Below are 84,390 nucleotides of genomic sequence, written 5' to 3' on the forward strand. Positions count from 1 at the left end.
ATCTTGCTTGATTAGCTTTTGAACAGATTGAGATGATTTGATGAGAACAGTAAATGCTTTAATCCGAGCTTCATTTTGATTCACTAGCGGCACCTCCTTATATTTCTAATTTGAATATATTAAATTTAATCTTTTTATATTGTATTAGTTAGAAATAGAAAAATCAAGGACTTTATTTCGATTTCTAATAATAAAATGTATTGATTAGTCTGAATATTTATTGAATTAAGATAAGTGTTGTGCTATTGTTAGTAAAAAATTGTTTCAAAGAGGGTCTATGATGATAGAGATCAAAGAGTTAACCACATTAGAAGAAATAGAAAAAATAGGCGAGCTTGAAAAAAGCATCTGGGGTATGACTCCCTTACCAATACACCAGACTTTAACGGCCGTTAAAAACGGCGGGATCGTAATAGGGGCTTTTGATAATGAAAAGATAATTGGCTTTAGTTATGGATTCGCAGGCTTTAAAGATGGATTTACCTATTTATGTTCACATATGCTTGGGATTGATGAAAGCTATCGTTCTAAACGTATTGGTCAACAACTTAAGGAAGCTCAAGCAAAGAGTGCTCTTAAAAAGGGCTATGCTGAAATGCACTGGACTTTTGATCCCTTAGAAACAAGGAATGCTTATTTAAACCTATCTAAACTTGGTGGCATCGTTAATGTGTACATGGAGAACGCATACGGCAAAATGACAGATGGAATAAATAAGGGGCTCCCTTCAGACCGTTTTGAAGTTCACTGGTTTTTATCGAGTGAGCATAGACGGTCTTTCCAGGCTCCTAGCTTAGATGATGCGCTCGTCTTAAATGAGGTATCTATAAAAGATGGTGTACCAAGCTTTAGTCGTGTGTCACAGCAGACATTAACTGAACCCGTATATGGCGTGAAAGTACCTAAGGATTTTCAACATGTAAAGAAGATCGATTCAACAATCGCCTTAAACTGGCGTTTAAAGACAAGGGAAATATTCCAAGCGCTTTTTAAAGCTGGTTATGCCGCAGTACATCTTTACCCAGAAGATGATACTGCGACTTATATTTTTGTACCTATAACATCATTAAATTTGGAGGCATATAAATAATGAAAATAGAAAAAGTTACATTAAGATTGATGGAAATGGAAATGAAAGCGCCGTTTACAACAAGTTTTGGCACATTTAAAAATAGAGCGTTTATTTTGGTCGAAGCAACTGCTGATGATGGTACAACAGGTTGGGGAGAAACTGTTGCATTTTATGCACCACTTTATAGTGAGGAAACAGTCAAAACAAACTGGCATATGTTAGAAGATTATTTAATTCCACTAATTTTAAATCAAGAAATTAACCATCCAGATGAAGTTAGTGAAATATTCTCTCCAATTAGAAAGAACAATATGGCAAAAGCAGCGCTAGAGGGCGCAATCTGGGATGTCTATGCGCGTCAAAACAATCAATCATTAGCAGAAGCGCTTGGAGGAACAAGAGAAACAATTGACGTCGGAATAAGTATCGGAATTCAAGATTCTATAGAATCACTGGTTGAAATTGTGAGAGGTTTCGTTGATGAAGGTTATAAACGAATTAAGGTAAAAATTAAGCCAGACTGGGATGTTGACGTCATGCGTACACTACGTCAAGAATTTCCAAATACGGCAATTATGGCAGATGCTAACTCTGCATACAGTCTTGAAGATGCACATTTACTACAAGAACTGGATGCCTTTGATTTAATGATGATTGAACAGCCTCTAGCATCGGATGACATCATTGACCATGCAACTTTACAAAAACAATTAAAAACACCGATTTGTTTAGATGAAAGTATCCATTCCTTAGAAGATGCGCGTAAGGCTGTTGAGCTCGGTAGCACAAAAATTATTAACATTAAAATTGGTCGAGTGGGTGGTTTAACTGAAGCGGTTAAAATTCACGACTACTGTCAGTCACATAACATCCCAGTCTGGTGTGGTGGCATGCTAGAGTCAGGTGTTGGCCGCGCACATAACGTGGCGTTAACGACCTTATCTAACTTCACTTTACCAGGAGATACTGCAAGCTCTAGCCGTTACTGGGATAAGGATATCATCGAACCTGAAGTCGTGTCTGAAGATGGTGTTATTGTTGTGCCTACAAATCCTGGTATAGGTTATGAAGTAAATCTAGAAGCGGTGGATCAATTTACAGTAAATAAAAAAGAGTTTAAATAAAAGGGGAGACAAATATGAAAAAGAGCTTCCAAATAGGTAGTGCCTTCGTCGGGTTGATTGTCGGTGCAGGTTTCGCTTCCGGACAAGAGGTGATGCAATATTTTACAAGCTTTGGTTTATGGGGAACAGTCGGTGCTATAGTCACCGGTCTACTCTTTATATTTTTGGGTTACACATTCGCTCAGTTAGGGACTAAATTGCAAGCAAAATCCCACAGAGCTGTACTTTATTACATTGGTGGTAAGTATATCGGTCCAGTTCTAGATATTATCATCACTTTTTTCCTATTTGGTGTGGCAGTCGTAATGTTCGCAGGTTCTGGCTCGACTTTTGAACAAGTCCTTGGAATTAATACTATGGTAGGGAGCATCATAATGGTTGTGTTAACAATTCTTACCCTACTGTTAGATACTAATAAAATAATAGGTATCATTGCATCAATTACACCTTATTTAATTGCAGTTATATTAATTATTGTTGTCTATTCAATTTTAACAATGAACATCACTTTTTCTGAAGCGGATGAAATCGCAAGAACCCAAGCACCTGCAGCATCAAATTGGCTACTAAGCGCCTTTTTATACGTCTCTTATAACTTAGCCGCTGGTGCTGCCCTACTTATAATTATGACGGGGAACATTAAAGACAAAAAAGTTGCTGGTTTAGGCGGAATTATTGGTGGGGCAATTTTAGGATTTTTAATCATCCTAATCCACACAGGTATGTTAGCAAGAATTGATGTGGTAGCTGGTTCGGATATGCCAACCCTAAAACTCGCTACAGAGATTAATCCAGTCGTTGGTATATTAACTGCGATTGCCTTACTTGGTATGATGTATAATACTGCAGTCGGTATGTTCTACTCATTCACTGTCCGTTTCTTCGCTCCAGAGAGTAAGGCATTTAATCCAGCTGTTATAATCATAGGAATTATAGGTTTCATTGCAAGCCTTGTTGGCTTTACAAACCTAGTAAGTAGTGTGTATTCACTCATGGGTTATCTTGGTTTTGCACTGATTATCCTAGCGCTCGTCGCTTGGTTTCGAAAACCTAAAACAAATGAATCTTAATGGAGGTATCTTATGCTAGATAGATTACTGAACGACTATAATCAAGAACTAAATTATGACGGTATAGATGGCAAACGTTTAGCACATAGATTATACGAATTATCCCAAATCGGATCGTTATCGTCTGGCGGTGTGAATCGACGTGGTTTTTCTAAAGAAGAAAAAGAAGCAAAAGCGCTTGTTACATCTTGGATGACAAAGGCTGGCCTTAAAGTTGAAACTGATGGTGCGGGTAATATCTTTGGTCGGTTAGTAGGTAAAGACAACAGTCAATCTGTTGCATCTGGCTCGCATTTAGATACTGTCCCAGCAGGCGGAAATTTTGACGGTGTACTCGGTGTCTTAGCTGCCCTAGAACTTGTAGAAGCTTGGCGAACACAGGATTTTACGCCTGAGAAATCTTTTGAAGTCGTCATTTTTAGTGATGAAGAAGGTGCCAGATTCTCCAGTGGAGTCTTTGGTAGTCGCGCATATACGGGGTTATTAACTGAAGAAATTATGGCAAATGTTAGAGATAGTGACGGTTTAAATCTGGAAGAAGTTTTAGAGCAATATGGTTCAAATTTAAACGACTTTAAAAATATAAAACAAAGAGATTGGACATTTTTTGCTGAGACACATATCGAACAGGGTAAGCTTCTAGAAAAACATAATCTACCTGTAGGAATTGTCAGTGGTATCGCTGGACAATCATGGTTAGAAATCGAGTTTAAAGGCCTAGCTGGGCATGCTGGTAATACACCGATGAACGACCGTCAGGACGCACTCGTCGCTGCAGGGCGTTTCGTTTCTGAAATTGAAACACTCCCATCTACAGTTAGTGATACTGCTGTTGCTACAGTGGGTAAACTGTCAGTATCTCCAAACGGCGCCAACGTTATTCCGGAATCAGTGAAACTCATCGTTGATATTAGAGATATTCATGAAGATACCAGGGAATTACTCATCGATAAAATCCGCAAACAAGCGAAGCAAATTTCTGATGAGCGGGGAATTGAAGTCTTTATTGAACGTACTTCCAGTGTTAAACCTATCCCAATCGATACGGTCTATAAAGAAGAATTGAAGTCAATTTTAAAAGCAATGAACATAGAACCACTTGAACTGCCTAGTGGCGCAGGTCATGATTCTATGAATATCGGCTTAGAGATACCTGTAGCAATGATCTTCGCACGAAGTGTAGATGGTATTAGTCATAATCCTAAAGAATGGACATCTTTAAATGACTGTGTGACCACTATACATGTCTTGAAGCAATTTATGGAAAAACAAATGAGAAAATAAAATATTAGAATAACAATGGCCGACTATCGTCAAAATAATCGGCCATTGTCTATTACATCCTAGAATTAAATGATTCTATTTTTAATTTAATTTCATCTCTAACACGCCGAAATTCTGAAAGTGGTAAACCTGCTGGATCATCAAGACCCCAGTGAGCTTTCTTAGTATTCTTAGGTAGGACTGGACAGTTATTATCAGCATCACTACACAAAGTAACGACTAAATCAGCTGTTCCTAAAATTTGCTTATCAATGATGTTGGATGTTTGTTGTGAAATATCTATTCCCACTTCATCCATAACAGTAACTGCATTTTCGTTAATGCCATGTGCCTCAATACCCGCTGAATATACCTTCCATTCAGCCCCCATGATTTCCTTCGCCCATGCCTCAGCCATCTGACTTCTACATGAGTTTCCTGTACATATAAAATAAATTGTTTTAGCCATCTTCTTCCTCCTAAAGGAATAGTAAAGTAAAGTATAACCCCAACAGAGTCAGTATAAGGACTGGTGGGGTAATCATGATGCCTATCTTAAAATATGTACCCCATGAAATTTTCATATTTTTTGAAGCTAAAACATGAAGCCATAACAAGGTTGCTAATGAACCAATTGGTGTAATCTTTGGACCTAGGTCTGAACCTATAATATTCGCATAGATCATTGCCTCTTGTATGACACCTTGCACACCAGATTCTTTGATAGCAATTGCATTAATCATCACTGTAGGCATGTTGTTCATCATCGAAGATAGAACGGCTGCAATGCTTCCCATGCCCATTACTGTAGCCAGTAATCCATATTCTGTTATCTGTAAAAGTAAGTCTGATAAAACATCAGTCAATCCAACATTTCTTAAACCAAATACGACAACATACATCCCTATAGAAAATACGACGATATTCCATGGTGCTCCTTTAACTACTTGACCAACATTGACCACAGGTGATTTTATCGCTAATAGAATAAATACAATAGCTGTTAAACCGGCAATCAGTGAGACTGGAATCTGTAGAAACTCACTTGCAATATATCCTACTAAGAGGACAGACAAGACCAACCAAGAAACCTTAAACATAAAGCGATCTTTGATTAGACTATTCGGTTTAATAATAGCTTCTGAACTAAAGTGTTTCGGAATTGCTTTTCTGAAAAATAACCACAGTACAATAATACTTGCAATCAACGAGAATATATTCGGAATAATCATATGTAAGAAATACTCTAAGAATCCGATATTAAAATAGTCTGCTGACACAATATTAACCAGGTTACTCACCACAAGTGGTAAGGAAGTCGTATCTGCAATAAATCCAGAAGCAATTACAAATGGGAATATCGCTTGTTCCTTAAAGCTCAGCTGTCTGACCATCGCAAGTACAATTGGGGTTAAAATTAGTGCAGCACCATCATTCGCAAAGAATGCTGCTACAACTGCACCTAAAAGCATCATATTAACAAACATTTTTTTACTGCTACCATTTGAGGCTTTCACCATCAAACTTGCCGCCCATTCAAAGAATCCTATTTCATCTAGTATCAAAGAAATTATGATGACAGCAACAAAGGTCAGGGTGGCATTCCAAACAATACCCGTTACTTCAACGATATCTGAAAAGGAAACCACGCCAAAAATGATCGCAACAATCGCTCCAACGGCTGCCGAAATACCAATATCCAAGCCGCGTGGTTGTGTAATAACAAAAAATAAAGTAATTAAAAATATGAGTATTGCTAGTATCGTCATGCGTTACAATCCTCCGTTATGGAATGACAAATACACTCACTAGAAGGTCGACTAATCATATCTAGAGATTGTTTAAGATTATTTAAAATATCGTTATTTAATCGATACATAAATTTATTACCCTCTCTCCTTTTAGTGACCACTCTATTTTCGACCAGAACTTTCATATGATGACTTAAAGTGGGTTGACTAAAATTAAAATAAGATAAGATATCGTGTCCACACAATTCATTACAAGAAAGTAAATCTATAATCTCTAAACGACTTTCATCTGCCAATATCCTTAATTGTGTTGCTAGGTTGCTATAGTTCATATACTCACCTCGAATATAGATTACTATCTATATAGATATTTGTCTATATTATTTTTACATATTTTATACAAAAGAAAACATTCCCTTAACAGTACTGTGCTAATTTTATTAGTGAAACTTATAACATACTTGGAGGGCTTTATGAAACATTCAGATTTCACAAATCAGAAACATACATATGGTATTAGAAAATTCACTACAGGTGTAGGTGTTGCAGTTTTAGGCACATTCCTTTTCACCGGACTCGGTCAAACCGCTTCAGCAGATGAAGTGGAAACAGCTGAGGAAACAGCAACGATCGAGGAAGAAATCAATTCTGAAAATCCAGCTGAAGTAGTTGCAGAAACGAGTGAAGGAGTAGAAGGCGAAAAAATAACTAATGAGCTGCCTGTTGTTGAAGAGGAAGTAACGCCTACAGAACCTGTTGAACAAGCTACTGAAGCGCCTATGCCCATTGAAGAAGAAATCAATGATCCAACGCCAGCAGATGAAGTGAATGAAGCAGCTGTTGAAGAACAAGCGGAAGAAGTGCCTTCTGAGGATTTTTTAGAAGAGACCCCAGTTGAAGAAAGCATTGAAGAAGCGCCTGTTGAAGACGATGCTACAGAAGATGTCTTAGAAGAGGAAACACAAACTGAAGTCACACCTGTAGTGGAAGACACTAACGTTATTGAGGAAGAGACCGAAAAAACACTTGTCGAAGAGGAGGTAGTTGAGGAAGAAACACCTGTTGAAGAAGATACAGCTGAAGAGGTAGAGGAATACCCTGAAACAGCAAATGAAGAACTTGAAGTTACACATAAGAGCCGATACGAAACTGGGGCACCTTTTGATGGAGCGGGAACGGAAATTGTACAGCATAATCCTAAAAATAACTATATCTACTCTGTAAACGGTTATGAGACGTCATTAGATATCATTGATGGCTCTACCGAAGAATTAAAGCTTATAAATCAAATATTCTTAGAAGACTATGGAGTTGAAGCGGGCGACCTAACAAGTGTTGCCGTTAACCCTAGCGGTGAATATATTGCTGTCGCTGCCCCGGCTGAAGTAAAAACAGATAATGGACAAGTTGTGTTCTTTGATTATCTAGGAAAATATTTAAATCGTTTAACTGTTGGCGCACTTCCAGATATGCTGACATATACTCCGGATGGTGACTCATTATTAGTTGCGAATGAAGGTGAATTAAATGATGAGTATACAATCAATCCACCAGGTGGTATCTCAGTCATTGATACAAGAAAATCACCACAACACTTAACACAAGATGATGTAACGACTGTAAATGTAACAAAAGAAGATATTCCAGAAGATTTCCGTCCACTAGGTCCAAACCCTGATGAATATCATTTAAATGCCGAACCTGAATATATCGTTGTTGATAATAACAGTGAATATGCTTATGTCGCTTTCCAAGAAGTAAGTGCCATTGGTAAGTTCAATATCGCAAATAAATCTTTTGAAAGAATCCAATCTATGGGCTATAAAGATCACTCTATGCCTGGCATGGGTATGGATGTTTCAGATGAGGACGGCGGAGCTGACATTACACCTGTACCAGTTTTAGGTATGTATCAACCTGATGGTATTGCTTTATATGAGGTTAACGGTGAAACGTATATAGTTACAGCTAACGAAGGTGACTCTCAAGACTATGATGGTTATAGTGAAGAAGTTAGAGTCTCTGATATTAAAGACTTGATTCAATTGGATGCACAGTATTATAACGGCTTTACACAAGAAGAACTAGATGACATGGTAGCAAATGGTCTCTTTGATGACGATCAGCTCGGTCGTTTAACAGTAACGTTAGATCATCCATTCAAAACAGGGGATATCCATAATGCAATTGTCTCATTTGGTGCACGTTCATTCTCTATTATGAGAGCTTCAGATATGGCGATGATCTATGACAGCGGTGATGAATTTGAGAAAACAACTCTTAACTACATTCCCGACTGGTTCAATGTTGATATTGAAGCACCAGATGAACTAGCGATGGATGGCCGTAGTGATAACAAGGGCCCTGAAACAGAGTCTGTAGTAGTGGGTACAGTCGGCGAAGAGCAATATGCCTTTATTGGATCGGAGCGTACTGGTGGATTCTTCATATATAACGTGAGCAATCCGGATGCAACCTATTTCGTCGACTACGTATATGATGCATCACTTACAGACATCTCTCCTGAAGGAATGGACTTTATAGCCGCAGAAGATAGCCCTGAAGGTGTACCAATGCTAGCTGTAGGTCATGAATTATCAGGTACCATTTCACTCTTTGAACTCACGTCATTATTAAATAACGACGTAGAAAATGGTTCTACAGATGTAGAAGATAACGGTACAGAAGATGTCATGGTTGATGGAGAAGATTCAAATGATAAAAAACCAGATTTAGACAAGGAAGATATTATAAAGGATGTTAGTGCATCAGATTCAGATGAAGTGACAGCTAGCAATGATGTTTCACGTGAAAATACGGCTGTTACAAAAACATCAACGAATGCTAGAATGACTGCAGATCCAAACCTTACTACTGCGGCAGTTAGCCAAGGCACAGAACAAAGCAGTAAGAAAGACAGCCAAGAAACCCTACCAAACACTGGAATCACTGCACCAGAAACAGGTGTACTTGCTGCAATTCTATTAGGCTTAGGTGGTTTCTTTACCTTCTTTAGAAGAAATAGAAAAGAACAGTAAGACATGATTACAATAATAAAGGCATGCTCTCTAGAGAGCATGCCTTTATTGTGTTTCTTTGTATAAGAATGCTACGCTACTATAATGGTTCACTTCTAATGTGAAATCTGACGCCTCTTGGCCCTTCGACACTAAACATACCACCTATACCTTTTACAACATCTACTGTAATCTGAGTATGTTTCCAATATTCATATTGTTTCTCGTTCATATAGAACGGCACACCTTCAATATCTCCTAGGTGTACGTCTACATCACCAATAATCATCATCCCTTTTTTTAAACACATTGGACTAGAGCCATCACAGCAACCACCAGATTGGTGGAAGATTAACTCGCCGTGTTCTTCTTTCAACTCATTGATGAGTGTTTTGGCTTCATCTGTCGCCAGTACTTGTTCTAATACTGCCACTTAGAAGAATCCTTTCGGAGACTCACTATAACTCACTAGCAAGTTCTTAGTTTGTTGATAATGTTCTAGCATCATCTTATGGTTTTCTCGGCCAATACCACTCATCTTATATCCACCGAAGGCTGCATGGGCTGGATAGTCATGATACGTATTTACCCATACTCGACCAGCTTGTATCGCTCTTCCAAGTCTATACGCTCTATTTTGACTACGTGTCCAGACACCTGCACCTAGGCCGTACAGTGTATCATTGGCAATTTCAATTGCTTCATCGTCATCTTTATAAGTTGCTACTGCTAATACCGGTCCAAAAATTTCTTCTTGGAAGATTCTCATCTTATTGTTGCCTTTAAAGATTGTCGGTTCAAAGTAATAACCATTTGCAATATCTCCATCAAATTCTTGAAGATTACCACCTGTTAATATCTCTGCACCTTCTTTACGGCCGATATCCAGATATGAAGCAATTTTTTCTTTTTGTTCATTAGAAGTTTGAGCACCCATCATTGTATTTGGATCTAAGGGATTACCAACTTTAATCTCTTCTACTCTTTTAACGACACGTTCCATAAACGCATCAAAGATATCTTCATGCACGAGTGCTCTTGATGGACACGTACAAACTTCACCTTGGTTTAAGGCGAACATCACTAAACCTTCAATAGCTTTATCAAGATATTCATCATCTGCATCCATCACATCTTTTGCGAAGATATTCGGTGACTTACCACCAAGCTCTAAAGTAACCGGAATTAAGTTCTGACTGGCATTTTGCATGATGATACGACCCGTTGTCGTTTCACCAGTGAAAGCAATCTTATTAATACCATTATGTGTTGCTAGCGCTTGACCTGCTTCAGAACCAAAGCCGTTCACAATGTTTAAGACACCTTTTGGTAGAATGTCTTGGACTAATTCAACAAAATGTAGAATTGTCGTTGGTGTTTGTTCAGCTGGTTTTAGAACAATTGAGTTCCCTGCAGCTAAGGCTGGAGCAATTTTCCACGTTGCCATCAACAGTGGGAAGTTCCAAGGAATAATCTGTCCAACAACACCTAAAGGCTCGTGGTAGTGGTAAGCAACAGTATCATTATCTATTTGTGAAATACCACCTTCCTGCGCACGAATTACACCTGCAAAATATCTAAAGTGATCTACGACTAAAGGTAAGTCTGCATTTAAAGTTTCACGTACTGCCTTACCATTTTCAAAAGTCTCTAAAACAGCAAGTTCTTCTAAGTTTTCTTCAACACGATCTGCAATCTTCAAGAGTATATTACTACGTTCAGTTGGTGATGTTAATGCCCATGATTTTTGAGCTTCTGTTGCTGCTGCAACAGCCTTATCAACATCTTCCTGCTTAGACCGAGGTACTTTAGATACGACCTCACCTAAAACAGGTGATTCATTATCAAAGTACTCATTGTCTGATGGTGGCGTCCATTCTCCACCGATAAAGTTTTCGTATTGGCTTTTGATTTTGTACTTAGCGTCCGCTTTGTTTGGAAATTCAAATACCACTTTATTACCCCCTTCATTTATACTTTCTATCTGTATTCTAACTAATCAGACAATTGAATGTAAAGGCTTTCACCTCGTCAAATTTAAAATGGGTGAGCTTAACTTATATTCTTTCTCATAAGTCTCGCTCACCCATCCTCATTTAACAATTAAAACTGGAATTTCTGATTTTTTAACGACTTTTCGACTCAAGCTTCCCATCATTATCTCTTGTAGACTATTTAATCCTCTACTGCCTAGCGTTATAATATCGTAATCTCTGCTATTAGCGTATTTAATGACAGTTTCTTCAGGTATACCACGTTCTATAACAACGTTATAATCAACGTTACTTTCGTCGAATAGCGTTGTGATGGAATCCAGATTCGCTGGCTTCAGCCCATGTAATACTTCATCCTTCGAATGTTCAATTTCGGTAACATTCAGCACTGTTACCTTTGTTTTTTCACCGATAAAATGCATCAACTCTACTGCTGCACGAAAACTATTTTCTGAACCATCCGCTGCCAATAAAACTGATTGATACACCGTACCCCTCCTAGTTTAAGTAAGATGTTGTTCGTTTAATTCGCTTAATTCCTTCATAATTTTTCTACTATCAGCGTTAAGTTTTGAGACAAATACCATGTTCCCTTTATCTTCAAACTTTCTAACTATAGTATCAATGGCATCCACCGCAGAATCATCCCACAAATGTGCCTGTGAAAAATCTAAGTAGATATGCTTATCATAGGGTCTAAATTCTATCTGTTCAATCATTGTGTCAATTGAAGCAAAGAATACTTGCCCCACAACACGAAATGTAAAATGATGCTCTGATTCATCCATTTCGACTGATACTTTAGAAATCTTAGTCGCAAAGAATATGGCACTAAAGAATACGCCTGCCACAACACCAATCGCCAGATTATCTGTTAACAAGATTATAGCAACAGATAATAACATTACAAAGACATCCGTCCTTGGTGCAGTTCTTATATACTTGAAGGTTTTCCATTCAAAGGTACTAATAGTAACAACGACCATAATCCCTGCCAGGATCGGCATAGGGATTCGGACAACCAAATCGCCCAGTACAATAATCATCAGCATGAGCACAAAACCAGCTGTAAAAGTAGAGAGTCTCGTCGTCGCTCCTGATCTCACATTAATAACAGATTGTCCTATCATTGCACAGCCTCCCATTCCTCCAAAAAAACCTGTTACGAGGTTCGCTATACCCTGACCCCTAGACTCTCTATTTTTACTAGAGTAAGTATCAGTTGCATTATCAACGATACGTGCGGTTAATAAACTTTCCACCAAACCAACTATTGCCATAGATAGTGAATATGGGAAAATTATTTTTAAAGTTTCCAATGTAAATGGTACATCAGGAATTAAAAAGCTCGGCAATGACTTTTCAATTGCACCAAGGTCACCTACAGTTCTAACCTCAGCTCCAAATATCATGTAGGCCGCTGTTAAGGTCACTATCGCAATCAATGGAGCGGGTATAGTCCTTAAGAATTTTGGTACAACATATAAAATAATTAAAGTAATAATGAAATAAATATATGTATCAAGTGATATACCAAATATATGCTGTAGTTGTGCCATAAAAATCATGATCGCTAAGGCATTTACAAAACCAATCATAACCGAATTTGGTATGAACTTAAGTAGTTTTCCTACCTTAAATATACCTAGTAAGATTTGAATGATACCCATTAGAATCGTTGCTGCAAATAAATACTCTACACCATAATCCCGTACTAGCGGTACGACAATTAAGGCAACTGCACCAGTTGCAGCTGAAATCATTGCCGGGCGACCACCCACAAGGGATATAATGACGGCAATAAGAAATGATGCATATAAACCAACCATTGGATCTACGCCTGCGATGATTGAGAATGCGATCGCTTCTGGTATTAATGCTAGGGCAACCACTATACCAGCTAGGATGTTTGTGCCTGGAGCAGTCAACCATTCTCTTTTAAATTTTTCCAACATTTTCTAACTCCTCAAAGATTAATGCATATTATTATAGCAGATGTTTGTTTATAAAATGTTAAGATCACACTTATTTATTCGCAACATGATAAAATTTAATATAAAATAATTATATATAGTGTAAATATACGAGGAGGAGCTATCATGAGAGCTGAACTCACTAAGTTTAAAGTTAAAGAAGGAAAAAGCGAAATAGTTGATGAGTGGATTAAATACATGCAAGAGAACATGGATGATGTTTTGATGAACTTAGAAGGAGAAAAGATGTACGTAGAAACAATCTTCCGAGAGGTCTTCATGGATGTTGAATACTTATACTGGTACAGCATTCAAGCTGATGATGGTGAGAAAATCAGTGATGCAGATATCGATGAGAAACACCTAGAATATATGGATGCTTGTATCGATAAGACATTCCGACCAGCTGATATGCAAGCAGAAGTAATTATGTTACCTGATCATATCAGACAACTAATTCGCTGACCGATATCATTAAACCGGCTGACAATTTATATTTGTCAGCCGGTTTTCTTTACCTAATTTATGCATTAATCAAGTTTAATTTTCTTGCCATATCTATGACTGCGGCCGCTGCTTCTGAACCTTTATTCCCTACTTTAACACCCGCACGATCTATAGCTTGTTCAACATTCTCCGTCGTTATAACGCCAAAAATAACGGGAATACCTGTAGATAGACTAGCATTACTAATCCCTTTTGCTGTTTCGTTACATACATAATCATAATGTGTTGTGGCACCTCTTATGACACATCCTAACGTTATAACACCATCGTAACGACCTGATTCTGCTAATGTTTTGGCGATCAATGGCAATTCAAATGCACCTGGTACATGTACAGAGTCAATGTCATCATCAATCACCCCGTATTTTAACAATGTTGAATGGGCACCCTTTAATAATTGCTCTGTGATGAAACCATTAAATTCTGCAGTTACTATCGCAATTTTTAAGCCTTTTCCATCCATATTTCCCTGTAATTCATTCATAATACTTCCTCCTATAATAAATGTCCTAGTTTTTCTTTTTTAGTTCTCAAGTATGATTCATTGTGGCTGTTGGGCGGAATAATAAGTGAAGTTTGATGCACAATAATGCCCTCATTACTTAGACCAGTGACCTTCATCGGATTATTGCTATATAAATCTACTTCATTTATACCTAGATACTTCAGAATACTCCCAGCTGCATCATAACGTCTCAAATCAGCGTCGAATCCCAAATGTTCATTCGCAGTGACGGTATCATAACCCGCTTCAATATATTCATATGCTTTCAGCTTATTAATTAACCCAATGCCACGGCCTTCTTGACGCATATACAATATAACGCCGTCTTCCTTAGCCATGACTTTCATGGCAAGGTCTAGTTGCTCTCCGCAATCACAACGCTCACTCTTAAACACATCACCCGTTAGACATTCAGAATGAATTCTCACATTCATACGTTTTTTTATATCACCATGAACCAAAGCGAGATGTTCTAAACCGTCTTGGTCTGTAAAAGCATGTAACTTAAAATCACCATAGCTTGTTGGTAGAGATACTGTACTTTCATGTGATACTGTCATATTTTTTTCTATATATGCTTTTAAATCTTTAATATTTATCATCTTTAAATTGTGCCTTTTCTTATAGGGGATAAGGTCATCTAATCTTGCCATAGTGCCGTCATCATTCATAATTTCACAGATTACCCCCGCTGGTTTTGCACCAGTGAGTTTTGCTAAGTCAACTGCCGCTTCAGTATGCCCTTGTCTTTCTCTGACACCTCCGTCTTTAGCAATCAGTGGGAATACATGTCCTGGTCGATTAAAATCGCTTGTTGAAAGATGATTACTTATCAAAGCTTGAATTGTTTCATACCTTTCAAAAGCACTGATTCCTGTTGTCGAGTTCACATGGTCAACTGAAACCGTAAAAGCTGTTTGAAACTCATCGCTATTATATTCGACCATATGATTAAGACCAGCTCGTCTTGCAATTTCTTTTGAAACTGGTGCACATATAAGACCGCGACCGTGTGTTGCCATGAAATTGATTGCTTCTTCATCGATAAATTCCGTAATACCAATAAGGTCTCCTTCATTTTCTCTATTTTCATCGTCAGTCACGATAATAAGCTCGCCATTTTTTAGTGCTGCAAGTGCAGCTTCAATAGCATCAAACATGGGTCCCACCTGCCTGTTTAAACGACATTAAGTGAGCGACATGTCTGACAATCATATCCGATTCAATATTGACGTTGTCACCGACAATTCTGTTACTTAAATTCGTCTGTCTCTGAGTCTCTGGAATGATATTCAAAGTAATTCTACAACGTTCATAATCGACTTCAAATATTGTCAGGCTAATGCCGTCTATCGTTACAGAGCCTTTATGTACCATGTACTTCATAAGCATATCCGGCACTGTTATTTCAAGAACAAGGGCATCTCCGTCTATTGAAGACGTGATGATTTGACCAGTGCCCTCCACATGACCACCAACGAGATGACCACCTAAACGTTGGTCAAGTCTTAATGCTCGCTCTAGATTTACACTTTGGTTAGGTTGCAGCTGATTGAAGTTTGTAACGTTCATGGTTTCATTGACGATGTCTACTTCAAAAGTATCATTTGTAAAATTAGTAACTGTTAAACATACACCGTTAACAGCAATAGATTCACCTTGTATTAAATTTTTGAAATGAGTATTTTGTATCTTTAAAGAAGTAAGTTCCGATTGTCGATTGATCTCTAAAACCGGAGCAGTGTGTTCGATTAATCCTGTAAACATTGTCGAGTCCTCCTGTAGGTAAGCTTTATGTCTGACTCGAGTTTTTCAACGTTTTGCAATATCAGTCCATCGTGGGTATCCAAGACACCACTATGTAATTGATATTTAGAATAACCAAATATTTTCGGGGCAATGTAAATGATGAGGTCATCGAATAAGTTTTCATTTATAAATTGAGTGTGAACAGTTGTACCACCCTCAACAAGCACGGAAGAGACATTCTCTTCAATTAATATTGTTAATATTTCTGTCAAAGTGTAGTTGCCTACATATACTTTACAAGTATCCTTAAACTTCAAATTTCCTTCATTAGTCGTAAATACAATAGGTTGAACTGGGTGCTTCAATAAATTCAACGATTGATTTAAAACTTTTGAACCCAGTAGAACGATTGGTATCGGTTGTTTATCATTATCAAAAAGACGAACTGTCAATAAGGGATCATCAGCTATCAAAGTACCTGCACCGATTAAAATGCCATCATGAAGCTGTCTAATTTGATGGACATCCCTTCTTGATTCCGAGTTACTCACCCAATGACTGTCACCGTTTTGACGTGCTATCTTACCATCCAGTGTCTGTGCACACTTGAGAGTAATATAGGGTCTTTTGTTCATAAGCCTTATATTAAAAGGACGATAAAGTTCACTTGCCGCTTCATGCCTTGAATAAATCACTTCAATTCCGTGTGCTGATAATTTTTGAATGCCTGACACCTTATCATTATTATCCTTATAGGCATAATAAACACGTTTGATACCTGATTCTATTATGGCATCAGTGCAAGGCGGCGTCTTACCGTGATGCGAACATGGTTCTAAAGTAACATAGATATCCGCACCTTCTGGATCCTCAATACAAGCCTGTAACGCTGCAAGTTCTGCATGCATTTCACCACTTTTTAAATGGGAACCAGTACCAATAATGCGACCATTTTTTACGATGACCGCACCAACAGGCGGATTCATACCTGTCTGTCCAATTGCTAGTTTAGCCATTGATATAGCTATATCCATATAGTGATTCAAGTTTACCTCCTGAATATAAATAGCACCGGGAATGAAATCATCCACCGGTGCTAAAATAATGTATGCTGAATAACATTGCACAAATTGCAATGTTAAATAAACGCAAAAATTATAAAGATTTTACGCTGCTGCATTATTCTCTCTCCCATCCAGACTCTAACTGTCGGCTTCAGACTTGCACTGAATCAGCCATACGTAAAATAACGTACAGGTCGCGGGCTCTCACCGCCGGTTGGGAATTTCACCCTGCCCCGAAAGAATATTTATTCAGTTGAAAAACTCTGACTAAACTATAGTATACAAGTCGGGAAAAGGCAATCTTTTGATTTCTCAATACTTTATACTTTGTTTTCTTTATGTATAACAAGGGAAATAATAGACAAAATATTTATCTTAAGGGGATGGGTTGATGGACGACATTAACGAAAAGTTAGAAAATAAACTAGGTGAAGTTACGAGAGCTGCACACGAATTAGAAATACCTGTCATGATTTTAATTGAAGGGGCCCCCGCTTCAGGTAAATCAAGACTCGCTAATGCATTATATATGGCCCTTGATGCAAAGTATACGAACTTCATTGCAGCTAGGCCACCAAGAGAGGCTTATGTACGCTATCCATTTTTACAACGTTATTGGTATCATTTACCGCCGGAAGGCGATATCAATATCCACTTCAGAAGTTGGTATTCTCAATATATAGAGCTAAAAGATTACTACAAAGCCACACATACACCTTTTAATATGGCAGAACTAGAAGAGGATATGGAAAATTTCGAAGAAACGCTGATTAATAATGACTACGAAATCATTAAACTTTTTATTAATACAGACAAAGAAGCGCGTGAACGTCATATTAAAAAATTAAAGGGAAACCCTGTTTTAAAATGGAAAGCTGAAGAATTCCAAGGTTTACTTAAGCACCATGATTATGATGAGGAAATGTCGTATTTCATCAACAGACAAACACTTTGTCCTTGGGAAGTTGTGAATTTCCACAACAGTGACCAAGCTGTCAATGATATGTATAAAATTCTCATCGACCGTCTTGAATCAAGAATTGAACGCGCTTCTACAGCAGAAGAACCAGTTGTCGACGGTAAATTCACAAGGGATTTTGAAACGAAGCTGTTCACATTTGATTTTGACAAAGAAAAAATGAAGAAAAAAGATTATCAGAAACGATTACCCTTACTCCAAGAAAAAATGCGAGAAATTCAGTTTCAGTTATATGAACATAAAATACCTTTAATTTTAGTCTACGAAGGTATGGATGCAGCTGGGAAGGGCGGTAATATCAAACGTACAAGAGCATTACTTGACCCGACAGGATATACAAATAACGCCATAGGTGCACCGTCAGATATTGAGCTTTCTCATCATTATCTATGGCGTTTCGCTAACCGAATCCCGAGAACTGGTCATATCGGCTTCTTTGATCGAAGTTGGTATGGACGTGTTTTAGTTGAACGTGTAGAAGGTTTTGCAACTATGAGAGAGTGGCAACAGGCTTATCAAGAAATAAATGATTTTGAGAAATCCTTATCCAACGCCGGTGCAATCATAATAAAGTTCTTTCTATCTCTAGATAAAGAAGAACAGCTAGAACGATTTAGAGACCGTGAGAACACACCTGAAAAGGCTTGGAAAATTACTGAAGAGGACTGGCGAAATAGGGATAAATGGGACTTATATTTAGAAGCATCAGAAGATATGATTAATTACACATCGACTAAAATTGCACCATGGTGCATTATTTCTTCAAATAACAAGCGCTATGCACGCATTACTGCCCTTGAAACAATTATAAAAATGTGTGAATCACGCCTAAAAAAAGTGTAGTATAAGAATTATCAAACATAAGGGAGTTTAAATCATGAGATATGTGTTTTTAACAGGAACAAATAGGGGACTTGGTCAGGCAGTTGCAAACTTACTAAAGGACGACAAAATCATTAGCATTACACGTAGTCCTATAGAAAATAATACAGTTATACACCAGAGTTTTCTTACTGACTTTAATGACATCGACACCTTAGAAAATTCAATATCAGATATTTTCTCAGCTATTGAACCTAGTAATGGCGATGAAGTGTATTTACTCAATGTAGCAGGTACTGTAGACCCTGTACATTCACTAGGCAATTTAAATGGTTCTGAAATGCTAGATAACTATAAAACAAATGTTGTTGCACCAACACTACTTATCAAGGGATTCATCAATCGTCTTAAAGATTTCAAAGGTACCAAACGTATTCTAACTGTAACAAGTGGGGCTGCGGTAAACGGCATTGAGGGTTGGGGTGCTTACTGTAGTTCAAAAGCAGCTATTAATATGGTTCATGAAGTTTTAAATAAGGAGAACATACATCAAGAAAATAACATCAAGAGTGCCATATTCTACCCAGGTGTGATTGATACTGGAATGCAAGAAACTATTCGTTCTTCAGACATCAATGAATTTCCAAACCTAGATCGTTTTAAAGAATATAAGTCAAATAATGCGCTAGCAAAAGCTGAAGATGTTGCAGCTGCACTCATCAAGGTTGTAACTTCTGACGATTTCGGAAATCAAGAGAGTTACAATGTAAAAGATTATTTATAAATCGATAAAACACCGTTATAACGATAGTCATTATAACGGTGTTATTTTAGTACTGAGTCAAGTATTCTGTCATTTCCCATGACGTTACTTGCGCACTATATCTTTGCCATTCGTATAATTTATTCTCTACAAAATGATCAAATATATGTTGACCAAGAGCTTCTTGAATGACTTCATCTGCCCTTAACGCCTTAATTGCTGTATATAAAGTTGTTGGTAAATCTTCTATGTCTTCTGATTTTCTTTCTTTGTGTGACATATTATATATATTTTCATCAACAGGCGTTGTTAAATCTTTCTCTTTTTGGATACCACTTAAACCGGCTTTTAGGATGACTGCCGTCGCTAGATAAGGGTTCGCAGACGGATCAAGCGATCTTACTTCTGCTCTCGTTCCCGCACCTCTAGTACCCGGTATTCTTAAGAGCGGTGTACGGTTTCTGCCACTCCAAGCAATGTATCTTGGTGCTTCAAAACCTGAAGTTAATCGTTTATAGGAATTTACTAAAGGATTACAAATTGCAGTATAACCCCTAGCATGATCTAATAGACCGGCCATGAAGTAACGCATCTCTTCACTTAAGCCAAATTCATCATTTTTATCAAAGAATATATTATTATCATCTTTAAACAGCGATACATTATAATGCATGCCACTACCCGGTTCATTATAAAGGGGTTTTGGCATAAAGGTTACATGTAGACCATACTGATGAGCAACGGTTTTTGCAATATATTTAAACGTTTGAATGTTATCACTTGCCGTTACAGCATCGCTATATTTGAAACTGATTTCGTGCTGACTAGGACCTACTTCATGGTGGAACATTTCGACCTCAAAACCAATTTCTTTTAATGTTCTAGCAATCTTTCTACGGCACGCTTCACTTGTATCTGAAATAGACACATCAAAATAACCACTGGTGTCGTTTACTGCATTCGTCGGCTCACCATTCTCATCAAGCTTAAACAGGTAAAATTCTGGCTCAGCACCTAGGTTAAACTGGTCATAACCCATATCCTTCATCTCACTTACAATACGTTTTAAGTTACTTCTCGGATCACCTTCAAAAGGTTGATTATTAAAATCATGTACATCACAAATGAGCCTTGCCACCTTGAACTCTTCTTCCAACCAAGGGAATACTGCCCACGTGTCAAAATCGGGTTTTAAAAACATGTCTGACTCTTCAACTCGAACAAAACCTTCTACTGAAGAACCATCAAACATTGTTTGACCTTCAAGAGCTTCTTCTAATTGTTCAACAGGAATTTCCACATTTTTCAGGGCGCCTAGTATGTCAGTGAACTGAAGTTTGACATAGTCTACCTGTTCTTTTTTTGCACTTTCTAAAATATCTGAAGCAGATATTTTACTCATTAACATAATCACTCCTAATTAGATTTTAAAAATCCTTCTCATAGTTTGTATGCCCTGTAAGAATAAATCTAAACTATATATCTTCGATATCAATTTCTACTTCATCAAAATTCTTATCTCTCATAATCTTTATATAATTAGGTTTCACTTTAAGGGCAACCAGATTAGGATTATTTACAGATCCAAAAAATTCTTCATCCGCTTCTTCCCAAATATTTTCTATTACTTCTTGGTCCTTTACTATTTCCACTGATCCTGTTATTTCTACAAACGCGTGTTTTTTCTCATCATTAAACCCTAACAATACATGGACGTTAGGATTATCAATCAGCTCCTCGTATTTTCTTGACTGATCATTTGTTTTAGCATAAAGGGTTAAACCATCGTTATAAAACCACATGTAACGAGAGTCTGGAATATTGTCCTTAGCAGTTGATAATACGCCTACTTTTGATTCTTCTAAAATTTCTTTAATACGTGTCGTTATCTTTTCTATATCCATTTATATCACCCACTTTATGTAGTTAGATATCCTTTACCACATGGTAAACATATTAAATCATTTTGGATTTTTATATTTAAATATGGGTAAATAATAAATAGATAAATTATAAACGGGAGGTATTAACATGAATATAAAAGAAGAAGCAGAGCAGTTGGAAGGTTGGACTCTTGAAGATGAGAAGTTAATTAAAAAATTTAAGTTCGAAACATTCCCTGAAGGCATAGACTTCGTCAATAAGCTTGCAGAGTATGCAGAAGATGTACAACACCACCCAGGTATCAGAATTAATTATTCGACGATTACAGTTGTTTGGACTACATTCTCAACACACGAACTCAAGGAACGTGATATAGAAGGTGCCAAAGCAACAGATGAAATATATATATAAAGATCGGCTGTCCGGTTAATGAATGGCCGGGCAGCTTTTTCACCTTTAAGGAGGTTGATCATGAACGAGGAAGCAAAAAGGATACTTGAAGATGTAAAATCGTTGAAAGTACAAGTGCTAGATGATGGCCAAAAATTGCTAGACCAGTGGTCCGAATCTAACACAAGAAGTAGCTATAGTGACAGTCTTCGAAATTTAGCATATTATATGGCGTTCAGGCAGTACGATCATCGAGAAATCCAAAATAATTTAATCCCTTGGGGCGTTTCTTCTCTTGGACGCATCGAGCCCCATGTTTTGTCAAACTTAGATTCAGTAATTAAAACCTTAGGTTATATAACAGGCCATGAACAAGATGATGTTTCTTATCCAGAATATCAAGATGGCGAAAATCGATATAGCATGCTTAAACATAATACTGACCTTTTGCTTGGCAAAGGCCCTGAAATCAGGCAATCACAAATCATGGTGACTATGCCAAGTGACGCAGCAACAGACTATCAACTTGTAAAAGACCTTATAGATTCAGGCATGAATACAGCCCGTATTAATTGTGCCCACGATGACAGTAGTGTTTGGAAGAAAATGATTCACAACATAAAACAGGCGGCTAAAGAAGGGAACACAGAATGTCGTATTCTGATGGATATTAGCGGTCCTAAAGTTCGCATTAAAAATCTACTTACTTCCAAGAGAAACCCTAAATTGAAAACCGGTGAATCATTCCTCTTATCTAATGAAGATGCGATGACTTTACCAGCTAACATTGAAATTGCAGTTAACACTTCAGTACCCGAAGTCCTTAAAAATATTGATGTTGGGCAACTGATTAAGATTGACGACGGTCAAGTTGAGGCTAAGGTAACAGAGGTTCTTGACTCAGGCCTAATTTTAAAAGTGACTAAAGTAACTAAAGAAAATGGCGTTAAAATTAAGACAGAGAAAGGCATTAATTTCCCAGATGTAGATATCGATTTAAACGTCTTAACAGAAAAAGATTTAGTAGACTTAGATTTTGCTAGCCAACATGCCGATTTGATCGCTTTTTCCTTCGTTAAATCAAAAGAGGATATGGCTTTTATCGAATCGGTATTACAGGATAAGCTCCCTGATGACAATAAAGACATGCCTATTATTGCTAAAATCGAAACTGTAGAAGCCATAAAAGAATTCCCTAATATCATAGCCGAAGCCGCTTCACACAGACCTTTTGGTGTCATGCTCGCTCGTGGAGACCTCGCTGTAGAAATCGGCTATGAACGCTTGAGTGAAATTCAAGAAGAACTATTATGGATATGTGAGGCTGCACACATTCCAATGATTTGGGCAACTCAAGTATTAGAATCTCTGATTAAGAACGGTATCCCAACACGTTCAGAAATATCTGATGTTGTCGCAGGTGCAAGAGCAGAGTGTATTATGCTAAACAAGGGAGATTACATTGTAGAAGGTGTTAAAACAGTGAATGATATACTGATTAAGAGCGAAGACCATAACTATAAAAAAACAGCAATGTTAAGAGCCCTAAACATATCTAAGGCACTCTTTAATGAGTAAAGGATGAAAACTATGTCAACACTGAGTCATATACAAGCACCAAGCAATTTTGCCTATAAGAAAGAACAGGTCACCATTCATCTCCATTACACATTCACTTGTGATAATCGAATCTTTTTTTCCAAAACACAGTATAAAGATTTACTCAACCACACCTATAGATTGACGGTTGATGTGAACTCACCAATTGATGAGTCCGGTTTAGCGACTGACTTTATGGCTATTGACGCCTTATACCACAATAAAATCCGGCCGCTTTTAGATGGGCAGATATTAAATGAGACGCTAGTAAATATGAATACTACTGCGGAAAATATCGCACTATGGATCAGAGATGAATTTAACAAAATTTTAAAGCCGCAAGATGATTTAATTAAAGTCACCCTATACGAAAGTACGAATCACGGCGTGACTGTTACAAATTAACTTCACAAAAATGTGTAAGTGTACTATGATTGAGATAATCAAATATTGAAATCACCACCACTAGGGGTGCCTGTAAAGGCTGAGAATCACCCTTATCACCTGATCTAGATCATACTAGCGTAGGGAAGTGGCATATTTTTATATGCACACCATTCCGTTAGTGGTGTGTTTTTTTATTTGTAAAAATCACGGAGGTTTATTCTATGAAAAACAGCAATGTTTTAACTTTGACAGACGTATTGATCACAGTTGTCATCGCCTTAGTTTTTGCAGTACTTTATTCTCTCTGGGATGGTGTATATACCGTCTTGCAGCCCCTTGGTTTACACATCAATGAATTGGTCTATGGTATGTGGTTCATTGCTGCAATTGTAGCTTATTTAATTATTAGAAAACCGGGTGTCGCTTTACTTGCAGAATTTGCAGCAGCTTCTGGAGAAACGATCGTTCTGTTACAGTTCGATATCGTCTTAATCATGTATGGACTACTCCAAGGACTGGCATGTGAGATCATTTTCTTACTCTATAGATATAACAGTACTAAGTTATATGTAGCTGTACTCGCAGGTGTAGCAGCAGCCTTATCAACAATTCCGCTTGATTGGTATTATGGCTACCTTGGTCATTTAGAAACTTGGAACCTAATGCTGATGCTTATCTTCAGAATTATCAGTGGCGCAATCGTCGCCGGATGGTTAGGTCATAAACTCTATGAAGGTGTAAAAGGGACCGGTGTCTTAAAATATGTTGGTAAAAAACAAAGCGATTCGTCTGATGGTTTTTAATATGACTGATATAAATATCGAAAACCTTAAACTCAAATTCCCTGAGACAGAGCAGCTATTATTTTCAAACATCAATATAAGTGTTAAGAAAGGGGAAAAGGTGTTACTTGTCGGTCCTTCTGGCTCCGGTAAAAGCACCTTACTAAATGTGATGGGCGGATTGATTCCTAAAGTCATTCATACACCTGTAAAAGCAGATTATTTAGATATACCAAATGCTTCAAGCTACGTATTCCAAGACCCTGATGCCCAGTTCACCATGCCAACCGTTGAAGAAGAACTTGCATTTATCCTAGAAAACCAGAGGATTGCTCCTAGTCTGATGAACAACATGATGACTAACGCTTTAAAAAGAATTGGACTAGACGTACCTTTAGACTTATCAATTAATCAACTATCTGGTGGGATGAAACAAAAGCTATCTGTTGCTGCAGCACTCCTACAAGAACCGGACACTTTATTTTTAGATGAACCAACAAGCATGTTAGATGATGATTCTGCAAAAAATCTTTGGGAAACGATTTTATCTATTTGGTCCGACCTAACTGTTGTGATTGTAGAACACCGAGTTGAATATATTTGGGATAAGGTCGACCGTGTCATCCTAATGAATGATGATGGAGAAATTATTCTCGATAAAGATCCAAAATTTGTACTAAGTCACCACGTTGACTTACTTAATGAATACGGCGTCTGGCATCCAATGTCGTGGAACCAAGCACCACAATTTGTACAAAGTAATAAAGACGGAGCGCCTTTATTAGAAATTAGAGATATGAAAATAGACAGACGCGGCATTGATATACTTTACATTGATCATTTACACATAAGGTCTCGGCAATGGCTTACATTAGAAGGTCCAAATGGTGCGGGTAAATCAAGTTTTCTTAGTGCATTGATGAAGTTGATTCCCCATCAAGGACAAATTATCTATAAGAATAAGCTTGTAAAGAAAACAAAGGATATCATCGGAGATGTCTACCCAGTTTTTCAAAATCCAGAACTGCAATTTATAACTCATAGAGTTTATGACGAAATATATATCAATATGGAACACCGATATGATGAGAATCTAGCAAAACAGAAGACAGAAGATATTTTAAAAATGTTTTCGCTAGAACATTCTGCCCATCTAAATCCACTAGAATTATCCACAGGGCAAAAGAGACGCTTAAGTGTGGCAACAGCATTAGGTGGCATACCTGATTTGTTGTTATTAGATGAGCCGACTTTTGGACTGGATCAAAAAAACACGTTCTTTATGCTGGAACTTTTTGATGAATTGGTTAAAGCTGGTACAACAATAATTATGATTACCCATGACGTGAATATTCAAACGCGTTATCCATCCCGTCGTTTAGAAATTCTGGATGGCATGATCCTAGAAAAGGACACACACAATGTTCGATAGCATTAAGAATAAAGATACTTTCGTTCATAACGTTAACCCAGTTACCAAAATTATCGCAGCTGCTGCACTTTTTGTGATTGTCGTCTTTACTCATAACCCGAATACCTTGCTTTATTTTGTATGTATAATGGCGATACTATTGTTTACCTTAAGTGGTATCCAATGGCGTTATTTATGTATTCTATTAGGCGTTATTTTAGTGTCCGGTTTATTATCCAGCACCTATATGATTCTATACGGAAAGGGCGATACAACCTTATTTAAATTAGGTATCATCCATGTTACAGAAGAGAGTTTTATCCGTGGTATTCATATCACCATGAGAGGCGTTATTTTATCGTTATTTGGCGCATTAGTAATCTTCACTTTAAAGATTACGGATGTATTTTATGCTTTGATGATTCATTTCAAAATAAAGTCAAAATATGCCTATTCTTTTATGGCAGCTATCAATATGATTCCATTAATTTTCTCAGAATATGTACAGTTAAGACGTGCTAGAAAAGTTCGTGCACCTTTAATAGATAAGAAACGCATTTCTGGTTTTAAAGGACTAAGAATGACAATCGTTACCTTGATGAGCCAAAGTATACGTCGAGCATATCGCCTAGGTATTGCTATGGAGTCCAAAGGGTTCAGTGATAATCAGAGAACCTACTACCGACAAACAACTTTTTCCTTTAATGATATATTCTTTGTCATTACTATTTTAATCGCTCTATTAATCTCATCGTATTTAGGCATAAACTACCCTATCTTTAATACTAGTGATGCAAGATAAATCCCTTTGAATTTTAAAAGGGATTTTTACTATTGTTAAGAGTTTATTTATTTTTCAATAATTCTTTTATCTCATGATATTATTTAAGTGAAAAATATGATTCTTACTGCACTCTAGTTCATTACATTATGTGGGGGAATATAATAATGTCTAAACTTAAAGTACTTGTGATCACTGGCTCTTTTGGTAACGGTCATCTAATGGTAAGCAATACTTTAAACAAGGCGCTCAATGACTATGATATCGACGTTGTAACACACGATCTTTATTTAGAGGCTCACCCTTTATTAACCCGACTTATTAAAGACTGGTACTTAAAGTGCTTTACTCACTTCAAACCGACCTACAAGTTTTTCTATTATGCCCGTCAGGAAAAACTAAACACTTGTTTCTACAAAAAATATGGTTTAGCTTATTTAAAAAATATAATTGATAAGCATAATCCAGACCTCATTTTAAATACTTTCCCAACACCTGTTTTAAGTCTCATTAAAGAAGAATTCGGCCTAGATATCCCAATTCATACAGTGATTACAGATTACTGTGTGCACAAAAATTGGGTAGTTAATAATACTGATGTCTATTATGTTGCTACAGAAAAAATGAAGAGCGACTTAATTAAAAAAGGTGTTTTACCTGAGATGATCAAAGTCACGGGTATTCCTATCAGTAAAGAATTCAAGATTAAAACTGACAGGAATGCTTGGCTAAACAAATTCAACTTATCAACAGACAAAAACACTATTCTCGTGTGTACAGGTTCGCTCGGCCTTCTAAAAGGGTTTAAGAAGTACGTGAAGAAAACAGCTACTAAAAATGATAATCAAGTCATCATTATCTGTGGTAAAAACGATATTTTAAGAGAACAACTTAAATTAGAATTTCACAACTATAAGAATATACTCATCATTGGCTATACAACAAATATGAATCATTGGATGTCATGTGCAGATATCATGATTACAAAACCTGGAGGCATTACCCTAACAGAAGCCCTAGCGACTGAGACACCTGTAATCCTATATAAACCGACTCCTGGCCAAGAGATGGAAAATGCTCTGTATTTCCAAGAAAAGAAATTAGCCCTTGTTGCAAACAATCGAAAAGAACTAAAAGAATATACAGAGCATTTACTAGCTGATAAAAATTTCATCCATTCGATTAAAACGGAGATGCGTAGAGTAAGAACTTCTAGTTCAGCTGAATCCATCATAGAAAATCTTGTTTAAATATAAATGAGAGTGCCGTACGTTCAATATCAGAACATACAGCTCTCTTTTGTCTATATTATTCTTTGAATTGCATTGATTAGAAGCTTGTTTTCTCTTTGACTCGGTAACCATATCCTTTTCCTTAAGAGATTATCTAATATTGTTTCATCACCAGTTTTAAAGTACTCGTAGACTTGTCCAAATACAACATATAAACTCGTATTCACTTCATTAAATATCTCAATTTCTTTATCATCAATTTGATGTCCATCGGCTGCTTTATATAACAATTGAAACGCTTTGATAAGCTTATAATTCAGCGTCTCAGAATCATGAAGTTCAGTTTGATACACTTGTGTAATTTCATTACTATCCACATGACGTTCAACCCACGCAATGTTACTCGCATAAGTAGAAATAATATCTCGATCTCTATCAAGCTCTTCTAAAATACGTGTACTACTAACTTCAGAATCATAAATATAGTTCATAGAGTCGTAGAATTTCAGTTCATCATTTTTTCCACGTAATAAGTTCCAAATGCTTTTACCATCTGCTGCAAATGGATTTAGACCAGTAACGACACCAATAATTATGTTCATCCATATAGCAAAATTTAAAATATAGCTATCTAAACTAAAGAGTTGATCGATTAATAACAGGACTAACACTGAAATTAAATTGAATATGAACCCCCCTGAATTCAGCCAGATTATATCATGCTTTGTAATATGACCTTTTCTTAACGGTTTATAGGCAAGCATTGCACCAAAACTAAAGTACATCGGAACCTTAAAAAAGTATCTGCCATTCATATACATTCCGGGTAAACCAGAAATAAATGCAATTCTCATACCTCTACATTTAGCAATAAAACAATGGCCAAGTTCATGAAAAATAACAGTAGCCATCCAAACAGTAATAAGTAAAGCGATCAATATGCCATTTAAGTCAAAAAAGAGGTCAGCCAATGGTAGCACAAGATAAATGATTAAAATTACAATTAGATTACTTGAAAAGAAATTCATCATGAATCATTCCTTTTTTAGAATTAGGAGGAAAACATGAGAAAGCTAATCAATATCACAATAATAAGTAGAATAGGAAAGGTAAGGTAGGTGATGACAATATCACTGAAACGTTTCTTCTTTTTAATGTCCTTACCATCGTAAAAATCAATTAACTGACGGTAGGTATATATACCTTCTTTACGTTTTAGAATCTCAATGGGTATAGAAGCACCAATCGCAAGTATATACAATACAATAGACGTGATTAATAACACACGATTGTCCAAAAGCATTGCAGGAACAAATAAGAAGGCAGAAACGATTGCCGAAATTAACATGATATTAGACCAAATTGTCCATTTCTTTTGCTCAGTTTTATCTCGTAAATACTGAATATCTCCTTTAATTAATTCATCAACTGAAACATCAAACAAGATACTAAGCATCATTAAATTATGCACATCTGGGTAACTTCGATTATTCTCCCAGTTCGAGATTGTTTGACGTGAAACAAAAAGTTTTTCAGCTAAGTCTTCTTGAGAGTAACCATCTCGATCTCTAAATTTCTTAATCTGCTTATTAAGTTCCATTTAGTTTTCTCCTAATTTCAAAGTAATTATCTTATAACAATATTAACACCAATCGTCTTTTACATTTTCAAAATACAGTGTCTAAATACTTTTACATACTAAATATATCGCAATTATAACGCTATATGTTATAATATAATGCATAGCATTATTTTTAATTTTACCCCTTGTCATTTGCAGTTATAGAATAAATATGTCAGACTCAAAGTTCGGAATCTATTTTTAGGAGATGAAGACATGAACATTCATAAACTAGTTAAAGTTCTTGCTTCTGCTGGAATTGCAGCTACAGTTGTCACAGGCTTACAAATCGATAATGAGATTAACACCAATAACACAATACAAGCCGCTGAAAAAGAAAACAGTAATACCAATTATAAATACCAAGGTGATACTGGCTTTGGTGATGGGCAATTCCTTTTAAATGATGCCTTTACTAAGACATTAGAGGAAGATGGTACACTTGCTTTTAATGGTCATGAAATTGAAGCTTCTAAAGCAGATTATGAGAAAGTTAAAGATGAACAATCTGAGTTTGTAGAAGAAAATGATCAGAAGTTTACTGTACGTGGGGATAGTGTAACTAAGGTTGTTTTCCCTATACAAGATGAGCAATTAGAAATCGATGATATCATCGATTCATACGGTGATGACTACGAACTTATTGAGCATAAAAATAAACCATACGACACCTATGTATTTAAACTTGGTGATCAAGAAGACGAAGATGAAAAGAGTGTGATTGCCTTTAACGTAGAAGATGATTATGTCGTCCAAACTGTAATTGGCTACAGCAGCTCATATTAATATTCAAAAAGGATCTCACTCGTGAGATCCTTTTTTGTGTCATTCGTTTATACATTTGAATATTCCGCTTCAAAACGCTTAGATTTCTTTACAGTGGATAATATTAATACTCCAATACCTAGAAGAACAAGGATAAGACCAAACCAAGATAAAGGTGACATCGCTTCACCCAACATAAACACACCTAACATTGTTGCAGTCAGAGGTTCTGCTAGGGATAAGGTTACAGCAGTTGATGAATCAACATTAGCTAACCCTCTAGCAAACATGAAATAGGCGATACCTGTTACAATGACGCCTAAGTACAAACCAGTGATTAATCCATCAGATGTGAAAACCCAAGTCGCATGGAAGATAAATAAAAATGGCGATAACATCAATCCACTAATCGTAAATACTACTGCCACAGCAGGTAGGGCTGGAATACTAGAAACGACTTTCTTATTTATTATTGTATAGCTTGCAAAGCTCAATCCTGCACCAAGTGCGAGTAAAATCCCTCTAGGATTTACTTGGGTCGTACCTTGATTCGAGAATAGAAGAATCACTCCAACGACTGATAGTAGGGTGGAAATCCACCATGTTTTGCTTGGCTTCTTTCTTAAAATTATCATCTCAATTAAACCTGCGAGAACCGGAGAACTACCTATGGCTACGACTGTCCCAATCGCAACACCTGTTAAAGATACAGCTGAAAAAAAGAATGGCTGAAATAGTGCCATACATAAAGCTGCACCAATGACTATTTTATATGGAATTTCATTAAGTCTTAGTCTTCGAGTGGCTAAGACTAACATTAACAAGAATCCTCCACCTATAAATAGTCTGACTGCACCGATCGAAATGGGATGTACCTCACTAGGTGCTAAGGCCTGTGCAGTCCCAGCCGTACCCCAAAGAATCGCTGCGAATAATATGAGCAGTGGGCTCAAAATTTTAATCATATTAATCACCTCATAAAATCTCTATTACGAGTATCATATCTCGTTACATAGAAACCTTCCTTACAGTTTTAAACATATGATTTATCTTTTCTTAAGCTCTTTAAAAGCATGAGGTGACATGCCTTGTGCCTTTACGAACCAGCGTGTGAACGACGACACATTATCATAGCCAATTTCTCCCGCAATTCGTGTGATAGTCCAAGATGAGAATTGTAAGAGTCTTTTAGCCTCTAATAAGCGCAATTCATCTAAATACGCTTTTACACTTTTCCCCGTTTGTTTTTTAAACCACTTCGAATAGTATGAAGGATGATAATTTTCCTCAGCAGCCAACCTTTCAATACTGACCCTATCTTTATAATTTTTATGAATGTAATCAATAGATTTTGGTGTAGTTGTATCTAACTTATCCACTACATAATTGGTTAAATTTGCAATCGCATTATTTGCTGTTTCGTTCATTAATAATTGTTTTACTGATACCCACTGCGTATTCATCTCAACATACATATCTCTCGTTTCACCTGGTAACATATTATTTGGAATATCCAAGACTAAAAACTCATTCTGATCAGTTGAGTGAAAGGTATGTTTACTTTTTGGAGCTAAATAGTAAACATAGTCTGGTGTTAGTTTCACCTGTTGCTCAATCGTCTTTAAATCCATTGAGCCATACAAAGGAAATAATAGCTGTCCATGTTCGTGAAAGTGTGATGTGACGTCATTCGTGTAAATTCTTTTCTCACAGGTAATATCTAAAGTCATGGTCCTCCCCCTTTATTACGAACAAATCTTGCGCTTTGTTTCATCAAATCATAATTGAACAATAAACACCATTTTTTAGACTTATTCATAAAAATTAGGCTATCCCCTTGGATAGCCTATTTATGAAACTTATTTATTATTGTTATCTTCACGCATCTTATCGATTAATTTTTGCATTTCATCGATATAGTCTTCTTTTTCTTCTTCAGTCGCTTCGATGTTCATATCGCCTTGTTCTTCTTGACGTTTCATCTCATCGACTTCTTTTTGAGTAATCACTTCACCATCTGGTGTCATATATTTCTTATTCATATTACGCGTTTCTTTGTCGATATAACTATAGAAAATAGGAATGACAAATAGTGTGAAGAAGGTACTACTTACAAGACCTCCGATTACAACTATACCCATCGGTGCAATCATTTCTCCGCCTTCGCCAATACCTATAGCAAGTGGTAACATACCTAGTGCTGTCGTTAGGGCTGTGATTAGTATTGGACGGAAACGATGTTGCACACTGAGTTCAAGTGCATCAATTGTTGGAATTCCTTTTTCTTTCTGCTGATTAGTATAATCCACCAGCAATATGGAGTTATTGACCACAATACCCAGCAACATGATAATACCGACAAAGGATACAATACTGAGTGGACTATTCGTTACAATCAGTCCGAGCGCAATACCAATGATAGTCAATGGCATTGCAATAATAACAATGAATGGATGTCTGAATGACTCAAACTGAGCTGCCATAACTAAGTAGATAAAGACAATCCCTAGGACAATTGCAAGAAGGATTTGTGGAATGGCATCTCCAAGCATTTCTAAATCTCCACCCACTGAATAGTGTGTATCATCACTAAAGTCTGCATCATCTACTATATTTTGGACATAGGTACCCGCTTCATTTAATGACATAGAAGAATCGTAGTTTACTGTGAGTTCGCTAGTTTCTTCCTGACTATCTCTATTAATTAACGGTAGAGTTTCAGTTTCAACTAACTCTGCAACCTCACTAACCTGAACATATTCACCTTCAGCATTAGCAATTTCTAGATTTCTAAAGTTATTTACACTTTCTAAATAACTATCTGGGTACTTCACATTTATCGTTAAGAAATCATTTTCACCTTCTACTGTAGAAGATTCTATACCATTGGAAGCTTCATAAAGTGCTTGACCAATTTGAGCTGGCTGTAAACCATTCTCTCTAGCCGCTTCACGGTTAACATTGATCTGCATCTCGGAAACCAGATCTTCACGACTAGATGTCACACTGTCAATCTGATCATCTTCTTCTAAAGCACTAATTATTGCTGTTTCTGATTTCTTCAATCTTTCTGAATCATCATCAGATACATTCAACATCAAGGTATTCGGTTCTGATGACATACCTGATTGAGACATAGGAATCACATTGATATCAGCTGATTCATCTAGGGATTCCACATCGCTTTCAATATCTTCTATGAATTCATTTGTCGTCACATTACGCTCATTTTGACTAACAAGCGTTGCCGTAACACTAGCCTTGTTTGTCTCTTCAGTCATCGACATCATTGGTTGAGAAGAGCCAACGTTACTAAGGTACATATCAATTTCAGAATAATCTTCTAAGTAATTCTCAATTTCTTGCACTGTTTCTAGAGTGTCTTCATAAATAGTACCTTGTTCTTTTTCAATTTCAATCGTAATGGCACCTTCATCACTTTCAGGCATCAAAGTCATACCTTGGTTAAAGATAGCTAGTAAACCTAGTGCCATTAGTATAGTCGTGATGAAAAGAACTAAGAGACGATGTTTTAAGGTCCAACGCGTCGCAAGCGTCAACCACTTCATATATGGTCTTTCCTGTCTGACTTTTTCCATGTTCTGTTTAGGTGCGCTTAAAATACGGCTTGCAATCATGGGAACAACAGTTAAGGCGACAAACAACGATGCAAATAAACTAAACACTACTGTAATCGCAAGTGGTGTAAATAGTTGTCCAACTAAACCACTAACAAACACAACCGGCAAGAACACAGCCGCTGTTGTTAAAGTTGATGCAATAATAGCAGATGCAACTTCTTTTGTACCATCACTTGCAGCTTGTTTGGAGTTTTTGCCCATAGATAGATGCCTATATATATTTTCAATAACAACTACAGCATTATCCACTAGCATACCAATACCGAGTGCCAAACCACCTAGTGTCATTAAGTTTATACTTATATCTGTAAAGAATAATAGCGCAAAAGTTGTTATGACTGAGAATGGTATTGCTAAACCAATAATCAGCGGTGCTTTTAAATTTCTAAGAAAAGCGAAGAGTACAACCATAGCAAGTATTGCACCGGAAATAAGTGACGTATAGACACTATTTATTGCAAGATCAATATACTCACCTTCATCATAAAGTGATTCAACTGTTAGGTTACTAAATTCATCTTCAGAAAGTTTTTCTTCAAGAACTTTATTAAACTCTTTATTAACTTGCGACGCATTCGCATCTGAAGCGAGCATCACGTCTATAGATAAGGCCTCACCTTGATTCAATCTTGTGATGGAGTTTGAGTCCTGTGCTTCAACAGATACATCTGCGATATCATCTAGAGTGAGTGTCCCGCCATCAGGTATGTCCGTAATAACTAATTCGCGTAAGGCTTCAACACTGTCAATATTACTAACCGTACGCGTCGTTATAGATGTACGTTCTTCTTCATCGACAATCGTAGCATTTGGTATCGATATGTTATTTGCTTCGATTAATCCTGCCACATCACTCTGGCTCATGTTGACTTCTTCAAGTGCGTCGATATCTAAGTTCACTTGAATCTCTTGAGTCACTGCACCATTCTCAGTGATTGATGCGACCCCTTCGATATTTTCAAGCTCTGTAATTAAGTCTTCCACTTGATCTTGGTAATCAACAACACTTTCTCCTTCAGAAGTGACTGCCAGTTGAATACTAGGCAACATAGAGATATCAAATTCTAAAAAGGACGGTGATTCTGCTTGTTCAGGTAATTCAACTGCATCAATCGCCCTTCTAATATCACTTTCTACATCTTCAATCTGCATATCATAGTCAAATTCCATAATAACAACTGAAGAGTTTTCCTGTGACTGAGAAGAAATATTACTTAAACCATTTATAGACGACAATTCAGATTCTAACGGTACTGTAACGTCTTCCATCACTTCCTCAGGCCCAGCACCTTGGTAAGTTGTTGCTACCGCGGCAATAGGAGGTTCAATCGGTGGCATTAGCTGCAAAGGGAGTCTTGTTAATGAGACTGCACCTAAGAGCATAAGTATTATCATAACGACGATTGTAAATTTAGGTCGTCTTATAGAAAAATCAGATAGCTTCAATTATTTTTCGCCCCTCATTATTTTTATTGTATTTGTATGTATCCAACAACGTGTTGTACAATTCTATATATTAAACTAAAAAACATGTCTATATCAATCAACAGTATGATCCGCAGTGTCGGAAAAGAAAAGGTGTGTCTATATTGTTACAAAAATCACTTACAAGAGAAAATTTAATTGAAGCATTCTGGGAACTTTATAAAGATAAACCCATCGAAAAAATCACTGTCAAAGAAATAACAAATCGTGCAGGCTATAATCGTGGAACATTTTACGCATACTTCAAAGATACATATGAAGTACTTAAAGAGAGTAAAGAGTCTATTATGCCGAGTAAGGACATGATTATTTACCCGATTCAAAGAATAGAGAAGAAGGAAGACTTAATCTTTGATACGCTCAGCCATTCCAATGATTATTTCATGGAGAACCAAGAGAAGATAATCGTTTTACTTGGACCTGAAGGTGATCCCTCCTTTGTTCATGAATTAAAAATACGCACACGTGAAATACTAATGGAATACCTAAACGGTTCGGATATTAACGAACCAGAAAAAATTCAATTTATTATTGAGTATCACATGTCAGCCATCATTGGTGTATTCCAACTTTGGGTAGAAAGAGGGTCAACCTTAGACCAAATTGAATTAGAAAAACTCATAGAAGATATTTCACAGGATGGTGTAATAAGCATCCTACAGACCTTGATTAGTAAATAACCTATTTGTAACACTATGCGTTATAAAATAACGCATCTAGATGTATTGATGTAACAGGTTTCTGTAAAAATCATCCTGACCAATTATAACGACCCTATCACATATTTGTTCAATTTCATTCATGTCATGAGAGGTATATATTATAAGCACCTCTTGCTCTTGTGCTAATTTCTTTAAGAAACCTCCAATCTCTATACGAGATTTCAAATCAATACCTGCTGTTGGCTCATCCAATAGTAATAGTTTCGGTTCATTAATTAGGCTAACAGCTAGGTTTAATTTTCTTTTCATTCCACCAGATAACTGATTGACTCTTTTATCATCTTGCTTAAGCTGAACTGCTTCAAGTATAGATTTTAATTCCTCTTTTGACCGCCTTGTCTTGGATAGGTTTTCAAAGAACTTCATATTCTCCATAACCGTTAGGTCTTCCCATAGTGCGAGTTCTTGTGGAACATATGCAATGTACTGCCTGAGTGACCGGTAGTGCTTTTTATAATCTCGGTCATTCAAAAGCACTTGCCCGCTATCTTCTTTTAGCAGTGTCGCAAGTATTTTTAACAAGGTGGACTTGCCTGCTCCATTTTCGCCGACGAGCCCAATGACTTCTCCCTTAGATGCAGAAAGATTAAAGTTCTCGAGCACCTTTTTCTTACCATAGCTTTTAGACAAAGACTTAACTTCTAGCATTGCGATTCCTCCCTAAACAAACAGTTAATACTAAGATGGTTACAAACAGCATCACGAAGTTGTTATTATTCTCAACTAGTGCGATAACAGGGTGAAAGTTCGATATTCCATTTAAGAATGGCATAATGATATGAAGTCCTAATAAGACACCAATCAAACCTAGCCCATTTCTATATAGTGATAATTTACTTCTAGAGTAGAATGCAACAATAAATACAATAATATTCACTATAGCTCTGTAGATGAGTAGGCTAACTATACTAACACTCTGATCAAACATTGCCTTAATAATAAGTAATGTGACTAGATCAATCATGTACATTACTATCAGCATAGCTAAAAATGAGGTAATCATAAATGCCTTAAACGAATAGTTTAGATATAAAAAACGTTGTTTTGTCTCGCTCCTTGTTTCACGTGTAACAAATTCAAAAATGAATACCGTTGTTAAAAGAGATACATATGCCCAGATTAACCAAGGATCGATTGTGCTATCATTTTGTTCCATGGTCTCCTTACCCTTAAAAGTGAAGTTTTGGCTGACTAGGTTAGAGTCCATATCAATTTGATTTTTTGTTTCAAGTATAGTTTCTGATTCTATTGTGGTTTCATTAAACAATTCCATTTCTAGGTCTTGTATTTGCTCAGTGATTCTTTGACTATTTAAGGATTCTTGTATTAACGAGGCAAGTAACTCCTTAACCGTACTGTATGCAAAAGAACGATCTGTATAGTATGTTTCAACCATATTACGCCGCTCACCTGACAAAATTTTATCCTCAAAATCTTCACCAAACACCAAGACACTGTCATATTGATACTGTTCTAAAACTCTTAAAGCATCATCTTTTTCACTGCTTTCAAAATGGTCTATTCTAATATAATTACTCTCTTCTAACCCTTTGATTATCCTATCAGTTTCTTCAACGTCAGCTTCATCAACTACAGCTACTGGCACTCTAAAATCTTCTGATACATTAGAAGTCACGTAGACTGCACCTACCGTTACAAATAACGGTATAAACAACCAAAAAATGAGCTTCAAGCGGTGCCGTTTCAAGAGGATCCATCTCGATTTAATCATATCCATCATGAGACTCTACGCTCCTTTAATAAACCAATGATAAGCATCATCACCAATAGTGTACACAAGCTGAATAACATAATATTAATTTCCATCGTAAATCGTTCATTTAATACAATTTCCTGAAGCCAATTCAGTGTCTGATATGAATACGTTACGTCAAAGATCCAGTCGAAATATAAAGGGAAGTAAATTCTGGGTATAATCGCTCCTGAAAAAACAATAATGAGTGAAAGCATCATTAATTGTAATATCATCGTTAGTTTATAGCTCTTAGACAACCAATCGATAATAAGGAGCAAGATAACCGTTATTAATAGATGTATGAAAATTAGAATGCCAATTCTCATTAAATTTTCTATGACTAATGCATTTCCGATTAAATAAAGAGCCGTCATCAAAATAAGTACAGAAGGTAGGATCATAATTAGCATCAGAGCAGTTATTCTTGAGATTCCTTGTGCCAGATGTCCTACATCTAGTAGTTTCATTCTTTCACTGAGTCCTGGGTTTTTATCTTTCATTAACATCAGGTACAGTAAATACAGCCAAATAGTTAATAAAATAAACATGCCATTTAATAAGAAGTAAGATATACCTAAACTAAAGTTCTGTGATACTTCTTCTTCATCAACTAAGGTGTCTGAAGAAATAACCTGCACAAACTGGCTCACAAATTCTTGAAAGATCAAATCCTCTCTTTGTTCATCTGACATATCAAATGATTTTGCATAGTGATTCACTGTAAGTACATTGGATTGGGAATTTCTAAGATGTCGAATGAGGGTGTCCACTACACTTCTAATCATATAACTTTCAAGTTTACGATCTGGATTCCCAGTCACTTCTAGCTGACTTGTTTGCCCCTCCATCATATTTTCTGCAAAATTTTCTGGAAACACAATAAATGCAGACAGCTCGTTATTATCAATTAAAGCATTCGCCTCATCTATATCTAATCGCTCCATCTCTATACCGTCTGTAAAATCAGCTGTATCTGCTAAAGTATTGACGAGCATGTCAGTCGTTTCATTTTCATCCATATTCACTAAACCAATGTTGATATCTTGTTCGTCTACTACTGATAAAACATTACCTAATATCCAGATTAGTAGAGCCGTAAATAGAATTGGAGCAAGTAAAATAAGAGGAAGTGATAGCCACTTCCTCTTAAATCTATGAAGGTCGTTAGCAATGAATACGAGGATATGTCTCATTTTTTTCATTGCTATCGCACCCTTCCTATTATTTAAATTATTGAACACTAGCACCTGTACCGAAGTTTTCGCTAAGCCATGATTCTAGTTTAGGTTCCACTTCTTCAGTAAAGTATGTTTCAAGCTCTTCTTGGTTCATCTTACCAATATCTGTTTCATTTTCTGATGAAGGAATCTCGACCTCATTAACAGACTGACTTTCATGTGCAATGTTTAGAACTGCAGTGTCTCTGGTAATATTCGTACCGTCGTCTGCATATAGTTGGATATCACCTGATGCCTGATCATCTCCATAGTTTGTTGATGACTCCATGTAGATATTAAATGGCGTACTTTGATCAGGGCTAAAGTTATTTACTGTTGCCTCAAGATTCCAAATCTCATTATCTTCTTCTTCAGTTTTCGTTGAGTTAAGGACTAAAATGTCTTCATCCTCAACATTTAACGTCATTACATCCTCATAGCCTGAATCTACTTCGTTTAAATCAAAAGTAAAGTTAACTTTATCTTCAGCAGTACCCAGTGAAACATTGATTAGATTTCCATCTTCACGCACTTCATGTGTTGAGTCCAATTCAATATCTTCCGTTTGCTCATCTATCGTTACGGATACATCTAGATCACGTTGTACAATATTATCTTCATCATCAGTCCAAATAACTGATGTCATACCATTTGGGAACCCGATATCCTCAACATTTTCAGCAGCATCTTTTAGTTGCTGACTTGGGTCTGTTTCAATCTCTTCACCTGCTGGCATACTCATATTCGCTTGAGTCATCTGAGCTTCGATTAATTCAATCAGTCTCTCATCTTCAGACATCTTTGTTAAAAGTTCTCTTAAGAATGTGTGCATTTCTTCTTCTGATAAAGTCATCGTCAGCTTATCTGCATTAACTGTTGTCTCACCGACTGTTATCTCTTCACTTTCTTCTTCAAAGGCTTCGTCTGGTAAATTTTCTTGTAGGAAACTTGAATATTCGTCAACAAAATACTCACGTTCCTCTTCTGTTAATGCATTGGTTTGGAAGAAGGTAGAGAAATCAATATTTTCTTCATTAGGGAACGTTTCAGGATCCATTTGATTTAGAAAAGTCCCTGTATCTTCTTCATGTAAAACTAAGTAATCTTCAATAAATGGTAGCGTAAGACCCATTTTTTCTCCAGTAACATAACCAGCAACATCTTCAATGGTAAACGCACCAACATTTGCATCTAAACCAAATGTTGCGAGTTCTTCGTTAATATCTTGACTCCCAGTTATGTTAATCTCAGCATTATTAATCATTTCTGAGATACCACTTTCTTCTAAGTTAGGATCATTAGTCTCAGCTGTAAGCGTCATGCTCGATTCTGTTGGATTATCCATAGAATTTTCGTACCATTCTAATTCATCTTCAAATCTTTCCTCGAACATTTCAGTCATATTCTCAGTGCTATCCAACTCCGACATAAGGTAGGTGTTCTTAGGTGTATTCACAACATTTTGGTAAACAAAGTATCCACCGATTGCCAGAACAATGAGGGCGCCGACAGAGACACCAAGTATAGTAAATCCTTTCTTACCCATATGCTCATCTCCTTAGTATTCTTATCTTCAATTTACAAGTTTCCCCAAATGAAAACATAATACACATTTTCTTTAACATTTAGTCAAATTTATGTCACTTTTTGTATCAAATATACAATTTCGGGTAAACAGTAGATGAGGTGATTGCTTTGTCTGCAATACGTATAATCGGTGCACAACAAAATAATCTAAAAAATGTTAGCGTCGATATTCCAAAACATAAATTAACTGTTTTCACAGGTCGGTCAGGTTCTGGTAAATCATCACTTGTTTTTAGCACACTTGCCGCAGAATCAGAACGTCTGTTGAACGAAACTTACTCAGCATATATTCAAAATCAATTGACTAAATATGAAAAACCAGATGTAGATCAAATTGATAATCTTCCAGTCGCTATGGTAATCAATCAAAAAAGACTAGGTGGAAATTCAAGGTCAACAGTCGGTACCATTTCAGATATATACTCATCAGTTAGATTACTTTGGTCAAGAGTTGGTCAACCTTTTGTTGGATACTCCAATGTGTACTCCTTTAATAATCCCGCAGGTATGTGTCAACGATGCCAAGGTCTAGGTTATGTCGAAGACATTGATTTAAACGAGCTTCTAGATTACAATAAATCGCTAAATGAAGATGCAATTAAATTTCCTTCTTTCCGTCCAGATAGCTGGAGAGGAAAGCGTTACTTGTATAGTGGTCTATTTGATAACGACAAAAAACTTAAAGACTATACAGAAGATGAAATGAATACATTTTTATATACCAAGCCGGAAAAACTCAAAAATCCCCCAGATAATTGGCCAAGAACAGCAGAATTTGAAGGGTTGATTCACCGTTTTAGACGTTCATTCTTACTCAATGATAATTTTGAGAAAAACCGTTTTTTAGAAGATGTTGAAAGAGTTGTCACAAGTCGTGAGTGCCCAGATTGTCACGGCAAGAGGCTAAATGAAGAAGTATTAAGTTCAAAAATAAATGGCCTTGATATTGCTGACTTTACAGCCTTACCAATTGAAGATACTGTGCCTTTTTTAAGAGAGCTAAAAAGTGAGAAAGAACAAGTCATCATTGAACCTCTAATCAAACAACTTGAAGCACTGAAACATGTAGGACTCAACTATTTAACTTTAGACCGGGAAACACCGACTTTATCCGGCGGTGAATCACAGCGTATTAAATTGATTCGCCATTTGAATAGTCCATTAACTGATCTCGTTTATATAATTGATGAGCCGAGTGTAGGGCTTCACCCTGAAGATATACAAAAGATTAATGACATCATGTTAGATATTAGAGATAAGGGCAATACTGTTCTCGTTGTAGAACATGATCCTGACGTAATCAAAATCGCAGATCAAATCATCGATATGGGGCCAGGTGCTGGTCAACACGGTGGCGAAATAATATTTACAGGGAAATATCAAGATATTTTAACTGCAAATACCCCAACTGCTAGTGCACTAACGCACAAGCATAATTTAAAAGATGATTACAATAGTGGTATGGGATTTATCGATTTGAAACATATAAGCAAGAACAACCTAAATAACGTCAGCGTATCGCTACCTAAAAATGCTCTGACAATTTTTACAGGTGTTGCTGGTTCGGGTAAAAGCACCTTACTTAGAGAAGGGTTCAAACATTCAGATGCTATCATTATCGACCAGCAAGCTGTGCACGCATCAAATCGCTCAAACTTATTAACTTACATGGATATATTTGATGAAGTACGTACAATATTCGCCAAGGAAACTGGCCTTTCTAAGAGCATGTTTTCTTATAATTCCAAAGGCGCATGTCCAAATTGTAAGGGGAAAGGCATAATTAAAACTGAACTTGCCTTTATGCCAGATTTCTCTCAAGTATGTGAGATTTGTAACGGTACCCGTTATAAAAAAGAAGTGCTTGAAGCTAAGGTGAAAGGCTATTCTATAGCAGATATTCTGGCATTAACTGTAGAAGAAGCGCTCAACATTTTTAAAAATAACGCTATCGTTATAAACCTTTTAAGTCGTTTACAAGCTACCGGTCTACAGTATATGACACTCGGACAATCCTTAGATACTTTATCCGGTGGAGAAATTCAAAGAGTGAAACTTTCTAAATATCTTGATGCAGATAATACTGAGGAAACTTATATCTTTGATGAGCCTACAACAGGTTTACATGAAGAAGATATTCCAACACTCTTAAATTGCTTTAATCAACTCATCGATAGAGGAAATACAGTGCTGATCATAGAGCACAACCTAACGATGATGACCCATGCCGACTGGATTGTCGATATGGGCCCAGGTGCCGGTATAGAAGGCGGAAAAATCTTATTTAGCGGCCGACCTAAAGACCTTCTTAATGTCGAAGAATCTGTAACGGCTAAACATTTAAAGCGTTATATAAAGCAATAAAAGAGGGTGAGATTTTAAAATCTCACCCTTTTCCTTATTTAAATGTTGCATTTTCTAAACGAATATATCCTGCTGCATCAAGTTCTACACCTTCCAATTGATCTGTGTTATAAGCGAGCGTCATATTAGGGTGTACAAGCGGTACATAAGGTAATTCTTCCATTAAAATACTATGAAGATTTTCATACTCTGTCACACGCGTTTCATCATCTGTCGCACTTCTTGCTGCTTCTAAACCAGCATCCACTTCATCATTCTTGTAAAATGCACGGTTTCCTCCAAATCCTTCATTACTACCCAAGGTCAATGAGGATAAAAGATAGTCTGCGTCACCTGTCGATGCTGTAAAACTTAGTAAAAACATATCGTGCTGACCATTACCTAATCGTTCTAAAAATGTAGCCATCTCATATTGCTCAACTTCAATATTGATGTTTAATTCTCTAAGCTGCTCTTGAATATACACTGCTGTATCCACGAGGTCCTGACTATCATTAACCCAAATTGTAGCATTAAAACCCTCAGGGTAAGCTGATTCACTTAGAGCCTGTTTGGCTAAGTCCATATCTTGGCTTAATTCAGGTAACGCTTCTGAATTCCCAAATGCACTTTTCGACACTAAACTATTTGGTATTTCTGCCTTACCATCGTATATACCACTTTTAATTGCTTCTCTGTCGATGGCACTGGATATTGCTTGTCTCACTTTTACATCATTAAATGGCTCACTTTCTGTGTTAAACCCTAGGTAATTTGTTCTAAGTGAATCAGATTCAACTAATTCAGTGTTCGCACTATTGTTAATACGATCAAACATGGCCATATCAACAGGTGTTGTGATATTAATGCCACCTGACTCTAACTCAGCCATCATCGAACCAGATTCTGGGATAATAACGAAGGTGAGGTTATCAATTAAACTATCACCGGCAAAGTCATCAAAGCGTTCGAGTTCTATGTTTTGTCCAGGTGCCCTAGCTTTAAATTTCACATAGTTCGTACCATCTGGATTTGCTGAAATATGCTCGCTTGTAAAGGCTGATATTTCATCAGATAGGGCCGTAAAGTCATCTCCACCTTCATCTCTTAGCTCATAATATTCATCCAAGTTTACATCTGAGCCTGCCTGTTCTAAAGCTTGTTCATAATCGGCATCGATACTTTCTTTACTCATAATACTACCAGCAGTATGTGCTAAGTTATCAGGCAGTGGAGCAAATGGATATCTCGTAATAATATTAAGTTCATGATCGTTAACAATTCCAATCTCTTCAATCATTTCAAACAAGAATTGTGTCGGTGCACCGACACTCGGGTCAACAACACGCTCTAAAGATGCTTTAACATCTTCTGCAGTAAACGCTGATCCATTGTGAAATGTCACGTCTTCTACTAATTTAAAATTCCATGTCGTTTCATCCACCTGTGACCATTCACTAGCAAGACCTGCTTTATGACTCATATCAGGATTTCTTGCAACTAAGGTCTGAAAGAGGTGACGCCTTACTTGGATTCCAATGACATCATTCGTACCATGAGGATCAATCGTCGACAAGTCTTGGTCAAATCCTACAACCACATCCCCTGTCTTTTCTGAAGTAGAACTTTCTTCTCCCTCAACATCGACCTCACTATCATTGGTACAAGCTCCAAGTAATATGACAACAAGTATTACCAAAAACCATTTGAAATTTTGCATTATATGTAACCCCCTTTTAGTTGAATATATAAATTATATATTGAATAGTCAGAAAATACTATCTAATTATGTTCAGTATTGACAATATAACATCCTAATGTTAGGATTTATATAGCCTAGTAATAGGATATTAAAAGAAGGAAGGAGAAATACGCATGATTTCTAGTTTGACACGCATTAATGAGCTTGCTCAAAAGAACCGTACAGTAGGTTTAACAGAGGCAGAAATTGAAGAACGTGCTGAATTAAGACAAGAGTATCTTAAAGAAATTCGTGGTCAGGTTTCTTCTAATATCACTTCAATAACGATTCAAAATGAAGACGGTATAGATGTAACACCTGCTAAATTAAATGTTGAAAAAGTTAAAAACCTTTTAAACGGCCACTCATAGAATTTTAAGCCGCCTTCATCTCTTACGAGATGAGGGCTTTATCTATTTAAAAAGAGGAGGATGTCTTATGTCAGTTCAAGAGAGAGATTTACATTTATATAAGTCATTGATGACTGCTTCAAAAATTCTAAATGATAAAGCAAGAACTCATATTAAGAATCAAGGACTCACATTTGAAAATTTACTCGTAATAGAATGCCTATTTGAGCATGGGCCACATTACATACAAACCTTAAGTGAAAAATTGATGATACCCAGTGGTAGCATTACGTATATTGTAAATAAATTAGAGAAAAAAGGTTTAGTTCGTAGAGAAATACAGGCTGATAATAAGCGCTTTTGTAAGGCGATTTTGACCGACGAGGGTAAATCAGTATTCAACGAAATTCACCCAGTATATACAAAAGATATAAGTGAAGCATTCGCTCACTTGTCAGGTTCAGAAAAATCCGCTTTAGAAGACTTACTAAATATCATATGCGAAGAAAAAAACTGATGGAGGAATCCTCCATCAGTTCTTAATTTAGTTTGAGTATTTTATTATTATTATTTCTAATTTCTTTTAACAAGGTTGAATCACTGATTAGAGACTGACCATAAGATGGTATCATTTCTGATAATTTATCTAACCATTTTTCTTTATAAGCCGGGAAATTTTTGTCGATAATATCTAAGGCAACATGTACCGATACGGAAGCGCCTGGAGATTCTCCAAGTAGGGCAATCACGCTGTGATCTTGTGAGTTTACAACTTCAGTACCAAATTGTATATAACCACGTCCATATTCATTCGTATCTTTAATGACTTGGACCCGTTTACCTGCGATATGCAGATCCCAGTCCTCATCCCTCGCATCAGGTACGAAACGTCTCAATTCTTCCATTCTATTCTCTTTCTTCATGAGTACTTGTTCGATTGAGTACTGTACAAGTGGAATATTCTTCAATCCTGCCGACATCATAGTCAGCAAGTTAAAGCGATTGACTGATTTAAATAAATCCGTGTTAGAGCCATATTTTAAAAGCTTAGGACCGATTGCTGCAAATGGTCCAAATAACAAGCTTTCTTTACCATCAATATAACGTCTATCCAGGTGAGGTACCGTCATTGGCGGCTTACCTTTTGGCTCCTTACCGTACACTTTGGCACCATGTTGACTCACAATATCAGGATTATTACACACTAAAAATGCACCACTAATTGGGAAACCTCCAATATTGCGGCTTTCAGGGATGCCCGTCTTTTGTAGAAGCGGTATCGCATGCCCACCTGCACCAATGAAGATGTAATCAGCAGAATGAAACTCCGTCGCTCCAGTTTCTAAATTCGTCACTTTGACTTCCCATTTCCCATTATCTAAACGACGAAAACCATCAACTTCATGATTGAAGCTAACCGCTGTATTTGGCTGCGCTTGTAGATTCGTTACAAGCTTCCTTGTTAATTCACCAAAATTCACATCTGTACCATAATCCACTTTACTTGCCGCTATACTTTCAGCCTTGTCACGGCCGTTAATCATCAGTGGAATCCATTGGCCGATTTCCTCATGGCTCTCCGTATAGGTCAATCCCTCAAACATCGGTAGTGATTTTAAAGCTTCATATCTATTTTTTAGAAAATTAACGTTCTCTTTTCCCTGTACAAAGCTGATATGTGGGAGTGGACGAATGAAAGACTCAGGTTCATCCAGCGCCTTATTTTTTACGAGATAAGACCAAAACTGCTTAGAAATTTCAAATTGCTCGTTAATTTCTTTTGCCTTTTCAACGTCAATGCTGCCATCTTTTTGTTCTACTGTATAATTTAATTCGCATAAGGCAGCATGCCCTGTACCTGCATTATTAAGCTCATTAGAACTTTCTAAAGCAGGTGCATTTTGTCGCTCGAACATTTTTAAATTCCACTCACCTTCTAGATTTTTTAAAAACGTTCCTAGGGTCGCACTCATAATGCCTGCTCCGATTAATATTACATTTTTAGAATTTGTCATAGTTAACCAGCTCTCTACTTTTTGAATTAAATAAAATATACCGGTTTCCCGGCATATTTTCACATTCTATTATTTAACAATAATGACCGGAATATTCGCGCGTTTCGCTACCTTATGCGTCACATGACCAAGTACATGTTTAATTTGCATTCTTGATCTCTTGTTGCTCATTACAACGATTTCGTAATCTCCATTCTCAATTTCTTTCTTTAGTTCTTGGAGTACTCTACCTGTTGAAAATTTAATTTCGTAATTTAAATCATACTTATCCAGCTCATCCTTGAAATATTGAATGTCTGCTTCTTTCTCCTTAGCAATTTCATCAAAATGTTTCCCGTGAAACTTTACATTATCAGCCATCTCATTTTCTGCAATTACGTTAAACACTGTAATCTTAGCTTCTTTACTCGAACCAGACAATTTTTGAAGTTGCTCAGGAACATTAACAAAAGAGTTTCCAAAGTCAAAAGGTACTAATATTTTTTTATACATATTTACTATCCTCTCTTTTACTTATTTGACGATCATCACAGGTGCGTTGACTCTTTTTGCAATTTTGTGTGTCACATGGCCAAGAACATGCTTGATATCTCTTTTAGATCGTTTATTACTCATCACTATCATATCGTAGTCATGGGCATTAATTTCCTTTAGCAATTGAGGAATAACACGACCAACTTCAAAACGGATTTCATAGTTAAGATTCAACTTATCTAATTCATCTGTAAAAGATTTTAGCAAATTCTTTTTCTCTTCGACAATCTCATTGAAACGTTTACCATTAAACTTCACATCACTGGACATTTCATTTTCAGTAATGACATTAAAAATAGTGATCATATACGCTTCATCTGGATTCGTTAGCTTTTCTAGCTCCTTAGGTACGTTGTCAAAAGAGTTCCCAAAATCATATGGTAATAAAATATTTTTGTACATACCTACACCTCCCTATATATTTCTATAAGTATAAAACTATTTCTAGACATCATTTATTATCTTCCCTTATAGAATTAATAATATGCATAGAATTGACAAAAAGCATATCAGATTCCAACAGCTTTGAATACGCCTTTAACAGTAAATGTTTCGATAAAATCTGCCATTTTCGAAACGGGCACTACACAACCATCAGTCAACCACTTAAATAAGAGCCCCATATGAGCATGTATCATGTAAGTAATCAGGTATTCTTCATCGACTTCACTTTCAAATTCTACACCAAACTCTTGGCTTTTTACTTTATAAAAGTCAAACATATGATGAGAAAAATATTCAGATAGGGCGCTTGTACCAAGACCAGCTGCAATAACCATGACCCTTTCTCTATTATCCTTTAAATAATTAAAAAATCCTTCGATTGTCTCCTGAAGCTGTTGGTCATTTAGTAGATTGAGACTTTCTCCACTAATATTTTCATACAAAAGACGATCAATATCTTTAATCATTTGGCTTTGATAGCTTGCAATTACTTCGTATTTATCTCTATAATAAGTATAAAATGTTCCACGGTTAATCATTGCTGCTTGACTGATATCCCGTATCGTAATACTTTCAAACGATTTGTCTTTGAGTAAATCCACCATAGCTTGGTCTATGGCACGGAGAGTTTTTTGTACTCTTAAATCTTTTTTCAATTTTAATCAACCTTTCTGGGCAAAGTGTCGGATATCTTACACATTAGTGAATATCGACTATTGAATAATATTGTTTTGTACATATAATGGGTTATTGTACACAGTGTATGATAATTCTACCATAAAAAAAGAGGATGATTTAATGTTTCAAGATTTTAAATTTATATTTAAGAAACCTTTATTAATAGCGACTTTATTTTTCGTTTCTTTATTCCCCGTTATTTATTCCTTAACTTTTCTCGGCGCAATGTGGAATCCCTATGATCGTACAGGAGATATGGCCTTTCATATAGTAAATGAAGATGAAGGTACAGAGGATATCAATATAGGTTCCAATATTGAAGAGGAACTGTCGGACAACGATCGGTTCGATTGGAAGTTTACAGGACTTGATGAAGCAAAAGAAGCAGTACAGAGTGGGGATGCTTATGGTTATCTAGTGATTCCATCAGATGCATCAGATAATGCTGCTTCTTTATTAAGTGAACAACCAGAAAAAGTAAACCTCACACTTCACACAAATCCAGGCTATAACTTTATCGGATCAATTATGGCTCAACAAGCAGGTTCAGAATTAGAGAAGAATATACAAACTGAGATTACTAGTACTTATACTTCTAGTTTAATTGATGAAATTGCTCAAGTATCTGATCGTAGCGGCGAAGCTGAACAAGCCATTAATGAACTGACTGAAGGTGCGGTTGCCCTAGATCAGGGACTTCTACAACTTCAAGGTTCTACAGCAGAACTACAAGAAGGTTCAAATACGCTTTATAGTGGTGAACAACAATTTTCTAGTCAACTCAATCAAGCATCAGCCTTACTCGGTAATTACGCTCAACCTATTACTGGTGCACAAAGTCAGTTAGAAAGTGGTGCAGGTGATCTTAATAACGGTATCGGTCAACTGAACAGTGGTGTAAGTGAATTGAAAGCTGGTTCAGAACAACTATCTGGTGGCTTACAGGAAGTTCAGAGCCAATTCCAAGAACTTCAAAATCGCATGGATGAGTCTGGCCTAGTATTTACATCAGAAGGTGCCGATGCAATTACACATCCGATTGAACTGACAACTGAAACATCAGTGGAAACTGATAACTACGCTCAAGGATTTGCACCATTGGTTGTTGCAGTCAGCTTATTTATCGGTGCAATAACGTTTAACGTTGTTTACCCTATCAACAAAATTTTTGATAAGGAAGCTTCCGTAGTCTCAAGATGGATTAGCCGTGGGTTATTATTTATCTCTCACTCCGTACTGATTTCAAGTTTGCTTTATGCAACAATTGTTTGGATTATGCAGATTGATATATACAGTCATTGGAGATTTTACTTTGCCATGATTATGTGGTCATTAGTGTCCATAATAATCATTGCGACAATGGTTACCATATTCGGTAACTTTGGTAAGTTTCTCGGTATTGTCTTACTCATTGTCCAACTATCATCAAGTGGCGGTACCTTCCCAATAGAAACTGCTAATAATTTCTATCAATCACTCTTCGATGTATTACCAATGGCCTTTATTGTTTCAGGCTTTAAAGATGCGATATTTAATCAAGCATTCAACGTAGAGTTCTCTACAGTAATCATTTATCTAGCAGTGATTTCAATCGTTCTTTACTTGATGATCCTACTCGTACTTTGGCTAAAAGATAAATTCCCTGCATATGAAGAAAAAATCAATAAGATGAGTCGTTTTGAAGGATAGTAGGCAGAAATTCTTTCCCAAATTTTTGACATCCTAATGTCAATAGTCTGAAATAATACAGGAATATTTCAATGTTACAAAGCTGTCTCTAACTGTAATTGCATTATTATTGCGTTGTAACATACGTAATCAATTTATGTGATACATTAGTAACTGTCCTAGAGAGACAGTAAAAAATACAGTGCATGTCGACAGAACGACAGTTAAAGAATAGGCATTGAAATTTTAGAATTATTTTTTTGGAGGAAGAAAACAAATGAAGAAAACAATATTAGCAACATCATTAGCTTTAGGTTTAGGCGTAACAGGCGTAGTAGCAGATCAAGACGTAGATGCATCATCAATCAATAAAGAAGAACTTGCACAAACAGTTCAAAATAACCCAGCTGAATTAAATGCAGCTCCAATCCATGAAGGTGCATATGACTACAACTTCACATTAAACAATGTGAACTATGACTTTACTTCAGATGGAACGAACTACTCTTGGGCATACAGTGCTAACGGTAACGCTACTGCGACTAACTACACTAACGAAACTGTAGAAGCACCTAAAGTAGAAGAAGTTCAAGAAGTTGAACAAACAAACAACACTAACTACAACACACAAAACCAACAAGCAGCACCTGCTGTAGAAGAAGTTGAAGTTCAAGAAACACAACAACAAGTATCTGAGCCAGCAGCTCCTGCTCCAACTCAATCTACTTCATCTTCAAATGGTTCAACTAAATCACAATTCTTAGCTGCAGGTGGTACTGAAGCTATGTGGAATAACATTGTTCTTCCAGAATCAAGTGGTAACCCGAACGCAGTAAGTCCAAACGGCTACCAAGGTCTTGGTCAAACTAAAGAATCTTGGGGAACTGGTTCAGTAGCAGATCAAACTGCAGGTATGCTTGACTACGCTGAAAGACGTTATGGTTCAATCGATAACGCTATCCAATTCCGTAATGCAAACAATTGGTGGTAAGATCACCATTATATAACCAAAGAGACTCCAGATGATCTGGAGTCTCTTTTTTGTCAGCTTTTAGTGATTATTCAGATAATAAAGTGTAGAATGATTTCATCTAAAGAAATGAGGGGATAGCATGCACTTTGAAACAAAAGCAATACATGTTGGTCGTAGTGTTGACCCAAATACTGGTGCTGTAACAGCACCTATACACCTATCTTCGACCTACGAAAGACAAGCTGATGGTGGATATATTAATGAGACAATGTATAGCCGCAGTAAAAATCCAAATAGAAGATCCCTTGAAGAATGTCTGACCGCCTTAGAAAACGGTTATGATGCAATCGCATTCTCTTCTGGTATGGCAGCAATAACCGCAGTCATTGAATCTTTACCGAAAAAGTATCCTAAAAGAATCGTCTTACCTAACGAGATGTATTTCGGTGTTAAATTATTAATAGAAAAGACGGATATTGGACAGCGCTTCGACATAGTTACTATCGATATGACTGATGGCGATGCACTTAAAACCGCAATCAATGAGAAACCAACAGGTATAGTATGGATTGAATCACCGTCTAATCCACAAATAAATATCACTGATATTAAAAAAGTCGTATCCTTAGCTCAGGGTGTTGGTGCGATTACCGTAGTGGATAATACGACCGCTTCACCTGTTTTCCAACAACCACTTGACTTAGGTGCAGATTTTTCACTCCATTCTGTTACAAAATACATTGGTGGTCATAGTGATGTGCTCCTAGGTGCAGTTATTGCGAAAGAAAGCAGTGAAATGTTAGAGAATATGAGACTCCATCAAGCCAATAAAGGTGGGGTCCCATCTCCATTTGAATGCTGGTTGGCACTTCGTGGTATAGAAACTTTATCTTTAAGAGTCCATGCACATGCTAAAAATGCCTTGGATGTGGCCCTATTTTTAGAATCACACAACAAGGTTAAAGCTGTTCATTATCCTGGACTAAAAAGTCATCCAAGTCATGCTATCGCTAAAGGGCAGATGTCCGGCTTCGGTGGGCTCTTATCCTTTGAAGTTGAAGGTGGGGCAGATGAGGCTTTGAAGGTTGCGAATAGCGTAGAAATGATTGTTCAAGCAACAAGTTTAGGCAGTACGCATTCTTACATTGAGCACCGTGCGTCTGTTGAAAAAGAACTAACGATTTCTCCTGACAGCCTCTTAAGATTATCCGTAGGTCTTGAGAACGTGGAAGATATCATAGCCGACCTAAATCAAGCTCTAGAACAAATATAATATACGGGTAATAAAATGGGGCTGGGACAAAAACCATCCTCTTCATAAATAAGCCGGACGTTAGCAATTCTTAAGGCATCGCGTGAGCCTGTAGTCTCACGCAGATGCTATTCCCCCTAGAAGTCTAACGTCCGGCTTTTTCTAGTATATTTTATTATTTTCCTATATATTCAGGGGGTCTTTGTCCCAACCCTATTTTCAATTCATTTATACTTTTCTAATAGTACCTGTGGAATATGACAGTAATCGTTAGGGTAATGATCTAATCTATCCTGATGTTCTTCACTGCTTTTTACATAATTTAATAACGGAGCAACTTCTACCGCAATTTCGTCTCGGTCATGGCGAACCTCTATAAAAGTTTTAGCTTCCTTTAGATGTTCAATGTCTTCACTATAAAAACCAGTTCTGTACTTAGGACCTTCATCGACGCCTTGCTTATTAATACTAAACGGATCAATGATTTCAAAAAGAAAATTCATTAAATCTGATACGGAGGTGACATCAGGGTCAAATTCCGTTTTCACGCATTCTACATAACCATCATAATCACCTTCTAATGTGTTTGTAGAACCATTCGCGCGTCCTGCTTCTGTATGTATAACTCCCGGAAGTGTTTTTACAAAGGCTTGTACACCCCATAAACAACCACCAGCTAGATATACTGTTTCCATAGTTTACACCCCCCTTTAAAACTCACCATTCCATTCTTTAAAGAAATGGTCCAGAAACAATTTCATGAAGTCTTCTCTCTCTTGTGCAATTTCTTTAGCTCGTTCAGTGTTCAGTTTATTCTTTAATAGTAACAGTTTTTCATAGAAGTGATTGATAGATGTAGAGTTTCCTTTTCTATACTCTTTTGCACTCATATCGTTTCTGACTTCTACCTCTGGGTCATACATAGCTTGCCCCTTCGCACCGCCGTACTGGAAGGTTCTCGCAATGCCGATTGCCCCAATAGCATCCAGTCTATCGGCATCCTGAACAATGCATGCCTCCATAGATGTCAGCTTATCACCATGACCACCTTTAAATGATATTGTGCTAATGATTGTTAGAATTTTATCGATAACTGTTTCCTCAATATCAAGACTTAGTAAAAAATCTTTTATATTTTTCATTGAGGCCTCAACGTCATCCTCTAATTTTTCATCAGGAATATCGTGAAGAAGGGAAGCAGCGATTACAGTAAAGGTATCTGCATTTTCAGACTTCAGTAATTCTTTACTCAGATTCGTCACTCTTTCAATGTGATACCAATCATGGCCAGTTGTCTCATGTATGAGTTGGTTTTTTACCCAGTCCTCAATTTCTTTGAGGGCGATGTGTGCTTTCATAAAGTTTTACCCCTTAAATTTTTTAGAGTTTAAATTTAAATCTACACCGGTCAAGTAAGACTTTTCCTTTAATAAATCAGCTAATGTCTCTACATTATCACCTGATTGGGGTGCGAGCCTACTACCGTATTCAACAACGATTGCTTCAATTAATGTCACTAAAGAAATTACAGTGAAGTGTTTGGTACTGGTATCTACCTTCATTATAATTTTGGCATACTGACTGATCGGATTTGATAATTCATCTGTAATAAGAATCACTGGAATACCGTTCTTATGGGCAATCTCCGCAACATCTATCATGCGATTGGAATATGGAGAGAAGGCAATAACTACAATAACATCCTCATGATTAAGTAATATTAATCGGTCTAAAATATTATCTATATCCATAGACAATTGATGTACTCTAGGTTCAAATTCTGTTAGTAAAGCTTCCATATACATCGCCATTGCTTTATAAGGTCTTGATCCAGCAAGATGAATATGCTTACTTTCAACTAATAGATCTACAGCCACATGTACGCTGTCTAAAAGTTGTGGTGTTAAAGTACGCTTTAATACACTAATATTTTCACTCCAAATATCTTCAATCAACTTATCAGAGTTTTCGTCTTGATCCACATCAAATGACGATTGAATACGACTCCACTTGGATGCATAGGTTTTGTGAATTTCAAAGAACTGCTTCTTTAAATCAAAAAACGAACTATATCCTAATTCTTGAGTAAAACGTAAGACTGTAGTTGTTCCAACACCCACTTCTTGTGCAAATTCTTTTACTGACATCATACTAATTTCTGAATGATTTTCTAATAGATAATCACAAATAGCCTGATGTTTCTTTGTCATTTTACTCTTATTCTCTATTAAATAGTCCAGTATAGTTCTGTCATCCATATCCACACCTCCATGTTCATGGGTACATAACCACGTTTAGTATCAAATTATAGCATAATAAAATGGTTTGATATCCACCAAAATAAAAATATTTGGCTTATCATACTTTATTTATAACTAAAGTATGTTAACATAATTTATTGTTGACTCAAAACTCTAGAGGAGGAATATTATCAGCACTGCTAATAAAGACTCTATCAGAATTGCTTTTGCTTATCTCAGTTTTATCGTAGGTGCAGGTTTTACAACTGGACAAGAAATCCTACAGTTTTTTGTGAATTATGGAAAGTTCAGCCTTGTTGGAGCTATAATTTCCGGACTCATTGTTATCTTTGCAACAAGACAAGTTGCAAAAGTCGGTTATCGACTCGAAGCGGAATCTTATGACATATCTTTAAATGCAATGTTTGGTCCTATAGTAGGTCGAATCATTGATTACCTACTCATTTTCTTCCTTTATGGAACAACTATAATAATGATTGCAGGTGGTGGAGCAGCCTTTTATGATGGCTTTGGTGTACCAACCTGGCTCGGATCACTTATTATTGTGTTACTCTTATTTGTCGTATTACAAGTTAAATTCGACAGCATACTTTCTATATTAGGCGCAGTCACGCCTTTACTCGTAATAACAGTATTAGTTATTGCAGGTTATAATATTTTAAATCCGAGCGTACCATTCAGTGAGGTAAACCAACACACTGATATTTTTACCACACCTACAAGATCTTGGTGGTGGGACGCTATCACATATGGTGGTTTAATTATCGGTAACAGTTTTTCATTCTTAACTATCGTCGGTGCAGAAGCAGACAGACATAAAATTGCTCGACGTGGTGCTTTATACGGCGGAGTTATCTTCTCAGTATTACTATTAATAATGGTGGCAGGTATTTTAAGTAATATCCAAGAAGCAAATACGGTTGAATTACCGACTCTACTCATGGCAGAACAAATCCATCCCGTATTAATGTATACAATGGCTACCGTAATGGTTGCCGTCATTTTTAACAGCTGTGTGGGTATGTTATATCCACTACTAAATCGCTTTACTGCTCCAAATAGTAAACCATATAGACTCTTACTATTCATTTTACTAATATTAGGCTATCTATTTAGCTTTGTAGGCTTTGCTGACTTAGTAAATACTGTCTATCCACTGTTTGGTTATATCGGTCTATTTATTACCTTAGCCTTACTCATTAGATGGATTACAAACAAGACAAGTAAGAAAAAATTAATGTAATATAATAATTCACTAGTTGTGTGCACTATATTTGATTTCAAAAAAAGCTCCCCCTTAAGTTTTTACTTTTTTAAGTGTCTACTTAGGGGGGAGCATATCATTATTCATTTACTATTATTCTTATTTTTTTCACCTTTGGGGTCAATCGCTCCCATAATAACGCCTAATAAGATACCAGCGGGCATACCCAAGGCAACTCCTAAGGCAAGATTATCAATAAATATACCTATAAACATCCCAATCACAGGCCCAAAAGCAATTCCTATCGCAAACCACTGCATGTTCAAGCCGCTCTCATGTTCATTCTGAGGGTCCTTTTTCTCTTCATTATCCAAGAATACAGCCTCCCCACATTGTTTGGTTAGTTCCATAGTACCATCAATAATCTTTAAACGCATTGTTCACTGCTAAACGTGCTGCAGTTAATACACTGTTTTTAAACATTTTCTCATCAGCTGAGCCGTGTGTGATTACAATTGGCGCCTTAATTCCCAAGATAAAACCACCACCGATATCTTCATTGGTGAATCTATTAACCCTCTGTTGAATAGCACGTTCGACCACGGCTAATGTCTTCTTATCCAACGATTCTTCTGTAGTTATAACTGCCAATAAATCATTCAATAATATTTGGCTAGTGCCTTCTACGGATTTCAGCAGAATGTTACCAGTAAAGCCGTCTGTCAGTACAATTTCATTCGTACCTTTTAAAATATCTGTCGGTTCTACATTTCCTATGAAATTGATAGTCTGCTCATTTTCTAGATTAGCATAGGCGGCCTTCCTAAAATCATCACCCTTAGATGGTTCGGTACCAATATTTAAAAGTCCCACTCTTGGTTCTGTCACGCCAAGTAATTGTTTAGCAATCGCACTACCAAATTTACCATAATCACTTAAATACTTCGGTTTACTCGCAATATTCGCACCAGCATCAATCAAAAGATAGTATGGTGATTCTTTAGAGACCGTTGGTAATATAGAGACTGCTGCCGGACGTTCTATACCTTCAATAGTTCCAATATAAAACATACTGGCAAGATAGATTGCACCGCTAGATCCTGCAGATATAAAGCTATCTGCCTGTCCTTCACTGACGGCCTTTATACCTCGAACTAAAGCAGAGTTCTGCTTTCTTCTGACTGCTTTTAATGCATGATCATCATCTGTAATCTCATTATTCGACTCGATAATTTTTACACGGTTCATGTCCGAAAATTCAGGGAGAGCTGCCTTGATTTCACGAGGTGAACCAAAAAATAGACAGCTGAGGTCTTTTTGTTCTTCCATAGCTAGGCAAGCACCATAGACTGTTGTATTGACTCCAAAATCTCCGCCTACTGTATCAACTGCAATCTTTATCATCTAGTCCACCTCTTTAAAAACTGGCATGAAACCGAGTGATAGGGCACCTTGACCGAGGTGAGAACAAAAGGCTGTACCAATCAGTCTAGTTTGAATGACTTGTTCAGGTAATACTGACTGAATTGCTGCTTTTAATTTGAGCGCCTTGTGCTCTGAAAGTGTATGTCCAATACTGATTTGTATTTGGTGATTAGGAAACTCTTTACTGTAAGCTAAAGCAAGTTCAGCCAATCCCTTATTTCGTTGTTTTGTAGTCCGATATGTTTCTCTTAACAAAGGTGTATCATCCTGTACATATTCTAATACTGGGAAGGTTTTTAAGGATTTCTCTGCAACAGGTTTTAAAGACTTTCCTCGTCCGCCTTTTATAAAGTGATCACTTTTCTCAAGTCCAGCAAAAAAACAACTCGAGGTCATTAACCATGTGAGCGCTTCTTTAATCGTGTCATAGGGCTTATCCTCATCAATCATTTTTGTGAGTTGAATAATTAACTGTTCCATATTAACTGACAGCCCCAGAGAGTCAATGTTATGAATCGTTAACTGGTTTCTATATTCTTCACTAATTGCCTCGGCAGTTTGAAAAGTCCCGCTTACTTTAGAACTTAAAAATATTCCAATGACAGTGGTATAACCTTTTCCGATAATTTGTCTAAATTCTCTATGATAGTCTTGAACCGCTGGTTGAGAGGTCTTAGGTTGATTTTTTGTATCCTGCATCCATGTTTTAAAGAATGCATTTAAATGGACTTCATCAGTTGATTCTGTAATTACCTCACCATTTGGGAGCGCTAAGGTAAAGTCAACTTGGAACACATCTTCTCGCTCTCGGAGCGACTGAGGTAAATAAGCTGAGCTATCGCAAAGTACTGCTATCTTCATTCGCAATTCCTCCTAGAAAATATCTCTTTCTAATCATTCCAATTTTTGAACAATAGAGAACCATTATGTCCACCAAATCCCATGGAATTTGAGAGTGCATATTGAATCATTTGAGTACGACCAGTTAATGGTACATAATCCAAATCACATTCTGGGTCATGGTTCCTTAAGTTTAGTGTAGGGTGTATAAAATCATGCATCAATGATTGAACTGTCACTACCGCTTCAGCACCACCAGAAGCACCGTACATATGCCCCACGTAGCTCTTTGTACTAGATATAGCTACATTATAAGCTGCTTCTCCAAGCGCAAACTTTATAGCTTTCGTTTCACTTAAATCATTGGCTGGTGTGCTCGTACCATGGGCGTTAATATATGAAATATCAGCAGCTGAGATATTTGCCATCTTGATTGCTTTTTTCATTGCTGTACCAGTAGCATGCCCGTCTGGTCGAGGTGCTGTTACATGGTATGCATCCGTTGTCGCACCATAACCAACAATCTCAGCATAGATTTTAGCTCCACGCGCCTCGGCTGATTCTAGAGATTCCAACATTAAAATCCCCGCACCTTCACCAGGAACAAAACCGTCACGTTCTTTGTCAAATGGGCGAGATGCTCGGTCTGGATCCGACTCTGTCGACATCGCTTTTAAGACTGAGAAACCACTATAAGAAGAATCATTTAACGTCGCTTCCGCACCGCCTGCAAGACAAGCGGTCAGCTGTTCAGATTTGATTTTAAGAAATGCCTCACCGATAGAGTGAGTGCCACTCGCACATGCTGATGATACTGCCATTGAGTCTCCTTTTATTCCGAGATGCATGGCAATACTTGCAGCTGCCATATTGACTGGTGTTTTGATATGAAAGAGTGCCTCTACTTTGTTCGGACCTTTATCGTGTAGTTTTCTCACATTATCCTCCATAGCGAGATAACCCCCTGATCCGGTACCAACGATGACACCTACATCGTAAGCATTCCCTTCAGTAACTGTAAAACCACTCATATCAATCGCTTCATTAGCCGCTACCACAGCATATTGCGCAAATAAATCCATTCTTTTCGCGTCTTTTCTGCTGATCACATGCTCTGGATCAAAGTTTTTAACTTCTGCAGCAAGTGTCGTTTTGTAATCTTCTGGATTCACTTTTGTCGCACGTCCAATACCATGCCTATTATCTTTAATACTTTGCCAAATATCGTTTACGTTATTACCAATCGGGGTTACGGCACCCATGCCCGTTACAACAACTCGCACCATACTTCATCCCTTCAATTCCTTTAATAGATACCATTTTAATATACATTGTAATCCTATCATAACGACAAGTATTCCACTTATAACTTCAATCCCTTAGAAAATTGGCCTTCATTATGCTATACTTCAACGAAATATAGGTAGGTGTCGTTGATGAAGAGAGTAGAATTTTTTAAATATATTTTAATTGCATGTGTTGGAGGTGTGCTGGATTTAGGGCTGTTTTACATCCTGTATACTTTTACAGATATTCATGTTCAGCTTGTAAATCTGATTAGTACGTTTGTCGGGGTCACGACAAATTTCCTAATCAACTACTATTTTAATTTCAAGGCTTCCAGCAAATTTTTCAAACGCTATATCTCTTTCTTAAGTGCTGGGATCATAGGCTTTGTTATTGTCTCTCTACTCGTCTTTCTCTTCCATCAGACCCTAGGATGGAATGCGATATTAGTAAAAATATTCGCGACAATGTTTGCAACACTAGTCCAGTATGTCATTAACCGTTATATTTCGTTTAGACGTTATAGAGCGATATAAAAAATACCGCCTGATGGCGGTATTTTATTATTTAGACTGATATAAGAGTGTCTGTACAAAAAATGTAATAAAGCTGAGTAACAATGTAACGCCGCCACCAATATAGAGAATCAATGAAAAGACTTCTGGTAAGCCGAGAGAAGCAACATTGTTAACAAACATACCTAATACTAGACCTGTCGTTCCAATAATTGCAGTCCAAACGTGGAATTTTGCAAGACCATTGTATTTCACATTAAATACCTGGTAAAAGACTGACCAAGAAAATAGACTTAACCAACCTACAACGAGAATATGGGCGTGAATTGGTCGAAGTGCATATGAACCAGATCCCGCCATATGTGCACCCATGACTGAACCAATTAAGCCGAATAAGCCTGCTGCAACCAAGAGAATTTTAACCGGACTTTTCATAAAAATGCTCCTTTTTCTTTTTTAGTAATACCTACATAGTACTGGTCGTATATGAACTCAATATGAACAAGTTTAAATCTTTTCCTTGCAACATTAAACTTATACCGTTATTATAGACTCATAATATCCATAAAGGAGCGTAAGGCTTTGAAGTTTTCTAGAGGAACAGATTATGCATTACATGTTATGGCTTTTTTAGCTAGCCAACAAGATAAGAATGAAAAATTCCCAGTTGCAGACCTATCTAAGAAACTGAAAGTATCGACAACATACCTTTCAAAAATACTCGCTCGATTAGTTAAACAAAGATATATCATAGCGAGTAGTGGGGCTAAAGGTGGCTATTCTCTACCAGAGGATTGGCAGGATATTTCAGTCTACGATATTATCCATGCAATTGATGGACACCCCTCTCTTTTAGAGGACAGCTTTAATCATGGTGATGAATGTAAGATTAATCGTTTAATGATGAGTGTTGAAAATGATATGATTCAATCATTAAAAAGTAAAAGCATCGCTTCTTTAGTTTAAAAAAACGATTTGATTCTTCAGTTCGTTTTTTTAATCGAGTTATAATGGATATAAAAACTCTATAATATATATAAAGGTGGAATAATATGTACGATGTAATTATAGTTGGCGGTGGCCCAGCAGGTTTAAGTGCAGCATTAAATTTTGGACGAGGTTTGACAGCAGCCTTAGTCATAGACAATAACCAACCTTGAAACAAGGTAACGACAGAATCACATGGCTACTTAACACAAGATGGCGTATCACCAGATGAGTTTAGACAAAGTGCCAAAGCAGATGTAGTAAAATACGAAGATGTTGAAACAGTTGAAGATCGTGTAGTGAATATCGTCAAAGAAGATGGAGTTTTTAAAGTGACGACAGAAAAAACAAGCTACGAAAGTAAACAAGTGCTTCTGGCAACTGGAATAAGAGAATTTTACCCGGACATTAAAAACTTCGAACAGTTTTATGGTAAATCAGTATTCTACTGCCCATGGTGTGATGGCTATGAAATGAAACATCGCCGTATCGCTATAATGGTGGATGAAATGTCAATTGACCATATTGTCATGCTTCTATCTAATTGGAGTGATGATCTATTAATCTGTACCAATGGAAATGATGTGTTGACCGAAGAACTTAAAGCGCTGTTTGACTCAAAAGGTTATGCCTATAAAGACGCTGTGATTACAGAGATGACTGGTCAAGATAATCAAGTCGAAAGCTTAATCTTTGAAGACAATACAAGCGAAGAAATTGGTGGCATGATTGCTTCCATGAAATGGGATACAGATTATGAATCCCTTAAGAATCTAGATGTAGACCGTGATGAAAAAGGGCAAATCATAACAGATCAATTTGGTGAAACTTCCGTTTCTGAGCTATTTGTTAGTGGGGAGACTAAAGCTAACTTTGCAAGACCATTAATCAATGCTGCCGCCGATGGTGGAGATGTGGCGAAATTCATGATAATTAAACGTTTAAAAGAAGACTTTTATAAGTAAGGTAAAAACAAGTTAGTCTGCTGTCTAGAACTAATTTGTTAGAATGAAGTAAAGAGAATTTTGAACCTTTAAGGTGGTTATATGAAAATCTTAATCTATGATGGTGACTGCAACATGTGCAGTCGGTTAATCCAGTTCGTTGTTTTTATCAATAAAGATAAAAACTTGTATATTACGGATTTCAATAGCCAGTGGACTATAGAGAATGTGGACTTAAATCCTAATGTCGACAGCCTAATATTTATAGATAATAACCAATTGTACTACTATTCCGATGCCGTTATTCAACTTACGACAGCACTTCATCCATTATTCAAAATTGTGAGCATTACCCATATCGTTCCGAAAAGTTTAAGAGATAAGCTTTATAGATGGATTGCGAAAAATCGTCACCGAGTTTTTAAAGATGATAAATGCAAGATGTCGAACGATAAATTTAGAGCTATGTATCTAGCTTAATTCAGAGCACCTCGTGAGAGCGGGGTGTTTTTTGTTGCTTATAATCCTTATGTTTCTAGTTATACCAACAATCAAAAACACCGTACGTTGACTTACAACGTACGGCTTATTTTTATAATGATTCAACAAATGCTTCTTCAGCTTCACTAGCTGGATCAAACACTATTTCCTCGGAAATATTTTGTTCTATAAACTTCTCATATAATTGTTTAGCAATACTTTCGTTGAATTCATTTATAAAACCAAAAGATACTTCAATTTCATCTTCATTTTCTGTCGCTACCCCTTTTAAGTGGGCAAAGATACCTTCTTCAGTACATAGTGTTAAATATTTTACGTCTTCCAGTCCAAGCTGATGCTCGAAATCAGGGATTGCTTCTAATTGTACATTCTTAATTTCCATGAATAAAAACTCCCTTCGGTGTATACTTTCATGTACCCAGAATATAAAGTGGGCAATCTTAGTATTCTAGAAAATATTTTGTATAATGTGAATAAAATCATATATTAAGACTGTAGAGTTATTTAACCAAGAAGGCGCTAAACTCGTGCTCGTAGATCTTGATGAAAATAAAGGACAAACAGTTGCAAAAGAAATCGGTTGAGATACAGTTTTCGTACAAGCGGACGTAACGAGTGAAGCAGATGCTAAGAAGGTATTTGATACGACAATTGAAAAATTTGGTCGAGTAGATATATTATTTAACAACGCTGGAATAGGTGCAACTAAACCAACACACGAAGTATCTTATGATGAGTATAGAAAGACAGTTAATGTTGACCTAGATGCAGTATTCTTATTCTCGAAATTTGCAATCGACTTATTCAGAAAACAAGGTAGCGGAAATATTATCAATACAGCTTCTATGTATGGTTGGATTGGTGCAGCCGGTAGTGCTGCTTACAATGCTGCAAAAGGTGGCGTAATTAATTTAACGCGTTCTCTCGGTGTTGAGTATGCCGCTGAAAATATTAGAGTAAACGCCTTATGCCCAGGCTTCATTGATACACCAATTATTCATGAAGAAATGAAGCAATCACTATCAGATGTCACACCTATCGGACGATTAGGTACATCAGAAGAGATGGCTAAAGCTGCTTTATTCTTAGCATCAGACGATTCATCATTTATGACAGCGAACACCCTAACTGTCGACGGTGGCTTTACAGCACAATAATAATAAATTAGGGACGGATGCTGACTGATACAGCAGTCCTGTATCAGTCCGTCACACCCGATGACAAATAAAGAAAGAGCAGTCTTTGACTGCTCTTTCTTATTTTATCGGCATAATTTTCAAGTAAGTTAGGCATCTCCAAATGTACTCTAAAGGCCCATACTTAAAGACTTTCGACCAGTAGTAGGTAAAGATTAACTGGATGACATATATGCCTATGCAAAGGAATAGTGTGTAAATAAGGCGAGTTGGTCCTTCAAAAAATATTGTACATGCTAGCCAAATTAGAACTGTTTGACCGAAGTAGTTTGTTAATGCCATTCGTCCGTAATATTTTAGGGGCGAAAGTAATTTCATTCCGAGATTAGTGTTTAATAAGCTGATCACTAATGTTGCATAAAAGATTGTCAGCACTGGTGATAGCATAAATACGATATGATTATATGAGTTCACTTGATCTGGGTACTCTTCAAATGTTCGACTTGTTTGTTCAACTAAGTCAATATGAGGTAAAACGTAGTATGATTGCATAATTAGGACTGCTGCCACACTAGCTAAACCAGAAAGGATACCAACAATCTGCCATTTTCTTTTCGCTTTTGTAAATGTATAGATTAAACCATATTGTGCAAATGCATAACCTAGTATAAAGTAAGCAAGTGCAGCCAGAATTTTCACGTCAAAGTACAGGCAAGCAACTAACAGTATCAGGCCAAGGATTACATTCAATTCCTTTTTCAAAAATGAGAACAGGAGTAATATTAATCCGAAAATCGCATAGCTAAGCAACGCTTCACCCGGCTGAAGTTGCATGTGTAATAGACCAAATACTGCAAGTACAACGATTCTTCTTAAGTACAACATGTAAATATTTTGAGACTTCTTTTTTGCATTATTTATAAAAATATAAAAGCCTATACCAAACAATGTCGAAAAGATGGTAAAGAACTTACTTTCTACAAAAAAATCTAAAAGTTTTCTATATAGAATATCAAGTTCAGTATGCGGGCTCTGTACACTGATGATTGCGCCAACATTGACTAGGATAATACCTAACAAGGCAAATCCACGTAAATAATCTAAAGCATCAATCCTCTTGTTTAAAGTATTCATTTTTTCATCTCGTTTCTTAATTTTTAACAAGATGTATCGTAACTTATGTCGACATGCTTTACAATAACTGTGACTATAATGTCACTTCAGAAGTATATAATGTTAGATAAAAATAGATTCTTAATAATAATTACTACTTTATACCTGTGAAAGGAGGAAAATTTCATGAATCCAGAAGAACAATCAGATGGGTTTTCTTTAAGATCTACCATCTCTTTATTAGCAACAGTAGGTGTAATCGGCCTATTAATTTGGTTGAGTTTTAATGTCAATGTGCCTGAACCTGCCGTATTAAGAGATATGATTCAAGGATATGGATGGGCTGGTTGGTTAGTCTTTATAGGGATAACAGCACTCATTGCGATCACACCAATTCCCGTAACAATACCAGCGCTTGTTGCAGGCTCATTATACGGTGTCATTGCAGGTAGTTTATTCTCCTTCACAGGTGTGATGATTGGATCATGGCTTGGCTACTGGTTAGCCCGACTTACAGGACAAGATCTCACGTTTAAACTCTTGGGTCGGCATGGGACAACTGTTAAAAAATACTTGAGTAACGCAGGCTTCTTAGCGATGTGTACGGCAAGATTGATGCCAGGCCTACCATACTGGCCTGTTAACTATGGGGCAGGTGCACTTGGGGTTAATCAGTATGCATTTGTAGCAGCAACTTTTGTTGCATCTATACCAGGACAAATCTCCTTGGTTGCCCTCGGTGCCTTCGCTGCCAACCAATCACTATTCAATGGCATCATATTAGTAGGGGCTTGGGTATTAGTACTGATATCAACTTGGGTGTCTTATCGCTATTGGCGAAATGCACGTGAAGATAATTAATATATCAATAAATAAAATCCGTATGTTAACTATTTAAAGAACATACGGATTACTTTTCATTTTTTCCTACGCCATTGCTCAAAGGTATGTTCATGTTTGTTTCTTTCATCTACTATGCCTTCTTCTTTCCAAACCAATTCGAATTTAGAGTAATCAAATGACTCTGGAAAATATACATCACCTTCAAAAGTATCGTGTATCACTGTTCTGAAGAGTTCATCCACCTCATCTTCAAATAGTTCGAACAATTTAGCGCCACCAATGATATACAAATCACGTGCTTCCTGTTTATCAATTTCTAATATCTCTTCCTTAGAATGAACGATAATCGCACCTTCAGCCACATAGTTTTCATCCGAGGTGAGGACAATATTTCTCCGATCTTTTAAAGGTCTATTTGGTATTGTTTCATACGTTTTACGCCCCGTTACAACATCACCACGCATGGTGATATCTTTAAAGAACTTTACGTCATTAGGTAATCTCCATGGTAACTTGTCACCACTGCCAATAAGTCTGTTTTGATCCTCTGCCCATACATATGCCAACATACAGTATCACTCCTGTAAGATTTCTAATCTACAACTTTACATCATTGATTAGTTAGTCTTTACCCTTCCAATAATTTTCTCAATCGTGTTTTGATTCCGTGTAGTTAGTGTAATTCCCAATTTCTTTTCTAAGAAATTGTTATTAATCTTGGCATTATGCATACCGTTAGACAAATAATAATATATCGCCTCTTCAGTAAAAGTGATATATTCTCCCTCCTTTGACAGAGCCTGTATTTCTCCTTGTTTCTCAGTATCTATTTGAGACATACTTGTAGCGATATAAACAACGCTATTTCTATATTTTTCTTCTTTATAGGGATTGTGATCTGCAATCATTTGAAGCTGATCAACAGTTTTCACAATAACAGGTAATTCCGGCCCGAGATCATTCTTAATCGTCTCATGAATATCACTGCTAATTTCTTCTGCTGATTTATCAGAATCAAAAATGATATTGCCACTTTGAATGTAGGTTGTTACGTTATCGTAACCCGCTTTAGAAACAACTTCATTTAAATCTGCCATCATTACCTTATTCTTACCTGTCGGCATGACACCTCTTAACAGAGCGATATACTTCATAATCGTCCTCCTTAAAATGAGTATCTTAGAACACTTCAATTTATTATACCCAAAATAATAAGCTAATATTTTGATTATTCTTTCTAATTATTTCTATACTTGAATTACTAAATGAAAAAGGAGAATTGCAATAATGACAGATAAGATTGTGCTCATTACAGGTGGCGCCGGCGGAATTGGTCAAGCTATTGCGAAAGAACATTTAGACAACGGTAATACAGTCGTCCTAGTAGATTTAAAAAAAGAAGCATTGAATGCGGCTAAGGATAACCTCGGTGGTGACAATATCGAACTTATAGTTGGTGATGTCACAGATGAAGACAGCGTAAAAAAATATGTCGCACGAACAATTGAAAAGTTTGATCGTATCGATATTTTCTATAATAATGCAGGAATTAATGGTCCATTTAAGCCGATTAAAGAATTAGATAAGAGCGAGTTTGATACGATTATGTCAATTAACACTACTGGTGTTTTTCTCGGCTTAAAACATGTGATTCCACAAATGGAGAACCAAGGATATGGCAGCATTGTTAATACCGCTTCTAATGCGGCATACATTGGTTCTGCAGGCATGCCAGGCTATATCGCATCCAAACATGCCGTAGCAGGTTTAACTAAAACTGCAGCATTAGAGGCAGCAGAGCATAACATAAGAGTCAATGCGATTGCACCTGCTGCTATTGATACAGATATGCTAGCAGATATTCAAAATAACTTATCACCAGGAGAACCTGAAAAATCAGGTGAAGCACTTAAACAAGGCATTCCATTTGGCCGTTTTGGTACACCTGAAGAGGTAGCAAAAGTTGCATACTTTCTTGGATCTGATGCAGCATCATTTGTTACAGGCTCAATGTACAATGTTGATGGTGGTATGCAGGCTGATTAGTGATGTTATATACAAAAAGGCATAACAGATTTAATTCTGTTATGCCTTTTAACTTTTTTCTTATTCTTCTTCTCCAACTACTGTAAAACGCTCATTTATATGTTTATGTTCTTCATTTTCATCCACAAGTGCAGAAGCATAGTCCGCATAACTAATGTAACTATTTCCTTTAGAGTTAACCATTAGGTTATCTTTACCTGTTTCATATTTACCTGTTTTAGGACCTTCTGCATTAAAATCAACTGATGGACTTAAGAATGTCCAAGTGATACCTTCTGAATTCTGTAAGTCTTCTAAGTTTCTACCTTGTCCGCTCGCAGTTGGAACAAAAATTTCCGGGAAATCTGGAGTATCTATCACTTTAGTTGTTTGTGCATCGTCTACGTATAAACTACCTGCACCTCCAACGATAATCGCTCTAGTATCTGTTCCTTTTAGTGCTTCAATCAATGCTCGACCTGATGTAACGTGTGCTTCTTCTTCACCAAGTGGGGCACCAAATGCGTTAACAACAACATCTAGGTTCTGTAAATCTTCTGAAGTAATATCAAATATTTCTTTCTCTACAACTTCCACATTGTCATTTATTATTTTTGAAGCATTTCTAACGATTGCAGTTACATCATGTCCTCTTTCAAGTGCTTCTTCTAATACTAGACTACCTACTTTTCCACTTGCACCGATGATTCCAATTTTCATAAATTTTCCTCCTAAGTTTTTAAATTTAGATAGTAGAGTGGGTTGAATGAATTAAATAACGTTCAATAATTGTAACTGTAACAATTACAGTTACAATATAGAAAGACGGATAAGTTTATCCGTTATTCACTAGAATCTTATTAACAATATTGTCTAAAGTTACATCCTTTAGTACTGCTTCCATTGCTCCTTGAGCACTTTCTAAAATTACTTCCAAGACCATTTGAATATTAGCACCTACTGTACATTTAGGGTTGGTATCTTCATGAATTTGAAAAAGATGTCCACTTTCTACTACTTCTACAGCTTTGTACACATCAAACAATGTGATTTCATCTAATGATTTTAAAAGTTTAGCACCTGTATTTCCACGTGAAACTTCTATTAAACCCGCTTCTTTTAGTTTACCCATTAATCTTCTAATAACTACAGGGTTAGTGTTTACACTCTCTGCAATCTGAGTTGAAGACAATGTATATTCTCGTTCAATCTTAATTAAAGTCAGTATATGAACACCAACTGTGAAACGACTGCTAATTTTCATTTCAACCACCTCATGTAACCATTGTGTTTACACCTAAAATGAAAGTCAAACATTCTATATTAAAAACATAAATTGACCTATTTTTATAAAAGTTGGGTATATTAAATATATAGTATCTTTAAAAATATTAGGGGGTCAGTTTATGAATTTCAAAAGATTGTTGATGGCTGGTGGTCTGTCTATGGTGCTTGTACTCGGAGCATGTGGCGGTGCAGATGAAGAAAGTACAGAAGATGCTTCAACAGAAGAAGATAGCAGTGCATCGAGTGGTGACGTTGACGCTGAAGGCATTGCGAGAGATAACTGTGCATCTTGTCATGGTGAAGATTTCTCAGGTAATATGGGTCCAGCACTTGCAGGAACGAGCTTAAGTCAAGATGATTTCGAAGAAATTGTAAGGAATGGTCAAGGACAGATGCCTGCCTTCAGTGAAGATCAAGTTAGTAATGATGAACTATCTGCACTCTACACATTCTTTAGCGAACAATAACTTTAGCCTCCCGATAATAAGCCCCACTTAAGTTGGATTTCTTAACTTAAGTGGGGCTTATTTCATCTATTCTAATTTTAAAGTAAATGCATTTATAGCCACAATAATTGTACTCAGAGACATCAAAATTGCACCTACAGCAGGAGACAGAATGAGACCCATAAATGCTAAGATCCCTGCAGCGAGTGGTACCGCTATGATATTATATCCCGCTCCCCACCATAAGTTCTGTACCATCTTTCTCATCGTATTTTTAGAAAGAGATAGGAAATGAATAATATCAGATGGGTTACTTTTAACGAGTATCACATCGCCTGATTCCACTGCAACATCAGTACCCGCACCAATTGCCATGCCGATATCTGCTCTAATTAAGCTTGGTGCATCATTTATACCATCTCCCACCATCATGACTTTACTACCTCGCGCTTGATAGTCTTGGATAATACGTTCTTTATCTTCAGGCATTAACTCTGAATGAACGTCGTTAATATCTAATTCTCTAGCAACTGCTACAGCTACTTCTTTATTATCACCTGTAAGCATAACCGGTGTAATATTTCTTGATTTTAAATCAGCAACCATTTGTTTAGAGCTTTCTTTAATTTGATCACCCTGAGCAATAATGCCGATTAAATGTTGATCTTGGACTAAGTAACTAATTGAGTTGCCTTGTTGTGCCAGCTCTGTAAACTGTGATTTATTATAGTCAATCTGATTGTTATCAAGGTAAGAGGCACTCGTTATTTTATAATGTTGATCATCAATCATACCTTCTAAACCAACCCCTGGGATATTATTTATATCCTGAGGAGTAGAATATGAGGTATCTTTTTCTTTAGCAAAATCCACAATCCCTTTTGCTAGTGGATGATTAGACTGACTTTCTAATGATGCAAACTTACTTAGTACGTCTTCATCATTTAATTCATCTACGTAACTTTCATAGTAATTTACTGAGAATACACCTTCAGTTAAAGTACCGGTTTTATCCATCATGACATAATGAATATCTCCCGCTGTTTCCACAGCCTCTCTATTTTTTAGAATTAAACCATTTTGTGCACCAAGAGATGTAGAGCGCGCCGTGACTAATGGGATTGCTAATCCAAGGGCATGTGGACAAGCGATGACCAGTACAGTAACAAGTCTCTCAAGTGCAAAATCGACATCATTATTGATTAGAAGCCAGATAATAAAAGCAAGCAAACCAACACTAACCGCAAAATAGAACAAATAGCCTGCTACCTTGTCAGATAGAAGTTCCGCACTAGATTTATCATTTTGGGCTTGATCTACAAGTCCCATAACTTGTGATAAATATCCATCTTCGCCAGTCGCTGTTACCTTAACTTGAATGGTACCAGAGCCGTTTACCGAACCTCCGATTACACTGTCATTTAATTCTTTTTGAACTTTTTTAGACTCACCAGTTACTAGAGACTCATCAACCGAGGTCTGCCCTTTAACAATCAAACCATCTGTTGGAATACTTTCTCCTGCCTTAACTTCAACAACATCATCAATCATAATATCTGATATGTTTATTTCTTGTCGTTCATCATTTTCTACTACCTTAATTGCAGTATTAGGCAAGAGCTCAGCCATTTTTTTAAGTGCATCTCCAGCACTTCCAACTGCATTCATTTCAATCCAATGTCCAAGTAACATTATTAAAATCAGTGTTGCTAGTTCCCAGAAAAAGTCCATTGTATGAGATGTTGCATCAGTAAAATGATTCATATAGAAAGCATATAAACTATAAAAATATGCAACAGAAATACCGAGAGTAACGAGCGTCATCATACCTGGTTTCTTACTAGTTACTTCACTCTTCGCACCCGCTAAAAATGGTTGTCCACCATAGAGGAATAAAACTGTCGCTAGTACTAAGACAATCCAATCAGATCCTGGAAAGGTAAATTGAAACGGCAAGTCAATTCCCATCATTGGGGAAAATAAAATAATTGGAATCGCAAAAATCAGTGAAACAAGAAATTTCACCTTAAAATTTCCATGATGATGAGTGTGACCAGTATGATTATCATGGTTGTGTTGTGTATGTTCGTCATGTTGGTGATGATTTTTGTCACCATGTTCGTAATGTTTTTCATTATGTTCCAAAAATTTCACCTCTTTGTAATTACTTCATTAAGTGAATTATACCATATACTGTAGGGGGGTATAAAGCTTTCTGTTTGCTATTAAGTAAATAAAGGTTCAGAACTAAAAATATAGAGATTAACAAGTTATAAAGATTGGTATTAAAAAAGAAGAAATTCTAAAAGGAAAGTGGTTTAACATGAAAATAACAAATGTTAGGTTATTAACTGATCACTATCAAAGCATGTTTAATTCCTATAATGAAACTTTGAGATTAGAATGTGTTTTTGGTAATGAAAACTCTAACTATGCTGACTTTAAATTGGGAGAAGTTTATTTATCCCTATTTATAAAAGAACATATGATAAAAGCCCTGAACTTCAACGATGAAACTGAATATAAAAACCATAAACAAGTTATCGTAGTTGAAGTAGATGATGTTGACCAAACCTATGAAGATTTTAAATCTAAAACAAATGTAATTACAGAACCGACAAATCGTGATATATGGGGAATAAGATGCTTCCATATACTTGATCCAGAAAGTAATGTAATAGAGTTTTATAATGCCTTGTAAATAGTAAGTATCTCGTCATTAAATAATAGCACTCTTTTATCAGAATTGTAGAATATCATATTTTAAAACATATCATACTCATAAAATACACTCGTAAAGACTTCTCTTATGAACTCCTTAAGAATACAATTTTAAAAAATTTTAACCACTTTCACACTCAACTAAACGAAATTTTGATAAGAAAATAAAATCTATAATGTCTATAATTGAAACTAATCTTCTTCGGTCAATTTGAAAAAGCTAGTTACTTTGTTAGTCTTAAAACGACTTACAATTAGGTAATCGATTAAATAATGGAGGTTTTTTATGAAACATTTTAAAACAATGGATTGGGAACTTTTATATTGGCTGTTATTGTTTTATTTGCTGTAGTAATCCCTTTAATCTATTTCCCAGAAGTCAGTGAACAGGTTATTCTGTCTTTAAATGAGATTGTGACTGGTCAATTAGGAACTGTGTACCTAGGCATTGGTCTTGCAGTTTTACTTTTTGTACTTTACATCGCATTTGGTAAGTATGGTCATGTGACTTTAGGAGAAGCATCAGAAAAGCCAGAGTTTAATACGCTTAGCTGGGCAGCAATGCTATTCTGTGCTGGTATTGGTTCAAGTATTTTATATTGGGGTGTGATTGAATGGGCATACTACTACGATGCACCACCGTTTCACTTAGAACCAAGAAGTGAAGAAGCTGTCAACTATGCTGCTACATATGGTATGTTCCACTGGGGTCCTATTGCATGGGCAATATATGTACTACCAGCCTTGCCAATCGCTTACTCTTTATATGTTAAAAAAGTACCTATAATTAAAATAAGTCACGCTTGTCGACCTATACTCGGTAAGCATGCAGATAATTGGGTCGGTAAAATAATAGACGTATTATTTATTTTTGGTTTGCTCGGCGGAGCTGGTACAACACTCGGTTTAGGGACGCCAATGATTGCAGTTGGTATCGGTTCGATTTTTAATATCGACGGAGATACCGTGGCAATTCGCATTGGTGTATTAGTAGTCGCTACATTAATTTTTGCAGTTAGTTCGTATTCAGGACTTAAATACGGAATTAAGATTTTAAGTGATATTAATATCTGGTTAACATTTGGCTTATTATTGTTTGTATTCATTTTAGGGCCAACTGTTTTCATAATGGAAACAACGCTATCTAGCCTCGGATTAATGATTACTGATTTCTTTAGAATGGCAACCTGGCTCGAACCATTTGGTGGCGTTGGTGCAGATATACCTGAAGAAAACTTCCCTCAGTCATGGACAGTATTTTATTGGTCATGGTGGTTAGTATATGCGCCATTCGTAGGATTATTCATTGCACGTATTTCCAAAGGTAGAAATTTAAAAGAAGTGATCTTAGGTACTATCGTCTATGGTACCTTAGGAAGTGTATTATTCTTTGGAATACTAGGTAACTACGGTTTATGGTTAGAATTATCAGGCACATTTTCTGTAACAGAAGTACTGAGTAATGAAGGTGGGCCAGGTGCGATAATGGCTGTCTTAGGCCAATTGCCTTTAAGTAAATTAGTAATTGCTGTCTTTGTCATCACAGCAATTATATATCTAGCAACAACATTCGATTCAGGTTCATATATTCTCGCTGGTGCAACTCAAACATCTATAGAAGATGAGCCATATCGTTGGAACCGTTTATTCTGGGCATTTGCTTTATCACTATTACCATTTTCACTATTACTCATTAGTGGTGACGATGCATTAAATCTATTACAAACAGCTTCTATAGTAGCTGGTGTACCTTTAATCATCATATTTATAATGCTAATGATATCGTTCATTAAAACTTTAAGTAACGACCGTGTTAAGCTTGAAGAACGATCAAGAAATGTGAAAGAAAAAAAGAGACGAACGCTTTCTATCACATATGCCAAAGAGAAAAATAAATGGTGGGAAGACTAGTTTGTAAGTTCGATCTTCTTCCGTAACTAAGACAGAGGCTACCTTTTTAGAGGTAGTCTCTATTTTAGTTATACAACTATTTTTATAATGCAATTACTTATCTAAATTCTAAGTAATATTTTAGTCCTCACTAGAATGTTTCGTCTATCCTCAGTTCAAACAAATGATTAAATAGCCTCCTTCAACTTTACGTTTTTAAATGCTTAAAGTTGATAAATTCAGTCAAATCCCTTGTCATATAAGCCTTCTAATTCTTCTTTTCTTATAATCAGAAAATATTGTAATTGACAGTTTCTTCAAAAAATACTTAATAGATACATTAGGATATATAACCAATAATTTCCTATACATTGAATCTGGAGATGAAACATGGAAAACAACCAACAAAATAAGAAACTGAATCGTTACTCAATCCGTAAGTTTAAAACTGGTGTAGGGTCCCTAATCATAGGTACTTTAATCTTTCTAAGTGGTTCACTTGTTGTACAAGCTGATGAAGTGACTGCTGATAATAACACACTTGAAACTACGGAAGATACGAATTTAGAAACTACTGAACTCACCTCAACTAATCAAACTGATGAAGCACTTACCTTTATAGAAGAAAACAATGCTACACCCCTTACTTCTGAAGATGTTACCCCACAAGAACAAGAAACAACAGAAGATGCCGTATCTAATTCCACTACTCAAACCGAACAAGCAGTTATACCTACAGAAGAAATTGAAAGTCAAGATTCTGTAGAAGAAGCAGTGACTACACAAGAAACAAATAATGTAGAAGTTAATGAAGCAGATTCAATTACAGAAACAGAAGAAGTACCCACTGGGGAAACACCGTCTATAGACCAGACTGTCAGTGAGCAAGAAGTAAATATCGAAGAACCTCAAAATACAGAAGAAATAAATGATAGTCCTGAAGAGATTGTTACTGATGATAGTATAAGTGAAGATCCAGAGGAATCATTGTCTTATATTGATGAAAACTATCCCGAAACTGGTTCAACTTCTAGCCCTGTAAACAAAATTATTCGAGTAGGTACTAAAGTTGTAGAGCCAACTGACCCTTCAGAACCAACCGATCCGACGGATCCGACCGAACCAACGGAGCCAACAGATCCGACAGATCCAAAGGAGCCGACTGAGCCTGCAGAATCAATTGAACACATAGATTCAATAGAACAGACAGTAGAAACAAAACAGTCAAGTTCTTCAAACTCAAAAAATATCTCTACATTCGAATATGTAAATCAACAAGTTGATGCTTCAAACCTAGAAGTACAGAAGTTTAAAACAGAAAAAGTATCCAGTCAGCCTAATATCGATAAGGATATGACATTTAAGACTAGTCAAGAAAAATTACCAGACACTGGTGAATCACAAAATGCATTGCTTCCAACATTTGCACTTGTACTTTCATTACTAGGCTCAATTCTTCTGTTTTCTAGACGTAAAAAATCTAACAAAAATTCGTAATATCATCTTAAATTAAGCTATATTTCTAAAATTTTTAAGAGCAAGTAGTTTCTAATCATTAATTGATTAAGAAATTGCTTGCTCTTTTCCTTTTTAGGGTATTAAACATTGTATAATGTGTTAACATTTATCAAGCATATTTTAATAATAAGTAAGTTTGAAGCGCTCATTTTTACCCAAATACACATTTAAATTTTACGATTATAATATAATCAGAGTAATATAGTATATTAATGAACGAGAATCAGATAAGGATGATTTTATGAAACCTAGGATTATAATTCTGCTAAACTCCATAGATATTAATAGAGGTGGCCTCACGCATGCATCTTTAAGACAAGCGAGTACCTTTGCAGATGCTGGTTATGATACCCAGATACTAACTTTCAACTATGAACCGCGCTTTCCTATCATCTGTAAAAAACTCAAAGAGATGGGCAAAGTAAGTAATAATGTCGTCATACGTAATATGTTTGAAGAAAAGGCACTATACGGAAATAAAGATAAAATCAATATGCGTAAAGTTAAAGTGAAATTATCTGATTACGAAAAACACTATGCCATATCTCAGAGAAAAAATCATAATGCCTATAGACTTTATAATAATGGTCTATATGAAAAATATATCGCTCTACGTAAGGACGATACTCTAGATTTCATTGACTACTTTAATGAAAATCGCTATAGAGTGAAACGAGAAAATTACAACTACTATGGTCATATGACTAGGGTGCAGTATTTCAGCTTTGAAGAAAACAAGGTAAGACAACAATTGTTTTTCGATAAAACAGGAAAAGCATTCTTGAATTTTTGGAAAGATCCTTCAACTGGAAAGATCAGCCGGGTCATCCATTTAGGCTCAAATAATAATATAATCAGTGAGACAACTGGAGATACCATACCTCATAAAATTCACTGGCTAAAAAGTGTATTGAACGAATCAAATGAAAGAATAATGGCAATCTCAGATACACGTAGCACGGATGAATTACTTGTTAAACTAAAGCATCCAAACACAGTAAGATCACTCCGCATGCACAGTAATCACCTTAAAAATCCAGATAATCCTGATTCTGAGTTAAATAAACGAAATGGCTATGCAATAGAAAATATAAAGAATGTCGATGCATTGATTGTGCTGACAGACAAACAGAAGCATGATATCGTTAACCGTTTTGGACTTGAGAATAAAGTTCATGTCATTCCAAATTATTATGAAGCGAAAGCACCTAAGCCAAAAGGGTTAAAATCCATTTTTATTAATGAGAAACAAGACAGTACTCAAATTAAAAGAGATTTGTCTAAAGTCGTAATTGTATCAAGATTTGCAAGCATTAAAAATATAGACCATACCATCCAAGCATTTAAAAAAGTGGTCACAGAAGTTCCAGAAGCTAAATTAGAAATCTGGGGATCTGGGGATCAAAAAGATGAATATGCAGACTTGATAAAATCACTCGATCTCAGTGATAATGTATTGATTAAAGGTTATACTGAGCATCCTGAAAAAATATACCAAAGCGGTGGTTTGTCAGTCCTAACCTCCAATGCCGAAGGTTTCTCTCTTGCAGTCATGGAAAGCATGGCAAATAGCTCGCCAGTTGTGAGTTATAATATAAGATATGGACCATCTGATATGATTGAAGATGGTGTAAATGGATTCCTCATAGACAAAAGTGATATAGATGCTTTATCAGAAAAAATGATACACATGTTAAAGAACCCTGAAAAAACAAGAGATATGGGTAATGAAGCAAAAAATACAATTCAAACAAAATTTAGCAAGGAAATCTACCAGAAACTATGGTTTTCTCTAACAGACACGTTACTTGAAGTATTAGAAAGGAACAATCACAATGAATAACCTAATTTCTGTTATCACTCCAGCAGAAAATAATGAAAAATATATTAATACAGCTTTAGAGTCACTAAGAAACCAGGAATACACAAATTTCGAGGCGCTCGTCTTACACTCAGATATAGAGACATTAAAAAGTATCGTTAATGATGAGTACTTAAATGATGACAGGTATCGATTTATTAATACGCCTGCAGATATTTATGTCGGTGCCACGCGAAATATCGGAATTGAACAAGCAAAAGGTGCCTACCTGTATTTCCTAGATAGCGACGATTATATTGCCGAGAACATGTTGCAACTACTACATGACAGCATCGGAGAATTCCCGATGATTCGTGGAAGAATGAAAACGACGGATTTCAGCACAAGTTCCGTCATTATACTACCCGGTACAAATAAAATAAAAATGTATTCAACTAGAAGATACAACCTGCTTAGATCAGAATCTGCAATCAACTATCTGATTTCAAAGAATTTTATCGATAATATGAATCTAAGATTTTCTGAACAATTTAAAACTTATTCAGACCTCACTTTTATGGTTCCATTGATGGAAGAAATTGATATAGTCCCTTACGCCGAGGAAGCAATCTATTTCAGAAGAAGAGGGAATGACCCAATTAACAACCCGACACTTAGACAGTCTTCTCTCGAACAACTCACACCTGATCTCTTTGGCGTCTATAATCAGCTGAGATCAGATAATATGAGTGAAGAAGGACGAAAATATCTAGATGACAAACTCCTTAACTTCTATAGAAAACGTTTGGTGACTGAATTCAGAGATGATACCACAATCGATTACTACTTTTCTGGTCTAGTAGAAAGTATAAATAAAATTGATCCAGATCGACTGAAAAACAAGGATTTCATACTCAAAAATGATGTGAAAGTTATAAAATCTAACAACAAACGTCGCTTCCGAAAACTTAGTAATTTCAACCATTTTCTTAGAGATATCAAAAATGGTATTACCTCAAGAAAAGGCAGGAAAGAATTAATTTATAAACGTATATTCAATTATATGAAGCCCAGGGATAAGCTCGTTGTTTTCGAAAGTTTCCAAGGGAAATCTTACTCCGATAGTCCCAAATATATTTATGAATACATGCTTAAAAACAAGAGTAACTATAATTATGTATGGGTGATGAATAACTCGAACAAGATACCTGGTAATCCTAAGACTGTTAAACGAAACACACTCAAATATTATTACTATATTGCTAGAGCCAAATATATCGTGAGTAATGTAAGAATGCCAAACAAATATATTAAAAGACCAGAACAATCATATCTGCAAACTTGGCATGGTACGCCGCTTAAAAGACTGGCTGGTGATATGGATAATGTCCACATGCCAGGTACTAATGCCGTACGATATAAGAAAAACTTTAACCGTGAAACTAATAAATGGGACTATTTAATTGCGCCTAATCAGTATTCTGCTGATATCTTCAGAAGATCGTTTTGGTTCAATAACACCATGCTGAAAACTGGCTATCCAAGAAATGATATTTTAACGAACCATAATGATGAAGATACGATCAATAGATTGAAACGAATAAACCATATACCAACTAATAAGAAAATTATTCTGTACGCACCAACGTGGCGTGATGATGAATACTTCAAAGTTGGGAAATACAAATTCAATCTGAAACTTGACCTTCACAGAATGAAAGAACAATTTGGAGATGAGTACATCATTCTACTCAGAATGCATTATCTTGTTGCCTCCAACATGGATTTAACAGGCTTAGAAGACTTTGCATACGATGTTTCTAGTTACAGTGACGTGAGCGAACTATACTTGATGTCTGATATTCTCATCACTGACTATTCATCTGTATTCTTTGATTATGCGAATCTTAGACGTCCAATCTTATTCTTTACTTACGATATTGAAAAATATCAAGGACAGCTACGTGGTTTCTACATCGATATGGAGACCGAGCTTCCGGGTCCATTGCTCATGGACAATGATAAGGTGATGGATGCAATCCAAAACATTGATGCAGTAAGTAAGAAATACGAGGATCGCTACAACGAATTTTATGAACGATTCTGTAGCTGGGATGATGGAAGAGCCTCAGAAAAAGTGGTTGATGCAGTGTTTGAAAAATGATTGAACTCTGACCCGAATAATAGATCGATGGCGGTATGTTGGCCTAATATAATTAAAGACTTCCATAACAAGGCTGTTGTGGAAGTCTTTTTATATCAAAATGAATTACACTATACCAACTACAATAATTCACACTTGAACATTAGTTAGTACCATATTATCTTTCCAATTAATCTAAATATTGAACATTAAATTCAGTAAAGGATGGATAAACATGAACACAGCTTTAATTATTGTCGACATTCAAAATGATTATTTCCCGGGTGGTAAATATCCATTAAGTAATCCTGAAAATGCAGCAGAGAATGCCAAAAAATATTAACATGGTTTAGAGAAAATCGTAGTGAAAATATTTACCATGTTCAACATATTGCACCTGATGAATCAATGGGTTTCTTCGCTCCTGATACCGAAGGTGCAGAAATTAGAGAAGTTATACAGCCTCAAGATAATGAAACGCTTATTGTAAAACAATTTCCTAACAGTTTCGTTAATACAGAACTACACGATAAGTTGCAAGCTCAAAATATAGATCATGTTGTGATTGTTGGTATGATGACACACATGTGTATTGATGCGACTGCTAGAACTGTAGCGGACTTAGGTTATAAAGTATCAGTCGTTGAAGATGCATGTGCTTCACGTGAGTTAACTTATCAGGGTCATGTTATTAAAGCAGAGGATGCACACTATGCATTCATCAGCGCACTAGACTTTTTAAATGTTGATATTTATACAACAGAAGATTTTATTCAACAACAATAAACAGTACTAATATTTAAAACTCTCAGGGATAAATCAGCAAAGCTGATACAAGAAGAAGGTTACACAGAAGATGAAGAATAATTCATAAAAATAAATAGATGACTACCTTCCTTGCTCAAGCAAGTTAGGTAGTCTTTTTCATTATTGAAGTGATTGATGTTTCTCTACATCGATTTCCTGTATGATAAAAGAAACGATAGTTTTAATTTAGAAGGGGAGAAAATTTATGAACTATAAACAAAAGTGGGATATGGAGAGTGTATTTCCTGGTGGAAGTACGTCTGAAGCTTTCCAAAAACGATTATCAGAAGTAAGAGATAGTATTACAGCTTTTTCTCAAGAACTCGATAATTGGGAGCTAGACGAACATTCTAACGACTTTACGTCACTGAAGGAGATCTTACAACACTACGAAAAAATTTCAAACGCGCTTAGTGAAATGGGTAGCTTTTCGAATGGTTTAGTATCTGCTGATGTTACCGATCAAAAAGCAATGCAGAATTTAAATGCAGTTCGTAACTTAGTTAAAGATCTCTCATCACAGAACATTATATTAAATAAAAAGATCAGTGCCCTGACTGAAGACCAATTTACAAAGCTGTTAGAGGATGATTTCTTTAAACCGATGCATTTCCCGTTAGAAGAAAAACGACAAAAAGAAAAAGATTTACTATCCACAGAAGAAGAAACAATCATCAATCACTTATCATTAGACGGCTTACAGGGCTGGGGGAATATGTACAATCAACTCGTCGCTTCTATTCAAATTCCAGTAACTGAAGATAACGAAACTGTTTATTATTCAGCCGGTCAATTTGAAAACAAGATGAAGTCAGAAGAGAATCCAAAAGTTCGTGAAAAACTTTTAAAAACGTGGGAAAACACATGGGAAGAGAAAGCTGATTTATTCTCTACAACACTCAATCATTTATCAGGATTCCGTTTAAACGACTATGAACTTCACGATTATAAAGATTATATGAAAGTACCACTAGACTACAACCGTATGGAAGAAGAAACACTTGATATGATGTGGGATACTATTACAAAAAATAAAGCACCTTTCAAAAAGTACTTTGAGCGAAAGGCGCAACTCATCGGTGTTGATCAATTAGGATGGCTTGATGTTTCAGCAAGTGTTGATGTGGGTGATTATAAAAACAAGCAGTATACGTACAATGAAGCGGCAGAATTTATTATCGATAACTTTGAATCATTTAGTCCAAAAATGTCAGAGATGGCACGTCGAGCTTTTGAAGAGCAGTGGATTGAAGCGGAAGATCGTCCAGGAAAACGCCCTGGTGGATACTGTTCAAACCTTCCTGAATCTAAACAGTCGCGTATTTTTATGACGTTTGCCGGTAGCACTAGCAATGTGTCAACACTCGCACATGAACTCGGACACGCATTCCATAGCTATGTCTTACGTGATTTACCATTATTCAACCAACGTTACGCAATGAACGTTGCAGAAACAGCTTCTACATTTGCAGAACTTGTCGTTTCAAACGCAACTATTGAAAATTCAACGTCAAATGCAGAAAAAATCAACTTACTAGATGAAAAAATTGCTAGAAGTGCGACTTTTATGATGAATATCCATGCACGCTATATCTTTGAACGCAATTTCTATGATGAACGCCAAAAAGGAACTGTAGATAGTAACAGACTGAAAGAACTGATGAAAGAAGCACAAAAAGAAGCCTTTCAAGATGAACTTTCTTCATACCATCCAATGTTCTGGGCAACAAAGTTACATTTTCATATTACAGGTGTCCCATTCTATAACTTCCCGTACACATTTGGATACTTCTTTAGCTTAGGTATATACAACCGCTTCTTAGAAGACGAAACGTTGAGTGAAGATGACTATATTGCACTGCTTCGTGATACTGCAAGCATGACTACAGAAGATCTTGCTGAAAAACACTTAAATGTTGACCTAAGAAAACCAGACTTCTGGCAACAAGCACTGGATTCAGTGCATAAAGATATTGAAGAGTTTTTAGATCTAACAGAATCATATGTTTAATGTATAGGGACACATTAGCAATTAAACAAATACGAGTTACAAGCAAAAGAAAGTACTCAAGTTAAATAAAAGCGTACTAGAGCTAAGGCTCTAGTACGCTTTTATTACATTTCTCCAGACTTCACTTTCATATACATCTCTTTAAATTTCTCTTTACTGAAAATCACTGGTACGGGATAATTCGGATTCGCTTCATCAAATGCGTAGCCGGCCATTTCATCGATATCAGACTCTTTGATATCAGGGATTTGATTACCGATGCCGAGATTTTTATTCATCTCCAGAATACTGTCGATGAACTTCTCTGTTTTTACCTTGTCAGTATCACCCGGGGCAGTCACACCTGCACAATCAGCCAGTTTGGCCAGATTCTCATGTACGGTATCTCCGTATTCCTTTAATACGTAAGGCATGATAATTGCATTCGATTCACCATGTGTTACTGGATATTTTGCACCGATCTGATGTGACAATGCGTGGATATTGCCGACATAAGCTCTCGTAAATGCGCGTCCCGCAATGTAAGCAGCATACTGCATATTTTCACGTGCAATTCTATCACCATTTTCGTGGAAGGCTGACGGCAAATTGTCATAGATTAGTTTAACCGCAACTTCTGCCATTTTCCTTGTATCTTTTGTATTGCTCAGATTGATGTAGGCTTCAACTGCATGACTGAGCGCATCCATACCCGTGTGCGCAGTAATCGTCTTCGGTAAATTGGATGTAAGTTCCGCATCAAGTACTGCAATTTCCGGCAACAGCACCGTATCGGATATCGCATATTTCATATGGCGCTTACTATCAGTTATAACTGTTGCTATCGTGCCCTCACTTCCGGTACCAGATGTCGTCGGCACAGCAATCACCGGTGGCAGCTTTTTACGTACTTTCAGAAGACCGTGATATTTATGCAGGTCAGCATTGCCTGTACCTACAACGACCGCAGCACCTTTGGCACAGTCGAGTGCAGAACCCCCACCAAAACCGATAATCGCGGTACATCTATTTTTATTGTACTCGGCAGCGGCTTCCCTGACGTTCTGATCTGTCGGATTTGCCATCGTCCCGTCGTAAATAATGTATTCGATATTCTTTACCTCGAGACCATACAGAAGATTGTCCATCAGGCCAAGATCCCGTATGCCTTTGTCGGTCACAATCAAGACTTTTTTATAATTTCTGGCAGATAGTGTATCTGGCAATATATCAAGTATTCCCTCACCACGGAGGAGGAGGAGAGGGGGTGACCAGTCCAGCACTTTCGCGGCCTGTTTCATGATTTTCTGATAACCTCTTGCAAGACATTTAAATAATTCGAAGTTCATATTATCACCTTTCTCAGTTTATTTACCCGTGGTCAGCTTTTGTTGGATAAAAATTAACTCTGGTCACCAGTGTCTTTTGTGTTGTGAATTTTTATGACTTGTAGATAGTGAAACACATATCACTTATGGTAACTCTCGGCTTATCATTTTTCGATGCGGACGTTTAACAATTTGATTGAATGTCACTTTGAGTTTTCAGAATAATCCTTCTAAATTAATGTAGTCTAACGACTTTAAATGTAATTTTCAAACCTTGGTATCTTCGTATATATACTACCAGCCCGTGTTATATTCAGTCATTCATTTCGATACATCAACAGTATTTTCTAAACTCTTATATCCATCTTGATTTAGAATAGCTTCTTCATTTTCAAATAATTTTTCTACTGTAAGATCTTTATCCCAGTAGCCTTAGTTAGAACCAAAGAAGTTCTCAGCGACTCTTC

General features: G+C 36.5%; 81 protein-coding genes, 3 pseudogenes and 2 riboswitches (1 of these 86 only partly in view). Of the genes and pseudogenes, 40 read left to right on the top strand and 44 right to left on the bottom strand.

Annotated features, from left to right (window positions below; translation table 11 throughout):
* Nucleotides 1-93, bottom strand: partial view of a MarR family winged helix-turn-helix transcriptional regulator gene (locus H624_RS0100990; protein WP_245570511.1) — the 5' portion only. It extends 357 nt beyond the left edge of the window; the window shows 93 of its 450 coding nt (coding positions 1-93); it begins with the start codon at nucleotides 91-93; its stop codon lies off the left edge, out of view.
* Between the two features lie 187 nt (nucleotides 94-280).
* On the opposite strand from H624_RS0100990, the gene H624_RS0100995 reads away from it, so the two are divergent.
* The 4 genes from H624_RS0100995 to H624_RS0101010 are packed head-to-tail and all read left to right on the top strand — an operon-like array spanning nucleotide 281 to nucleotide 4,550.
* The gene (locus H624_RS0100995; protein ID WP_026865910.1) at nucleotides 281-1,090 is read left to right on the top strand and encodes a GNAT family N-acetyltransferase; all 810 of its coding nucleotides are present in this window, start codon (nucleotides 281-283) and stop codon (nucleotides 1,088-1,090) included.
* On the top strand, nucleotides 1,090-2,196 hold the full coding sequence (gene menC, locus H624_RS0101000; protein WP_026865911.1) for an o-succinylbenzoate synthase: 1,107 nt from the start codon (nucleotides 1,090-1,092) through the stop codon (nucleotides 2,194-2,196). Before H624_RS0100995 ends, menC begins: the two co-directional genes overlap by 1 nt.
* 14 nt (nucleotides 2,197-2,210) lie before the next feature.
* On the top strand, nucleotides 2,211-3,266 hold the full coding sequence (locus tag H624_RS0101005; protein WP_026865912.1) for a YkvI family membrane protein: 1,056 nt from the start codon (nucleotides 2,211-2,213) through the stop codon (nucleotides 3,264-3,266).
* Between the two features lie 12 nt (nucleotides 3,267-3,278).
* Nucleotides 3,279-4,550: a M20 family metallo-hydrolase gene (locus H624_RS0101010; protein ID WP_026865913.1), complete on the top strand. Its 1,272-nt coding sequence runs from the start codon at nucleotides 3,279-3,281 to the stop codon at nucleotides 4,548-4,550.
* A gap of 52 nt (nucleotides 4,551-4,602) precedes the next feature.
* Here the strand turns inward: H624_RS0101010 and arsC are convergent, their stop codons facing one another.
* Genes arsC through H624_RS0101025 form a run of 3 tightly spaced genes read right to left on the bottom strand, consistent with a single transcriptional unit; the run spans nucleotide 4,603 to nucleotide 6,612 of the window.
* The gene (arsC, locus tag H624_RS0101015; protein WP_026865914.1) at nucleotides 4,603-4,998 is read right to left on the bottom strand and encodes an arsenate reductase (thioredoxin); all 396 of its coding nucleotides are present in this window, start codon (nucleotides 4,996-4,998) and stop codon (nucleotides 4,603-4,605) included.
* A gap of 10 nt (nucleotides 4,999-5,008) precedes the next feature.
* Nucleotides 5,009-6,298 (bottom strand): arsenic transporter, encoded by a 1,290-nt coding sequence (locus H624_RS0101020; protein ID WP_026865915.1) that lies wholly within the window; start codon nucleotides 6,296-6,298, stop codon nucleotides 5,009-5,011.
* Entirely contained in the window at nucleotides 6,295-6,612 is a 318-nt protein-coding gene (locus H624_RS0101025) for an ArsR/SmtB family transcription factor (RefSeq protein ID WP_026865916.1), read from the bottom strand. Before H624_RS0101025 ends, H624_RS0101020 begins: the two co-directional genes overlap by 4 nt.
* 141 nt (nucleotides 6,613-6,753) lie before the next feature.
* Between H624_RS0101025 and H624_RS12310 the strand changes: the two genes are divergently transcribed.
* Nucleotides 6,754-9,318: a choice-of-anchor I family protein gene (locus tag H624_RS12310; protein WP_051220430.1), complete on the top strand. Its 2,565-nt coding sequence runs from the start codon at nucleotides 6,754-6,756 to the stop codon at nucleotides 9,316-9,318.
* Between the two features lie 79 nt (nucleotides 9,319-9,397).
* On the opposite strand, the gene H624_RS0101035 is transcribed toward H624_RS12310, so the two are convergent.
* The 4 genes from H624_RS0101035 to H624_RS0101050 all read right to left on the bottom strand — a co-directional run bounded on the left by H624_RS0101035 (nucleotide 9,398) and on the right by H624_RS0101050 (nucleotide 13,246).
* Nucleotides 9,398-9,730 (bottom strand): DUF779 domain-containing protein, encoded by a 333-nt coding sequence (locus tag H624_RS0101035; RefSeq protein WP_026865917.1) that lies wholly within the window; start codon nucleotides 9,728-9,730, stop codon nucleotides 9,398-9,400.
* Nucleotides 9,731-11,251: an acetaldehyde dehydrogenase ExaC gene (gene exaC, locus H624_RS0101040; protein ID WP_026865918.1), complete on the bottom strand. Its 1,521-nt coding sequence runs from the start codon at nucleotides 11,249-11,251 to the stop codon at nucleotides 9,731-9,733.
* Between the two features lie 138 nt (nucleotides 11,252-11,389).
* Nucleotides 11,390-11,779, bottom strand: coding sequence for a universal stress protein (locus H624_RS0101045; RefSeq protein ID WP_026865919.1), 390 nt, complete (start codon nucleotides 11,777-11,779; stop codon nucleotides 11,390-11,392).
* A gap of 15 nt (nucleotides 11,780-11,794) precedes the next feature.
* A complete protein-coding gene (locus H624_RS0101050) occupies nucleotides 11,795-13,246 on the bottom strand; it encodes a SulP family inorganic anion transporter (RefSeq protein ID WP_026865920.1) in 1,452 nt (483 codons plus the stop codon).
* A 144-nt stretch (nucleotides 13,247-13,390) separates the two neighbouring features.
* Here H624_RS0101050 and H624_RS0101055 point away from each other — a divergent pair, with 144 nt between their 5' ends.
* Nucleotides 13,391-13,729 carry a DUF6176 family protein gene (locus tag H624_RS0101055; protein ID WP_026865921.1) on the top strand — a complete coding sequence of 113 codons (339 nt, stop codon included), beginning with the start codon at nucleotides 13,391-13,393 and terminating at the stop codon, nucleotides 13,727-13,729.
* Between the two features lie 58 nt (nucleotides 13,730-13,787).
* Here H624_RS0101055 and ribH read toward each other — a convergent pair whose 3' ends face one another.
* From ribH to ribD, 4 genes are read right to left on the bottom strand one after another with little or no spacing between them, the layout of a single operon-like run.
* Complete coding sequence (gene ribH / locus H624_RS0101060; protein ID WP_026865922.1) at nucleotides 13,788-14,255, bottom strand: 6,7-dimethyl-8-ribityllumazine synthase; 468 nt, start codon at nucleotides 14,253-14,255, stop codon at nucleotides 13,788-13,790.
* A gap of 11 nt (nucleotides 14,256-14,266) precedes the next feature.
* Nucleotides 14,267-15,436 (bottom strand): bifunctional 3,4-dihydroxy-2-butanone-4-phosphate synthase/GTP cyclohydrolase II, encoded by a 1,170-nt coding sequence (locus H624_RS0101065; protein ID WP_026865923.1) that lies wholly within the window; start codon nucleotides 15,434-15,436, stop codon nucleotides 14,267-14,269.
* Nucleotides 15,429-16,043, bottom strand: a complete 615-nt coding sequence (locus H624_RS0101070) for a riboflavin synthase (protein WP_026865924.1) — start codon at nucleotides 16,041-16,043, stop codon at nucleotides 15,429-15,431. Before H624_RS0101070 ends, H624_RS0101065 begins: the two co-directional genes overlap by 8 nt.
* The gene (gene ribD, locus H624_RS0101075) at nucleotides 16,028-17,059 is read right to left on the bottom strand and encodes a bifunctional diaminohydroxyphosphoribosylaminopyrimidine deaminase/5-amino-6-(5-phosphoribosylamino)uracil reductase RibD (protein WP_035855472.1); all 1,032 of its coding nucleotides are present in this window, start codon (nucleotides 17,057-17,059) and stop codon (nucleotides 16,028-16,030) included. The genes H624_RS0101070 and ribD overlap by 16 nt, the downstream gene beginning before the upstream one ends.
* Nucleotides 17,060-17,204: 145 nt before the next feature.
* Nucleotides 17,205-17,334, bottom strand: a riboswitch (FMN riboswitch).
* A 146-nt stretch (nucleotides 17,335-17,480) separates the two neighbouring features.
* Between ribD and H624_RS0101080 the strand changes: the two genes are divergently transcribed.
* Both H624_RS0101080 and H624_RS0101085 read left to right on the top strand, forming a co-directional pair.
* Entirely contained in the window at nucleotides 17,481-18,911 is a 1,431-nt protein-coding gene (locus H624_RS0101080; RefSeq protein ID WP_026865926.1) for a phosphate--AMP phosphotransferase, read from the top strand.
* 34 nt (nucleotides 18,912-18,945) lie between these two features.
* Nucleotides 18,946-19,674, top strand: a complete 729-nt coding sequence (locus tag H624_RS0101085; RefSeq protein ID WP_026865927.1) for an SDR family NAD(P)-dependent oxidoreductase — start codon at nucleotides 18,946-18,948, stop codon at nucleotides 19,672-19,674.
* Between the two features lie 46 nt (nucleotides 19,675-19,720).
* Here the strand turns inward: H624_RS0101085 and glnA are convergent, their stop codons facing one another.
* Entirely contained in the window at nucleotides 19,721-21,055 is a 1,335-nt protein-coding gene (gene glnA, locus H624_RS0101090) for a type I glutamate--ammonia ligase (RefSeq protein WP_156889120.1), read from the bottom strand.
* Nucleotides 21,056-21,128: 73 nt separating this feature from the next.
* Nucleotides 21,129-21,557, bottom strand: coding sequence for a pyridoxamine 5'-phosphate oxidase family protein (locus H624_RS0101095; RefSeq protein WP_026865929.1), 429 nt, complete (start codon nucleotides 21,555-21,557; stop codon nucleotides 21,129-21,131).
* Between the two features lie 127 nt (nucleotides 21,558-21,684).
* Here H624_RS0101095 and H624_RS0101100 point away from each other — a divergent pair, with 127 nt between their 5' ends.
* The 7 genes from H624_RS0101100 (at nucleotide 21,685) to H624_RS11415 (ending at nucleotide 28,137) form a co-directional block, all read left to right on the top strand.
* Nucleotides 21,685-21,948, top strand: coding sequence for a 4a-hydroxytetrahydrobiopterin dehydratase (locus H624_RS0101100; protein WP_035855308.1), 264 nt, complete (start codon nucleotides 21,685-21,687; stop codon nucleotides 21,946-21,948).
* A 60-nt stretch (nucleotides 21,949-22,008) separates the two neighbouring features.
* Nucleotides 22,009-23,505 (top strand): pyruvate kinase, encoded by a 1,497-nt coding sequence (locus tag H624_RS0101105; RefSeq protein ID WP_026865931.1) that lies wholly within the window; start codon nucleotides 22,009-22,011, stop codon nucleotides 23,503-23,505.
* Between the two features lie 12 nt (nucleotides 23,506-23,517).
* Complete coding sequence (locus H624_RS0101110) at nucleotides 23,518-23,931, top strand: 6-pyruvoyl trahydropterin synthase family protein (RefSeq protein ID WP_026865932.1); 414 nt, start codon at nucleotides 23,518-23,520, stop codon at nucleotides 23,929-23,931.
* Between the two features lie 52 nt (nucleotides 23,932-23,983).
* Nucleotides 23,984-24,074: riboswitch (TPP riboswitch) on the top strand.
* A 60-nt stretch (nucleotides 24,075-24,134) separates the two neighbouring features.
* Entirely contained in the window at nucleotides 24,135-24,716 is a 582-nt protein-coding gene (locus tag H624_RS0101115) for an ECF transporter S component (RefSeq protein ID WP_026865933.1), read from the top strand.
* Entirely contained in the window at nucleotides 24,676-26,127 is a 1,452-nt protein-coding gene (locus H624_RS0101120) for an ABC transporter ATP-binding protein (protein WP_240921807.1), read from the top strand. Before H624_RS0101115 ends, H624_RS0101120 begins: the two co-directional genes overlap by 41 nt.
* The gene (locus H624_RS0101125) at nucleotides 26,117-26,908 is read left to right on the top strand and encodes an energy-coupling factor transporter transmembrane component T family protein (RefSeq protein ID WP_026865935.1); all 792 of its coding nucleotides are present in this window, start codon (nucleotides 26,117-26,119) and stop codon (nucleotides 26,906-26,908) included. The genes H624_RS0101120 and H624_RS0101125 overlap by 11 nt, the downstream gene beginning before the upstream one ends.
* Before the next feature lie 146 nt (nucleotides 26,909-27,054).
* Nucleotides 27,055-28,137, top strand: a complete 1,083-nt coding sequence (locus tag H624_RS11415) for an MGDG synthase family glycosyltransferase (protein WP_051220431.1) — start codon at nucleotides 27,055-27,057, stop codon at nucleotides 28,135-28,137.
* Between the two features lie 53 nt (nucleotides 28,138-28,190).
* On the opposite strand, the gene H624_RS0101135 is transcribed toward H624_RS11415, so the two are convergent.
* Both H624_RS0101135 and H624_RS0101140 read right to left on the bottom strand, forming a co-directional pair.
* Complete coding sequence (locus tag H624_RS0101135; RefSeq protein ID WP_026865936.1) at nucleotides 28,191-29,150, bottom strand: zinc metalloprotease; 960 nt, start codon at nucleotides 29,148-29,150, stop codon at nucleotides 28,191-28,193.
* A gap of 20 nt (nucleotides 29,151-29,170) precedes the next feature.
* Entirely contained in the window at nucleotides 29,171-29,719 is a 549-nt protein-coding gene (locus tag H624_RS0101140; RefSeq protein WP_026865937.1) for a helix-turn-helix domain-containing protein, read from the bottom strand.
* Between the two features lie 237 nt (nucleotides 29,720-29,956).
* On the opposite strand from H624_RS0101140, the gene isaB reads away from it, so the two are divergent.
* On the top strand, nucleotides 29,957-30,526 hold the full coding sequence (isaB, locus tag H624_RS0101145; protein WP_026865938.1) for an immunodominant staphylococcal antigen IsaB family protein: 570 nt from the start codon (nucleotides 29,957-29,959) through the stop codon (nucleotides 30,524-30,526).
* 47 nt (nucleotides 30,527-30,573) lie between these two features.
* Here isaB and H624_RS0101150 read toward each other — a convergent pair whose 3' ends face one another.
* The 3 genes from H624_RS0101150 to H624_RS0101160 all read right to left on the bottom strand — a co-directional run bounded on the left by H624_RS0101150 (nucleotide 30,574) and on the right by H624_RS0101160 (nucleotide 35,592).
* A complete protein-coding gene (locus tag H624_RS0101150) occupies nucleotides 30,574-31,470 on the bottom strand; it encodes a DMT family transporter (RefSeq protein ID WP_026865939.1) in 897 nt (298 codons plus the stop codon).
* An 81-nt stretch (nucleotides 31,471-31,551) separates the two neighbouring features.
* The gene (locus H624_RS0101155; protein ID WP_026865940.1) at nucleotides 31,552-32,235 is read right to left on the bottom strand and encodes an AraC family transcriptional regulator; all 684 of its coding nucleotides are present in this window, start codon (nucleotides 32,233-32,235) and stop codon (nucleotides 31,552-31,554) included.
* A gap of 129 nt (nucleotides 32,236-32,364) precedes the next feature.
* Nucleotides 32,365-35,592 carry an efflux RND transporter permease subunit gene (locus H624_RS0101160; protein ID WP_026865941.1) on the bottom strand — a complete coding sequence of 1,076 codons (3,228 nt, stop codon included), beginning with the start codon at nucleotides 35,590-35,592 and terminating at the stop codon, nucleotides 32,365-32,367.
* Nucleotides 35,593-35,735: 143 nt separating this feature from the next.
* On the opposite strand from H624_RS0101160, the gene H624_RS0101165 reads away from it, so the two are divergent.
* Nucleotides 35,736-36,311, top strand: coding sequence for a TetR/AcrR family transcriptional regulator (locus H624_RS0101165; protein WP_026865942.1), 576 nt, complete (start codon nucleotides 35,736-35,738; stop codon nucleotides 36,309-36,311).
* Nucleotides 36,312-36,347: 36 nt separating this feature from the next.
* Here the strand turns inward: H624_RS0101165 and H624_RS0101170 are convergent, their stop codons facing one another.
* Genes H624_RS0101170 through H624_RS0101185 form a run of 4 tightly spaced genes read right to left on the bottom strand, consistent with a single transcriptional unit; the run spans nucleotide 36,348 to nucleotide 40,872 of the window.
* Entirely contained in the window at nucleotides 36,348-37,001 is a 654-nt protein-coding gene (locus H624_RS0101170) for an ABC transporter ATP-binding protein (RefSeq protein WP_026865943.1), read from the bottom strand.
* On the bottom strand, nucleotides 36,988-38,094 hold the full coding sequence (locus H624_RS0101175; RefSeq protein WP_026865944.1) for an ABC transporter permease: 1,107 nt from the start codon (nucleotides 38,092-38,094) through the stop codon (nucleotides 36,988-36,990). Before H624_RS0101175 ends, H624_RS0101170 begins: the two co-directional genes overlap by 14 nt.
* Nucleotides 38,091-39,311, bottom strand: a complete 1,221-nt coding sequence (locus tag H624_RS0101180; RefSeq protein ID WP_026865945.1) for an ABC transporter permease — start codon at nucleotides 39,309-39,311, stop codon at nucleotides 38,091-38,093. Before H624_RS0101180 ends, H624_RS0101175 begins: the two co-directional genes overlap by 4 nt.
* 28 nt (nucleotides 39,312-39,339) lie before the next feature.
* On the bottom strand, nucleotides 39,340-40,872 hold the full coding sequence (locus H624_RS0101185) for a DUF6583 family protein (protein ID WP_026865946.1): 1,533 nt from the start codon (nucleotides 40,870-40,872) through the stop codon (nucleotides 39,340-39,342).
* 149 nt (nucleotides 40,873-41,021) lie between these two features.
* On the opposite strand from H624_RS0101185, the gene H624_RS0101190 reads away from it, so the two are divergent.
* Nucleotides 41,022-43,277, top strand: coding sequence for an ATP-binding cassette domain-containing protein (locus H624_RS0101190; protein WP_084145648.1), 2,256 nt, complete (start codon nucleotides 41,022-41,024; stop codon nucleotides 43,275-43,277).
* A gap of 34 nt (nucleotides 43,278-43,311) precedes the next feature.
* On the opposite strand, the gene H624_RS0101195 is transcribed toward H624_RS0101190, so the two are convergent.
* Nucleotides 43,312-44,976 carry an ABC transporter substrate-binding protein gene (locus H624_RS0101195; protein ID WP_026865948.1) on the bottom strand — a complete coding sequence of 555 codons (1,665 nt, stop codon included), beginning with the start codon at nucleotides 44,974-44,976 and terminating at the stop codon, nucleotides 43,312-43,314.
* Between the two features lie 155 nt (nucleotides 44,977-45,131).
* Here H624_RS0101195 and H624_RS0101200 point away from each other — a divergent pair, with 155 nt between their 5' ends.
* Together H624_RS0101200 and H624_RS0101205 are read left to right on the top strand one after the other, a co-directional pair.
* Nucleotides 45,132-45,368, top strand: coding sequence for a DUF896 domain-containing protein (locus H624_RS0101200; protein ID WP_026865949.1), 237 nt, complete (start codon nucleotides 45,132-45,134; stop codon nucleotides 45,366-45,368).
* A 67-nt stretch (nucleotides 45,369-45,435) separates the two neighbouring features.
* Nucleotides 45,436-45,864, top strand: a complete 429-nt coding sequence (locus tag H624_RS0101205) for a MarR family winged helix-turn-helix transcriptional regulator (RefSeq protein WP_026865950.1) — start codon at nucleotides 45,436-45,438, stop codon at nucleotides 45,862-45,864.
* Nucleotides 45,865-45,886: 22 nt separating this feature from the next.
* Here the strand turns inward: H624_RS0101205 and mqo are convergent, their stop codons facing one another.
* The 4 genes from mqo to H624_RS0101225 form a co-directional block, all read right to left on the bottom strand.
* Nucleotides 45,887-47,362 (bottom strand): malate dehydrogenase (quinone), encoded by a 1,476-nt coding sequence (gene mqo / locus H624_RS0101210; protein ID WP_026865951.1) that lies wholly within the window; start codon nucleotides 47,360-47,362, stop codon nucleotides 45,887-45,889.
* Between the two features lie 69 nt (nucleotides 47,363-47,431).
* Nucleotides 47,432-47,854 (bottom strand): universal stress protein, encoded by a 423-nt coding sequence (locus H624_RS0101215; protein WP_026865952.1) that lies wholly within the window; start codon nucleotides 47,852-47,854, stop codon nucleotides 47,432-47,434.
* Between the two features lie 21 nt (nucleotides 47,855-47,875).
* The gene (locus H624_RS0101220; protein ID WP_026865953.1) at nucleotides 47,876-48,298 is read right to left on the bottom strand and encodes a universal stress protein; all 423 of its coding nucleotides are present in this window, start codon (nucleotides 48,296-48,298) and stop codon (nucleotides 47,876-47,878) included.
* Nucleotides 48,299-48,405: 107 nt separating this feature from the next.
* Complete coding sequence (locus H624_RS0101225; protein ID WP_169515928.1) at nucleotides 48,406-48,945, bottom strand: TetR/AcrR family transcriptional regulator; 540 nt, start codon at nucleotides 48,943-48,945, stop codon at nucleotides 48,406-48,408.
* Between the two features lie 193 nt (nucleotides 48,946-49,138).
* Here H624_RS0101225 and H624_RS0101230 point away from each other — a divergent pair, with 193 nt between their 5' ends.
* From H624_RS0101230 to H624_RS0101240, 3 genes are all read left to right on the top strand, one after another.
* A complete protein-coding gene (locus H624_RS0101230; RefSeq protein ID WP_026865955.1) occupies nucleotides 49,139-50,707 on the top strand; it encodes a YhgE/Pip family protein in 1,569 nt (522 codons plus the stop codon).
* A 256-nt stretch (nucleotides 50,708-50,963) separates the two neighbouring features.
* Nucleotides 50,964-51,677, top strand: coding sequence for an aggregation-promoting factor C-terminal-like domain-containing protein (locus tag H624_RS0101235; protein ID WP_026865956.1), 714 nt, complete (start codon nucleotides 50,964-50,966; stop codon nucleotides 51,675-51,677).
* Nucleotides 51,678-51,798: 121 nt separating this feature from the next.
* Complete coding sequence (locus H624_RS0101240; RefSeq protein ID WP_026865957.1) at nucleotides 51,799-52,932, top strand: trans-sulfuration enzyme family protein; 1,134 nt, start codon at nucleotides 51,799-51,801, stop codon at nucleotides 52,930-52,932.
* Between the two features lie 203 nt (nucleotides 52,933-53,135).
* On the opposite strand, the gene H624_RS0101245 is transcribed toward H624_RS0101240, so the two are convergent.
* From H624_RS0101245 to H624_RS0101255, 3 genes are read right to left on the bottom strand one after another with little or no spacing between them, the layout of a single operon-like run.
* Nucleotides 53,136-53,606, bottom strand: a complete 471-nt coding sequence (locus H624_RS0101245; protein ID WP_026865958.1) for a peptide-methionine (S)-S-oxide reductase — start codon at nucleotides 53,604-53,606, stop codon at nucleotides 53,136-53,138.
* A gap of 15 nt (nucleotides 53,607-53,621) precedes the next feature.
* Nucleotides 53,622-54,269 (bottom strand): HD domain-containing protein, encoded by a 648-nt coding sequence (locus H624_RS0101250; protein ID WP_035855344.1) that lies wholly within the window; start codon nucleotides 54,267-54,269, stop codon nucleotides 53,622-53,624.
* Between the two features lie 6 nt (nucleotides 54,270-54,275).
* Nucleotides 54,276-55,169: a MurR/RpiR family transcriptional regulator gene (locus H624_RS0101255; protein WP_026865960.1), complete on the bottom strand. Its 894-nt coding sequence runs from the start codon at nucleotides 55,167-55,169 to the stop codon at nucleotides 54,276-54,278.
* A gap of 274 nt (nucleotides 55,170-55,443) precedes the next feature.
* Here H624_RS0101255 and H624_RS0101260 point away from each other — a divergent pair, with 274 nt between their 5' ends.
* Nucleotides 55,444-56,415: a YkvI family membrane protein gene (locus H624_RS0101260; protein ID WP_342664959.1), complete on the top strand. Its 972-nt coding sequence runs from the start codon at nucleotides 55,444-55,446 to the stop codon at nucleotides 56,413-56,415.
* A 104-nt stretch (nucleotides 56,416-56,519) separates the two neighbouring features.
* Here the strand turns inward: H624_RS0101260 and H624_RS11420 are convergent, their stop codons facing one another.
* The 4 genes from H624_RS11420 to fabF are packed head-to-tail and all read right to left on the bottom strand — an operon-like array spanning nucleotide 56,520 to nucleotide 59,927.
* Nucleotides 56,520-56,750, bottom strand: coding sequence for a glycine zipper domain-containing protein (locus tag H624_RS11420; RefSeq protein ID WP_156889121.1), 231 nt, complete (start codon nucleotides 56,748-56,750; stop codon nucleotides 56,520-56,522).
* A 43-nt stretch (nucleotides 56,751-56,793) separates the two neighbouring features.
* Nucleotides 56,794-57,780: a phosphate acyltransferase PlsX gene (plsX, locus tag H624_RS11425; protein ID WP_051220432.1), complete on the bottom strand. Its 987-nt coding sequence runs from the start codon at nucleotides 57,778-57,780 to the stop codon at nucleotides 56,794-56,796.
* On the bottom strand, nucleotides 57,781-58,662 hold the full coding sequence (locus tag H624_RS0101275; RefSeq protein ID WP_026865963.1) for a DegV family protein: 882 nt from the start codon (nucleotides 58,660-58,662) through the stop codon (nucleotides 57,781-57,783). It abuts the gene before it with no gap.
* A 29-nt stretch (nucleotides 58,663-58,691) separates the two neighbouring features.
* The gene (gene fabF / locus H624_RS0101280) at nucleotides 58,692-59,927 is read right to left on the bottom strand and encodes a beta-ketoacyl-ACP synthase II (protein WP_026865964.1); all 1,236 of its coding nucleotides are present in this window, start codon (nucleotides 59,925-59,927) and stop codon (nucleotides 58,692-58,694) included.
* A gap of 150 nt (nucleotides 59,928-60,077) precedes the next feature.
* Here fabF and H624_RS0101285 point away from each other — a divergent pair, with 150 nt between their 5' ends.
* Nucleotides 60,078-60,464: a GtrA family protein gene (locus H624_RS0101285; protein ID WP_026865965.1), complete on the top strand. Its 387-nt coding sequence runs from the start codon at nucleotides 60,078-60,080 to the stop codon at nucleotides 60,462-60,464.
* 27 nt (nucleotides 60,465-60,491) lie between these two features.
* Here H624_RS0101285 and H624_RS0101290 read toward each other — a convergent pair whose 3' ends face one another.
* On the bottom strand, nucleotides 60,492-60,878 hold the full coding sequence (locus H624_RS0101290; protein ID WP_026865966.1) for a hypothetical protein: 387 nt from the start codon (nucleotides 60,876-60,878) through the stop codon (nucleotides 60,492-60,494).
* Nucleotides 60,879-61,025: 147 nt separating this feature from the next.
* On the opposite strand from H624_RS0101290, the gene H624_RS0101295 reads away from it, so the two are divergent.
* From H624_RS0101295 to H624_RS0101305, 4 genes are all read left to right on the top strand, one after another.
* Nucleotides 61,026-61,409, top strand: a complete 384-nt coding sequence (locus H624_RS0101295) for an RrF2 family transcriptional regulator (protein WP_026865967.1) — start codon at nucleotides 61,026-61,028, stop codon at nucleotides 61,407-61,409.
* A gap of 86 nt (nucleotides 61,410-61,495) precedes the next feature.
* Complete coding sequence (locus tag H624_RS12495) at nucleotides 61,496-61,603, top strand: FAD-binding protein (RefSeq protein WP_156889122.1); 108 nt, start codon at nucleotides 61,496-61,498, stop codon at nucleotides 61,601-61,603.
* Between the two features lie 126 nt (nucleotides 61,604-61,729).
* A complete protein-coding gene (locus H624_RS11430; RefSeq protein ID WP_051220433.1) occupies nucleotides 61,730-62,395 on the top strand; it encodes an NAD(P)/FAD-dependent oxidoreductase in 666 nt (221 codons plus the stop codon).
* A gap of 81 nt (nucleotides 62,396-62,476) precedes the next feature.
* Nucleotides 62,477-62,854, top strand: a complete 378-nt coding sequence (locus H624_RS0101305) for a thiol-disulfide oxidoreductase DCC family protein (protein WP_026865968.1) — start codon at nucleotides 62,477-62,479, stop codon at nucleotides 62,852-62,854.
* A 112-nt stretch (nucleotides 62,855-62,966) separates the two neighbouring features.
* Here the strand turns inward: H624_RS0101305 and H624_RS0101310 are convergent, their stop codons facing one another.
* Nucleotides 62,967-63,257 carry a hypothetical protein gene (locus tag H624_RS0101310; RefSeq protein WP_026865969.1) on the bottom strand — a complete coding sequence of 97 codons (291 nt, stop codon included), beginning with the start codon at nucleotides 63,255-63,257 and terminating at the stop codon, nucleotides 62,967-62,969.
* A 91-nt stretch (nucleotides 63,258-63,348) separates the two neighbouring features.
* Here H624_RS0101310 and H624_RS11435 point away from each other — a divergent pair.
* Nucleotides 63,349-64,032, top strand: a pseudogene (locus H624_RS11435) (SDR family NAD(P)-dependent oxidoreductase).
* 99 nt (nucleotides 64,033-64,131) lie between these two features.
* Here the strand turns inward: H624_RS11435 and H624_RS0101320 are convergent.
* Nucleotides 64,132-65,145, bottom strand: coding sequence for a DUF418 domain-containing protein (locus H624_RS0101320; RefSeq protein ID WP_026865970.1), 1,014 nt, complete (start codon nucleotides 65,143-65,145; stop codon nucleotides 64,132-64,134).
* Between the two features lie 165 nt (nucleotides 65,146-65,310).
* Between H624_RS0101320 and H624_RS0101325 the strand changes: the two genes are divergently transcribed.
* Nucleotides 65,311-65,985 carry a TVP38/TMEM64 family protein gene (locus tag H624_RS0101325; protein ID WP_084145649.1) on the top strand — a complete coding sequence of 225 codons (675 nt, stop codon included), beginning with the start codon at nucleotides 65,311-65,313 and terminating at the stop codon, nucleotides 65,983-65,985.
* 56 nt (nucleotides 65,986-66,041) lie between these two features.
* Here the strand turns inward: H624_RS0101325 and H624_RS0101330 are convergent, their stop codons facing one another.
* Complete coding sequence (locus tag H624_RS0101330; RefSeq protein WP_026865972.1) at nucleotides 66,042-66,536, bottom strand: dihydrofolate reductase; 495 nt, start codon at nucleotides 66,534-66,536, stop codon at nucleotides 66,042-66,044.
* A gap of 48 nt (nucleotides 66,537-66,584) precedes the next feature.
* Nucleotides 66,585-67,121: a DUF1697 domain-containing protein gene (locus H624_RS0101335; RefSeq protein WP_026865973.1), complete on the bottom strand. Its 537-nt coding sequence runs from the start codon at nucleotides 67,119-67,121 to the stop codon at nucleotides 66,585-66,587.
* 133 nt (nucleotides 67,122-67,254) lie between these two features.
* Between H624_RS0101335 and H624_RS0101340 the strand changes: the two genes are divergently transcribed.
* A complete protein-coding gene (locus tag H624_RS0101340) occupies nucleotides 67,255-68,013 on the top strand; it encodes an SDR family NAD(P)-dependent oxidoreductase (protein WP_026865974.1) in 759 nt (252 codons plus the stop codon).
* A 60-nt stretch (nucleotides 68,014-68,073) separates the two neighbouring features.
* On the opposite strand, the gene H624_RS0101345 is transcribed toward H624_RS0101340, so the two are convergent.
* Together H624_RS0101345 and H624_RS0101350 are read right to left on the bottom strand one after the other, a co-directional pair.
* Entirely contained in the window at nucleotides 68,074-68,712 is a 639-nt protein-coding gene (locus tag H624_RS0101345; protein WP_026865975.1) for an NAD(P)-dependent oxidoreductase, read from the bottom strand.
* A 115-nt stretch (nucleotides 68,713-68,827) separates the two neighbouring features.
* Nucleotides 68,828-69,256 carry an Rrf2 family transcriptional regulator gene (locus H624_RS0101350; protein WP_026865976.1) on the bottom strand — a complete coding sequence of 143 codons (429 nt, stop codon included), beginning with the start codon at nucleotides 69,254-69,256 and terminating at the stop codon, nucleotides 68,828-68,830.
* Between the two features lie 142 nt (nucleotides 69,257-69,398).
* Here H624_RS0101350 and H624_RS0101355 point away from each other — a divergent pair, with 142 nt between their 5' ends.
* Nucleotides 69,399-69,746 (top strand): c-type cytochrome, encoded by a 348-nt coding sequence (locus H624_RS0101355; RefSeq protein ID WP_026865977.1) that lies wholly within the window; start codon nucleotides 69,399-69,401, stop codon nucleotides 69,744-69,746.
* 66 nt (nucleotides 69,747-69,812) lie between these two features.
* Here the strand turns inward: H624_RS0101355 and H624_RS0101360 are convergent, their stop codons facing one another.
* Nucleotides 69,813-71,870 carry a heavy metal translocating P-type ATPase gene (locus tag H624_RS0101360; protein ID WP_026865978.1) on the bottom strand — a complete coding sequence of 686 codons (2,058 nt, stop codon included), beginning with the start codon at nucleotides 71,868-71,870 and terminating at the stop codon, nucleotides 69,813-69,815.
* 178 nt (nucleotides 71,871-72,048) lie between these two features.
* On the opposite strand from H624_RS0101360, the gene H624_RS11440 reads away from it, so the two are divergent.
* The 7 genes and pseudogenes from H624_RS11440 to H624_RS0101395 all read left to right on the top strand — a co-directional run bounded on the left by H624_RS11440 (nucleotide 72,049) and on the right by H624_RS0101395 (nucleotide 82,616).
* Nucleotides 72,049-72,426: a VOC family protein gene (locus H624_RS11440; RefSeq protein ID WP_035855499.1), complete on the top strand. Its 378-nt coding sequence runs from the start codon at nucleotides 72,049-72,051 to the stop codon at nucleotides 72,424-72,426.
* 324 nt (nucleotides 72,427-72,750) lie between these two features.
* Nucleotides 72,751-74,357, top strand: a pseudogene (locus H624_RS0101370) (BCCT family transporter).
* 369 nt (nucleotides 74,358-74,726) lie between these two features.
* Entirely contained in the window at nucleotides 74,727-75,833 is a 1,107-nt protein-coding gene (locus H624_RS0101375) for a YSIRK-type signal peptide-containing protein (protein ID WP_026865980.1), read from the top strand.
* A 262-nt stretch (nucleotides 75,834-76,095) separates the two neighbouring features.
* Complete coding sequence (locus tag H624_RS0101380) at nucleotides 76,096-77,697, top strand: glycosyltransferase (protein WP_026865981.1); 1,602 nt, start codon at nucleotides 76,096-76,098, stop codon at nucleotides 77,695-77,697.
* Nucleotides 77,690-79,819, top strand: coding sequence for a bifunctional glycosyltransferase/CDP-glycerol:glycerophosphate glycerophosphotransferase (locus H624_RS0101385; protein ID WP_026865982.1), 2,130 nt, complete (start codon nucleotides 77,690-77,692; stop codon nucleotides 79,817-79,819). The genes H624_RS0101380 and H624_RS0101385 overlap by 8 nt, the downstream gene beginning before the upstream one ends.
* 214 nt (nucleotides 79,820-80,033) lie before the next feature.
* Nucleotides 80,034-80,584: pseudogene (locus tag H624_RS11445) on the top strand (cysteine hydrolase family protein).
* A 226-nt stretch (nucleotides 80,585-80,810) separates the two neighbouring features.
* Nucleotides 80,811-82,616 carry a M3 family oligoendopeptidase gene (locus H624_RS0101395; RefSeq protein WP_026865983.1) on the top strand — a complete coding sequence of 602 codons (1,806 nt, stop codon included), beginning with the start codon at nucleotides 80,811-80,813 and terminating at the stop codon, nucleotides 82,614-82,616.
* 104 nt (nucleotides 82,617-82,720) lie between these two features.
* On the opposite strand, the gene H624_RS0101400 is transcribed toward H624_RS0101395, so the two are convergent.
* The gene (locus H624_RS0101400) at nucleotides 82,721-83,944 is read right to left on the bottom strand and encodes an iron-containing alcohol dehydrogenase (protein WP_026865984.1); all 1,224 of its coding nucleotides are present in this window, start codon (nucleotides 83,942-83,944) and stop codon (nucleotides 82,721-82,723) included.
* Nucleotides 83,945-84,390: the final 446 nt, after the last annotated feature.

The sequence above is a fragment of the Jeotgalicoccus marinus DSM 19772 genome (assembly GCF_000425825.1).
GTDB classification, from domain to species: Bacteria; Bacillota; Bacilli; order Staphylococcales; family Salinicoccaceae; genus Jeotgalicoccus; species Jeotgalicoccus marinus.

Coding starts and splice junctions, on each gene's coding strand:
- H624_RS0100995 (WP_026865910.1), top strand. CDS start 281: ATGATAGAGATCAAAGAGTTAACCACATTAGAAGAAATAGAAAAAATA.
- menC (WP_026865911.1), top strand. CDS start 1,090: ATGAAAATAGAAAAAGTTACATTAAGATTGATGGAAATGGAAATGAAA.
- H624_RS0101005 (WP_026865912.1), top strand. CDS start 2,211: ATGAAAAAGAGCTTCCAAATAGGTAGTGCCTTCGTCGGGTTGATTGTC.
- H624_RS0101010 (WP_026865913.1), top strand. CDS start 3,279: ATGCTAGATAGATTACTGAACGACTATAATCAAGAACTAAATTATGAC.
- arsC (WP_026865914.1), bottom strand. CDS start 4,998: ATGGCTAAAACAATTTATTTTATATGTACAGGAAACTCATGTAGAAGT.
- H624_RS0101020 (WP_026865915.1), bottom strand. CDS start 6,298: ATGACGATACTAGCAATACTCATATTTTTAATTACTTTATTTTTTGTT.
- H624_RS0101025 (WP_026865916.1), bottom strand. CDS start 6,612: ATGAACTATAGCAACCTAGCAACACAATTAAGGATATTGGCAGATGAA.
- H624_RS12310 (WP_051220430.1), top strand. CDS start 6,754: ATGAAACATTCAGATTTCACAAATCAGAAACATACATATGGTATTAGA.
- H624_RS0101050 (WP_026865920.1), bottom strand. CDS start 13,246: ATGTTGGAAAAATTTAAAAGAGAATGGTTGACTGCTCCAGGCACAAAC.
- H624_RS0101055 (WP_026865921.1), top strand. CDS start 13,391: ATGAGAGCTGAACTCACTAAGTTTAAAGTTAAAGAAGGAAAAAGCGAA.
- ribH (WP_026865922.1), bottom strand. CDS start 14,255: ATGAATGAATTACAGGGAAATATGGATGGAAAAGGCTTAAAAATTGCG.
- H624_RS0101065 (WP_026865923.1), bottom strand. CDS start 15,436: ATGTTTGATGCTATTGAAGCTGCACTTGCAGCACTAAAAAATGGCGAG.
- H624_RS0101070 (WP_026865924.1), bottom strand. CDS start 16,043: ATGTTTACAGGATTAATCGAACACACTGCTCCGGTTTTAGAGATCAAT.
- ribD (WP_035855472.1), bottom strand. CDS start 17,059: ATGGATATAGCTATATCAATGGCTAAACTAGCAATTGGACAGACAGGT.
- H624_RS0101080 (WP_026865926.1), top strand. CDS start 17,481: ATGGACGACATTAACGAAAAGTTAGAAAATAAACTAGGTGAAGTTACG.
- H624_RS0101085 (WP_026865927.1), top strand. CDS start 18,946: ATGAGATATGTGTTTTTAACAGGAACAAATAGGGGACTTGGTCAGGCA.
- glnA (WP_156889120.1), bottom strand. CDS start 21,055: ATGAGTAAAATATCTGCTTCAGATATTTTAGAAAGTGCAAAAAAAGAA.
- H624_RS0101095 (WP_026865929.1), bottom strand. CDS start 21,557: ATGGATATAGAAAAGATAACGACACGTATTAAAGAAATTTTAGAAGAA.
- H624_RS0101100 (WP_035855308.1), top strand. CDS start 21,685: ATGAATATAAAAGAAGAAGCAGAGCAGTTGGAAGGTTGGACTCTTGAA.
- H624_RS0101105 (WP_026865931.1), top strand. CDS start 22,009: ATGAACGAGGAAGCAAAAAGGATACTTGAAGATGTAAAATCGTTGAAA.
- H624_RS0101110 (WP_026865932.1), top strand. CDS start 23,518: ATGTCAACACTGAGTCATATACAAGCACCAAGCAATTTTGCCTATAAG.
- H624_RS0101115 (WP_026865933.1), top strand. CDS start 24,135: ATGAAAAACAGCAATGTTTTAACTTTGACAGACGTATTGATCACAGTT.
- H624_RS0101120 (WP_240921807.1), top strand. CDS start 24,676: ATGTTGGTAAAAAACAAAGCGATTCGTCTGATGGTTTTTAATATGACT.
- H624_RS0101125 (WP_026865935.1), top strand. CDS start 26,117: ATGTTCGATAGCATTAAGAATAAAGATACTTTCGTTCATAACGTTAAC.
- H624_RS11415 (WP_051220431.1), top strand. CDS start 27,055: ATGTCTAAACTTAAAGTACTTGTGATCACTGGCTCTTTTGGTAACGGT.
- H624_RS0101135 (WP_026865936.1), bottom strand. CDS start 29,150: ATGATGAATTTCTTTTCAAGTAATCTAATTGTAATTTTAATCATTTAT.
- H624_RS0101140 (WP_026865937.1), bottom strand. CDS start 29,719: ATGGAACTTAATAAGCAGATTAAGAAATTTAGAGATCGAGATGGTTAC.
- isaB (WP_026865938.1), top strand. CDS start 29,957: ATGAACATTCATAAACTAGTTAAAGTTCTTGCTTCTGCTGGAATTGCA.
- H624_RS0101150 (WP_026865939.1), bottom strand. CDS start 31,470: ATGATTAAAATTTTGAGCCCACTGCTCATATTATTCGCAGCGATTCTT.
- H624_RS0101155 (WP_026865940.1), bottom strand. CDS start 32,235: ATGACTTTAGATATTACCTGTGAGAAAAGAATTTACACGAATGACGTC.
- H624_RS0101170 (WP_026865943.1), bottom strand. CDS start 37,001: ATGCTAGAAGTTAAGTCTTTGTCTAAAAGCTATGGTAAGAAAAAGGTG.
- H624_RS0101175 (WP_026865944.1), bottom strand. CDS start 38,094: ATGATGGATATGATTAAATCGAGATGGATCCTCTTGAAACGGCACCGC.
- H624_RS0101180 (WP_026865945.1), bottom strand. CDS start 39,311: ATGAAAAAAATGAGACATATCCTCGTATTCATTGCTAACGACCTTCAT.
- H624_RS0101185 (WP_026865946.1), bottom strand. CDS start 40,872: ATGGGTAAGAAAGGATTTACTATACTTGGTGTCTCTGTCGGCGCCCTC.
- H624_RS0101195 (WP_026865948.1), bottom strand. CDS start 44,976: ATGCAAAATTTCAAATGGTTTTTGGTAATACTTGTTGTCATATTACTT.
- H624_RS0101200 (WP_026865949.1), top strand. CDS start 45,132: ATGATTTCTAGTTTGACACGCATTAATGAGCTTGCTCAAAAGAACCGT.
- H624_RS0101205 (WP_026865950.1), top strand. CDS start 45,436: ATGTCAGTTCAAGAGAGAGATTTACATTTATATAAGTCATTGATGACT.
- mqo (WP_026865951.1), bottom strand. CDS start 47,362: ATGACAAATTCTAAAAATGTAATATTAATCGGAGCAGGCATTATGAGT.
- H624_RS0101215 (WP_026865952.1), bottom strand. CDS start 47,854: ATGTATAAAAAAATATTAGTACCTTTTGACTTTGGAAACTCTTTTGTT.
- H624_RS0101220 (WP_026865953.1), bottom strand. CDS start 48,298: ATGTACAAAAATATTTTATTACCATATGATTTTGGGAACTCTTTTGAC.
- H624_RS0101225 (WP_169515928.1), bottom strand. CDS start 48,945: ATGGTGGATTTACTCAAAGACAAATCGTTTGAAAGTATTACGATACGG.
- H624_RS0101230 (WP_026865955.1), top strand. CDS start 49,139: ATGTTTCAAGATTTTAAATTTATATTTAAGAAACCTTTATTAATAGCG.
- H624_RS0101235 (WP_026865956.1), top strand. CDS start 50,964: ATGAAGAAAACAATATTAGCAACATCATTAGCTTTAGGTTTAGGCGTA.
- H624_RS0101240 (WP_026865957.1), top strand. CDS start 51,799: ATGCACTTTGAAACAAAAGCAATACATGTTGGTCGTAGTGTTGACCCA.
- H624_RS0101245 (WP_026865958.1), bottom strand. CDS start 53,606: ATGGAAACAGTATATCTAGCTGGTGGTTGTTTATGGGGTGTACAAGCC.
- H624_RS0101250 (WP_035855344.1), bottom strand. CDS start 54,269: ATGAAAGCACACATCGCCCTCAAAGAAATTGAGGACTGGGTAAAAAAC.
- H624_RS0101255 (WP_026865960.1), bottom strand. CDS start 55,169: ATGGATGACAGAACTATACTGGACTATTTAATAGAGAATAAGAGTAAA.
- plsX (WP_051220432.1), bottom strand. CDS start 57,780: ATGATAAAGATTGCAGTTGATACAGTAGGCGGAGATTTTGGAGTCAAT.
- H624_RS0101275 (WP_026865963.1), bottom strand. CDS start 58,662: ATGAAGATAGCAGTACTTTGCGATAGCTCAGCTTATTTACCTCAGTCG.
- fabF (WP_026865964.1), bottom strand. CDS start 59,927: ATGGTGCGAGTTGTTGTAACGGGCATGGGTGCCGTAACCCCGATTGGT.
- H624_RS0101285 (WP_026865965.1), top strand. CDS start 60,078: ATGAAGAGAGTAGAATTTTTTAAATATATTTTAATTGCATGTGTTGGA.
- H624_RS0101290 (WP_026865966.1), bottom strand. CDS start 60,878: ATGAAAAGTCCGGTTAAAATTCTCTTGGTTGCAGCAGGCTTATTCGGC.
- H624_RS12495 (WP_156889122.1), top strand. CDS start 61,496: ATGTACGATGTAATTATAGTTGGCGGTGGCCCAGCAGGTTTAAGTGCA.
- H624_RS0101305 (WP_026865968.1), top strand. CDS start 62,477: ATGAAAATCTTAATCTATGATGGTGACTGCAACATGTGCAGTCGGTTA.
- H624_RS0101310 (WP_026865969.1), bottom strand. CDS start 63,257: ATGGAAATTAAGAATGTACAATTAGAAGCAATCCCTGATTTCGAGCAT.
- H624_RS0101320 (WP_026865970.1), bottom strand. CDS start 65,145: ATGAATACTTTAAACAAGAGGATTGATGCTTTAGATTATTTACGTGGA.
- H624_RS0101325 (WP_084145649.1), top strand. CDS start 65,311: ATGAATCCAGAAGAACAATCAGATGGGTTTTCTTTAAGATCTACCATC.
- H624_RS0101330 (WP_026865972.1), bottom strand. CDS start 66,536: ATGTTGGCATATGTATGGGCAGAGGATCAAAACAGACTTATTGGCAGT.
- H624_RS0101335 (WP_026865973.1), bottom strand. CDS start 67,121: ATGAAGTATATCGCTCTGTTAAGAGGTGTCATGCCGACAGGTAAGAAT.
- H624_RS0101340 (WP_026865974.1), top strand. CDS start 67,255: ATGACAGATAAGATTGTGCTCATTACAGGTGGCGCCGGCGGAATTGGT.
- H624_RS0101345 (WP_026865975.1), bottom strand. CDS start 68,712: ATGAAAATTGGAATCATCGGTGCAAGTGGAAAAGTAGGTAGTCTAGTA.
- H624_RS0101350 (WP_026865976.1), bottom strand. CDS start 69,256: ATGAAAATTAGCAGTCGTTTCACAGTTGGTGTTCATATACTGACTTTA.
- H624_RS0101355 (WP_026865977.1), top strand. CDS start 69,399: ATGAATTTCAAAAGATTGTTGATGGCTGGTGGTCTGTCTATGGTGCTT.
- H624_RS11440 (WP_035855499.1), top strand. CDS start 72,049: ATGAAAATAACAAATGTTAGGTTATTAACTGATCACTATCAAAGCATG.
- H624_RS0101375 (WP_026865980.1), top strand. CDS start 74,727: ATGGAAAACAACCAACAAAATAAGAAACTGAATCGTTACTCAATCCGT.
- H624_RS0101380 (WP_026865981.1), top strand. CDS start 76,096: ATGAAACCTAGGATTATAATTCTGCTAAACTCCATAGATATTAATAGA.
- H624_RS0101385 (WP_026865982.1), top strand. CDS start 77,690: ATGAATAACCTAATTTCTGTTATCACTCCAGCAGAAAATAATGAAAAA.
- H624_RS0101395 (WP_026865983.1), top strand. CDS start 80,811: ATGAACTATAAACAAAAGTGGGATATGGAGAGTGTATTTCCTGGTGGA.
- H624_RS0101400 (WP_026865984.1), bottom strand. CDS start 83,944: ATGAACTTCGAATTATTTAAATGTCTTGCAAGAGGTTATCAGAAAATC.